Below are 115,343 nucleotides of genomic sequence, written 5' to 3' on the forward strand. Positions count from 1 at the left end.
AAGGGACGCCAATGATCTAATTGCTAAACTTCCAAAGAAAACGAAGAAAGTTATAAGTTTTTGTCATCAAATAGGGGCGACTGATTCTAAGGTTTATAAAGAAGCGATGATGGAGTACTACTCTCGTCATGTATTTAGAAATAAAAAGAAGTTATTAGAAAGGTCTGCTAAGAATACTAATGAACATGGTGAAAAAGTTTATATGCACATGTGGGGACCAAGTGAATTTATGGCAACTGGAACTCTTAAAAAATATACAAGAGTTAAAGATTTAGGAAAAATTTCTATTCCAACTTTATTTATTTGTGGATTTTATGACGAGGCCAGACCAAGTACGGCGAAGAAGTATGTTGCAAAAATTAAAGATGCTAGATTGTCGGTAATTAAAGGAGCTTCACATGCGATACTTTCCGAAAGGCCAAAAGAGATGCTAAAAGTCGTAAAGAAATTCTTAGATTAGTGTAAAGATCAGCTGCACATGTGCAGCTGATCCTAGTGTTGTGTAGATGCCTGATTTAATTTCTTCTATCACGTCTTGGGCGTTGTCCTCGATCTGGTCTTTGATCTCTATCTTGTCCATTCTTCTTTGCAGTGAAAATTTGAATTTCTCCTCTGCTGCCAAAAATATTATTTGAAACAGCTGAAACTTTTATAAAGTCAATTGGCTTTGCCAGTTGTTGTTTGAATTTGAATGACTTTAATCCTTTTACTTTCCCCTCTAGCTCGTCAAGGAGAACTACTTGTCCATCAGAAAACTTAACCTTTACCTCCGTAATACTGACACTCTTGCCAGAAGCGGAGATCTGAATGGCCTTAAAATTTGGACCTACTTGAATTTTCTTAGATGATCCTACGACCTTATTTACTTTCATTTTTGTCTTAGGTGCGAATTGTAAATTGGACACATTTTCTGGATTATAATCGAGCTGCATTTTTGTGGTAAGCTCAATTGAATCTAATTTTACATTTCCTTTAGTGTGTAGCTTCCATGGTCCTTGTTGGTCTCTATGAGATTGGGGAGCATGTAATGAAATACTATGAAAACCTGAGTAGTCAGAGTCAAATGTTTCTGGAGTTCCATCAATTGTTTGCGGATAGGTTTCTTGAAATCCAACTTGAAGGTTAACATCTGCGTGACCTTTTTTAGATTTTGCAGAAATTTCAACTTTCTTTAACTTAATTCCTACTAAACTATCTTGACCAAACTTTCTCTTTACCATTCTTTTTAAGTGTAAAGTCTCTTGGCCTTTTAAATGCTGAGCATGTAAATCAATCTTTAACTTTTGTGAAACAGCTAATGCTGATGGCGATAGTAACATTGTAGATAATAGAATTGTCCCGAATACGTGCTTCATTTTCTCTCCCTCAATCGAAAATAGGATATAGAGTACCTGTGGTGGAAACTCATACTAATCCTTAGTATTTGCTTAGTAATTTTTATTAAAGCAATTACTATGCCAATAATTTGAAAGATATTGCTATGTAACTGGGGTCAGCTTGGAATTGATGTGGGATAATTGTAGAGACATTTTGAGACCACTACTAATAATGGTCTCAAGTTGACACTCAGTTTTTATTTTTCTTTAAACTCTGCTTCAAAAACTCCAGGCTCAACTTCTTTAGGTCCAGAGCGGAGGTTTTCAAAACCTTTATGAGAGCTTGAATGGTGTGAATAGCTAAAGCCTCCACCTGATCCAAAGCTTGAAAATTGAACATTACCATTTCGAATAGCTTTTTCGAAGTAAGTCTTTAGGTAGAGCACTAGAATGTGACGAGTTCCCGGAAAGACCATGCTAAGACCCATGATGTCAGTCATAAATCCTGGTGTAAGTAATAATAGACCACCACCGAAAACGAGAAGGCCGTGGATAAGTTGATTTGCAGGAAGCGCGCCTTTATTCAAATCATTTTGAATATTTGCTAGAATGGCCATTCCTTGTGATTTGGCCAAGCTTGCTCCGACAACACCTGTGATTATGACTACCATTAATGTATTAATTCCACCTATCTGAGCACCTATTGAAAATAGTAGGTATATCTCTATGGCCGGAACAACGGTAAAAAGTAAAAGTAATATTGAAAACATAGTTTCTCCTATAGTTACCTTTATAACAGATAATTTTAAAAGGCCCTAGGCATGTATTGTAAAATTACTGTCAACTCTTGCTATAGTATTAATATTATTAAAGATCATACGCTGGGTCATAACTCCCAAGCATGAAGTAGAATGGTCTTAAAATATCTTCATCTCGGGATTTCGCGTTAACTGGAAGAGCGAAACCTGCCTCAATATTATTTCTTAAGAAGGTATTTCTCAAGTTGGCCCTAACTCCAAGACCAGCTACAACTCTTACGTCATCTAGTTCGCTTAGTTCATTTGAGACACTGGCAGCTTCAACAAAAGCGACTCCCTTTAAAAAGTCCTTCCAGATCGGAAAAGAGTAATTTACATTTGCACTGAGGCTGTAGTTTCCGCCTGCAGCACTTCCATCAGATGAAATTGAATTGTTCTTATAACCTCTAAGAGATCCGGTTCCCCCGGCATAGAATTTTTCATAGTAAGGTGTATTCTCGCTGGAGTAACCAAGTGTTACTCTTGAACTAATAATATGATGTGATCCATTAGAGTTACTAGCAAAACTTTTTTGAGTAATAAACTCTGATACAACCTTATTGTAAACACCCTCTTCAGAGTAGCTTGGTAATAGGGCAAGTTTCATTCGCTTTCCTGAAATTGCTTCCCCTGTGGAATCATATTGTTCTTCTTTGTAAACAAAAGTGCTCATCATTCCTATTGTTCTTCTATTTCCAGTCGCATCGTATACTTCATTGGCAAGCTGATCGGAAACTTCTGCAATATTTAAAAACTCTACTCTTGTTCCAATGCCAAGCTTAATATTTTTTGTAATCTGTTTAGAAACCATTGCGCTTAAGGAGAGACTATCTTTTTCGTAATTAGATCGCTTTCCTGTTTCAACATTTGCACTAATATCCATTTCATAATCTGTTCCTAAGAGATGGGGGTCTGAATAAACCATACCTAGCTTAAGTAGTTCTTGGGCCTTTGAGGCCTTGAAAGAAATTGCTTTTCCAGCATTAAATAGATTTGAATTTCGATAGCCAATGTCACCACCAAGACCTAAAGAAGAGTAACCAACTCCAAATTCGATCATTTGTGTTGAAGCTTCTTGAACTTGAATGATAATATTTCCGCTATTGGAGTGAGTTGGAGAAAAGTCTATTTTTACATCATCGTAGTATCCAGTTTGACGCATTTTACTTAAGGATTCATTTATATCTTGAATATTTACAAGTTCATTCTGCACCAGTGTAACATCAAGCAGAATCGTCTCTTCTTTCATTTTGTTCATACCTGTTACTAAAATATCATCTATAGAGTAGGCTTCACCTTCAGATAATAAAATAGTTAAGGTTTCAGATTCAGGATTATAGTCAGAAATTATATCAACCATTATGTGGCCTGACTTGCCATAGAACTCTCTTACTTTTTGGAGTCCTATTCTAAGATTCTTTTCACTATAGGGCGATCCTTCTTTGATACTTAAGACTTTCTCGATTTCGTTTTCTTTAAATATTTCTGTGCCGACAAATTCTACTTTTTTTATTATTGATTGAGTGTTTTCGATAATAGAAAAGTTGATAGATTTGTAGCTATCTTCATCATTCTTAATCTCATAAGAGATTTCTGCTTCCAGAAATCCGTTATTTCTATAATAGGTTAGTAGCTCCCTAACATCTTGAATCACTTTTTTTTCTTCGAGAATATACTTTGAAAAGAAGCCGCTTTCTTTAGATTTTATTTTCTTTTTAAGTTTTGAATCTTTAATAGAGTGGTTACCACTGAAAGTAATATCTGAGATCAGTGTTCTTCCTTCGTGAGACTTAACATAATAGTGAACAATCACATCATGGTTGTAAATATTAGCTTCAATGTCATGGGTAATTTCTAAGTCAAGATAGCCTCTTTGAGTGTATCTCTTTCTTATAAGGTCCTTATCATAATCTATGGAGGTTCCTTTTAAGATTGTTCCTCTTTGGGTTTGAAGCTCAGAGCGAAGGTCTAGGTCTATATCGTCTTCTACACCATCTAATTTTACTCTTACCCTTTGGACTTTCCTTTTAAGTTGAAACTCAAAGTTTAAGGCTATGCTATACTCATTTTGACCAGGGTTAACTGTTGCAATAATATCTGAATACTTTGGAAAACTTTTCTTTAGAGCATTAATATCTTCTAGTAGAATTGTTGTGTCTAAAATATGTCCAGCGCGAAGCTTAGTTAGCTTTTCAAAGTCCTTATGTTCCACAATTTGGTTTTGATCATTTAAAAAGAGAATAGATTCTATTTCATAAGCACTCAGCGAGTAGTTACAAATTAGGATTACTTTAAAAAGTATAAGCACTTTTAGATATATTCTCAGTTTTATGATCATGCCTTTTATTAGCAATTGAGAGGCCATGTGGGGCGGGCTAAACTCTTGATATCATATAGAAAATTGACAAAAAAGTAATCAATGACAAATATTTATACACTTTTTACCCTTGACGTAGTCTAGTTCAGCCCCAACTTTAAGTATGGTTGAAAATAGATGTCTCACATTTAAAAAGAAGTTTGCTTACTGTGTAGGGGCGAGCTGTATAGCGGTATTTATTTTCTCTATCTTTGGGGCTTCTCGTCCAAAAGTATTGAGCGAAAGTTGTCTTGAGAGCTGTGAAGTTAGTGTATATAAGAAGCTGGCCGTTGAGCATCACTCAAGTCTGACTCCGGAGTCTTCTACGTCTGAGCTAGAGTTCTGGAACAGCTCTGTTTTAAGAGAGGATTTTTCTTTTCTCAAAAATTTTACTTGGTCTAAAAAGGCCAAGCTTTTCTTCATAAGAGGACCTCCTCAATTTAGTTAATATTATCTTTATTATTAATTTTATTAGGAGACTCAAAATGAGCAAAAAAGTTATATTGGTTTCACTTGTTACTTCAGCATTCATGAATATGTCCCATGGTTTTGTTGAAAAATTTAAAAGTACAACGGCTTTAAATGACAGTTCTCAAAAGCTAGAGATTATACCGGTTAAGTACACAGATAAAGACTCTAAACATTGTCTAAACTTCAAGAATACAAAACTTCTTCCATTAAGCAGAAGACCTATTGTTTCGGTGGAGGGATTTCAGTACCAGGGAGTTGTAGATGAAAAGTTGGGGCTTAAGTTATTGGTAGATGATCATATCTCTAAAGATATTTCTAAGAAGTATATGAATCAGCAACTGGCGATTGTTTTAAATGGGAAAGTTATTTCAACGTCAAGACTTACTTCTGAGAGTAATGATCAGCAAGTAGGACTTAAGCTTAACGCCCAAAGTAGTCTTGAAAAAGTCATTGATGAGCTAAAGTTGTCTTAATTTCACATGTAGCTAGGTCAGAATTGGCCTAGCTACCTTTGATCATATATTATATGCGCAAGGAGCTAATTCAAATGAAAGAAGATGAATATGAACTTGTCTATATAAGTGATGGTTCGGGCAAGAATAAGTTGGATAAAACTAAAAAAAGTAAAGAAAAGAAGAACGTAGAGATTATTCCTTCTGAGACGACCTTGAAAATGAGAATAGAAAAGAAGGGACGTGGCGGAAAAGCTGTCACCGTTTTTTACGAATTTCCAGACAATCCTCCATACTTTAAAAGATTGATGAAAGAGCTCAAAAATCTCTGTGCAACAGGTGGCTCATATAAGGACACAACTTTTGAGATTCAAGGAGATCAAAGAGAGAAACTCAGATCTTATCTTGAGCAGAAAGGTTTCCAAGTAAAGGGCTAATCTCTCACTTAAAACCATTTTTATCTTTGATGTCATGACTTCTTTAGATTAAAGTATTCTCATTAATTTAATTAGGAAGATTTATGAATGTATTTTGTCTTAGTAAGAATGAAGGCTCTGAGATTTTATCATTTCTGGCCACTAGGGAAGGTGTAGATACTTATCTCATTGATCATGATGAAGAAGTAGAGGAACATGATGTTGAGAAGTGTATTATCTTAATAGATATTGATACTTTCAAGGATCATGGTTTCACCTTAGCATCTCGTATTTCTGCTAAAGATAATAAAGTCGCTCTAGTTGTTGGTGTAACGACTATGGAAGTTGATTCAACAAGCAGTAAGTTTGATTTCTTTTTTAATAGTATCGAATCTTTCGTTGAGAAATTTGATAGTATTTTGGAGAAATATGAACAAGCTTAAATCTCTACTAATGTTTGATATGTATAAAATTGGTCTTGCTGTTCTGTGTGTAGGGGTTGGTGCCGGTGGCTTTTCCTATATGCTGCATGAGTCAGTACATATCGTTACAAATTATTTAGGAACCTTCGAAACTTTTGATCTCAAGTCATATTTCTTTGCAGTAATTGTTGCAACTATATCTTATCTCTTAACGAGGTTTTTCTTTAAGGAAACTCATGGTTCGGGGATTCCTTTTGTTAAGTTAAGCTTAGTTGCTTATAAAGGAAAAATGCCAAAGAGGATGCCTTTTGGTAAATTTCTAACTTCGTTCTTTACTTTGTGTTCTGGCCTTTCTTTTGGAAAAGAAGGTCCTCTTGTTACTATCTCCGCAGCTTGGGCCCATCTGGTCGCTCATATTTTTAAAATGAATAGGCAGATTACCAAGGTTCTAGTTGTCTCAGGGGCAACAGCTGGTCTATCGGCCGCTTTTAATACACCTATTGCGGCAGTGGTTTTTACTATTGAAGAAATTATGGGTGAGCTTAATACAAAGTATCTAGGACCAATAATAGTTGCCTCTGTTATCGCCTCTGTTACTTCGTATAAACTATTTGGAAATAAGGCTACATTTGTTTCTCTAAATTATGGCTTTCATACTGAATGGCACTTTTTCTCATATTTACTATTAGGTTTAGTGATGTCACTAGTAGGGTTTCTCTTCGTTAAAATTATTTTATTTTCTAAAGATATAAGAAAGAAATACTTTGAAAAGTTGGATTTACTCTTCGTTATCTTTGCAGTTTCTTTGGCAGGTTTATTTTCTCAGTACTCAAGTGAAGTCCTTGGGGATGGGACAGCTACTATTAATAAGTTATTAATGGGAAATCATAATGAGACTCTCTCTTATATTGCGATACTCTTTGTCATGAAGCTTGTCTTGAGTACGAGTGCCTACAGTACCGGATTAAGTGGAGGCCTTTTCATGCCTGTTCTTTTCTTAGGAGCTGTTGGAGGAAGTGCTTTTGGAATCATCCTAACTAAATTAGGTCTGAGTGGAATTGAAATAGGTGCATTTGCATTGTTAGGAATGACTTCTTTACTTGTTTCTGTTATTCGAGCTCCATTTACAGCTTTTGTTATGTTATTTGAGATGACAAGAGATTATGAGCTAATTTTACCCCTGATGATCTCAAGTATTGCGGCCTATTGGATAAGTACGGTGATAGATCCAGAGTCAGTGTATGAGTCTGTAGCTGAGTATGAAGGAGTGCATCTACCCACCCATAGCGATAATGAATGCTTAAATGAGATGGCCGTCGAAGACTGCATGATTAAGGAAGTAATTTCTATTGCCTCAAATAAAACAGTTTTTGAAGTGAAAGATACTTTTTTAAATTATGATATTGGTGGTTTCCCAGTTCTTAAAAATGGAAGACTCATTGGTGTTGTTAACAAGTGTGACTTAAAGGCCAAGCTAGATGAAGCTCCTGACACTGCGGTAAGTGCTCTGCTAAAGCACTCTATCATTTCGATTTACCCTGATCAAAGCTTATTAGTGGCTCTAGATAGAATGAAGAGGTTTGAAATTGGTCGTCTTCCAGTGGTGAGTAGATTTAATGATAAGGAACTCTTAGGTATCATTACACCACAAGAGATCGTAAGGTTTTTAGGCCTTTCGAAAGAAGAAGATGAGGAAATAGAAGTGACTAAAGAGTAGTACTTTATTGTCTAAACTTATTAATTTCCTTTATATATTTTTGAGTTCTCACTTGGTCTTGTTCTCCTACACTTAGGCTAAATGCTAGTTGGTGAAATAGAAAAGAGCCTTTATACTTATCTAAGTTTGATTCCACAAAGTCTATGGCCTTTTTAAAGCCATAGACACTATTTAATGTAACTCCATAAATATAAGCATAGTAATCATTCTCTATCTCGTTAAGATGTGCCTTTTTTAGAAAATCAATTGCCTTAGGATAATCTTTCTTTCTTATGTAGAACATACCCAACGCCGCATTTGTAGCACCAAAGCTAGGATTAATTTTCAGTGCTTGCTCAAGTAGCATTAAATTATTCTGAGTATCGCCTTGATTTCGATAGATATCAGCCAAATTAATATACGCAGGGACAAAGTCGGGAAATCTATTAATCGAGAGATTTAACAACTCAGCTCTATTTTCATTGAAAAAGCCTCTTGCAGATAAAGCGGCCAATTTTAAAATATTATTAGGAGAGTCCGAGTGTAGTGTTAAGTTTGATATAAAGCTATCTAACTCCTTTTTAAGGACATCGTTCGTATTAATATCGTGAGAGTGCATGGCCAAGGTGTAATTAGCAGCATATGAGAGCATTTTTACTTTTGAACTAACTTCTTTAATAACTAAGTGCTTTAGTTGATCAATATTAGGATAACTCTGAAGTAACTCAAGAGTTGCCTTTCTTATTAGAATACTTTTTTCATTAAATAACTTTTCAAAAAAGTCTGCTTTTAAGGAAGGAAAGTTTCTAATAAAGCTAATAGCGTAGGCACGTTTCATTTCAGGGTTATTTGGATCTAATATATAACTAACAAGTAAGTCTTTATTCTTAAAATTACCTAGTTTCATATGCGCTAGGATTTCAAGTAAATCGTCCTTTGTTTTTAAGGGAGAATAGAGCTTAGTAAACTTCTTACTTAGCTCATTAGATGACATTGATTGATGACAACTGACACATGTGTTTGGAACACCATATTTTTTAGAATAGTCAGGTCTTGGGATTGTAAAAGCGTGATCTCTTCTTGAGTCAATACCCATGAAAGTCTTCTCGGGCATATGGCATGAAATACAATTTAAAGAACTCTTATGTTTTGTGTGAGTAACTTTTTCGTAGTTTGCATCATGACACTGAAGGCATGTCTTATTTCCTTGTGCCTTTAGTTTTCCACTATGTGGATTATGGCAGTTAAGACAAGTGACTCCTTTATGAAACATTTTAGATTGGGTAAAAGAACCCAGAACAAAGACTTCCTCGTTAGCTTGACCATCAAGTTGGTACTGTTGTTGATTAACAATTCTCATTGAAAATTGATTAAAATAATCTTCATTAAAGTCTTCGTTATAGGAATGATCCTCTCTTAGAGAATGACAAGAGAAGCACTTTGAATCAGCTCGTGAGCTATTTAGGTGTTCTCCTTGGGAGTGTTTTTTAACTTGATTAGCAAGTATCACTTTTGGATACCCACCCGTTTGGTTTTTATCAAAACCTTTGGATTTACTATCCATTTGACCATTTGCCCACAGAATATGTCCGTTGGTATTTCCGTGACAGGAATAACAAGAAATATTCTCACTAATAAAGCTCGTTTTATACTCATTATCTATTTTGGAAAAATTCTTCACTAGCCCAGAAGAATGACAGTTCGCACATCTGTTATTCCAGTTGTTAATATGCTTATTCCATTTCATTGATTGATCAGGCACACCGTCAATATCTTTGTAAACGTCAAACCATTTATTCTCTTTTACATCCCATGCAACTGGCAGGACTTGTTTTTGACCATTACTTAACTCAATGATGTATTGCTGAAGAGGCTGATGTCCAAAAGTATAGGCAATAGGATACTCTTTTTCATTAATGCGTACATAGAAGGATTCTTTCTTTTTAAAAAACTTAAATTGGTTCTCTTTTCTTTTGAAGGATTCACCATCAAATGAGGCCTTTACAAAATTCTCTTTTGCACGATTCATAGAGTGAAAATGATCTGATTCTTTCCACTGCTGGACTTCCTCTTTGTGACAAGTTGCGCAATCTTTTTTTAAGCTCACTTTCTGAGTGGTTTCATACTCTGATGAGTTAAGATTTCTTACCTCTTTAAAGCTTTTTGAGCATGAAATTAAAGATAGGCCTAGACAGAGAATGGATAAGTATTTCATGTATTAATCTTTTTAAATTATATAGGTTTTATGTTCAAAAAATGGATGCATAAGCATGTCTTTTCACATAGAATTTTCGCACTATATAAGAAATTTTTATAAAAATCAAAATGAACTATGGAGGTTCTAAAATGAATAAGTTACTGCTAGTACCAGTTACTTTCTTGGCCATTGCTTTAAGCTTTACGGCAAATGCGGCAAAGAAGCCAAACTTCTTAATCATCTGGGGAGATGATATCGGTATCAGTAATATCTCTGCTTATAGCCAAGGTATTATGGGTTATAAAACTCCAAATATTGATAGCATTGCAAAAGACGGTATTCTATTTACAGATTACTATGGTGATCAATCTTGTACTGCAGGTAGATCTACTTTTATCACTGGTCAGTCAGGAATTAGAACAGGTCTAACTAAAGTTGGTCTTCCAGGTTCTCCTGTAGGTCTACAGGCAAGAGACCTAACAATTGCTGAAGTTATGAAATCGCAAGGTTATGTAACTGGTCAATTTGGTAAGAACCACTTTGGAGACAAAGATGAGTATCTTCCAACAAAGCACGGGTTTGATGAATTCTATGGAAATCTCTATCACCTAAATGCTGAAGAAGAGCCAGAAGATGAAGATTATCCAAAAGATCCAAAATTCAAGAAGATGTTTGGACCAAGAGGAGTAATTCATGCGTTCGCTGATGGTAAAATCAAAGATACAGGACCACTTACGAAGAAAAGAATGGAAACTGTAGACGAAGATATCGTTAATCGTTCAATTAAATTCATGCAAGATGCTGTTAAGAAAAAGAAGAAGCCTTTCTTCGTTTGGGTTAATACTACAGGTATGCACTTTAGAACTCATCCAAGAAAAGAATCGAAAGGACTATCTGGTCAAGGACCATATAACGATGTAATGGTTCAACACGATCAATATGTAGGTAAATTACTAGATACTGTTGATTCTTTAGGAATTGAAAAAGATACTTTCGTAATGTATTCAACAGATAATGGTGTTCACTTTAATACTTGGCCAGATGCAGGTATCACTCCTTTTAGATCTGAGAAAAATACAAACTGGGAAGGAGCTTATAGAGTTCCGGCCGTTGTTAAGTATCCTGCAATGTATAAAGGTGGTCAGGTGTTAAACGGTATTGTTTCTCACTTAGACTGGATGCCAACATTGGCAACTCTTGCTGGAGCAAAAGATTTAAAGAAGAAACTACTTAAGGGAACTAAGGTTGGAAAATCTAAGGCCAAGCTTCACCTTGATGGTTATGACATGAATAGCTACCTTGCTGGTAAGTCTAAAGAATCTCCAAGAAAAGAATATCACTATATTTCTGATGAAGGGATTCCAGTTGCACTTAGAACTGGAGATTGGAAATGTGTTTATGCGGAAAATAATGCTAAGACAATGTTCATTTGGTTAAAGAAGTCTGATGAGTTAAGAATGCCTAAGATTTTTAACCTAAGAAGAGACCCTTACGAAAAAGCGGATACAGGTTCTAATTCATACTATGATTGGATGATTTCTAAAGCTCCTTATGTTTATAAGTGTTCGGCAGAAACATTAGCTTTTCTAAATACGTTTAAGAAGTATCCACCTAGTCAAAAACCTGATTCATGGGATGTTGGTGAAATGGCTTCGGATATGATGAAGTTTCAAAAGAATTAGAGGGGATTATGTCAGTTAGAGAGAGTTTTTTAGAAATTCAAACAAAACTAAATGAAGTTATAATTGATCAAGAAGCTATTGTTGAGAAATTACTACTAAGTTTAATTTGTAATGGAAATGTTTTACTTGAGGGTGCCCCTGGTACTGGAAAGACTACTACTATTAAATATCTCTCTAAATTGATTGAATCAACTCTTGGGAGAGTTCAGTTTACTCCTGATCTTCTCCCTTCTGATGTCACTGGTAGCGAGAGCTATATCACTGACGAAAAAGGAAATGGGAGAATTGAATTTTCTCCCGGTCCTATTTTTAATAATTTAATTCTTGCTGATGAGATTAACCGATCTCCGGCAAAAGTGCAGTCAGCTCTTTTAGAGGCCATGGAAGAGAGACAGGTCACGGTAATGGGGAAAACCTATAAAATGGCAGATCTCTTTATGGTAATGGCCACACAGAACCCTATAGAACAAGAGGGGACTTACCCTCTACCAGAGGCCCAATTGGATAGGTTTCTATTTAAGTTAATCTTAGATTATCCAAGTAAAGAAAGTGAAAAAGAAATCTTAAAGCTAGTAAGAAATGATAGCTTTAATAAATTAAATAATGAAAAAGCTTACGATCAATCTATTGTTTTTAAAGCAAGAGAAGAAGCTTCGAAGGTTCAAAGCTCTGAAGCAATCGTTCAATATATAATAGACTTAGTCGATGCAACTAGGTTCCCGTCTAAGTATTCTGATACTCTCGCTAAGTGGCTTACTATGGGAGTTAGTCCAAGAGCGACTATTGCTATCGATACTGCTTCAAGAGCGCTAGCATGGCTTAGCGGTCGTGATTTTGTTGAGCCTGATGATGTTCGATCTGTGGTATTCCCTGTATTGAGACATAGACTCTATCTCTCATATGAAGCCTACTCTGAGAGTGTATCTAGTGACGATGTCATTAAAGAGATAATTAAGTCTGTAGAGGTTTTATGACCTCAAAAGACTCTCGCGTCTATATTCAAATAAATGATCTTGTAGAGTTAAAAGGTAAGCTTAAAAAGTTTAAGCTTCTTAATAAAGTCCCCTTAAGAAACTTATTAACAGGAAAATTTCAATCTAAAGTTAAAGGTAGAGGCCTAACTTTTGAAGAGATTCGAGACTATCGAATAGGGGACGATATTAGGTACATGGATTGGAAGACTACCCTAAGATACGGCAAACCTCACACCAGATCATTTACGGAAGAAAAGGAAAGACCAGTTCTTCTATTTGTAGATCAAGGTCGTACTATGTTCTTTGGATCTCATAATAAGATGAAGTCTGTTGTTGCTTGTGAGCTTGCTGCGATTGTTACGTGGCTCTCTTTAGAACAGAAAGAAAGAGTGGGAGGTCTGACCTTTCATGAGAAGCACTACCAGTCCTTTACTCCTGGTCATAGTACTAATAAGACTATGGAGTTTTTTAAAGTTCTAGAAAAATTTAATGGAGAACTTGGTATAAGTTCTCAGGAAAGATTAGAAAATAGATTCTCTTACTATTTACCTAAATTAGAAAACCTGACGACTCAAAATAGTCTCCTTGTGTTAATTTCAGACTTTTATAGAATTGATGATCAATCGTTGAGTATTCTAAGAAGATTATCGAGTAAGAACCAGGTGGTTGCTCTTCATGTGTATGACCCCCTAGAGCATAAATTAGAAGATGAGGTCGACTTTGTCATAAGTGATGGGCAAGAAGTTGCACACCTCTCAAAAAGAACGGACTCGGAAATTCATAGAAAGTTTAACTCTTTTAAAGAGTCTCGATTAGCACAAGTAAAAAAGAAAGTAGCTAGTTTTGGGATTAAGTTTTATGAATTCAATACGAATGACGATATTTTAGAACAATTTGAGATGCAGGTTTTAAGAAGTAAATGAAGGTCTTAGAAGGAAAATACTTTGGTAATCTTACAGTCAAGGGAATAAAAGAAGTTTCCCTTGATTATGATTTCAGTTTCTTTCCCATCGCTTGGGGATGGTATATTCTCTTCCTAATAGGACTATTCTTTCTCCTAGCAAAATACTTTAAAAGAAAGAGGTTTGAAAAAGAGAATAGGTATATTTTAGATTATATAGAATATATCAATACTAATGAAGTGAACCTCTATGAACTATCAAAAATTCTTCATATAACTCATAAGAAAAAAAGAATTACTAAAGAGGATCGTGATAGCTTTTATCAAACAGAATTTGGAAAGAGTATTTCAAGATACTTATATCAGAATACTATTATGCCGTGTGAAGAATTTACTGACTTTAAGAACGCTGTTGTTGTGTGGCTTAGAAAGAGGTATCTGTGATATTTGAAAACCTCTGGGCATTTCTACTGTTACCACTACCACTTCTTATATACTACTTCGTTCCGCCCCTGGACCAAAAGAGGCGCTCTGTTTATGCACCATTTCTTTCTATTATAAAGAACTTGTCGAGCTCTACTATAAAAAAAGAAATATATATTCAAAAGTCTGTGCTTCAAAAAACTGTGTTGGTTATTTCTTATCTACTTTTAGTCGTAGCACTAGCGAAGCCTGTTCTTACTGGAAAAGAAGTTAGCGAAACCATAAGTGTTAGAGAGTTTTTTCTTGCCTTAGATCTTTCTGGTTCTATGAATGAGAAAGACACTAGTAGTGGCAGAACTAGACTAGAAGTTGCAAAAGAAGTCATGAGAAATTTTGTGCATAAGCGACAAAAAGACAGAATTGGTCTCGTAGTCTTTGGTGACTCTGCTTATATCCAGAGTGGGTTAACAGATGACTATAACTCTCTTTCTAGATCAATTGATGAACTTGAGGTTGGTATGGCAGGAATGAGTACTCATATTGGAGATGCTCTTGGCCTTAGTGTCAAAAGTTTATCATCAAGTGTTGCTAAAGATAAAGTTATTATTCTTTTTACTGATGGTAATGATACTGGAAGTGAGATCTCTCCACTGATTGCTTCTGAGCTGGCCAGTAAAGAAGCTATTAAAATATACCCTATAGGTTTTGGAAATCCTGGCTCAGTTGGAGAGAATCCAATTGATTTTTCAATACTAGAGGGGATTGCGATTAAGACTGGTGGAAAACTTTTTAGGGCTGCTAATGAAGCAGAACTTTCACTAAGCTATGAAAAGATCAATGAAATTGAACCATCTAAAGTAGAGATAACTAAGTTTGTACCTTTTATCGATATCTATTACTATTTTCTAATCCCAATATTTATTTTTATGCTTATTAAGCTCTTCACACTTTGCTCTATGGGAGTAAGAGGAACTTCTGTATGAGTATATTGTCTGACTTTCATTTCTTAAGGCCTTGGTGGTTAATTTGTATTCCGTTGATAGTTCTTTGTTGCTATCTTTACGAAAAGAATGCAGGGCTTGGAAATATGAAAAAATATTTTAGTCCTCATATCCTTAAACACTTACTCTTTGATTCAGGAATAAAGAAGTACTTTAATATATTCTACCTATTCGTTTACACCCTCGCTGGACTATGCGTAGTTATTGCGGGACCAACGTATCAGAAAGTGCAAACGCCTTTTAATGTAGACCAGTCAAAAATTGTTTTTGCATTCGGACTTTCTGATTCAATGAAGCAGAAAGATATACTTCCAAGCCGAATTGAAAGAACAAAGATAAAGCTGATAGACTTTCTTGAAGAAAACTTAACGGCCAGTGTTGCTCTTGCAGCTTTTGGTCAGCGTTCTTATAATCTTCTTGCCCTTAGTGCTGACAGAAGTATTGTCAGACCATATCTTGAAGCAATTGCTGTAGATATAGTAAGTAAACAGGGAAGAAGTGCATCCTCTATTGAAAAAATTCTACCTAATTACTTTACAACTAAAGGACAGGGGCAATACCTTGTCATAATATCTGATGGAGTAGAGTTAGACGACATTGCAAAATTTGAGATATTGACTAAGAGGTATAACTTATCAGTTATCGTCTATGGCGTTGGGCTTAATACGAGTGAGGGGAGCTTTATAAAAAAGAATAAGGAATCTCTTGTGAATTTAGCAAAGGCCAGCGGGGGTCGGTATATTGAAAATACTGCGAACTCTGACGACGTAGAAGAGATGATTAGTAGTATTTCTCCTTATTACCCTGCGGCGGCCAACGAAAGCATCCCTTGGGAGGAATTTGGATATTACTTATGCTTTTTATTGGTTATTCCATTTCTCCTCTTTTTTAGAAAGGGCGCTAGTATTGCAGTTCTTCTAACTATTTTCTTACTAGCTCCTAGAAATTCCCATGCAATTAAACTTTTAAGGCCTTTTATTACGGATAATCAACAAGCAATGATTCTCTTTAAAATTGGATACTTTGATAAGGCTGCTCCTTTATTTGAAGATAAGAAATTAAAGGCCCTGTCTTTTTACTTAAGTGAAGACTTTAAAAATGCTGAGATGATTTTTTCAACTTTAAAAGATAAAGAGTCTAGGTTTGCTTATGCCAATAGTCTTGCTCATCAAGGGTTTTATTTAAGTGCGCTTGAAGTCTATGAAAAATTAATGAATGAGTATCCAGGTGAGGAACGTTTTAAAATAAATTTTTCAATGATGGATAAGATAGTAAAAGAAATTGATCAGCTAGGGGGGTCTCAGGTTTCAGAGGGGCATGATAAGCTCTCTAAAAAGAAAGAAGATTCTCATAAAGTAAGTAGAGGAGCTTTAAAAGAGCAGTTCTCTGAAAAACAAAAAGATAGTATAAACTCAGAAGATAATTTAGATAAGTGGTATAGTAAGTTAGACTCAAACCTCGAGGACTTCTTATATCAAAAAATTAGGATTCTCGATGAAAAGAATAATTAGTATTCTATTTTACTTATTATGTACGTTGAGTTTTGCTCAAGATAATCTGGCCTTGAATTTTGCTAGAGGAGACCTCTTTAGCGAAATTAGAGTAAATACCGAAGAAACTTATCCTAAGTCTGCGGTAAATGTGAGTGTCTCACTTGCTTATATTAAGAATGCAAATCTTACGTTCAAGTTTCTAGATCTTCCTGTGCAGGGAGGGTTTGCAATACAACAAGACCAAAGAACTATCTTTGGAACGAAGGACCATGGTGGAGTTCAGTATACACTTAAAACCCAGGAGTTAATTTACTACTTTGATCGCGCAGGTGTAAATCAGATACCTCCAATAACTCTATATATCTCAGGAACAATAAGAGGGAAGAAAATAAGTGGAACTCTTAGAACTAAACCTGTCGAGCTAAAGGTCAATAGTATTGACTCTACTTTTAGCTATGCTGCTCTTGAAAGTAGTGCTGAGGTTGAAGTTGATATACCAAGTGATCGAGAGCTTAAAAAAGGAGATTCTCTTACTTATCTATTAACTTTAAAAAGCAGTGGTAGCTCATCTCTCTATTTGCCACAAATCCGTTTTAATGAGGCACAAGATGTTGTCTATTATTATAAGAAGTTAAAATCTTCGGATACTTCTAATCGTGGAGATTTAGAGTCTATTGTTCAGTATGAGGTTACTGCTGTTTACAATAGGGCCGGTGAGTTTACTCCAACTATTTCACCTATTTATTACTATAATATTTCAAGCGGTGAAATTGAGTCTGTAGACTTTGATCTCGAAACAATCCAGTTATCAGGATTTTATATTACTAAGCAGATGCGAAAGATAATTACTATAGTTCTTACTTTTATTGCTCTATTCGTACTAGTTTATATTTTAAAACGAGAACAGATAAGAGGTTATGTCGCGCAGAAATTAAGAAAGAGACAGTTAATATCACAGTTTAAACAGGCGCTAACATCGAAGGAGTACTCGAAAGTAATCTCTCTCTTTTATAAGGCCCTTGATGAGTTTTCTCCAGACAATTACTTTTTGAAGAAGTTCTTGTTACAAGTTTCAAGTTCAGAATTAGAACCCCTAGATCATCTCCTTGAGAATCACTATAGTAGTCGGAGTAAAAATATTCATACTGATAAATTAAAAGTATTATTTAATGAGGTTGCCTCTAGTAGAAAATGTGACTTTGAAGATGCTAGGATAAACTTAGAAATAAACACGTAAAAAAGCTAATATTTAAAATATAAAAAAAGGCCTCTAATAGAGGCCTTTTTTATTAGCTTAAACTAAGTTCAATTTGTTTGAATCGTCCCTCGCCAACAGAGCTTGTTTTGAATTTCTTATCTTCACTTATGTATTGGTGAACAATTCTTCTCTCTGCTGGATTCATGCTCTTTAAAAGAACTGCTTCTTTAGAGCTGATTACTTTCTTTTTCATTTTGTCTACAAGAGCACAAATATCTTTTTCAGACTTCTTTTTATCTCTTGTATTTCTATCGTTGTATTCTTTTTGTTGTTCTTCACTAAAGCACTTAATTGAAAGTTTAACTTCATCTTTTACATAAACTTTACGTAATAAGAATTGCTTAATTAATGTTTCAAAAGCTGTAAGTAGTTCTGCCTTCTTACGTAGTACAAGACCGAGGTCTTTTCCTGAAAGAGAAACTTTAAGAAGACCATCTTTAAAAGATACTTTAACAAATAGTTCTAGTTGAGCTTTCTTAATTATACTAATTAAAAAAGGAGTTAGAATCTTCTTATAGATTGGCTTTAAAGAGTGCTTGTAAGTTGTAACTCTTGGTCCAAAGAAGAAGAATTTCTTTCCACCAACAGACTCTACAGTTGTATTTAGTAGGTGGTCGTCATTAATATCAAAGTAAGTAAGGGCCGCTTTTATAGAGTCTTGCTCACTAGTGGCCTTGTTAAAGAAGAATCTTCTATCATCTTTAAAAACTTTTGAACTAAATGGGACAGTACTTGTCTTTGGTTTGATATCATTTCTAGATTCAGACTTAGAGTCTTTATCTTTAAAGTCTTTTTTCTTAAAATCTTTTTTATCTTTAGAAAATCTCTCACTTCTTTCAGTCACCATAAGTGTCTTCGCATCAAGGTATGGTTTTTGAGCGATATCTGTAGCAAAGTCATCATTTTCTAAATCCATCTTAGGTATTTTACTACCAATGAATTCATAAATCGGGTCTAGGTTTTCACAGTCTTCAAAAGCACAGAAACTAATTGCATGACCATCTTTTCCGGCCCTTCCTGTTCTACCAATTCTATGAACATAACTAGCGGCTTCATTTGGAAGGTCATAGTTTATAACAAGATTGACATCCTTAACATCAAGTCCACGGGCAGCAACATCAGTACAAACTAAGATAGTCACTTCTTTTGCTCTGAATTCTTCCATTAATTTTGTTCTTTTATTTTGTGCCATTCTTCCTGAAATTGGCTTGGCCTTAAAGTTCATCTTCTTTAACCACTCAGCTACTAAGTGAGTTTGAAATTGAGTGTTACAAAATACAATTGCATATGCATCTTCGTGATCTCTAAGTTGCTTAACAAGTAGTGGCATCTTTTCATTCTTATCAATCATCGCAATTTTGTGATCGATATTATCTACTAACATTGAGTCTGCATTTAATTTGATTTCTACTGGGTGAGAACCATATTTGAATGCTGTGTTTAGAACATCCATATTCGTTGTCGCCGAAACCATGATTAATTGTCTCTCTTTTGGAATTCCTTTAAGGATAAACTCGATGTCCTTTTTGAACCCCATATCAAAGAGTCTGTCTGCTTCATCAAATACGACAGCAAAGCAATTTGAAAGATCAACTTGTTTTTGCTTAGTAAGGTCATTGAGTCTTCCTGGTGTCGCCACAAGAACATGAACACCTTTTTGAATTTCTTCAATTTGTGCTTCAATTCTCTCACCACCAATAATACATGCTGTTTTAACACCGATATCTTTACCAACTTGAGCAAAGAACTTATTCGTTTGTTGAGCAAGCTCTCTTGTTGGGCTTAGGATTACGACTTGTTGTTTTGGATTCTCTAATGCGTGCTCTTCTAAGAGTCTTTCCATAATTGGAATTGCAAATGCCCCAGTCTTTCCTGAGCCTGTTTCAGCTAGAGCGAAGATGTCTTTCTTCTCGAGGATTGGTGGAATTGTGAGGTTCTGGATTTCTGATGCTTCTTTAAAGCCATGGTTTGTAAGTGCAGCTACTAGCTCGTCTTGTAAATTGTACTGTGTAAATTCTTTCGTTGTTTTCATTAAGTTATATTTCCTTGTAATTACCTTAGTGTTTTACTAGATAATTCATGAAATTTCCATTATTTATACGATTTGTGGGGGAGTGCGACATTTGTGCAAGTCTTTGAAACTACGAGTGACGCGCAGATGCATCACTCGTCTTATTTTAATTATTCTAATAGCGCTGCAATATTAATGCGACCATTGGCCTGTATTCGTCCATTCAGGTGTTCAACAGGAGTTGAAGTGGAGATCAGCTTTTCTCTAACTTGTAGAGGAGTAAGGTTTGGATACTTTGTGAGAAGCAGCCCAATTGCACCTGCAACGTAAGGTGCAGACATAGAAGTTCCAGATAGAACCATATACTTATTCTTTGGAACAGTTGAAATGATATTTCTTCCTGGTGCGGCAACATGGACGGTTCTTGGTCCATAACAAGAAAATCCTGTCATTCTGTTTTCAGGGTTAATCGCCGCAACTGAGATAAGGTTTTCAGATTCATGATTTGCTGGATAGCGTGGGTTGATGTCGTTATTTGCGTAGCTATTTCCTGCTGCTGCAACAAAGATTACTCCAGACTGATTGGCCTGTTCTATAATCTCTTGTAAAATTTCTGATTTCTTCAGAGCACCCCAAGAGTTATTCAAAATTTTAGCACCTCTTACAAGAGCGTAGTTAATAGCTTTGATTGCACCAGCTATGTCTCCACGGCCTTTCTTGTCCATAAATTTAACAGCTAGGATAGATACATTTTTCATTACTCCATCAACTCCGTTTGAGTTATGAGCGGCGCCAATTATCCCGCTAACATGAGTCCCATGCTTATTCTCATCCATTGGATCTGAGTTATTGTCTGAAAAATTGTAGCCATAGATATCATCTACAAAGCCATTACCATCATCATCAATTCCATCTTTCCCATTTTTTTCAGCAAGATTAATGAGCATATTATCTTTTAAGTCGAAGTGTTTATAGTCCACACCTGTATCAATAACAGCTATGATTGTTTTCTTAGAGCCAAAGATTCCTTGTTCCCATACAGGCATGATATTTAAGTCAGCCCCAACAACTCCAGGTATTGGAATCCTTCCTCCGCCGCGTCTAGGTTCATTGTTTCCAAGATTATTTAATGCCCATTGAACAGGTCTAAAGTCTTCTGCTATAGAGACATCGAAATTTTCTTCAATTATTTCGAAATCACTTTTGTCTGAAGCGGATAAATTTTCTTTAGAAATTCCAAAGTAGGGACCAAATAGATGTTCATCATAGTTCTTTGATAGAATGAAATTTTGTGGGTTGGATACCTTAACAATATAGTCAGTCTTTGCTGTTGCAAGTTTGGCCGAAAATATGAATAAACATAGTAGAAAAATCTTCATGAAAACTCCTTTTACAATATTGTAACCATACTTTCTTAAGAATAAATGGAACTACGCAAGGTAATGAAAATGTTGAGAAAACCCTTCATTTCATTTCTAATATTCCGATATGACTGAAATGCAAGATAAGTATAATATCTGGGGTACCTTCAAGTCTGTTGAACTTGAGAAGAAGTATCTCGAAGAGACTTTTGAAACTAATAGAAACTATACGTTTCTGACTTATTTCTTTTGTTGTTTATTCTTTGTCTTTGCTGGGGTCTTTGGTGATTTTCAACGAAAATTCTACATCCTAGGAGCATATGAATTGCTTGCAGTGAGACTGTTCATTCTCGCAATCTCTATTTCTTTCTTTTTAATTTATAGAAAAGTTACTGAGCGACCTAAGCACTGGGAGCTTTGGCTTGATGTTTTAAAGATACTTTCTTCTATCAGTATTTTTCTTCTGACATGGTGGACTAAGGGGGCGAGCTTAACTTTACTTCCTGGAATTATGATGATGGTAGGAAGTTTCTATATGATCTTGCCTGGTAGAGTTCACTCCACAAATATTTGTGCCGTTTTTCTGCTTATTACTTTTGCACTTTTACAAGACCCTGTTTTAACTTATGGCGAGAAAGTTCATCGCTACATGATATTCATGCTATTTGCTATAGAAGTCCTCTTATTATTTTTTAAATGTAAAATAGATAAGTGGGCAAGAGTAGAGTTCTATACTAAAAAAGAATTAGACACAATTAATGATACAAAAGATAAAATTCTTGCGGCCATTGCTCACGATATACGTAACCCACTTACTATTATAATGACTAAGGCCGAAAGATGTAGAATACAGGCCCAAAAAGGTGATATGAGTGCAGTTGTTGATTATCAAAACTCAATTGTTTCTTCTGTGAGTCGCCTTGATGGTCTTCTTGCAGATATTGTTGATTGGGCGGTTACTGAACTTCAAAATGGTCGAACTTTAAAAGAGAATAAGTGTATTGATAAAACCATTAGAGAAGCAATCGAATTTGTCTACGAACAGGCCGAAACAAAGAATATAAAGTTTGATATTGATGTTGAACCTGCAAATATTCTACATGAAACTAAGATGATGAAAACTTGCATAAGAAATGTACTTTCCAATGCAATCAAATTTTCCAATAGCTCTTCACAAATAAAAATCTCAGGAATATTAGATGCTAATCATTATAAAATTATTGTTTCAGACTCTGGTGTTGGAATGGAGGAAGATATTGTAAAAGATATTCTTGGGGGAGTAAATTCTCACACCGACTTCGGATCCGAAGGAGAAAAGGGAACAGGGCTAGGATTAAAATTAGTTAAGAATGTGATAACTAGGCATGAAGGTGAGATGGAAATAACCTCTACTCCAGGTCAAGGAACAACTTTTACTTTTCTTATTCCCTCTAAAGTTCAAAGTGCCATTGCTTAAAACAAATGCCATTTGTTCACTTTGTCTTTCTCACTAAAAAATACTATTATGAGTTATGTTCGAACTCAGACCTTATCAAAAAGATTCAGTTAAAGCTGTAATTAAGCACTTTCAAGTAACGAGAGACCCTGCCGTCCTTGTTCTTCCAACTGGAGCGGGAAAGAGTTTAGTTATTGCAGAGCTTGCAAAGATAGCACGAGGAAGGGTTCTTGTCCTTGCTCACGTTAAAGAGTTAGTAGAGCAAAATCACGCTAAGTATGAGAGCTATGAATTAGAAGCAGGGATTTTTTCGGCAGGGCTTAATCGTAAGGACCATGGGAATAAAGTTATTTTTGGTTCAATACAATCTATTGCTAGAGCAAGAGAGAATTTCTTTGAGGATTTTTCCTTACTTGTTATCGATGAGTGTCATCGAGTTTCTTTAGAGCAGGACTCTCAATATCATCAAGTTATTACGAAGCTATATAAAGAGAACTCGCAACTTTGTATCTTAGGTTTAACAGCAACACCTTATCGGTTGGGGTTAGGATGGATTTATAATTTTCATTATAGAGGAATGATTAAGAGTGAAGAAGAACGTTTTTTTAAAAAATGCATTTTTGAACTACCTCTTAATTATATGATCAGACATAAGTATCTGACACCACCTATTGTAATTGATTCTCCTGTAGCGTGTTATGATTTTTCAAGCTTGAAGAGAAACTCTGGTGATCGTGCATTTAGTGTCACTGATATCGAAGAGGTTCTCTCAGATCAAAAAAGAGTTACACCTGGAATTATAGGGCATATCATTTCTCAAGCTAAGGAGAGAAGTGGGGTGATGATTTTCACTTCCTCGGTTAGGCATGCCAAAGAAATACTCTCACTTCTTCCTATTGATATTTCTCAACTAGTCACTGGGGATACTCCTGAAGATGAGCGTGATGATATCATTAAAAGATTTAAAAAAAGAGAGTTGAAATTTCTCGTTAATGTTTCTGTATTAACGACTGGCTTTGATGCTCCTCACGTAGACCTTATTGCTGTTCTAAGACCGACTGAATCAGTGAGTTTATATCAGCAAATTGTTGGACGTGGTTTGCGACTCTCACCAGGAAAAGAAGACTGCTTGGTATTGGATTACACTGGGCAAGGTTATGATCTTTTTTCACCTGAAGTCGGAAATGAAAAAACAGTTTCTGATAGTGAAGCCGTTCAAGTTCTTTGTCCAGAGTGTGGCTTTGCAAATATTTTCTGGGGTAAGGCAGATTCTGAAGGTCATGTGATTGAGCACTATGGAAGAAAGTGTCAAGGGGCCGTGGAAGATCCTCACTCTCTAGAAGTAATACCATGTGGTTTTCTTTTTCGCTTTAAAATATGTGAAACCTGTGGAATTGAAAATGATATCTCTGCCAAGATCTGCAAGTCTTGTGATGCAACACTTGTTGACCCAGATGCGAAGTTACGTGAAGCGATGCAACTCAAAGATGCTCATGTTCTAAAGTGTGACACAATGACTTTTGAGGTTGATCAGGACAAGAAAGGTAGAGAGAGATTGGCAATTAAATACTATGATTATGATGGCGAGTCGCTAAGCGAGTACTTTTACTTAGAAAGAGATGACCAAAGAGGGGCCTTCTTTCATAATTTTGTAAGACCTCATTTAAAAAACGCTGGGCAGAAGTTCGATATTATATCTGCGCAACAAATAGTACAGATCTCTCCCATTTTTAGAAGGCCAGTATTTGTTATTGCTAGGAAAGTTAAACATTATTGGAAAGTTAGGGAAAAAGTTTTCTAAAAAGTTCTACCTCTTATATGACCGCGTCCCATAATCAAGTCTTGACCTGCTAAATCGATCATGAATTTATGAATTGGGAGTCCGAACTTTTTGTGATTCAGTAACTCTACTAATTTCTTCGCTCTATCAAGACCATTATTCGTTGCTTGAACCTCTTCAAAGCGATTCATTATTTTTAAGGCAAATTCTATTTTTTCTAAGTACTTAATCTTTTCTTTTTCTAACTTTGATAATCGATGCTTATTTTTGGAAGAGTGAAAGTTATTTCTCTTAAAGTTAGATACATAGTATTTATTAATATAATTATTTCTCTCTTTTGGAGACTCCCATATGTAAGGATCATTATGCCCAAGGGCCGAGGCCAGTGATATCCATTTTTCATTTGAAGAAGATTCAAAGATTTTTCTAATGGCCTGAGAAGTAAAACGCATCTTTGCCTGTAGTTGTATTTTGCCGTAATTTCTATCTTCATCAAATCTCATTGGTATACCAGCTGGAATTCCAAGTAGTTTAACTATTTGAGAAACTTCGTTAAGCTCTTCTCCTTTAGCTTTAGTGTCTTCATAGTAATAAAGCGTATCTAGAACAAAATTGTTTTGATTTGTGCTCTTGGGAATGATTGTGGAGAATGTAAGAATATCTTTTTCTTCTCCGCTAAAGCCTTTGCGATCTAGAACTCTCTTTCTAATGACTTCGTCGTAATCGTACTTCTTACCATCAGGTAAAGTGGTATTATACTTTCCATTAACAGTGATATTTCTCTCACCACTGCGGTATAGAATTAAATTGATGGCAAAATTTCTCTCTTTGGTTTCTACAGTTCCTTCTTTGACAATATCAACCTTAACTGGAGATTGCTCCTCGAGACTCAAATCTTGAACCGTTGTTAGGTCACTATTTAAAAAATCTTGATAGGCCTTCAGTCCTAGCTCTTTAGATAGATCAATTTTATATACTAGGGATTTAATTTTTTGAGTTGTTTTTTTGAAATTTGCAACAATTGGAGAGTATCCATTTTGCCCATCAATGCCAATTGAGATAGGTAGATTTATAAGTTCTTCAAAGTAAACGCCAAGACCAATACCTGCTCCTGCCATATGTTCATTTATATCTTCAAGTGCAATAATGATAATATCTTCACTCTCTTTAGTGATACTTACTTTCATGGACTTCTTTAAGTGGTACTTTATTTTAGGACCCAGGTTTATAGGTGAGGGAATGTTGAGTCCCATCATATCGAACAGTCCTAAAGATAGTCTTGTAAAGAAACCATTTGTGGTTACTGTTGAATGAACTTCATTCTCGCTTAACTCTGTAAACTCATTGTAGTTAAAAGGAAACTTTTGTATTTTATAGATTTCAGTTTCAAGTGCCTCTTTATAAGTTGGCGCATGCTTTATTCGAGTAAAGACTTTATCGTAAATCGGTCCACCTTGAATATATGGAAAGTAATAACCTAAAAGTAAATTTGTACTCACTGATGCAACTTGAGTCATTATATTTTCACCAAGAACAACTCTATCTACAACAAGGAAACCCTTCGTAAGGTCTGGTATGATCTGTCTTGAGACACGTGGATTAAGCCATCCTTTGTCATAGATTGGCCCATAGAGACCTAGTTCTAATTGATCTTTTATCCACAGGGGATTGGATTGAAACTCTTCTAATGGTTCCCATTTCTTTTGAGCTCTAAGGTCTAGGTCTATGAGGATTTGCTTTTCTTGATCTAGTGTTAAGTCTGAAGAGAATGCAAGAGTCGACATTCCCAACAGGACTGCTAAAACTAGGACGAATTTCCTCTTCAATACTAGAAGTTTCAAGGTTATCTCACTTTGTTATATCTAGTATTATAAGCAAAATATATGCCGAATATGACGTGTTTAAGACTCTGGAAATACGTGAGTCAGTGTTAGCAATTGTCTTATATTTTTACAATTAATATGTTTTAATACGAAGATGATATCTAGGCAGTAATAACAGCAATATAGTGACAAACACTTCCCGCTAAGACACAGAGATGCCAAATGGAATGTGTGTAGGGAACTTTCTTAAGTAGATAGAAAACCACTCCTCCAGTGTAGAAGATTCCTCCATAAATAAGAAAATCTAGTCCTGATTGAGAAAGAGACTTAGAGACATCTGGCCAGAATAAGACTACAAGCCATCCCATGAGTAAGTAGATTGAGACAGAAATGATTTTATTTTGCTTTTTTGCAAAGAGTTTATAAAAAGTTCCAAATAGGGCGATTGCCCACACTCCTAACGTGATATAGAGGCCAAGAGAGCCTGGCACATGGTTTAGCATTAAGGGAGTATAATTTCCTGCGATGAGATAATAGATACAAATGTGATCTAGTTTCTTATACCTTAGTTTAAGAGACTCATCTTTAACAAAGTGATACATTGTCGAAGCACTATAAAGGGCCAGAAGTGACAGCGTATAGATGATATAGCTAAATGTTTTTTTGTGATCAGAGAAGTCGTTAAAGACAAAGACTAAGTAAATAAGACCAACTAGAGATAGAACTATTCCTAAACCATGGGAGTAGGTATTGGCCCTTTCTTCACTCGATGAATATCCTGATATATTTAGAGTCTTCATAGGCTTCACTATAGCCTATTTGAGTGCAATGTATGCTTTATTAGTGGTCTTTTACATTTATTTTACTCAGATTGTGCCGATTCTCTTAATTTGTGGAGTTTTTGTATAAATATCATTAGAATGTCTTCTATGAATAAAGTATTTTTGTACTATAAGTTACAATTTAAGCTCTTTGCTGCCTTAAATTGTCTTATAGTCTTACCTCTCATTTTAATCTATCTCTACTCACCATATGAATGGGATAATCTCTATTGGCTTTTTTTGACGTTCCTATTTGCTCTTAAAATTATTTTTTATAAAGAGGCACCATATAAGAAGTCTCTTACACAGATCACACGTGAGAAACTGCAAAGCGAATTGAAAAGAAGTCCTTCTAAAATGGAAGTTGTTAATCGTATCGAAGATATGGTTACAGCGAGAGATGTGGCCCTCGTCTCTGTAGGTGTCTTCGTAGTCTTTATCACTATTATATTTGGAAAACTTTAGGAAGCTTATGAATAAATCTCTCATACTTGAAAAACTTATAAAGCAATTAAATGATGAGTTAGAAAAAGCTAAGGCCGCCTACGAAACGGCTAAGAACTTGACTCAGGAGCCTGACTTTAAGGCCGAAAGTAAGTGGGATACTCGAAGTATAGAAGCTGGTTATTTGGCCGGGGCGCAGAAAAAAAGAGTAGATGAGCTTGAAATGGATGTGAAGATGATTGAAGAGCTAGCTGGTGAGAAGCTTAACAAAGCGGCTTCTGTTGGCATTGGATCATTAGTAGATATTGAGTTTAATGATCAGATAAGAAAGTACTTCATCGCTCCGACTGCTGGTGGGTCAATGATTGAAGTTGATGGTGAAGTTGTCTTAGTTATTTCGGTCTTTTCTCCAATTGGTGATGGGGTTGTCAATTTATCTGAAAATGACACCTTTGAGATTGAAATGAAGGGTGGAAATCGTGAATACCTTGTGGTTTCTTTTGAGTAATTAAGGCTAATCTGTCTGTAAATTTCGTCGATAAGCTCTATATGAGATTACTAATCATTTTGATGTCATTCATACTTTCTATCCATGCGTATTCAAAAAATACTCTTTCTGTTAACTTAGGTAAAAAGAAAAAGACTGAAGACGTAAAAGAAATCGTTATTAATGAAGAAGGTATTCTCATTACTGGTACTAAAGAATTAAAGTGCTTTCTTCCATTTGAAAAAATAACTAAAGGTGTTCCTGTATCTTCTCACTGTGCAAGCTGCAAAGAAGAGTACACCGAAAAAGATAGATTCACTGATATGTTTAAGAATGCTAAGGACGCTCAAATTAGTTGCGAGATAAAGGATGATGTGGCCGTTGGCTTTAACTTTATGGGGCAAACTTCCTATAGGGGAGAAGGAGCTTTTGTAAATTATGGACGTATTCTAGATATGGAAGTCTATAGAACTGATTTCCATGTTGAAGAAAAACCTGGAGCTCTAGACAATACAATTCGTAAAGTAGAAAAAGTTTTATTAAAATTATTTTTCTAATTCTTTCTTTATTGTAAGTAATTTATCACTTCTTTTTTTTATCAAATCACCTACAAACTTTGTTAAGGCCTCTTTTAGGTAAGGCTCAAAGTCCTTGTCTTCACAATCGGTAGTGCTAAATAAGTCCATATATAGTTCATGTGTCTTAGGGCTAACTGAGAGTGTAATTGTGTTGGGATTGAGCTGATCTTCAAGTGCTTCTCTGATAACACCGCTTAACTTTAGACCCTTTTCATTAATACTTTCGTAGTAACTAATAGGTATGTGCACATTAACTCTTTTCATATCTTCCATTTTTATCTCCTATTCATCTCTTCGGTATGAGTAAAAAATACTATAGTTTACTCACTAGGTTTTTAACTTACTGTAATTATTTGCCATGACAGATAGTTGTGGCACTTTTTTAACTTTTAGAAAATAGCTAAATGTGTAAAAAAGAATCATAAGTATTAAATATTACTCATATTGAGTAAAAAGTTGTTTTTTTTGCTCAGTCTTGCTCAATTTTACTCCATACTAGGTTTAACAGCAAAACAAACGTGAGGTTAAAAATGAGTGATTTATTTGAAGACGTTATTCTTACTGAGAACTGTTTAAAAGAAGCACAAAGAGCAGGAATAACAATTCGCCAAGTCTTCGAAGTTATCACTTTTGGTTGTCCTTGGGTTACTGATCTAGGAGGTCTAAGTTTTTATTATAATGGTATCGAAGTACTAACTTGTGCCAGTTGTGAATATGCCATAGCTGTCATTGATCATGGGCAAGACCTATCCCACCAGGTCGCTCATGCTGGTAACTTTGTCTCTCTTAATCGAAGTTTTTTTCACGAAGCTCTATGTTAGAAAAGTTCAACGCTCAATCGTGATAGAAGAATTCCCCTAAAATCATATGGATTTGGTTTTAGGGGAACTTTTTACAATAAGTTTTCGTCTACAAGGTTTGGAATTGTAACATTTAAAAGAGGCTCTTTTTCCATTGCTCTCTTTATCGCAAAAGTTGCGCCTTCGTTTCTTGCCCAGCTTCTTCTGTTTATTCCGTTATTAACATCCCAAAAGAGCATTGATTTTATTCTACGGTCACAATCTTCACTGCCATCTAGAACCATACCAAATCCACCATTCACAACTTCTCCCCAGCCAACACCACCTCCATTGTGTAGTGAAATCCAAGTGGCCCCTCTAAAAGAGTCGCCTACAAAGTTTTGAACGGCCATATCTGCTGTGAAGCTTGAACCATCATAAATATTAGAAGTTTCTCTATACGGTGAATCTGTTCCCGAAACATCGTGATGATCTCTACCTAGAACTATTGGGGCTTTGATCAATCCATCTCTTATGGCCTTGTTAAATGCCAGTGCGATTTCAATTCTACCGTCACTGTCGGCATAGAGTATTCTTGCTTGCGAGCCTACTACAAGTTTATTTTCTCTCGCACCTTCAATCCAAGTAATATTATCACTCATCTGTTGTTGAATCTCTTTTGGAGATTCTTTCATAAGTTTTGTAAGAACATCTTTAGCGATTAAATCAGTAGTATCTAAATCTTCACTAAGTGAACTAGTACAAACCCATCTAAAAGGTCCAAATCCATAATCAAAGCACATCGGTCCCATGATATCCTGAACATAACTAGGATATTTAAATTCTCCATCTTCTTTTAAGATATCCGCACCCGCTCTTGATGCCTCAAGTAGAAAAGCATTTCCATAATCAAAGAAGTACATTCCTTTCGCTGCTAGCTCATTTACAGCACTCACATGTCTTCTTAATGTTTGTTGTACTTTTTCTTTAAATAGCTCAGGATCTTTTGCCATGAGTTCATTTGATTCTTCAAGGGTGAGGTCCGCTGGGTAATATCCTCCGGCCCAAGGATTGTGTAGAGAAGTTTGATCTGAACCAAGCTCTACATGGATATTTTCGCTATTTAATCTTTCCCATAGATTAACGATATTACCTTGATAGGCAATTGAAACAACTTCTTTCTTTTCCTTGGCCTCTTTTACTCTTGGTATTAGTTTATCTAAGTCTTCGTAGACTTCATCTACCCAACCTTGCTCGTGTCTCGTCTTTACGGCCATTGGATTAATTTCTGCTACTAACCCAATACATCCTGCAATGACAGCTGCCTTTGGTTGAGCTCCACTCATACCACCAAGCCCCGCTGTAACAAAGAGTTTACCAGCTAAGTCGGTCTTACCATTACTTATCTTTCTTCCAGCGTTTAAGACGGTTATTGTTGTTCCGTGAACGATTCCTTGTGGACCAATATACATAAATGATCCGGCCGTCATCTGACCATATTGAGTAACACCAAGAGCATTAAACTTTTCCCAATCATCTGGTTTAGAGTAATTTGGAATCATCATTCCGTTTGTTACGACAACTCTAGGAGCGTCTTTATGAGAAGGGAATAAACCTGCCGGATGTCCAGAGTAAAGGGCCAGTGTTTGCTCATCTGTCATAGTTGCTAGATATTTCATCGTTAGCAAGTATTGGGCCCAGTTACTAAAGACAGCACCGTTACCACCATAAGTAATAAGTTCATGGGGATGTTGAGCAACAGCGTAATCTAAATTATTTGAAAGCATAAGCATAATCGCTGCCGCTTGCTTTGATTTATGTGGATAGTCCTCAATACTTCGTGCAAAAATTTTATAATCAGGACGAAACCGATACATATAGATTCTTCCATAAGTCTCAAGCTCTTCTCTAAATTCTGGAGCAAGTTCTTTATGAAACTTTGTATCGAAGTAGCGTAAGGCATTCTTTAGAGCGAGTTTCTTTTCTTTCTCATTTAAAATTTGTTTTCTATTTGGAGCATGATTAATAGATTGATCATATTCTTTCTTAGGAGGAAGTTCTGATGGTATTCCTTGTAAAATAGTTTCTTTAAACTGTTGAGAGTTCATAAAAATCCTTTCTAAATATTTCGGGCATATTAACTTAAAACTATTAAAGGAGCTAGTTTCAAGGGGGAAAACTGGCCAGGACTATCGTTAAGGTACTAATATTAGGAGATAAACGCTGCCTTGCGCATCGTGTATTATTGTTTTTAAAAAGGTATTTATTTAAGGATAGTGCAAAAAAAGAGCGCCCTGGGGACGCTCTCTAAATTATGTAATTAGAATTGTAGATCTACTCTTAGGTTTTCAAGAGCTAGAGATTTTGTAGAGACTATAGATCTACCTTTCTTCAAAGAGAAAGTGTAGCTCCCTGGATTGAGCACAATATGAAATGATCCATTTGGATTCACTCTATAATTTTGAACAATAGTTCCATCTTCTTTTTTTACTTCTATTTCATAACTTTGAGGAGTAACAAAAGTTTCATCTAGTAAACCTTTAACTCCCGTTCCATTCATTCTATCAAGAAGTAGCATCCAAGCTGCTCTATTTCTTTGAACAGTCTTGTCTCTCCATTTAGAGTAACTTGGTTGGAAACCTTCTCTTCTACTATTAACTTCAAGTACGTATGGAATAACTTGGTAAGCATTATACATCCAATCAATATCAGAACCATCTACAGAGTATAGAAGTTCCCAGGCTGTTCCTGGAGCGTAGTTAACTGCTGCGCCCATTTGCTTTCCGATTTTTTCTACGATCTCTTTAGTGTGTGTTCTTTGTCCTTTACACCCCATAGGATAGATAACAAGCTCACTGTATGCGTGATAACTAATATCAAATACAGGTCTGATTTCTTTTACTAGATTCATAAGGGCTTGCGTTTCAGGTTCTGATCCAGCTTCTGGTCCTCTATAAGTACTAGACCATGTTGAGCCGGATGAACCATTGCAAGCTCCCCATAAGTGAGGATAATTTCTGTTAATATCAACTCCGTGTCCGTAATTTGTGTTCTTTCTCCACATATTGCTTCCGGCCCAAACCTTTGCATTTCCATCAACATTTAGCATTGGAACAACCCAAATCTCGTTAGAGTCTACATAGTTTTGGATTTTTAAGTCACTTGAATACTTGGTAAGTAAAGTTTCAATAATATCTAAACTTACTTCTGGTGACATCACTTCTCGTGCATGGTGCATGCTATTGAAAAGAACTGATGATTCTTCTATTTCACTATCAGCGACATTGTCAGAAATTTTCATCGCATAAATATTTCTTCCTTCTGCAGAAGTTCCAATAACGTGAACCTTAGCAACTTCTGGATATGTACTTTCAAAGTTCTTTAGAATCGTTTCAATTTCACTTGGAGATTTATATTCAGTATCAACCTTTGTGATCTTCTTTTGTGTTTTGATAGAAATAAATGTAGAACTAGATTTCTCTAAGAGTTTCATTTGTTCCCCAGTCGCAAAAATGTCTGCAATTGAGTTCTTTACGTCTACACCAGTAACATCAATATCTAGCTTCTTTAATAGAAGCATTCCTGATTTATAATCTTTAAATTTAATTGAGACATAGTCTGTTCTTGGATTATCTATAGATGCTGAATTTGAGTGAGCAAAAGAGCTTGTTGTGATAAGTCCTAAACCTATCGCACATGCAAGCGAGAGCAGGTGATTTTTCATATGTTCCTCCTGAACAATTGAGATAATTTTAATACATAGCTATTATCAACCTTTATTGAATATTGAACAATGAATGTCATATTATATTAGAACAGTTGAGCGTAATAGACAGGTATGCCTTTTTTGTTGTAGGTCCAAGTGTTTTATTGTTCAATAAAGTTATGAAAATTTTTATCTTTTTACTTCTGTTTCCATTATCTTCATTAGCGAGCTCAATTTGTGACTCCCATGTTGAATTCTTTGAAAATATGAGAATTCAAACAGGAAGTTTTAAATCTAATGAGTGCTATATTTCTATTTCTCCTAGAAAGACTTACGAAATGAAGTATCGAAACTTTCTTCTCACATCAAGTGGGCGTTTTCTTGTTTTTAATTCCTATGGACAAGGACCATCAAATGAATTTTCTGGTGCCAGAGAGTTTAACTTCTTTCCTAGAGCTACACAGCTCACTTACGAAGTATCTGAAAGAGAAGTTGTAGTTACTTTAGTAAATGGGGATAAGCTTGTATTTGATAAGGAAATTGCATTACCTATATCGTTAACAAATGCAATCATTAGTGTTGATGAGGATATAATCCGCGGCAATGCTGGAGGTGTTGAAATTCTAAATTATCAGCGTGTACTAATTGATTTCGGATTTCAGATGGGAATGTCTCCGACTTGGTACTTAAAAAGAAAGGCCACTGTCATTGATGAGTTTAATGCAAAGTGTTCTATAACAAACTCAGAGATTTTGTATAAGAAAAACTCTGATGTTTATTGGCAGTATGATACAGATCGTCTATTATTTTCTTACTTAAATAAAAGATGCCCTTTATTAAATTTACCAGATTAAAGTGAGAGATATATATGAGTTCAATTTCAGCTAAGCACATTCTAGTTCACCAAGAGTACGAGGCCCAAGATCTTATTAAAAAATTAAATGATGGAACTCCATTTGAAGAATTGGCCAAAGACTTTTCTCAGTGTGCTTCATCTTCAGGTGGTGGAGACCTTGGAAGTTTTTCTAAAGGAATGATGGTTAAACCATTTGAGCAAGCCGCGTTTGCTTTAAAAGTAGGTGAGACTTCAGGAATAGTTAAGACACAATTTGGCTATCACCTCATAATGAGAACGGCATAATGTTTAAAAAAGACTTGATGGAGTCCTTTCTTCATAAATTAGAAGATAATTTAGAAAGTGAAGGTATAGATCTTTGTTCCCTTGAAATTGATCACCTTTGCTATAGAGTAGATAGCGAAGAAAGATACGATGAGCTTAAAAGCGATCTTGCCCTAGAAAATAAGCTTCTACATGAAGCGATGATTTCAAATCGTCCTATTGCAACTTTTAAAATGAAAGAGGCATTTATATATAAGAATATTACGATACCTCTTCTTGAACTCCCATCTCCGAAACCGGGCAGTGATTATACAGAAGGTTTCGAACATGCTGAGGCGGTTATCAATATGAGCTTTGAGAAATTCTCACATAAGTATCCCCATATTGAGTTTGACTGGAAGGCAGCTAAGAAATCTCACAATCCTGAACTAAGAATTAGTTTTGGGGATATTTCTATTAAGTTTCACCATCATTCTTTAGAAGATATTATTGAGAGTGAGCTAAATTCTTAGTTTACTCTTTGTCATTTCATACTCTTTATAAGTAAAATAAGTTTAAATAAACTAAATTCTAGGACTATATAATGGATCTCAAAATTTCTAATATGGATGAGTATAATAATGCCTATGCAATGGCACAATCTAACCCTCAAGAGTTCTGGGCACAGATGGCCACCAACTTTCAGTGGACTAAGAAGTGGGACGAAGTACAGTCAGGAACAATTGAACAAGCAGATATAAAATGGTTCGATGGTGCTCAGTTAAATATCACTGAAAATTGTCTAGATAGACATCTTGAGAAGAGAAGCGATCAAGTGGCCTTACTGTTTGAGCCAAATGATCCTTCAGAAGAAACTGTAAAATACACATACGCTCAATTACACGCCGCTGTTTGTAAAACAGCAAATATGTTAAAAGAGCTAGGAGTTAAAAAAGGCGATAGAGTTTGTATCTATATGTCTATGGTGCCAGAACAACTTATTTCCGTCTTAGCATGTGCTCGCCTAGGGGCCATTCACTCAGTTGTTTTTGGAGGCTTTTCCGCCTTGGCCCTTGCAGGAAGAATTGAAGATTGCGAATGTAAAGTTCTAATTACTAACGATGCTGGATTTAGAGGAAATAAAATTATACCTCTAAAAGAAATTAGTGATGAAGCTCTTAAAATGAAAGAATGTCGCTCTATTGAGAAGGTGTTGGTTCATAAGCGTGTGGGAAGTTCTGTTTCTATGCAAGAAGGAAGAGATATCTGGTGGCATGATCTCTACGCTAAGTGCTCCACTGAATGTGAGGCAGAAGTTATGTCTTCAGAAGACCCTTTATTTATTCTTTACACTTCTGGTTCAACAGGAAAACCAAAGGGAATTTTACACACTACTGCGGGCTATATGGTATGGGCGGCCTACACATTTGCAAATGTATTTCAAGTTGATGAGGGAGATACTTACTGGTGTACGGCGGATATTGGTTGGATTACAGGTCACACTTATATTACCTATGGACCTCTTTTAAATGGTGCGACGACGACTATGTTTGAAGGTGTCCCTACTTGGCCTGACGCTGGAAGGTTTTGGGATATTGTCGATAAACATAAAATAACACATTTCTACACAGCTCCTACAGCAATAAGAGCATTAATGGGTTGTGGAAATGAATTTGTAACGAATAAATCACTAACTAGTCTTAAAGTTCTTGGTTCAGTTGGTGAGCCAATAAATGAAGAAGCTTGGCACTGGTATGACGAAGTGGTTGGCAAAAAGAAATGTCCAATAGTGGATACTTGGTGGCAAACCGAAACAGGGGGAATTTTAATTTCACCTCTTGCTGGAATAACTAAGACAATTCCGTGTTTTGCAACAAAACCTCTGCCAGGTGTTTCTCCCGTTCTTATGAATAGTGAAGGTGAGGTCATTGAGACTACCGAGGCATCAGGAAATCTTTGTATAGATAGACCATGGCCGGGAATGCTAAGAGGAATATGGGGAGATATGGAAAGATTTAAACAAACATATCTTAGTGCGTATCCTGGAAAGTACTTTACAGGTGATGGATGTAAAAGAGACCAATTTTCTAATTATAGAATTACAGGTCGTGTTGATGATGTTCTAAATATTTCTGGACACAGAATAGGAACTGCTGAAGTTGAAGATGCAATTGATCAACACCCGGATGTTATTGAAGCTGCAGTAGTAGGTTTTCCTCATGATGTAAAAGGGCAGGGGATATACGCTTATGTAGTTACTGGTCATGATTGTGAAGACTCTATTAAGGCCGAAATTATCGCCACTGTGAATAAGATGATTGGACCTATTGCAAAACCAGATAAGATTCAAATAGTAAAAGGGCTTCCAAAAACTAGGTCCGGAAAAATTATGAGAAGAATTTTAAGAAAAATTGCTTCTCATGAATTTGATAATTTTGGTGATACATCAACACTTTTAGATCCATCAGTAGTTGATGAAATAAAGGATGGCGTTTTATAGAATATAAGAAGAGAGTCGGATCATATGCCTTACGGCCTTGATTGTATCCGCCTCTGTCTTTTCATACTCTTTACCGATAAGTTGTAGTGTTCTTTCAGGTATCATAAGAGCATTACACTGATTCGTTCCAGCAAGAGTTACTTGCTCTCTCGGATAACCAAAGCTCTCAGCTAAATCTCTAAGAAAATCAATTTCCTCCGAACCATCAACTGCACCAAAGTGGAAAACACCTTCTCCTTTCATTTTGAGAACGGCTGCCATCATATCTGCCATGTGATTCGTTGCAAGTCTATTTTGAAGAACTCCAGCATCGATTGGTAAGGATTCCCCGCTTAACATATGTTCTAAGAATAGTTCGGTTCTTGATTTTGAATTTGGGGCCCAACCATGAGTTGCACCAAATCTAAAAATTGAAAAATTTGATCCATTTGCAAAGAGCTCTTCCTCGCAACGGGCCTTGAATAGACCGTAGTCGGTTTGAGCGTTTGGAAGTTCGTCTTCATAATGCTCTGTCGAGATATTTGCATCCAATGCATTAAATGAAGAGAAGTAATTATAATGGATGCTTGAACTCTTGCATCTATCAATTAGATACTTGTGCATAGTAAAAGCATCATCATCTTCACCGCGTGTCATATTAATAATGATGTCTGGATTAAAGACTTTAATCTTTTGATCAATAATATCTAGGTCACTAGAAGTTGCTATAAAGTTTTCAATACTATGCTCTGATGTATTGGTCACTCTACTACCTAAAATATTGCATTCACTTATATGTTTTTGAAGTGAAGGGATGAGATAGTGTGCAATCCACCCTGAACTTCCAAGTAAGAGTATCTTCTTCATTGCTTGAGTATAATAGTAAAAAAGCAGGATGGCGAGAAATTGAATTATTGAATGATTTGCCTAAGGTAAATATTGCCCTTAAGTATCTTGATTGATGGGAAGGGAAATCACGAATTGTGTTAGCTTACTTTGGCGATCAATAAAGACTGAGCCATGATGAATTTCGATAATTTCTTTTGTTATACTCATTCCTAACCCGGTACCCTTGCCAACTTCTTTAGTAGTGTAAAAGGGTTCAAAAAGACGATCCATAGTTATTGGACTCATTCCCGCGCCAGTATCAGAAATTTGAATTTTTACAAAACCATGAACAGAGGTTGCGCAAATCATAATTTTCTTTAATGAATTTTCATTATTCTCTTCTATTGCATCAATCGAGTTATTTATGAAATTTAAAAAAACTTGGGATAATTCTGTGTAGTGGCAATCAATAAATATATCATCGCTACAATTGATCTCAATCTCTATGCGTTGGTAGTTTAATTTATCACTACAGAGTGAAACGGAGTCATTTATAAGCTCTAATAAATTAACCTTTTTAAAAGGATCAAGTTTAGAATCTCTAGAGACCCTCTTAAGGGCCAAGATGATTTGATGAATTCGATCAACAGTCTTTTCTATCTTTTCTAAATGTCCTTTTATTGGTTCTGAAGAATATTTCTTTCTTATGATTTGGGCATTACCTTTTATTACCATTAGAGGGTTATTTATTTCGTGGGCTATACCTCCGGCCATCTCTCCAATTGTAATCCACTTGCTCGAGCTTATCATTTTCTCTTGGAAAATCTCGGCCTCTTGCTCCGCTTTGATTCGCTCTGCTATTTCTTTTTTAAGCTTTGTATTTAGATTCCTAAGAAAGTCAATATCAACTAGCTTTTGTGAGTTTAAATAGGCACTGAAAACGATAATTGCAACAAATCCATATTCGATAAGATAGATAAACTTATAGAGATGGAAAGACCCAAGCAGTGAATCATTAATTAATGTTACTGTGAAAATAGTAAGTGAGAATAAGAAAAGTGAATTATATCGAGTTTTCTGCTTTAGGTATTTCTTGATACAGAAGTAGTAGAGGACGCTGAAGTAAAAGAAAATAATTATTGTTAGAACTTTAAGAATTGGCCCAGGTGAAACTTCAAGTACAGAGTATGTAAATAAATCAAAGACATTCACTTCAAAGAGTCTAGAGTTCTTTGTGTCCCAAAATAAGTCATTACTGGCAAAGAATGATGCAAAGATAGCAAAGGCTGCTGTTGCTATAGTCAAATTTTTAAAAAAACGTGGAACTCTTAGGTAGAATTGATCTACATAAATAAATATGAGGCAACAAACTATAGCAATAAATGGCAGTTGATAGGTTTGTATAAGATGAGAGGTTGCAATATCATTAGAGTTATAAAGAAGTGCACATGAGATATCGTAAAAACCTACAAAAATACAAAGTAGGGTAAAGATTTTTTCTCTCTTGTGGGAGACAACTCCGGAAAAGAGAAAGTAGTGATATATTCCAACATATAGAGCAATTGTTGCTAGGATAATTGGAGGAATTGACTGATAATTCATTGATGTTAAATTATCTAAAATTTTGTTAAAATTCTAGTGATATAATTGAAGAATGATAAAGCAAGAGATGGAATTACAATGGCTTATCTGGGCTTTCTGATGAGAATCTATAGATGGGTCTTAAAGTTGGAGAGTTAAATGAATATCACTCGTATTGCGCCAACACCTAATGGCCATTTACACTTAGGCAATATTTTAAACTTCATTCATACTTACCGTTTGGCCAAGACAGTCGGAGCGAAGCTTTATCTAAGAATAGATGATCACGATGGACCAAGGTGTAGGCCTGAGTTTGTTGGTGAAATATTATCTGCCTTAAGTGCTCTTAAAATTCCGATTGATTATGGACCGAGTTCGGTAGATGAGTTTTATTCAAAATTTACTCAGACTAAAAAAAGTGATTTCTATTTCTCAAAACTAGAGCTTCTTGGTGATAAGTTTACTTGTGCCTGCTCTCGAAAAGAGGTTTTTGCCTCAAGTTCTTTAGGTATCTATTCTGGTAAATGCAGACCATTGGCAATTCAATTCGAAAATATGAAGAATGTAATCAGGTACTCTTGCCCAGATATTAAGGTTCAATTTCGTGAAAGCTCTGTTCATTTGCGTGAAGAAATAGGTGATGCAGTGTTGTGGAGAAAGGACGGTCTTTCATCTTATCAGTGGATGAGTGTTTGCGAAGATTTAGAAATGAAGACAACTCACTTTGTAAGAGGTGAGGATTTACTAAGTTCTTCAGCAATTCAGATTGCAATTGCTAAATCACTTGCTCAAAAATTTCCTTCTGAGGATAAGTTCTATCATCATAAACTTGTACTATGTGGAAAGCGAAAAATGTCGAAGTCTAAAGGAGATGAAGGAGTTGTAGATAGGTTGAAAAGTGACCCTCTTCATTTTCTACACGCGTACTGTGATTTCTTTGAACATGAAAAAGTGAGCTCCTTAGAAGAGCTCACCAATCTAGCATTATAACTTTACTCTGATTTTTTTTAATTTTGCACTATAGTCTTCAAACATTTGCTCGATATATTGACCCTTAGCTGTCGAGTAAGTTAAAGAATCTAGAATCTCTGAATAGATATTTCTTGATAAATTTCTTAACTCTGACTCTATTGAACTATTAGTTGAATTATCGGCCGCAATATCAATCTTCACTTTAACTTCTTTTAAGATCGAAATGTAACTTTGAATATCATACGATGTTCTATATTCTAAATTTCCGATATAGCTATTTAGTTCTTTAGATGCTTCATCTAGCGCCTCAGTTTGTTTTTGCTTTTTTAACTGAGTTGATCTTTCATTTTCAACTTCGTCAGAACCAGTCATTTTAAAAGTAAGAGTTTGGTAGCATTCGACTAGACCATCATACTCTTTAGCACATTCAAAGTTAGAAAGATCAAGTCCAAAGCTAAAGGCAACATTATCTTGTGCAATTCCAAAGTTACCAAAGATTGCACCACCAAGTGCTTCTAATTGTTTATTATATAGTGCTTTATAAATATCACTTTCGATTTCTATTTTCTTAATCTTTCCCCACGACTTATCAATTTTGGCCGTAACAACTTCATTGATTCCATCTTCCGTATCAATGAGTTGAAGAGAATGTTTATCTTTTATAATAAGTAACATATTTTTATCACGATTATACTCGGCAGGTTGTGACTCACTAATATTAGCAACTTGGTCGCCTTCTTTAACAACACCCTTAACTTTCGTCTCTGCCGAAGAATGAATTTTAGACAAAGTAGTGCTATTCGTTTTTTCAAAAAGGATCTTTTGAAAAACTGAGACTTCTAAGTCAACTGTGAGGGCAAAGGTATTTGCACAAGCTAGAACTGCGAGGGCAGTAATGGTCTTTTTCATATTTACTCCAAATTAAAAATAGTTTTATTTAGTTTAGAGTAAATATGAATTTGATATAAGACGATTGAAATGCTTACAGGGGAGGGTGTCTAAAATCTAGACGTTACCTTTTTATTACAACTACTTATGCCTTGGCCAGTCTAACTAATTGCTCAATAGTGGCCTTGGCCGAGTCAAAGTTAAGTTGTTTCTGGTAATGGGTATGGAGCTTTCTTCCAATAATAGTACATCCTATAAAGGAGAACTGCTCTTGCATGGCCATCAGTACATGCTGACCTCCGCCTCCACTATGTGTAGCGAGGACAACTGGTTTAGAATTAAAAGCATCTCTCCAGTTATCATTTCCAGACCTACTTATCCATGAAATAGAGTTGATTAGAATAGGAGGAACTGAGCCATTGTATTCAGGCGCAATTACGATAAATCCATCGGCCTTCATGAATTTGTCTGTTAGAGCGATAGCATCTTTAGGTGTTCCATTCTTTTCTTCTGAGCTGGTATAGATTGGTAAGTTAAAGTCAGATAACTTAAGAACTTCGAAGTTTGCATCGTAATCCTTAGAAACATCTAAGAGAGTATTTGCTAACTTCAAATTATTTCCATCGCTTGCAGCAACTATTAAAATTTCTTTTTTCATATATTCTCCTCGCTGCATTTTACTTCAAAATGATTAGCAATTATAGTTTAATTATTGAACAGATTAGACAGGATTTTAATAAATGAATAACGAACTTTCAAATTATATTACTTTCAGCGAAGATGTTGAGCATGCTCTTTTAAATGCAATTCCAGTGGTTGCTCTTGAGTCAACTATTATCTCTCATGGCATGTCCTACCCAAAGAATTTGGAAACAGCTAAGAAGGTAGAGGGGATTGTTAGGGCCAATGGCGCTGTTCCTGCTACAATAGCTATTATTAAAGGTAAGTTAAAAATAGGATTAGATCATAGTGAGCTCGAGCTCTTAGCTAAAGAGGGACAGAAAGTTCATAAAACTTCAAGAAGAGATATTCCCTATGTTGTATCTTCTATGAAGACAGGGGCCACCACCGTAGCGGCCACAATGTTTATTAGTTCACTAGCTGGAATAAAGGTATTTGCTACAGGTGGAATAGGTGGTGTTCATCGCGGAGCTAGTCAAACCTTTGATATTTCTGCAGACCTTCAAGAATTAGGCAAGACCAATGTGGCGGTTATTTGTGCGGGAATAAAATCTATTTTAGATATTGGTCTAACTCTTGAGTATTTAGAAACTTATGGGGTTCCAGTTCTTGGAAATAATGTTGAACAACTGCCTGCATTTTACAGCAGAGAAAGTGATTTTAAAGTTAATTTTAAAATGAATAATGAAAAGGAAATAGCAGATTTTCTAAAAGTAAAATGGGATTTAGGCCTTAAGGGAGGAGTTGTCATCGGAAACCCAGTGCCTGCAGAGTTTTCTTATGATAAGTCACAGATAGATGCTGTGATAAATGATGCAATAAAAGAGATGAACGAGAAGGAAATAGTTGGAAAAGAGTCGACACCATTTCTCTTAAAAAGAATTAGTGAACTAACTAAAGGAAAGAGCTTAGACTCTAATATAGAGCTTGTCTTAAATAATGCAAGGGTGGCGAGCTTGATCGCTGTAGAGCTTAGTCGTCTCTAAGAAAGAAATCCTCAGCAAGAGGACTCTCTACTTTTATATACTCTTTAGTTAATGGATGATTAAACTCAAGAGAATAGGCATGTAATAATGTTCTCTTAGCATCAGTACTATTTCCATAAATAGTGTCACCCACAATAGGAAAACCATATTCACTGAGATGTACTCTAATCTGATGCATTCTTCCTGTTTTCGGAGTTACTTTTAAGAGTGCAAAGTCACCATCTCTTTTTATTAGTTCAAACTTCGTCGTGGCCTTTTTTCCATCTTTTTTCACGTTGCACATCTTCATCTTGTTTGATTTATCTTTTGCGAGAAGGTTATTAATAGTGAACTTTTCGTCTAGGCGCTGATCTTCGTCTTTTACAATTGCATAGTAGGTTTTTACAATCTTATGATTCTCAAAAAGATCACTTATAGATTTATTCAAAGATTTCTTGGTACAAAAAAGTAGAAGTCCACTAGTTTCGAGATCAAGCCTATGATGAAGAGAGATATACTTTACATTTGGCTTAAATCTCTTAAGGGCCTCTAGCATATGATCTTGAGAAGAATTTATAGTTGCATTTGAAGAGACTCCACTTGGCTTTCTTACAACTATAATAGAGGAGTCTTCAAAGAGTATATCTGCTTGTTTCAAATAAACTTGAGGTACTATTTGTTTAGAATTCTCTCTAATATCTCTTTTGTTCAGAGATATTTTAATAAGATCACCTGCTTTAACGGGGTGATCAATATTAGAAATAGAACGATTAAAAATATAAACTTTTCTTTCTTTAATAAGAGTGAGGAGACTAGAAGAACTTAACTCGAGAGAAAACTTACTATTAAAATCCCTTAAGATAAGCTCTTTTACCGTCGATTGAGCTTTGACCTTTATTGTAAAATCTTTGTACTTAATGACCATAATTATACTCTACTAGTTTATTAAATTCTGTTGGAGCTTCACAAAGGATATTTAATGGATTGCCGTCTATTATGATGGAAAGCTTGTGAGCATGTAGGGCCATTCTTGAAACTGCATAGAGTTTTGAGATTTTCTTATTAAACGCTTTATCACCATATCTATTATCACCAATTATGGCATGTCTTGCTAAAGCACAGTGCTTTCTTATTTGATGTGTTCTACCGGTTTCGATTGTGACTTCTAGTAATGAAAAATAAGGATTTTTTGCTAAAAGGACCCAGGAACTTATAGCATTAACACGATCTTTCTTTATTCCATCTACTTTTTTGCTCCCCTCGGCCTTATTAGTAATTGGAAAATTCCAAATACCACTTTCCTCTTTCAATTGCGCTCTACAGATTGTTAGGTATGTCTTCTTTGAGCTTTTCAGAGCAATAGATAATTTATCAATATACTTAGTGTCTTTTGCCAGTATGAGTATTCCACTTGTTTCTTTATCAATACGGTGTACAGGAGTATAGTTGAGGCCTTTTTCTTTAAAAAAATCGATGACATTTTTATCTTCAGCATTGTGTACACTGACCCCATGGGGTTTATTAATAATAAGGCATTGATCATTTTCAAAGAGTTTTTCAAACATGATTTAATATGACATGATTTACAGGCCAATTCAACAAAGGTGGGAATATGTATGAGGAAATAATAAATCGATTTGAAATGATTGCTCATCCAGAAGGAGGTTTTTTTAAAGAAACCTATAGAAGCAAAGGCAATACGGAAACTGAGTTTGGAACTAGATCTCTTTCTACAGGAATCTACTTTCTACTTCCAGCTGGTCATGTCTCACACTTTCATAGAATTAAGTCTGACGAAATGTGGCATTTCTACTCAGGGGATCCACTTATCGTTGTAGAAATAGACGAATCTGGAAACCTCATAGAAACTAGACTTGGCCATGATTTAAAAAATGGTGAAGTTCCACAATATGTTGTTAAAGCAAATCGTTGGTTTGGCTCTTACCCTGCCGATGGGTCAGAGTATAGCTTTGTAGGCTGTAGCGTTTCGTTTGGATTTGACTTTAAAGATTTCGAACTGGCCAATAGAGGTTGTTTAGAAAAAGAGTTTCCACAGCATCAAGAAATGATTAAACGTCTTACGTAGTTTTTTATGCGAGGCCCAAGAACTTATACTTACATATTTCTTGACTTTCATTGACACAAATTTAAATCTATAGATCTATAAATTTTTACAAAGTATTAAAGTTGCAAAATCACGAGCTCATTTATTTTACTGATGTTTTTAAGAGATTAAAAAAATCCAGTATATGTAATAAGTTTACTCTAAAAGAACATGAGTGGAACTATCTTGCAAATAGAGGTTTAGACTCAATTCTCTTAGAAGGTAGAACTTTAATTATTCAACGTTATAAAGAAAGTGATGAAAATCATTGTTGTCGAAAATCACCTCTCAGGCATCATCCTATACTAGTGGCCCTACATGCAACTGGAACCTGCTGTAGAGAGAGCCTTTTTAAATGGCATGGTATTGATAAAGACAATGAGCTTAGAGAGAAAGATATTTTCTATATACTCTTAATTTTAAAAGAATGGTTTGTTAGGCAGGTAAGACCGGCCTACTTACTAAGTGATCTAGAGACTGAACAACTTAATCTCTTTTGCAGTTGAGTTGCATAATAAGGCTTTAAGTTGCTTTGAATACTTATTCGTAATAGCCTTTTAAAATGAAAGAACATCACCACCATAGTCATCATGACCACAACGACCATCATCATCACCACCATAATATTAAAGGTAGTAAGAATATTCTCATTGCCTTTGCTTTGAATTTCTCTTTTTCAATTATCGAGTTTATTGGTGGATACTTAACTAATAGTATGGCGATTTACGCGGACGCTCTCCACGATCTTGGAGATAGTAGTGCTCTACTTATGGCGTACTTTTTAGAAAAGTTCTCAAAAAAATCTGCTGATGAAGTTTACACATATGGGTATAGAAGATTTTCAGTTCTGAGTGCTCTAATTAATGCAATGATTCTTCTTATTGGATCCTTATTTGTAATCAAAGAATCTGTAGAGAGACTTTTGAGTCCAGAGCCAGTGAATAACGAAGGCATGCTCTATTTGGCAATACTTGGAGTCATTGTAAATGGAATCGCTGCGTATAGGTTATCAAAAGATGAGGGGATAAATCAGCGAATGGTAATGCTTCACTTATTGGAAGATATTCTAGGATGGGTTGCTGTCTTAATAGTTAGTGTCGTTCTATTTTTTAAACCATGGTTTATTCTCGATTCAATTCTTTCAATTTTAATTTCACTATTAGTTCTCAGAGGTGTTTACTTTGGACTAAAGAAGGTAGTCTCAATTCTAATGCAGGCCTTTCCAAAAGGAGTAAATTCCCAAAAAGTCACTCAAGAGCTACTCAAAATTGATGGGGTTCTAGGAATTCACTATATTCAAGGTTGGTCTATGGATGAGGAGTCTCACTCTCTCACTTTTCACGTTTCAGTCTCGGAAGATATGAAGGTTCGCGAACTTGATGAGATGAAATTAAAGATCAAGGCAAAGCTATATGATTTATCTGTCAAAAACTCAGTAATAGAGTTTGAAGGCCGTCATCATGATTGTAGTGAACATACCAAGCTGTAGTGCGTTATGTTAGGACTAACTATTCAAGTACTTATATATACTAGTAAATAGGGCCAACTTGAAAAAAAAGATATCAATACTTGAAAAATCGCATAAAAGCGTATAATTTCTTACAGTTGGTATTGTTAACATTTAACAGGGGTTGTTGTCGTGGCCAGTGGTTCTCGTCATCGTAGAAAGCACAATAAAGGTAGAAGAAAAAGAGGTTCTAAATATAGAAAGAACTTACGTCTACGTAGAAAACAAAAAAGCTAAAAGCTTAAGCTTTCATTACATAAAGAACCCCTCGACAAGAGGGGTTTTTTATTTCCAAATTGAACCAACTCAAATAACCTCTCCTTACTAATTTTTACGAGGTGAATATGTCTAAATTACAAAGTATTTTTGAGTCCAATAAGAATTGGTCAGCTGATATCAAAAAAGAAGATCCAACATTCTTCGAAAGGTTATCTAATCAACAAGCTCCTAAATATCTATGGATTGGTTGCTCTGATAGTCGAGTTCCTGCAACGCAATTGTGTGGACTTGATGCAGGTGAAATTTTTGTTCATCGTAATATCGCCAACCTTGTTATCAATACGGACTTTAACTGCTTGTCAGTTATTCAATATGCCGTCGAGGTTCTTAAAGTTACAGATATAATCGTTTGCGGACATTACGGATGTGGTGGAGTTGCAGCTGCACTTTCTAATCAATCTCTTGGGCTAATTGATAACTGGATTAGAAATATAAAGGACGTCTACCATCTTCATAGAGAGGAAATGGTTAAATATGTAAAAGGCTCGGAAGAAGAGTGTAATAGGTTAACTGAATTGAATGTCTCAAACCAAGTCTATAATCTGGCCAATACTACTATTGTTCAAAATGCTTGGAAGCGTTCTCAAGAACTTAATCTTCATGGAGTAGTTTATAGCTTAAAAGATGGTATTCTTAAAGATCAAGGAATTTGCCTTAGCTCAGATAAAGATATCGAAGAAGTTTTTAAACTGTCTTAAAATTAAGGGGCCTAATTATGGCCCCTCTTGCATCGTTTAATCGAGAAACTCAATCAAACCAGTTTCTCCGTTCATTCTTATTTTATCACCTGTTTTGATTTTCTCAGTAAGACCTTTAACGCTAACAATGGTCGGTATCCCCATCTCTCTAGCAACAATGGCCGAGTGAGATAGCAGGCCTCCACGTTCAACAAGTAAGGCCTTTGCTGACGGGAATAGTGGTACCCAACCTGGGTCAGTTCTCATAGTTACTAGAATTTCTCCATTTAATGATAGATCGTCGTCGGGATTAAGAATAATTTTCGCAACCCCTTCAATCACACCTGCGCAACATGGAATACCTTTTAGGCAACCCTCTGGAACATCTGATAGGTCAATCTCTTCTTCAGGTGGAAGGTGGTTGTTTTGCCAGTAGACTGGACCTCTTGTGTGAAACCTTGGCGCTGGTTCAATCTCCAAGAATCGTTCATATTCCTTTCTTCTTAATTCAACTAAGGCCTTAAAATCGAGTACCGTACAAAATCCTTCAACAGATCCTAATAGTTCTGGTAGTGTGAGATAGAAGATATCTTCATCTTTTAAAATGATACCTCTATTTGCGTAATTTGCTCCAATTGCATAGAACATTTTTCTGACGATACCATAGACTCGTGTCCTACAGAATCTGGTGTTCTCTCTATTTCTAACGGCCTTTCTCGCATGATTGAGTGACCATGAAAATATTAGTTTTTTTATTCCACTAACAGCTCCAAAGGCCTTAGTTTCTGCTTCATTTCTAACTTTTTTCTCTCTTGCTTCTAGCTCTTCAATAGAAGGAATCTCATTATTAAGATGGTTTTTAATAAAGGTAAACAGAGAGTGTGGGTTGTGAGTCAAATCACGCTGTTCCAGTTTCATCTCACTCATACACCTAAAGCCGTACTTATCAATATAGGTTTCGATCTCATTATAGAACGAATCAAATGAAGACTGTCTTAGTGTTTCATGTAGATCGGTACTTGGAGTATTAAGAATAAGATCTTTTAACTCCTTATCAGAGTCCACAATGCGAGCGAGGCGTATCACTTCTCTAGTAGGAAGTGCTGATTCGAGATTTCCATCCCCACAGAGTAGATCATTTTGAAATCCATCCCCAAATTGAGGCATCCATTTAGAAACAAGTTTCTTTAGAAGTCCAAAATGAATCATACAAAGATAGTCATTGATAATTGGGGCCTTCCAATTTGCCAGAAATCTTCTTTCCAGTTCGTAGTATGTGTCAATGATCTCATTGGGAGTTTTACTATTGAAATCAATGTGTCGAAATTTCTCATATTCAATATAGAAATAATCCATAAATCCGTCGACGAGCTTTTGAGCAGTGAGATGAAAGTAGAAGAACTTCATTCCCGTCATGAATCTTCTTACTTTAGAAGAAAACTTCTCTTCAAAAGCAGGAGGTTTTATTCGATCAGCAATTTCATCTGCAAGAGAGTCGTTTGTCCCCATCATGGTTTCCATGAATGAACGATTATACTTAAATCCGGGAAGTATACTGGTGAGCTTATACCAATTTAAAATATTATAATATATTCTTCCATAGAAGCTACCGAGCATATTTCTTAGAAAATAATCCATTTCCTTAATTCTCTTAGGTGAAACCATTAGAATCTCACAAAATTGAACATAGACGTGATGGTAGACATGTCTTGCAAAATCAGTTGTGAGAGGAGCAGTTAGCCCTCCATAACTTTCTACAATATTTGAATTATCCCAGATATAGAGAGTTCCTTCTCCATTTAAGATAGGAGTTGTAACTGGCCTTGCTTGAAGAATATAGAGCTGTCCGTCCTTTATCGCCCATTCAATATCTTGTGGAAAGTGATAAGATCGCTCTATGGCGGAGGTCTCTTTTATTAAGTTTTTAAGCTGATCGTCAGTTAAGCTTGAAATTGATTTTTGTTCATCATCAAGAGCAACAACTTTACATGTTTGATTCTCAACATCCTGAACCATCTTACTTTCTTTATCAGCAATTTCCTTCTCTGTTATTTCATAGCTTAGTTTATTGACCGTATATGTATCAGCTTCTAGTAAACCTGATACGAGACCTTCTCCTACACCAAAAACAGCGTTAACCATTGAAACTTCACTAGATCCCTTTATAGGGTCACAAGTAAATGTTACACCGGACACATCGGGGTCAATCATCTCTTGAAAAATTACCGCCACATCAATGATCTTAATATCAAGCTTGTTTTGAAGCCGATAACTGATACCTCTTTCACTGTATGCACTTGCCCAGCACTGTTTAAGTGCTTCAATGGCCTTAGCTTCTGTTTGAATATATAGGTAACTTGATAGCTGACCTGCAAACGAAAACTCTGCGCTATCTTCACCGATAGCTGATGAACGAATCGCGATGAGTTTACAATCAAGATCTTTGTAGGCCTTCTTCGCTAGAGTTATCACTTCTTGAGAAAGTTGTGCATCGACAATTAGTTTTGAGATCGCTTCATGTATCTCTTTAGGTGATTTATTTTGTGAGACAATATCATCAATCTTTTCCTGGACTCCATTTTCATCAATAAACTTTCTAAATACAGAGCTAGACAGTATCTGAAACCTAGGAACATTGAAGCCGGCCTTACTTAAATGATAAAGATTAAGTCCCTTTCCTCCTGCATACTTATTAGCATAGAAAAGTGTAGTGTCTTTTGTGATAATCATAGTAGTAAACCTGTTTGAGTTTCAATGATAAAAAATATATAAAAAAGTATTATGTAAATAGATGAGAAAATACGATAGAGCTTTCCAAATTTCTTAGCATCAGTAACTGCAAATAATATTCCTGCCAGAAATAGAACTAAAGTTAAAATAGACTGCAGTATTGAAATTGATCCAAACACTCCCCTTAAAGCAAGTAGTGAAAAGAGCGACATGGAGACCACTAAGATTACAGCTCCAAATCTTGTAAATATTTTTGAGTACGATTCAACAGCGTTTCTCTCTTCTTCTGTAGTAAATGTCTTGCGACCAAACTCAAATATATTAAAGACAAACCAGCTACATAGAACAAAGTATAAGTATTTTTGATTCAGCTCTCTTGGATCCATTGATGTAGCGGCAGTAAAAATAGCTATTCCCATAGGAATTGTAACAACAGTATGCAATAGGGCATAGGTTGTGAGGTGTGGGCGAATGAGTTTGGGTATAAAGAACTCTTTATACATTAGTAGAGAGTAACAAATTGCAAAGATCATCATCATGATTGCATTGAGACGAAGCGGTAGAAATAGTGCTATCTCAAAGAATATACATACAACTATGCCCTTGTGCATATCTTTCACTTCTAATAGACCTCTTGGAAGAGGTCTGTCTGGATTAATCTGACAGTCTAAATCGTAATCTTTTATTTCGTCATAGAGACGCATTTTATAAAAGAAGAAAAAGATAGCAATCAAAGTTAGAAATGAATTAAAGATGCTAAAGTCGTTTTTGAGATGAATGCTAAGTGATAAGTGAGCACCAACAAAGAGGATGATCATCAGAGAATGATCGAGTAGTGGAAACCTTTCTTTTGTAAATGTCATCCATCGTTGAGCTTTACTAGTCATTAGATAAGTCCCTTACTCTTTAAATCTTTTCTAAGGATATCGTATTCTACTTTTGAGTGATGTCTCGCATCCATAGGAATATCAGAGAAAATGATAACTTTATCTACGATGATGGAGTTCTTTTTCATTATTCTTTCAATTTCAGAAATCATTTGAGAGTCAGTAAGTGAATTTTCTTCTCTAGGAGCAACTACACAGACAGTCTTTTCTCCAAGTTCTTGATCTTCAACTCCAAGGTAGGCACAATACTTTGTAAAAGGAAGCTTCTTTAAAACTATCTCTGCTCTTACTGGAAAGAGATACTGCTCACTTCTAATGATCGCATTATGCACACGACCAACAAGCCAAAGGTTCTTTTGATCATCAAGTTTTCCAAGATCTCCTGTTCTGTGCCAAACAATTCCATTATGATCTAAAATCTTTGCTCTTGAGAAGGCCTCTTCATTATTGTAGTAATCTCTACAAACATGTTCTCCTGAGACGATAAGTTCTCCTACTTCTCCATCCTTAAGGGTGATCGATTCAAAGTCACTATCTGAGTTTACGCTTACTGTTCCTTTTGAGATTTTTATAAATTTATACTGTAGACCACCATCAAGGTGACCAACGTTAACACCTTCGTCAACTAACTCTGGGTCATCTTCAGTCACTGATTTTATTTCAATCATCTCTTTTGCCGAAATGTGAGCAATGGGTTCAACTTCTGTAGAACCATAGAGAACAAGAATCTCTGCATTTGGAGCAACTTTGGTGAAGTCTACGATATTATCTCTTGAAACAGGAGCTCCTCCTGTAACAACTCTTTTAAGTTCAGGCATCGTAATGCCATTATCTAAGCAATGCTTCGAAAGAGAATTGAATATTGAAGGTGATAGTGTTGTACATGTTACGTTGCACGCTTTAAATTGAGCAAGGAGAATAATAGGTGTTTCCTTGGTTGGAGCGCCGACATCAAAAGATGGAATAACAGTCGCAACACCTTCAGCTAGGTTATTCAGTGAGAAGATAGGAAAAACAGGAAGATCTACATCGCTATCAACATATGGTAGACCTCTGTGAAGAGCATAGTGTTGTGCTGCTAGAAAGCGATGAGTTCTATTTGCTCCTTTTGGCGTTCCGGAACTTCCGGTGGTAAAAGTTATAAGGGCCGTTTCTTCTTGCTCCATAGGGCAAATAGGAACTTCACCTTCTGATTGCATTAGCTTCTCTATAGAGGAATCAAAGCTTCCCGTATGTTCTCCAACTACGATCTTTAAGGGCATATTGTCAAAAATATCTGCGCCGCTACATAGATCAAAGGCCTGTTGGAAGCTGATCATACACTTTGGGTCTGCAACTTCTGCTGAAACTCCAAGTTGATCTCGTCGTGCCCAGCTATCTAGAAAGGTCGGAATTGCACCGATCTTTTGGAGAGCAAACATTGAAGCATAGAGATATAGTGACATTGGAACAAAGAGAATGACTCTGTCGCCTTTTTGAATTCCAAGATCACTAAAGCCTTTGGCTATCTTATTTGAAAAGTGATAGAGCTCCGCAACAGAGACAGATTTATGCTCTAATTGATCTTCTACTTTGAAGCTCCATGATCCAATTGTTTCTCGGTCTACCCATTTTAAAATAGGCCGTGTTGGAAATTTTTCTAGATGATCAACGATGAATGAGTAAACGTTATTGCCGGCATGACACCCGTCATAGTAACCCAACTTCTTTGTCATAGTAGACTCCGTACTTTTTCCTATATATTCATTAATTAATTTTGAAACCTCATGTGCGTTTGTCCAAGTAAGAGCATGTCCTGCACCAGCAATAGTTTCAACTTTCAGCGTCTTAATATTTCTTTCTAGTGGAGAGACTTGCTCATTGTAATCAGAGGTCTTATCTTCGCTCCCATAAATGATGAGAACAGGGCATTCGATATTATATTCTGATGAAAACTCACTCTCAATTAGATGCACTTTTTCAAAAATTGACTTCTTTAAAATCTTATAATCTGAGAGGTAGTCGCTTTGTGCTTGATAATCTTTTGGAACCTCTAGGGGAGAAGTACTGTCTTTAATAAATTTTTCAATTGCTTTAGGACCAATCCTTTTGAGTAGAGCACTACCTAGAATTGGTGTCGCGAGCAAGAGGTTTTTTAAAGTCGAAACATTCGAGTTAAAAAGAAATGGAGAAATTAATATTATTTTTTCTACTTGCTCAGAGTTTCTTTGATAAAAGTCAAATAATTCTTTAGAGCCCCAAGAGTAAGCCAGTAGAATCAATTTCTCATCTACTATCTTTGGTTGTGGACTCTGATTATATCTATCTATATGTATAAACTCACCATCAATGTAGGACTCTAGTTGCTTGAAGTCTGCTGGTCCTCCGGGAGAGCCATGAAAGGTTATAAATTTCATAATACCATTCCATTTTTTTTCATTACTTTTACCTGTTTCCTAGAAGGGTTTTTAGTATAGATTTTTTCATCTGTTTTATTTATCGTTCCACAAGGAAATTTCTCTTGTTGCGAAATTTTGCTTAATAAGCTTGCTAGTTCTCGTCCTTCCTGTGCTGCTCCTAATTCTAGGTAGTCTATATAGTCTTTATGCTCACCATTACTGACGCTAACCGTTTTAAAAATCATTCCATCATCAATCTTTCTATTCATTTGATGTATGGTAAAACCGGCCTCTCTATTCTCTGATAAAGCATAGAGATCGCACATCGTTCCCCTGTACTTTGGCAAAATGCCGTGGTGGATATTAATACAACCAAGGGAAGGAGTTTTTAGAATTTCCTTTTTGTATATACATCTGGTTCTAACATTAACGATGACATCTACTGCCTTTTCTTGACACCACTCAATTGCGACTTTGTCATTCATTGATTTAAATGTTTGAACCTCAATCCCTCTTTTTTCAAAGAGATTTTGTCTTGATCTTTTTGGGAGATTGATAATATTTTTAAGTAGCGTTCTTTGCACTTTATTTGCGCCTAAGTAAGAAAGGCCAGCGACTGATTTTAATAAAGAAGTATCTAGGTTTTTTAGAAGAACTAGGCCGACGACTTTAACATCTTGTGAGTGTTTAAAGAACTCGACGAATAAGTCTAGATAGTTTCTTGGTATATAAGTTATTTGTGAAGTCACAAATATAACTCTGATCATGTTGGGCCTTGGTAATGTCGTTTGGAAATGTATCGGATATGTAAGAGAAATAGTTTAGTATTTTATTCAGTTATTTTTTATAACTCATTGATTTTATATTCTTCTTAGAGTCTTTTATAGTGTCCAATTCAATATCTAATGCCTATAATTGAGCTTCATGAATTTTGAACTTTCAAAGCTGCTGAAGCTTAGCCTTCCTATTTTTCTTGCTCAACTGGGCGTTGTCCTACTTGGTGTTACTGATATGATCATGTTGGGACAGTTTGATGAGCTATCACTCAAAGCTTCTGGAATTGCAAATGTCTGGGTTATTGGAACGCTGATGTTTGGAATAGGTTGTTGTCTTGGTGTAGATCCCTTTATTGCAAAATTCATAGGCCAGCAGAATTCTCTAGAGGTAAAGAAGGCCCTTATTAGTGGCAAGTTTGTCGCCATATTAATTGCCTTAGTACTAAGTACTCTATGGTTATGTACTGGGGATGTTTTAGAATTCTTTGGTCAATCAGATGTGTATACGAAGCTTGCTCATGACTATGCTTTGGTTCAAATACCAAGTCTCATTCCATTTTTTATGTATATGGTTTTTAGACAGTATTTAATCGGCCACGAAAAGGCTTCAGTCGTTGCCATCGTTTTACTTTTGACAAATTTTGTAAATGTAATTCTTAATTGGATTTTTATTTATGGAGCTGGACCAATTGAGGCAATGGGTCTATTTGGTGCAGGTCTTTCTACTTGTATCATGAGAGCATGCCAGTATCTCTTTTTATGTTTGCTGATTGGTCTTTCGAAAAGAGATAAGCACTTATGGGTCCCATTTTCATGGCAACTTGTGGATTGGGTACTAGTTAAGAATATTCTTCTTATTGGTCTCCCAATTGGCCTAAGCTTTATGCTAGAGGCCTTTGGTTTACAGTTAACAACTTTTCTTGCTTCGAGGATTGGCGATAACGAATTAGCTGCTCATAGTATACTTGTGAATTTACAGTATCTCTTCTTTTCTATTCCAATGGCCATTTCAATTGCCGCGGCGATAAGGATAGGAATTACTCTTGGTCAAAGAAAGGAAGTACTAAATGTTATTAGAGCAAGTTTTATTGCTATAACTTTTCTTGTCACACCTTTTTGCCTCATTCTTTATTTTTTAAATCAAAGTATTGTTGAGCTCTATGGTGTTAGTGGCATGATTAAATCTTTGGCCAACTCTTCAATTATTGGAGCTGCGCTATTTTTATATCTCTATAGTTTACAACAAGTAATGGGGGCTTTATTAAGAGGTCGAGGCAGAACTTTTTGGCCATCTATAGTTAATATATCTTCGCTATATTTAGTAGGACTGCCAATCGCTTATTACCTTTCCATGAAGTTAAGTTATGGCCTAAGTGGCCTTTGGTATGGACTGAGTGGGAGTATGTTTGTTTGTTGTCTTGGGCTAGGTCTTCTGAACCTTAATTCGTATAAGGCCCAGAAGAATCAATTAAGCTAGACTTTCTTTTTTTCTAGAAGTAATAGAGCGGGGAGGAAAATCAGATCTATCACTAGCGCGACAGTAAGCACTATGGCAGTAAGAAGTCCAAAGTTTGAATTTGGAGTAAAGTCTGCAAAGATCATCGCTCCAAATCCAACAACGAGTATGGCCGTAGTCCAAAAAAGGGCAGCCCCAGTAGTTCCTAAAACATAAATAAGCGAGTCTTTATTACTCATTCCTTTATTCTTACAAAGGTTATAAGTCGTCAGAAAGTGAATCGTATCATCTACAACAATACCTAAACAAACAGAGCTTACAAGAGCAGTTCCGACATCAATCGGTCGATGAAGAAATGTCATTATTCCTGCTCCAATTGCCAGTGGAATAATGTTTGGAATCATTGATAAGAGACCAAGCTTAATTGAACCAAATACAATGACTAAGAGAATAGATATTCCTATAAGGGCCATTGTTATTGATGAGAAAAATGATTTAACTACAAAAGTAGTCATATTTTGATAAATTGGTATTTTACCTGTTACAACTGCTTTAAGTCCAAAGTCCTTGGCCTTATCTTCCATCATGGCCATTCTTTGTAAGGATAGTTTAGATCCTTGAGTAGTCCAAAGAACTGCCATTCTTAGTGCATCTCTATTTATTGTCATTCTATCATTGAGATCCTTTCCTTGAGGGAGACTCATTTCGTAGAGAAATAGAAGCTCTGCAATGGTTTTCCTACTATCTGGAATGGAGTAGAATTCTTCTTTGTCTCCATGGAAGGACTTATTCATGGATTTTACAATTTCAACTATTGAAGTAACCCTTGAGATATATTCCTTATCTTCTAACCATCTCTGATATCTATCAACACTTTGTAAGAATTTTGGATCTTTGATTCCATCTTTTACACCAGACTCTATCACCAATTGAGGGCCATAAAATCCACCGAGATTTTCAAGTGTAAAATTATTTGATTTAGTAAGTGGGACTTGTTCAGAAAAGTAATCATAAGGATTAGAGTTTACTTCATTTTTAGATCCGTAATAGATAAAGACAGCACTAAGCATAATGGTCCCAAAGACAATGTGCTTCTTATACTTATCAACAAGTGTGACGATTTTTGTTGCTACAGCAAAAGTGTTTTGATCTTCTGTCTTTTCTGCCTTCTTATCCCATTTTACATCTTTCAAACTAAGCACTGGGCAAATGATAAGCATCGTATAAAGCCAAGCAAACATTGTTCCAAAGGCGGCGAGAATACCCATGTCTCTTAATGGTATAAGATCAGAAGTGGTGCAACTGAGAAATCCTATTGCTGTCGAAATACTTGTTAGCAGGGTAGGTTTAATATTCTTTTCAAAAGCACTTCTTGTTGCATCAACATTTGATTCACCAAGAGATCGAAATTGAAAGTAACTCACAAGTACATGAACACTATCTGCAATTGCAATAGCGATTAGAATTGTAGGAACCATAGCAATGAGATTATTAAATTTTATTCCTAGATAACCAGCAAAACCAAAAGTTGATAAAGTTGTTACAACGATAATTACAATTGGAAGAATGAGACCAATTACTCTTTTGAAGGTGTAGAGTAAGAAAATAAAAATGAGAAGCATGACAATCGGAAAGATTGTCACAATATCATGCTCAGAAACTTCTCTAAATGTATTATTTATATCCAATGAACCATTGATATAGAACTCGTGTTTATCGTCTTTTGGAAGTCTCTCTTTGATCTTTTTAATGAGTTCTCTAGTTTTTTCAATTATTAATTTATCATCTGGAGCACCTACAAAGTAGGGTTTAATTTTTGCGTAAATATTTGTAACGGTGGCCTTTCTATTAATGAGATAGTCTGGCAAAGTCTTATCAGCGAGGGCCAACTTCCTTTTTTGCAAGAGAAGTTCTTGGTCATATTCTTCTGGAATAAAGTCTTCAATGGTAAGATCATCTTCTACAGCTGTGGTCCACTGGTAGTTTGTAATAGAGTCTACACTTATAACATCTGGAACTAGCCATAATTGGTCTGTCGCCTCTTTGATAATTTCAATTGTTTGTGTATCAAAGATACCATCTGGTGAGTGAATAATTATATTTACTAAGTCATCATTGCCAAATTTTGCTTGGAAATCATCATAGAGTTTTAGAAGTGGTTCAGAATCTCGAAACCATATACGATAACTAAAGTCAGACTTTACTAGAGTCAGGCCAGGTAGAAGAGTGGCCATAATGGCAAGCGCAACAATCATGCTGGTCCACGGCCTAGAAATAAGAAGTTGCGTTAGTCTCTTTGAGAAATTCAATTTGTGCCCCTAAATAAGTTTTAATACTTTTCGGGTGCAACTTAATTGAAATAAGTTAGGAAGGGAATTATTTGATAAGAAGAGTATTTTTCCTAGTCTTCTGACTCATCCATCTCAATGTCATCGAGAGAAAGTTTTAGTGTGTTAGGAGCTTCAACACACTTTGGACACCACACTCCTCGAGTACTCTTCTTTCCCATAATTTCTAATGCTGATGCTTTCCACTTGTGCCCATTTTTACACTCCCAAAGCAAGTAGCTCGTACTATTGACGTACTCAGTCGAATGGAGTTTACCACCTTTTAATTGTGCATATTGTGCTAGTAGTTCTAGGTCAAAAACTCGTTTACTCATTAATTCTCCATTGTGAGCTTCTGTATACCATAGTTTCATTGAAAGACCATTCATTATTATACGTAAAATTAATAGGTTACATAGGTGTGTAATAGGTTTTCTCTATCAGGATATCAATTATGTCGATGCCTGTTGAAATAGGTTTTTTTTTGCCGTACTTTATCTTAGTAAATTAACCAAGGAAAGTTTATGTACAATATTCAATTGGCCTCATCTTTAAGCGGAATTAATGTTCACAATTTAAGAGCATGGGAAAGAAGATATAGTGCTGTCTCACCTGAGAGGGATTCTGTTGGTAGAAGACTATATTCAAAAGAACACGTAGAAAAATTATATCTATTAAATCAACTTGTTAAAGAAGGAACGGCAATAAGGCATATTGCAAGTAATACAACTGAAGAATTAATTTCGATGGCCGAGTCAAAGGGGCTTGAAGTTGATCTTTCATTTGAGTCTAAGCCAAACGATGAACAAGAATTAGAACTAAGTTACAATGCTGTTAAGTTAGCATTGAATTTTAAGAAGTTTGATATCATCTCTCATGAGCTTAATAAGGTTTTAGAGAATTACGATCTTAGAAAAGTTGTATTTAAAATGCTTATTCCGAGTCTATTTCTTCTTAGAGATAAGCTAAATGCTGGTGAAATTTCTCTAGAGGAGAAGCAAACAGTCGTTACTATAATTAAATACTATCTAAGAAAGAAAGTGTTTCAAAATAATGTAGACTTAACTAAAGCGAGTTACCTGGTAGCAGCTCCAAAAGGAGATACTTATGAGTTTCAAACTTTAATAGCTTCTCTATTATTAGGGGCGCATAATAAGCAAGTTATTTATCTTGGAGCAAGTGTTGAGGCAGATGTGATCGCTGAGACAATGGCGGCTACAGGTTCTGAGAACCTTATTGTTTGGGGATCATGTCAGTGGGATCAAACAAAGGGTGCACAGTTAGGAGAGTATTTCCAAAGCTTAAGTGCTCAAGCTCCAAAGGGTGCAAAGATTACAGTTGCGTGTAATGGACCTGCTCCTTATGATTTCTTTATCAATGACTTAGAAATATCTTCAGTGAAGAGTTTTGAGCAGTTTGATCATAAGTTACAGAGTAATACCTTATAGACAAATTTGGGATGCTGATAAAGAGTATCCCATTTCTTCACTGTACTTGTTAAAATGATGAGAGAAAGAGTTCCAAGTTATTTGGTTCTCTTTCAACTGACAGCTTGCAGAAGCTAACTTTTCTAATTCCTCTTCTGAAAGGTTTAATCCTTTAATACTTTGAAAGAAACTAATGATTGTGTTTGGTTCAGAGTCTTTGATTTGATTGGTAAACTCTTCAATAATATACGACCTATTAGGATCATTCTTATTCATTAGTAATGTTTTATAGACAATGCTCTTTGAGCCTCCTTGAAGCCCTCTTGTTTTCTTAAGAAAGTCATCAAATTCATCTTGAGTAGGGGAGCTTTTCAGAAAGAGCTCACTTGTATTAACTAAAATATCTTCATTATTGTAGGAAAGAAAATCTAAGAAGGGGATATCCTCTTGAAGGTCATCATTGCTTTTATTTAAAATTAAAAGTGATCTTCCTAGAAGTTTATGCGCAGGAGTTTGATTTTCATCAAAATACCCATCAGCATCAGGCTTAGTGTCACAAAAGTCTTTCTTCAAACAGTTGTTAAGTTCAGAACTTAAGTTAATGAGATAGTTCTTAAGCTCAGTTGCTGAGAAAGACTTTATTATTTCTTCTGGTTTTTTTCTATAGTCATTTAATGAGTTAAAGTACTCACTATTAGATATCGATTTTTCAATTTGTTTTGCTAGATGTTTAATTTCACTATTTAGGATTTCCTCCCCTAAGTGAGCTTCTTTCTTTAACTTCTTTTCAATATGTGGAGTCTGCGATCTAGTCGCTTTGGGAGAGTTTAGCTCTTGATCAGTTTTTAAGAGAAGGTAGAAGACTACTGCAACAGCAGAGATACCAATAAAGAAAATAAGTGCATTTTTTTTCATAATATTAAACTTTGGGAATAGAGTGAATTCTCTATTCCCAGTTAGTAATTATTCTAAAATCTTTTCTATACTTATTCTACTATTCTTTTGTTCTTTAAAGTTCGTTACGATCTCATCGTATGCGGCCTTTACTTCTGGATTCATACTGAAAGAGATACTATCAAAGACTCCTATTTTCTCTTGATTTGGAAAATCTAAAACCTTGTCTAAGTTTCTTTTAAATCCAGTATCATGCGAAGCATATGGCCCGTTAGTGTCTGCAAAACGGCAAGTTTGCCCTAAGTTACCTGAGTTATATTTTCCTGCCCAAGTTCCTCTAATTAATTTTTCATAATCAATTTGAGTTCTATCATTTCTTGATCTTAAGCAACTCATCCAAGTTTTCCACTTTTTCTTTGAAGTTCTTCCATTGGCATATAGCCTTACTTTCTTAGAACTTCTCCAGTTATAAAGAACTTTTTTGTATCCACTCATTAAGAAGTTTAGTCCATAGCTCATCGTTTTACGAAGTGACTTATATTGCTCTTGTGCTAAGAAAATATCATAGTGCCAACGAATACTTAATTGCATTGCTCCTAAGTCAGATCCATCTCCACCTCTAATAATTTGACGGATAACTTGATCGTCTTTTAAAGAGTCACAATCTGGAAAGAATGAATTACCAGGAGTTTTAAAGTATTGTGTAAAATTCTTAAATGTTGGTCCTTTCAATTTTGCTTCGGCCAACTCTTCTGCAGTGTATTTTGCGTCAAGTTTTTCTTGAGTATAAGCAAAGAGGATATTTCCACTATTTGCGTGTTGGTTACAGAGACCTGGCTGGTCATTAACCTCTCTAACATGCATATAAAGTCCTTCATGAAGAGGAACTGTCAGCGCCAGAGTTAAGAATCCGTAATATGCTTGAGTATTTCCTTCTTCGAGTAGGAACTTTGCTCTTTTATGTGCTTCTTGAATTAGTGTTTTCGCAAATTCACTACCGTATTGTAATTTGGCAACTTCAGTATTTCTAAATAATGGACCATCTAGCTCCGCTGTTGGGTTAATAGTCGTCATCATTTTATCTAGTACTTTGACTCTTGGTATCTCTTCTAGATTTGCATAAGTATTCAAACTTAAAACACCAATGAGCATACTGCTACAAATAGTCTTACTAAAAAGCTTCATTTCAACTCCTATGATTCAAATTCTTGTGTTTTATATCGCATAGCGTCGATAAACTCTAGGAAAAACTTACGCGGTGTATTAATTTCAGTATCTAAGGTATTATTCAATATAATCAGACACTTATATAGCCCTTAGGAACGTAATATGTTTAAAGTTATTTTGTTTACAGTTTTTCTTACCTCTTTATTGACGCCAAAGGCCTCTGCCGCACCCGATGACACTCCTGATTGGTGGAATTGTCCAAATAGAACTAGTGGGGACTGGGAATTCGGTAGGGCCCCTGATGTTTGTGATTTAGATAGTTTTATAGACCTAGGCTACGTTGAAGACGAATTTGAGAACTTCATCTTCGATGAAGATGCTTCTAGAGAAACCGAAACACATCGCTATATGAATAAGGTGTATTCACTTATAAAAGACGTAGCTAATTATTATATCGAAAAAAGAAATCCTCAAGCGTCAGCTGAAGAAGTTGAAACCTTTCTTCGCGCCTCATTTACGATTGGTCATCAAGAAAGTTTTTGGACTCACTATAGAAGATCGGGAAATGGTGATACGCAGCTGATGAGAAGTGGTGGTGACTATGGTCATGGTCACGGATTATTCCAAGTTGATGACCGTTGGCACTTTCCAGCGGTGTTAGATGGTAGGGCCGCAAATATTGTAATGAATATGGTCTACTCTTTAGAAGAGTACTTTCACGCTTGGCAAACTGCACCTTCAACAAATTGTGCCACTGAGAGCGATTATATCTCTAGAGCAAGATCAGCTTATAGTGCTTATAACGGAGGCCTTAAGAGAATTTGTCGTTGGACAAATCCAAATGATCGCTGGGCCAGAAATGATAAAGGGTGGTGGAGTAAGTATCAAAGAGTTGAGTGGGAGTCTTATGTTTCAGATACAGATTCTTCTTCAGGAATAGATATCGACTGTATAGTTCAAGGTAATGAAGGATGTAGAACAGATGTTGGTGACGATCCTAGTCCAGTTAGTGGTAAAATTTATAAAAACTCAACTCAGCAGTTCTGTGCTTTTATAAATAGTTCATTTGAATGTGTAGAATCATTAAGAGATACAAGTTGTCTTGCAATAAAGGGTGGAGAAGATTTTAGTCGTTTTAGAGGCAGGTTTTCTAAGATGCCTACTGACTTTGAATCAGACTATCAATTTAATGTTCTTGATAAACACGAGCTTTGTCATAGTGAAGTTTCAAGTCTTTTTAATGTTGGAGAGTCAATTACTCTTGGAAAGAATATTAATCTTCGACTGACTCCTGGGGGAGCGTGGAAGGTTACAATTCCAAGAAATTCTGTGGTTCAAGTCTTAGACTTTGTTCTAAGTGATATCTTTGATCAGAAAAGGTTCTATAAAGTTAAGTACAAAGATTTTGTAGGATTTATCTATGCTGGTAATAAGCAGGACTTTACAGATTGGAGTAACCGAACACAACAAAAATCTATTGATCGTCTGATCGCCATGCGTGGAGATAAAGTTAAAGTAGAAAAGGAAGGCGGTGTCGCTGTTTATAACTCTGATGGAGATATTATTAGAGAGCTACCTGCTGGAGAAATTCTTACGGTAAGTTCTATTTCGATTGCTGGTGATATGAATAATATTGCTTATCAAGTTGGAAGCGATGCTTTTGTGAATGCTGGATATTCTGGTGAATTGCTAAATGCCCCTGAGTTCTTTAGTGTTATAAAAGAAGTAAGAACTCCTATTAGAACCCTTGCTCAGTTAAGAAAGTCTACATGGTGGAAGAGGCTTAGAGTTTGCCCTTCAAAGAAATGCTCTAAAAGTTCAAGTATAAAAGGTCCTCGCTTATCTAGGAAAAAGTTCTACGTTATTGATAGTAAGGATAATTGGAATTTGATTGAGCAAAGTTCGAAAAAAGGTTGGATTGAATCTAAGTATGTGAGGGTAGTAAAATGAAGAAATTAATTGTTCTCTCATTCATCCTCACAGGAGTATTACTTAGCTATTATAATAAAGATGCCTTAAAGCTTGCTACCAAACTTAAAAGTAGAAGTATTGCTTCAAATCATTCTATCGATCCGAAATTTGAAGACCTTCTAAGTAAAAAGTCTAGAACAATAGATCACCTTAGGAGTTGTTTTGAAAGTCGAAGTTGTGGTTTTTCAAAAACAGACTCTAGGGCCTATGACCTAAATTTGGCACAAGCAATTAAAAGAGAGCTGAATCATTTATATGAATTTGTTTTAGAAAATGAAATAGAGGATGATCGAATTTCTTCTTTAGCGAGAGGCTATTTGAAAATATCTGATGGGCACGTAAAGGAAGCTGCTTTAATGCTTTTGAGTACGCAGAAGCCGAGTTCAGAAAATTTAGAGTCTATTTTGGAACAAACAATTTCCTATCACTCTGCCCCTCTTGTTGAGCTAGCAATGATTGAATTGTCGAAATATAAGACATCTGAGTGGCAAGAAAGAATTGATAATAACTTTATTGAAAACTTAAAAACTGGAAGTGTTATTGTTAGGCAGGTTTTAGCAAAGAATATAGCAACTTTTTTAAATGAAGAGAATCGCTTAAAGTACAAGTCTTTTATTAAAAATTATACAAGTGACTCAAAGGTTAGGAAGTTTATATTGGCCTCTCTTGAAGATTGAGAGGCCTAGAAAAATTATTTTAAAATACAAGATTTATTAGCGTAAGAAAACTCTTTAATTTCATTAAGTGGAACAATAGAGATTCCATTTTTCTTAGCATCTCTTATAAAAATCTCTGATGCTTCAATACTTCTTTCATGAATATCATGCATTAACGCTACTCCACCACCAAATGGGTATTTAATTTTATACTTCACCATTTTATACTTAGTGTTCCCAAATATTGTTCTCTTTACCTTGTGCTTATATGCCGTTCCACCTTTTACATGGGCCATTATATTATCAGAGATTTGTTGTGCCGTAATGGTTGGAACCCAGTCTGATGTATCAATATCCCAAAAGGCAAAATTGATACAGTTCTCACCATATAATTCATTTGAAACTTCTTTCATGGTATTAAAGTGATGGTAGAACTTATTAGAACCATACGCTCCGTATGGAAATCTATAGTAACTAGAGATTTGAGAAGAACCATACTTTGCTTTTAATTGCTCTAAAAGAAGAACAGATTTATATAGTTCTTCTTTGAACTCACTTTCTTCTTCGTGATTATTGTTTTCATGATCATGATCGTGACTTGCTAAGATATGTCCTTCATCCAAAATTCTTTCAATAATTGGCAAAGTCTTGTCAGTTATATTTTGTGTTAATACAAAGAAGGTCGCTTTTACATTTTCGCTTTTGAGAAGATCTAGCAATTTTGGAGTTCTTGTTTCGTGAGGACCATCATCATAAGTGAGGGCAACTTTATTAGAGCCTTTAAGTGACTTTGTTCTATATTGATCAAAACCCACGTCAACATTTGGTCTATAAACTTGTTGCTCATTTGGAAATTGCTTTAAATTTACTGAGTGTACTTGTGCACTCAAAAGAATTGTACACAATGTGATAAGTGGTTTCATTTACTTTCTCCTAAATTAATTACCTCTTAGATAACCCTAGAGGAAGAAAGTTTCAACGCAGTGTGTAAAAAAGAGTATCTATAGAATAAGTGGGATCTTTCTATCTACTTTGATCTCTAACTCATTTAAACTACATTGATATACGAGAATTTCTACGTCATTTTCAAAGGCCTCTTTCAATAGTTTCGCATAAGTAGGGTCAATTTTATCTGCCGGAGAAAATCTATTTACATCTTCTCTTTGAACAATATAGAGCATGCATGCTCTAATCGAATCAGTCTTAAGCTTGGTTAACTCTTTGAGGTGTTTCTGGCCTCTCTCGCTTACGCTATCTGGAAATAGTGCCAATTCATCATCTCCTAATAGGGTCACATTCTTAACTTCTACATAGCATTGCTTAGATGGAGACTTCTTATCTCCACTATATAACCAGATATCTAGTCGGCTATCGCCAATCTTCTTTTCAGGTTTGATAATCTCAAAATCTTGAAGCTCAGAGATGACTGAGTTTTCAATTGCTTCAATGGCCAGTTTATTTGGTAGAGAGGTATTAACACCAATCCAGCTCTTTCCATTATGAGTCATTTCTAAGGAATACTTCAGCTTTCTTTTGGGATTATCATGATAACTTAGTAAAACAGGCCAGTTTAGATCCCAACAAGTTTTCATACTCCCTGTATTAGCAGTATGTGCCACAATAATATCGCCTTTTTTGTTAAGTGGAGTATCTTCGAGCAGTTCAATATCTGCTAAAAATCTCTTATATCTCTTAAGTATTCTTCCATTTATTAAGGGTGTATTAAACTTCATAGTGATTTCCGATTCTTATAGTCGGTTTAATATTAACTTTATTATTAAAACTTTACCACTCAAGTCATTGAATTTTTTTAACTTATTTCCGGTTTTGGGGTAAAATACTTTAGCAAGGAGAGTGTGAGAAATATGAGTCAAGCTTTAATCATTTCTGATAATGAAGTCTTAAACGACCTTTATTCTGTGAACTTAGAAGTTTACACGGGCACCAATGTGACCGTTAAAAGAAATTGTGATGAGGCGATTAAGCTTCTCGAGCTTAACCCAAATTTTGACGTCATTATCTCCCTTTGTATGTTAAGTGATATAGATAGTGGATCTATTATTTATCAACATTTAGTTGAAAATGATATCGATAGTCCTCTGATCGTAGTAGGAAAAAAGAGTGATGTTCCAAAAGACGTTCCTCAAGTGGTAGGCTGCTACGATATAAAAAACCTTATTCGAAACGTTGCCAAAGTTTTGGAAATATCGGCCAAGGATATGGTTGATAAGGCCGTTCCTGATTACTATCCGGTTCCAATAAAGCTTTTCTATAATGTTCAAAAAGTTCCTTGTGATATCTTTTTAAAGTTAAAGAAGTCTATGACAGATATTGAATACCCTAAGATTTTTTCAAAAGGAGATTCTCCTTCAGTAGGGATAAAAAAGTATCTAGATGAAGGTGTCCATTTTCTCTATGTTGATTCAACTATGAGACTTGAAATTATAAATCTAGCGAGTGCTTGCATTTTAACTGAACTAAATGCACTTGGTGATCCTGGTGTTACTGATGAAAAGAAAATAGAGGTCATTGAACAGGGGATAGAGATCGTTGCAGATAAACTCTTTACTGAAAATGAGGTAAATGAAGAAATTATTGAGCTTTCTAAAAGCTGTATGAGTTCAGTTAAAGATGTTGTTGAGAATAACCCTAAGCTTAAAAATATTTTAAAGCTCTTAACTGCAAATCGCGCGAGCTACTTATACTCTCATTCAATAATTGCAACATATGTTGCTACACATATTGTAAAAACAATTTCCTGGGGAGGAGAAAGTCATATCGATAAGATTAACTTTGTCTTCTTCTTTCATGATCTCTATTTAGCGCCGATTTATAGCAAGTATCCAGAACTAAAATACGAAGAAGAAGCTTTGTTTAATTCAAAGCTTGAAGATAGTGAAAAGGAAGTCATTTTAAATCATGCGAAGTTAGCGGCGGATGCACTTGCAAATTATCCTCGACTTCCTCTTGGTGCAGACCAGATTATTTTACAACACCATGGTATGACCAGTGGACAAGGTTTTGCTGTTAACTTTAAAGATGATATATCACCTCTAGCTAAAGTTATGATCATAGCTGAAGGCTTTACAGAAGAGTTATTAAGAACCTTAGAAGATACAACTGCAGAGAAGCTTACGAAGCCTGAAATTATTAAGGCCCTTCACATTAAATTCCCAAGACACACTTATAAAAAGATTATTGAAACTTTAAATGAGCTTAAATTTTAATAGCTTTCTCTAATGCTGAAAACGGGTCTTTAAAATTCCCTACATTATAATCTAGTTTCAAATCCTCTAGGATCTTTATTTGATCTGAGCTGGTTTTATTAGATAGAGCATACTTTGCAACAAATGCTGTCGCAAGAATGAAAGCACATGAGTGAGCTGAGAGCTTATTTACTGTTACACCAAAAGGAAACCCTGAGCCATTAGGTCTTTCATGATGTTGAGCAATTACGAAATCAACCTCCGAGTATCCTTGAAATTGTCTGGCAATTTCAGCTGCTCTAATAGGGTGAGTTAGGTACTCATCCTGTTCGTCTTTGGTAAACATTTGTAAATTAGGATCATTAGCACTTGTAATTTTTATTAAATCCTCATTTCCAAGAGTAGAGTCTTGAAGTAGAGAAGCTAGTCCAAGCTTTTTTCTAGAGAGATCAGATTTCCATCCTAGATTATGTAAAATAGCTTCACTCAAGTAAGAAGTAAGGATCGCTTGTTCCGCAAAGTCACCATTTTTAAAAGGAATTTCTGCAAGTAAAGATGATACTGACTCTCTCTTTCTAATGACTTTATCAGTTGTATCAATGATTAGTGAGCAAAGAGCTTGAATATCATCACTAACACCAATCGCTCTTATATATTGCTGTACTATAAGTGTTCCTCTTATCTGATTTGCAATATACTTTTGAGAAGTAAGACCTTTTTGCATTAAGTTGGTGGTTACTTTTTCGATTCCATCTTCAAGCATTTTTATAAAATCATTCTTACCGAGATAGAGGCTTTTTATATTTTTACGAGCATATGTTTGTATTTTAGCGTGCGTGTAAGGAGTATTTCGTTTAATAATTTTTATAAACTTTGTACTAGTTAATTCTAAGTAGACATCATAGGGAACGATTTTAAACATATAGAAGTTTCGAATCCGCATCGGAAGTAGTTCATCTCTATCGATCTCTTCAATGGATTCTTCAAATTCTTCTTTCTTCGCCCACTCAAGAGATGCTGTGATAACTTCTTTAAAGTTTACTGCTTCGTATGGAGTTGTAATAATACCGTTGATTGGATGATTATTGTATAGATCATTATCAACTCTATCTTTTATATGAACGGCCGAACCCATAAAAATAATAGGTCTCTCACCAACTGTTTCAATGATTTGGTGACCAACTTTTGTAGGATCGTTCTCTTTTATTGAAGCTTCAATCATGACAATTGCAAAGGGACCCTCGTACGATAATTTCTCCAGGGCATCACTTGCATTTATGGAGCAAATTAATTCTACTTTTGGGAAGTTTGCAGTAAAAAGTTTACTGAGATTTGTCCACTCTTCCTTATTGTCACAAATAAATAGTGCTTTCATCTTTCTTGCTAGGCCTTTGTCAGAAAATACTTATTACTCTATAATACATCTATCAAGACTTAGGATAAAGTATTGAAATAAGTTACATTTTTTACCGCTTGTAGGATTTAACATTGTGAAAAGCACCGATTTAGATTTGTTCTATAGTGAAATTGAACAGAACTTCAAAAAAATAGCCCAAAGTAAGCTGGCGCAGCGTCTCTATCATGGAAGAGGTGGGACATATGAAGAGTTAAACTTTTTTAATATAGACTTTTACTCTAGTGCTGTCTTTATAACACTCTTTAAAGATTTACCATTTGATTCAATCTTGGGGAAACTTAGAAGTATCTTTGGACAAAATTTCTCTGTTATTTTGCAAAGACGATATCTTAAACCTGTACAAGTTGAGCAATATGGAACTGAAATATCTTCTCCATTTCTATGTGAAGAAATGGGGCTTAAGTTCTATGTCAATCTACTAGAAAATCAAAATCCTGGTTTGTTTCTTGATATGAAAGAAGGAAAGAAGTGGCTTCGTGATAATAGTAGAGAAAAGTCTATTTTAAATTTATTTAGTTATACATGTTCTGTTTCAGTTTTTGCTCTTGCAGGTGGGGCAAGCAAGGTTTTGAATATTGATCAAAAGAAATCTTTTCTAAATATTGGTCGCGAGAACCATAGACAGAATAATTTCAATTCTAGAGCGGAGTTTAGAAATTGGGATGTAAAAAAATCTATGAACCAAATTGCTAAACAAGGTCCCTTTGATATTATCTTTTGTGATCCTCCGACTAATCAAGCAAAGAGCTTCTTTTATAAGAATGATTACTCCAAGATTATTGAAAAATCTTCGAAGGTATTAAGTGTAGGAGGTTACTTTGTGGCCTGTCTCAATACACCTTTTGAAACGAGTGAATATTTACAGAAGCTTTTCTTAGCAGATTCAAATGAGTGGGAATATGTGAAAACTCTATTCTCAAGTGATGACTTTCGTGAAATTGATAAAGAAAATGGTGTAAAGATTGTCATATATCGACTCATTTCTTAGGCATATTCTTAGTAAACTAAAGAAAAATTAGTAATTCACCTTTAGACATATAATAATTGAAAATGTATAAATTACTTATACTTAGGTGATTTCTATTAAAGTTAATATAAATTATCAAGTTACAATATTGTTCTATATTTTAGGACAGGGATAGGATGGATTTACTAAGCAAAATAAATATCATTGCGAAGACGTTGTTCAATACGACCGACCCGAATATCGCTCTTGAAAGAAGCTTGGCTTCGCTTGGAGAGTTATTGCAAGTCGATAATATTTGGCTTGTCAAAAATGTTCTAGATGAAGCTGGTAGCCAGATTCAATTAGAGCCTTATAGTGAATGGTACCTAAATGAAGAAATTGGCCGTATTAATTTCGACTTGCTGGCCGGTTTTACTTATGAAGAAATCTACGATTACTATTCGATAGTTATTTCTAGAGGTGAACCACTCTTTGGAAACTCATCAAACTTTACCTTTAAATCTAAAAAAATTGGAAAGTACTATAAAGATATGGGGATGAAGAGCTTTATAGTCGTTCCCATTTTCTATGACTCCTTTCACTGGGGAAATCTTGTTTTACTAGATTTCAATGTTGAGAGGCAATGGGATTCTCTGGCGCAGGCCATGACACTCATTTCTTCAATTTTTGGGGCCCATATTAGAAATATGGAATTTAGAGATTCTATTAATGAAGAGTATGTTTCTGATCATGGAAAGAAAATGGCAACTCTTGGTGAGATGGCCGCAGGCATTGTTCACGAAATAAATAATCCACTCTTTATAATTAACGGTTTTGCGACAAAGATAAATAATCTTATTGAGCGTGATCAGTTAGATAAGTATCAATTGATGAATATTTCCGAGATGATTCAAAAGAATTGCAAGAGAGTTACAAGTATTATCTCTGGTCTTCGAATGATTTCTAGAAAGACTAAGCTTGATGAATTAGAAGTAAAAAGTTTGAAAGATATCATTGAATCCACAATAGATATATCTCGTGAAAGAATTAGGCTTGCTGATATCGATTTAAAAATTAATTTTCCTGATGGAGATGACTTTCCAGTAGAGTGTCATCCTGAGCAATTATCACAAGTATTGGTAAATCTCTTTAATAACTCCTATGATTCAATATGCGAAAATGATGGAAGTAAATGGATTGACTTAAGTTTAAAGGATTTGGGGGATAGATTTCTTTTCTCTGTGACTGATTCTGGAAGCTCAATACCAAATGAAATTGCTCAGAAAATTATGCAGCCTTTCTTCACGACAAAAGAGTCTGGAAAAGGAACAGGCTTAGGTCTTAGTATTTCCAAAGAAATTGTTAGTAAACATGGTGGAAATTTTTATCTTGACCAAAGTTGTTCAAACGTTAAGTTTATTATCGAATTACCAAAGCTAGAGTACGAATAAGCCTCAAGATTTATTTAGTTTATATTTTTCAGTGTCATGATAAAATCTTATCTATCAAGGATTTTAAATGACGTTTTTTCGAATTTTCATAATATACCTTTTAGGAGTATATTTTGCGAATGCAAAAGTTGTAACTGTCTCTGGTATTCAAGGTTCGTTAAATAGTGAGATTAGTTATGCTGTTCTTTCTGAAGCCTATTCTCAAATTGGATATACATTAAAGTGGAAGCCCCTACCGGCAGAAAGATCTCTTCGTACTTCTAATTCTGGTGAAGTTGATGGAGAACTTTTTCGTATTGGAGGTATTCAACGAAAGTATACAAATCTTCTTATTGTTCCTGTTGTAATTAATAAACTCCAAGGAGTTGTCTATGCCAAGAATAAAGACTTTAAAGTAAATGGTTGGTCTTCTTTAAAGGGTTCTAAAATAGGAATTCAAAGAGGTGTGAAGTTCTCTGAAAATGGCACAAAAGGTATGTTGGTCGAAATTTTTAATTCGGTAGATGAGCTCTTAAAAAGTTTAGGTAGTAGGCGAATAGATGTCGCAATCGTCTCGAGAGTGAATGGACTTAAGTATAAAGACTCTGCAAAAGAGTCAAAGGCTATTGCTCTGAGACCGTTTATTGAAGAGTTTGAACTCTTTCATTATATTCACAAAAAGAATGAATATTTAGTTGAAAAGCTAGTTACTGTTCTTTTACAAATGAAAAGCTCTGGTCGAATCGATGAAATACGAAGAGATTATTTAAGTAGGTATGAAGTTGAGCAATATTAAAAAAAATGACCTTCAGAACTCCTTATCCAAGAAGTTTTTAAAAATTACAATTTATAGCTATATTGCTATTACTGCTATTATTACAATTATTCAACTCTCGATGACTTACTTTAATACACAAGAGCGTATTAGTTACGAGATTAAACAAATTCCTCAATCATACGGGCCTAGTATAGGCGCTGCAATTTGGTCTTTTAATGACGATGCACTAGTTTCATCTGTTAATGGCCTACTCGAAAAAGATATGATCTCTGGTGTAAATGTGCAGTATTCTTCTGAAGAGATCTCAGTTGGTATTGTAAAGAAGAATGGTCATTATTATAGTTACGAGTTTTCTGGAACTGATGATACGGCGAAGAAGCTTAGTGGTAATTTAAATTTTCTTGAAGAGTTTAAATTTCCAATAGTTTTTAAAACAGTGCAAAAAGAACTTCATACTGTTGGGATTATGACAATCTATGTTTCAAAAGAAGTTTTTTATAAAGAAATTAAAAGAAGTCTTATTCTCGTTGTTACAAACTCTGTTCTAATTTTGGTTTTCCTCATTCTTATCTCGTCTATTTTCTTGAAACGAATTATTTCTAATCCTCTTGAACAACTTGTATCTGAAATTGATAAGGTTAGTTTTTCAAACTTAGATGAAAGTTTTCTTGTTTCGACGCACTCTACTTCAGATGATGAGATTCGCCACCTTGAACATTCATTTAATAATCTAATTTCAAAATTAATCGTCTCCAAGCAGGAAATCAGTCAACTGACTTCTGGTCTGGAGTCTCAAATTGAAGAAAGAACTGCTGATCTTATTGGTGCGCTTGAACAGGCCAAAACATCTAGTAAGGCAAAAAGTCAGTTCTTGGCAAATATGAGTCATGAGCTTAGAACTCCGCTAAATGCCATAACAGGTTTTAGTGCAGTACTTATGGAAGATTTACAAAAAATGAATCTATCAAAAGAGTATATTGATAACTTATCAAATATTCACCAGTCTTCAATTCATCTAACTCAAGTAGTAAGTGATATTCTTAGCTTATCAAAGATTGAGTCAGGAAAAATGAAGCTAGATATTTCTTCATGCTCTTTAAAAGAAGTTTGTAACTCAGTTTTTTCTATGACTGAACACTTCGCAAAAGAAAAAAATATTGAGTATAACTATTCATTTTCTGATGATTGTGACTTTGTATGCGACACTGATGAGACGAAGATCAAACAAGTATTACTAAATCTTATATCAAATGCGATCAAGTTTACCCCAAAGGAGGGGAGTATCTCATTTAATATCAAACGAGATAAGTTAGATAATATTCTTGTTGAGGTAATAGACACTGGAATAGGGATAGAAGCTTCTAAGATAGATGTGATCTTTAAAGAGTTTGAGCAAGCTGAAATGTCGACAACAAAGAAATTTGGTGGCACAGGACTTGGCCTTTCAATTTCAAAAAAGTTAGTGACTATGCTTGGAGGTTCTTTAGAAGTTACAAGTGTAGTTTCTAAAGGTTCTACTTTTTCTGTCATTCTCCCACTTAAGCCAATTGATAATATTCAAAATAATGTTGAGAATGAAATTGATTATTCAATTGATGGTCTGGATTTCTTAGTTTTCGAAGATAATAAACTCAATCAGAAACTTATTGGAACACTTTTAAAAAGATCTGGAGCAACATGTACTTTGGCCTGCGATGGACTAGATGGTCTTGAAAAACTAAAACTAAAACGTCCTGATGTAATACTCATGGATCTTCATATGCCCAATATGAATGGACTTCAGGCAACAGTGGAAATTCGAAAGAAGTTTAGTAGTAGCGAGCTGCCAATCTTTGCTTTAAGTGCTGATATAATGGAAGAGAGTATAATTGAAACTAAAAAGGCCGGAATGAATGGATTTCTCTCTAAGCCAGTTCAAATGAAAGAACTAAAGAAACAAGTTAGTCTAGAAAGTAAAAAGGCCTCAACTTAGAGGCCTTTACTATTTTACTTTATCATTCTGTATAAACTCTTTTCATTCATATAGAACTCGTAAATATCATCAGGCGTTGAATCTATGTCACCAAAAGTCGTCACAATACCAGTTTCTAACTTTTCAAAGCTTGCATAAACTTTTGCCTTAACTTTTTTCATTCTTCTTTTAAAACTATGGGAGCTTGGAAAGAGGTCCGATTTTAACAGATCAAATGCCTCTTTTCTTAGAGACTTCCCATTCACAGCATATTTAAACTCTGGAGTGTAAATAAGTGGAGCGTTTTCCAGAGCAATAGATGAGTTTGTTCCAATAAGAGTTGAAGTTAACTTGTAAATTTGATCACTCATTCCTTCTTGTTCATAAGAATACGGTTGATCTAAGTATTGAATAGCGTAGAAGAGTAGCTTTCTATCAAACGCTATTGCGTGCTCATTAATTTTTAACTTAGTTAGTTCAATAATTTTCTCATTCTTTAGTTCTGGATAATACTTTGGAAGAAGTTCATAGGCCTTCTCTTTCATCTTTCTTGTCAAAGGACTTATCCAACCTGAATTGTCTTTAGTTGGAGTTAGGTTTTCAAATAGTACTTTGTTCATTCCTCCAATCTTATCAAAGTCACTTTTAATCTTTTGCTTATTCAATAAGAAAAAAGCATCCATATCAAAAGATGACTCCACATTCATTGGAGTAAGTCTTTCAATTGTTCTACTAATTTTTCCAAGCTTGGCCTTTTCAATAAGTGGTTTTAGACGGTTTTTAGCAAACCAGCTGACTTGGTACTCTGCTGTATTATAGAAGTTTTGAAGACTAAATATTTTCATCTCTTCAGTCATTTGCTCATCACCAAGAAATGAGAATGTAGTAGAAATAAGGTTATGGGCCATTATATTTAAAGATTGCTCCATAAAGAATTGCTTCTCAGCCATTACATTTGCAAAAGCATCGAATCTAAAACAATCGTAATACTTTCCTGCATGGTCATCAGTACAGAATTGAAGCTCTGAATATTGAGCTTCTTCAAAGTAAGCAACATTTACTACGTGTTGATCATAGTCCAGTACTTCTTTTTCTAGGCGAATCTTTGCTCCAATTAAATTTGAGAAGTAGCCCGGAGTGTAGTCCATTACAGAACTTGCAACCTTTATAGTTGACGCTACATCTCCAGAGATTAAGTAGTCCTTTGATATAGAGTTGTAGTTGCTAGAGTCAATTGTTGTCTCTAAGCTCGCTGCGAAGTTATGTCTAAAGCCAAGTGTGTGACCAACTTCGTGGGCAACAACTTGACGAACGTAATCTGAAACATATCTAGTGTAGATTATTTCCTTTTCTTCATCCGATAAGTTGCTTGCGTCTAGATCATTAGTTAACTCTTTAATTCTTTCTATTTCAGCAACTGCACTTTGCTCACCATGGTTACAAAGTTTAGAAGATTCAAATCCTGTTAGTCCCATTTTCTGAACAGGTTTTTTTTGTTCCACTAGAATTCTATTTAAAAGGTTTTTGACGGACTTGTACGAACCATTGGCAAATGAGCTTGTCATAAAGACGTGTGCCTGATGAATCTCGCCAGTAAGTGGGTCAGAGTTTGATGCAGCATAAGCAAAACCTGCTGTATCCCAATCTAGCCATTGAACTATATTGTATCCAGGTTCATGAATACTGATATTTGGTTTAAGTGTATCAACGGTTATAACTTCTTTTTTAAATGCCTTATTCCAGTAAAGAATACCGTCAATGACTGCTTGCTTGTACTTCTGCGGAATATTTGATGTAAGAGAAAACTTAATACCTTTATTAATATCAAACTTCTTTATATGAGTAACGGGTTGTTCAATTATTTGCCCTTCAGAGTCTGTTGGGTAAATTGGGTGGTTTTCAAAATAACCAACGTAATCAAAGCCTGGGCTTTGTGTTGGTTTAAAGTTCTCATTTTTTATGTAAGTAGATAGAGTATATTTTATTTGAACAGGCTCAATACTCGCTGGAGTTGTAGTTGTAGCAGAAGATTCAACTCTTAAATACTGGTCTATGAATATATGATTATTTCTTAGCACTACTTTATTTAAGAAACTTTCAACTATAGAGTAAGTGCTCTCTGTACTAGGGTCTCTTTGTGGGTTTGCGATAAAATATGATGACTTTTGGAATAGAACTTTCATCCCTTGTTCAAAGTTAAAGATTAAGCTTGTGTTATCCTCCATAATAAGAGGAAATTTTGCTAGTAATATTTCTGTTGTTACTGAATTCGTAACTAGCTTTCCATTTGTAGATTCAAACATACCAACAAAGTTACCACTTCTTTTGAAGTAAATAATTTTGGCCGCAAGAGGGTTTCCTGTTGCTGCAGGAGGGTTATCTATAATCGAAGTGTGTAAAAGGAAGAGGTGTCCAAGGGCCTCTTTCTTTAATGTTAGATTGTAGTTATCTCCAGTCGAAAGAGATTTCTTATTTCCCTTAACAGCATTAAGTAGTGGAGATGTATCTGTATGTTTAACTTGAATGCCGGCCGAGATTGAACTACTTAGAAGTAGAGCTAGCAACATGATATATTTCATATTTATTCCTTTTGAAAGTGTTGTCACTTTTTGTTTGGGGACTGTATACTTGAGCGAAATAACCGTCAAATTTATTGAGTCTGACAAAGACTTACAGTTTGTGAAAACTTTGGAGAAATGATGCAAAGAGAGAAAGAAGTTGCAAAGATTTTATTAGATAATAACTGCTTACAACTTTCTCCTAGTGAGCCGTTTACTTATGCATCGGGTCTAAAGGGTCCTATCTACTGCGATAATAGAAAGCTGCTTAGTTTTGTTGAAGCAAGGAGTCGTATCGTTCAGCACTTTGTTGAGACAATAAATGAAAGTGGTATCAAGTTTGATCAACTTGCTGGCCTTGCAACTGCGGGGATTCCTCACTGTGCTTTTATCGCAAACGAACTTAGTGTCCCAATGATTTATATCCGTGGGAAAGCAAAGGGGCATGGTAAACAAAATCAGATTGAAGGAAGTTTTAAAAAGGGACAGTCTATTTTATTAGTAGAAGATCTTATAAACCAAGGCAAGAGTCTAGAGGATGCTATCATAGCGGCTTTGGCCGAAGGATTGGTCCCTGTGGGAGTCGTTTCGATTGTTACTTACGAGATGCAAAAGTCTAAAGAGATTTTGAGTAAATATAAGATACCCTTAATATCATTAACAAATTTCTCCGATATAGTCTCTTTGGCCCTTGAGCAAAATGTGATTTCTACCGATGAGTTGAATATGTTAACTTCATGGCAACTTGACCCAGCAAATTGGGTTCGAAAGTAACTTTACTTTTGGACGCTAAGCGGTCGACATTTAATGATCTTGCGTGCTATGAGGTTCATTAAGACATTAAAATTATATAAGTTCTAAAATAGATTATTTCGTATATATATAAAGGAGTTTGAATGGCAAATAACGCAAAGCTAGATTTAGGCGACAAAACTATTGATCTACCGATTATTGAAGGAAGTGAAGGTGAAAAGGCCTTAGATATTTCCAAGCTTCGTGGAGAGACTGGATTTATCACACTCGATAATGGTTTTGTTAATACTGGTTCATGCCAATCAGCAATAACATTCTTAAATGGTGAAAAAGGAATTCTTCGTTATAGAGGATATCCTATAGAGCAATTGGCCGAAAGCTCAAACTTCTTAGAGGTTTCATGGCTATTATTCTATGGAGAGCTACCAACAGCTGCTGAGCTTGAATCTTTCACAAAGAAAGTTGCAAGTTTCAATACGCTTCCTGAAGGAATTGAGAAGATAGTGGATACTTTCCCAAAGACAGCTCATCCAATGGGTGTTTTATCTTCTGCGACTGTTGCACTTTCTGCTTACTACGAAAATCATCTTGGACCTCAGCCAACTGATGCTGATAAAGATGAACTCTTTGCACAATTAATGGCTCAACTTAAATTAATCGTTGCTAGATTTTACAGAAAGTCACTTGGTCTTGCTCCGATAGCATCTGATCCAAGTCTTTCTTATAGTGCAGACTTTCTAAATATGATGTTTGAAAATACTGACGCAGACGTTGCAAAAGCGCTAGACGTTCTACTCATTCTTCATGCTGATCATGAGCAAAACTGTTCGGCTTCAACTGTTAGAGTAGTAGGTTCTTCACATGCAAATGTATTTACAACAATCTCAGGTGGAATTGATGCTTTATGGGGTCAACTACACGGTGGAGCTAATCAGGCAGTTTTAGAGATGCTTGAGCAAATTAAGAATGAAGGTGGAAATGCATCTTCGGCTTTAGCAAAAGCAAAAGACAAAGAAGATCCATTCAAATTAATGGGATTTGGTCATAGAGTTTATAAGAATTTTGACCCTAGGGCGAAGATCATTAAAGTTGCATGTGATAAGGTTCTAGAGAAGCTAAATGTAAACGATCCTCTATTAGAGATTGCTAAAGGGCTTGAAGCTGAAGCGTTACAGGATGATTACTTTGTAGCAAGAAAGCTTTATCCAAATGTAGACTTTTACTCGGGAATTATTTATAAGGCCCTTGGGATTCCTACAAATATGTTTACTGCGATGTTTGTTCTTGGAAGACTTCCTGGATGGCTATCTCAGTGGAAGGAATTACGTGAAGATCCTTCAGCTAAGATTTGTAGACCACGTCAAATCTACATAGGACAGACCGAAAGAAATTATAAAAAAATTGAAGACAGATAAGCAAGGCCCTCGTAAGAGGGCTTTTTTTTTGTTTGAAATGTGAGTTTTTATTCACATTTGGGAAGAGCTAATTATGATTATTGCCAACAAATCGAAAAATTCTACTTTTAATGTCATTATATTTATAACACTCGTCGTGGCATTGATCACTATGTTTACAAGCTTGGTGAAGATATCGAAAAAGGTAGATGTTCTGAATAACGTGGGTAAAGTTTCAGTTATTGAGCAACAACTACTAATAAATCAAATACAGCAAAGAATTAAGTGGTGGCATAAGCAGATAGATTTTTCAATAATTAGCGAAGAAAAAGTAAAGCTAGACTTTAAAGATGCAGACTTTGAAGATTTTAAAAATCAATTCTTTAACAATCATAAAAAAGTGAACCACTACTTTTCTGTGTGGGGATTTGATGCGAATGATATTTTAAAATTTAATAAAATAAAGGTTTTATTTTCTGCAAATACATTTCTCTTACTAAAACAACAAAGAGTTGAAAGCAGCGAGAAACTTTATTTAAAGAGATTATTAAGTGACTATGGAAACTCTCTAAGTTTCTATAGTGAGGTCTTAGAACAAAAACACCATGAGGTTATTGTTAGCTTAAGAAGTGAGAAAGAATTGAGAAATGGACTTTATATTACAATTTGTGGAGTCTTTATAATTATATGTTTTTTCTCCTTTGTATTAATAAAGCAACTTCTGAAAATGAAGTATGAAAATTCTAGTAAAAAATATAATGTTTTATTTGTAGATGATGATGTCGAAATTTTAGAGGTTCTGACAAGTACTAACGAAAAGTTACTGCATTGTAGTTTCTTTCAGGCCAGTGATGGTATAGAGGCTTTACAAATAGTCGCAACCCAAAGAATAGATCTGATTATTACAGATCTTAGTATGCCAAATATGGATGGTGTAGAGCTTATTAAGAATTTAGAAAAAAAGAGTATTCCCTATATAGTCATGACAAGTAAAGTTCTCTTAAGTGAAAAGGTTAGAAAGCAACTAAAAGGACAACATGTCTTTGATAAGTTTGATATTCTCTATCGCATGGATGAGATTATAGGTTCACAGCTAAAGTTTAGTGATGAAGACTTGAATATTCTTGAGGACGCTAGTTAGAGTGACAATAAAACTCATATGTAGTAAAATCTCTTCATGAAATTTGAACTAGAACAAATTAAAAAAAACCTTCTGTGTGAAGATATGACTGAGCATAGATTAGTTCAAACTCTTGAGCTCATCTCTAAAGGCTTTACTTCGAAAAGAGAAAATATTTCAAAATATGTTAATGATCGGGAGTATGTGAGTGCATATACATCTTTTTATCTACCAACAAATATTCCTAAATTAAAATTTGTTTTCGATCAATTACCGAAAGATCTTCTTAGCTCAATTAAAGATTCTCATATCGTAGACTATGGCTGTGGCCCTGGAACCTTTTCCTTTGCGTTCGATGAATACTTTGATGGAGATATTAGGGTAACTGGAGTTGATCAAAGTTCAATAATGATTGAGCAAGCGAAGAAACTTAATGAGAGATTGTATCTCAATACCGATCTTCACTTTGATTCAGAGATTCCTGCTCAATGGTCTGAGGGGACTTTGTTATTTGGTCATTCTATGAATGAAATGGGACATGAGAGAGCTTTAAAGTTGATAACTCAGCACCGGCCGAAACATATTATCTTTATCGAACCTGGCACTAGCGAAGTCTTTAAGTCAATATTGGCCATTAGAGACGCTCTTAGCAAATCAGGGTACACATGTTTTTACCCTTGTCAGAATATTCAGATGAGGTGTCCAGTAGGTGAGAGAGTTAGCGAGGGACTTAGTGATTGGTGTCATCAGGTCATTCGAACAACTCATGGGCCTGATATAGAGAGGCTAGCTCAGCTCATTAAATTAGATCGCAAAACGATGCCTTTGATTGCTCATGTTTATAGCACAGAAGTAACTAGATCATCTTCTTTGGCGAGAATGATTAGATTCTATCGAGAGACTAAGTTCTCTTTTGATTGGGAAGTCTGCCTAGAGAGGGAAGGAAAGCTCTCTGTCATTGATTTTGAGGTGACAAAGAGAGAACTAACTAAGGGACAGATTAAGTATCTACAAAAAATCAGTGTAGGTCTTGAATTTGAATTTGAAGTTATTAAAGAGTTAGGCCCAGATCGTTGGCGAGTGAAAATAAATCTTGATTAGATATTAATATTTTTTATAAATATATGGTAATATATAAAAATGTTACCAAGCTCAAATGATATACAATATTTTCTAGAAGTTTCTAAAACTTTAAACCTCAGTCGTTCTGCCGAAAAGTTGGGAATTACTCAGCCAACACTGAGTTTTGCTATTAAGAGATTAGAGCAGTCCCTAGGTGTTGAGCTCTTAGTTAGGTCTAAGACGGGTGTCTCTCTAACTCGCTATGGAGAGAGCTTTAGGCGTGAGTCGAAGAAGTTCTTAGAGGATTGGTATCAATTAAAATCTAAACTTGTTCAAGAAAAAGAGGAAATTAGAGGATTATATACAATGGGTGTTCATCCCTCTGTTGCTCTATATACACTGGGAGAGTTCATTCCTAAACTCTATCATGATTACCCAAGTCTAGAAGTGAAACTAGTTCATAGCTCTAGTAGACTTATTACTGAACAAGTTATTTCCCATAAGTTAGATTTAGGGATCGTTGTCAATCCTGTTTCTCATCCTGACCTAGTGATAATTAAATTATTAACAGATGAGGTGACCCTATGGGAGAGTCCGTCCAATAAAAATAAAGATGTCCTATTATGTGACCCTGATCTCACACAAACATCCTCCCTTGTCATGAAGTTAAAAAAGCAAAAATTACATTTTAGCAGAATTCTTCATTCTCAAAACTTAGAGGTATTAACTGATTTAACTGTTAATGGTGCTGGAGTAGGAATACTTCCAGGTAAAGTCGTAATGAGCAGTGGAGCAAAGCTGTTAAAGGTTCCCGCTGCACCAGTATTTAAGGATACTATTTGTCTGATTTTTAGAGTTGATAGAGTTAAAACTAGGGCCAGTGAAGAAATTATAAGTCGAATAAAGAAAATCAAGAATATATAAAAAAAAGGCCTTCTTACGAAGGCCATTTTTAAATTATTTTTTAAGTTTACCTGCGTAAGCTCCACCAAATTTCTTTCTGAATTTCTCAATACGTCCTTCAGAGTCAACGATTTTGTGGTTACCAGTATAGAATGGGTGAGACTCAGAAGAGATATCTAATTTAACCATTGGGTATTCTTTACCTTCAAAAGTTTCAGTTAGATCAGCTGAGATCGTAGATTTAATAACAAATTTCTTATCACAAGAAACGTCCCAAAAAAGAACATCTCTAAATTCTGGGTGAATACCTTTTTTCATAATTATCCTTTTGCTTTCCTTGAATATACAAGGGCCATTATTTAAGATTTAAGGCTGTAATTTCGCTAATTTTACCTATGCTGTCAAGAGAGAAGTATAAAAAAGAAAGTTAATGGGCGCTACAACTAGAGCACCCATCGCTACCTGGAGGGTGTTCTGCATCAAAGATTGGCCAGTGTCCATACTTCTTGTTTATAAGAGAAATGGCCTCTTCAATTGTGTCATGACTTGATTGATACACTTCTTGGTGATCTTGGTCTGTTACTGTTACAAAGTATTGAATTTCTTCAGTTTTTGGGTGAGCTCCAATTGAAATAAATGATTTCAATTCATCTGTTGAATAGTGAACAAAGGTCCAATTTTCAAAATTAATTTGAGTCGCTGCGTTCATATTACCCATATTGCTAGTGTTTTTAACCTTTTTAACAATTTTCTGTTGTCATGCCAATGAAAATCTAGTAGTTTTGGCTTTCTCATAAGAGGAATTTTAATTAAAGAATATTAGATATATCACTGGAGAACGACATGGCTAAAGGTCCAAGAGTAGTAATTACACTTGAATGTACTGAAGCGAGAAAGATAGGAAAAACTCCTTCTCGTTACACAACTACTAAAAACAAGAAGACAACACCTGATCGTATTGAAATTAAGAAATACAACCCTTTCTTAAAGAAACATACGATTCACAAAGAAATTAAATAATTCTAAAGAGAACCTTTAGATTTATATAATAAGGCCAGCTTTTTGCGGGCCTTTTTTGTTTGTATTTCAATAAGTTATGACTCAAAAAAGTCATTATTTCGCTATAGTTCCCACTCTTTTTGTCGATAAGTCCTATGTAATTTTTATGAAATCAAGGCGACTAAATTGGCTTTAAAAGTATTAATTGTAGACCCTAGTGATGAATGGCTCGAAAATGCGGCCAAGTTTCTAGTAGAACAATTCTATGAAATAACCAAAGTAAATAACGGTAAAGACGCTCAGCTTGCTTTGTATAATGACAAGTTCTTTGCTGTCGTTATGAATTTCGATACAAAGAACCACTCTGGAATGCAGGTTTTAAAGTTTATTAAGACGAATCATCCAAGTCAGCGAGTGGTAATGGTACTTGAGTCTCAGGAAATTATAGACTCAGGAAAAACATCTGAAGAAAAGTTAAAAAAATTAGGGGCCACCGAAATCGCGATAAAGCCTTTTGAAATAGAGCATCTTAAAGATCTGCTTGAAGGTCACCAGTCTTTAGGTGATGTTATGAGCAATATCACTAGAAGAGAAGGTCAGTCTGATGAGGTAGAGGTTGATACTCCTGATGATCAATTCACTAAAGTGAGAATTGATGATTTCTATAGTGCCAAGGCGGTTCTCTTTGATGTCTATATTCAATTAAGATCAAATAGATATGTAAAGATTCTTCACAGCGGAGATACATTTTCTAAGGAGAGGATCGATAAGTATAAAAATGAAAAGAATGTAGAGAATCTATACTTTCACAATTCAGACCGTAGAAAGTTTGTTCAATATCATAATCTTCTTGCAAAGAAACTGATTGATAATGAGAAGATGCCTGCTCAGGTTAAGGTTAAAATGCTTCGAAATGTTACAGATAAGTACGTTCAGGAAGCTTTTCACCAGGGAATGAAACCTCAAGTCATTGATCAAGGTAAACAAGTTTGCGAAAATATATTTAACTTAGTTGAAAAAGAAAAAGGACTCTATCAAATTCTAAAGTCCTATGAAGAGTTTGATCCAACAGCATTTACGCATGCATTCTTGGTTAGTTTATTTTCAACGGCAATTATTAAGCAATTTGATTGGCAGTCGAAAACTACTATTGAAGCTACTGCCATGGCCTGTTTATTTCATGATATTGGTAAAATGAAATTACCTAAAGAGCTTTTAAATAAGAGACCTGTAGAAATGAATGATGAAGAAATGGAGCTATATCAAACTCACCCAGAGTTAGGGGTAGAAATAATTGAAGGTAATAGATTAATTAATAACTCTGTTAAGCAAATCATTTTACAGCATCATGAAAACTTTGACGGTTCAGGTTTTCCATATGGAAAGAGAGGCTCTAAGATATTAACGCTCGCTAATATCGTTTCTCTTGCCGATGATTTTGTTCACATCATGATTGATGAAGAATTAGATCCACCTAAGGCCCTTAGAAAAATGTTAATTGATCAAGATCAGATTTCGAAGTATAACTCAATGATTGTAGAAAACTTTATTAAGGTCTTTGTAGATCCTGAAAAAATAGTTAAAGAAACTGGTGCACTTCCTTCAAACTCAAAAATTGTTAGTAAAAAAGTTTCTTAATCGAAAGCTTCTTAAAAGACTTCTCTGTTTTATAAAAAATATTCATATGATTTTTTTCAATGACATATGGATGAGGTCTATTAGACGCCTTGATTAGGAAGGTTTGTCTCTTTTCCATCTTGGTATCAGGTATTGTATTAAGCAAGTAACTAATTTCGTAGAATACCTTGCCCTTATCGGTTTCAATTTCTAAAGAGTATTGTGGATTGCCTAGATACCTTTCAATAAATGAGTCTAGCTTTTCTGTTCTCTTATCTAGAATCAAACTTGATTTAAGTTCTAGAACTTCTTCCAAATAAGGAATTACAGAAGCTGGATCAACTTGTTTTTTACTATCGATAAGCCAAGTTTCTTTGTCTTTCGATAAGTGAAGGCGAGTCGTTGTCGAAGGGATCTTCCCTTTATAAATTTTAAACTGCTTGATGGAGCCAATTTTCTGCGTAAAAATCTTAGAGTCAATAAAGCTTGCAAGGTTTAGCGATTCTAAACTTCCTTTAAGTGAATCAACACGATAGATTGCTTCTTGATTAGATAATGTTACATATGTCGACTTATCTATAGGGTTAACCAGCCCTACACTTAGCTCTGACTCTTTTCCACCGAAGTACTTCAGTTTTACTTTCATCTGCGGGGTATCTAGCGAGTAGTTAGAAATATTAATTGCATCCTTAGGAAGGATTTTTCTAATTCTAATCTCTTTTAAATTATCTAAAATAGTTTGAATTGTATCTTGGCTACTAGGCAAGTTACGTGGAGAGGTTAGTGACCATGTTTGTGCATTTGACTTAGAGAGGGTGAATTCTCCAAGACGATTTTTTAATTCAATCGTTTGAATTTGGTCAACTTGTTCTGGCTTGATTAAAAGCTGGTAGCGACTTAGTTCTGTATTTTTAATTTCTGGAGCTTGAAAAAACTCACTGGCCAAGGCACCAATAATTATGGCCACGATGAAAATAGCAATTAGAGTATTTGCCGCTCTTGTGCGATCAGTCGATATTTTGACTAACACGCTTTCTCCTTAACATTAGATTTTCAATATTCTAACTTGATTAATCAGGTAAGTATAGCGATGATTAGGGCGAGTTTTGATTCAATTAACACGGAGAGTTGTTTTTATGCTTGAATTATTTCATGCTGGTGGATTTATCATGTATCCACTTCTTATATGTTCAATACTAGTTTGGTTTGTAACTTTTGAAAAAATAATGTTTCTAAAACAAATGTCTAAAGAATTAGAACTACTTTCAAAAAATGGGCAACGTCTTTTAGAAGAAAAGAAAATTAATGAAGCGAAAGGACTTTCCCATAGTGTGAGTCCTTTACTTGCTACCCCGTTTTTGACTCTCTTTGAAGGTGAGTCTATGGATAGAGATCTTTGGTATGCGAGGATGGGAAGAAGGCTTGTTGAGACACAACAAGGCCTAAAGAAGTCCTTATGGATAATTGGTACAATTGGATCTTCAGCTCCATTTATTGGTCTTTTTGGAACAGTCGTGGGAATTATTAAATCTTTTCAATCTATTGCAAGTTCTGGCAAGAGTGGTTTTGCCGTAGTTGCTGGTGGACTATCAGAAGCACTGGTTGCTACTGCTGCGGGAATTATAGTCGCAGTTATGGCCGTGATTCTTTATAACTATTTTCAAAATAGACTTTCGAAAGTTAATACTGATATTAAAAATAGAATGCAAGACTTGATGGATCTGATCTAGGAATTAATATGTCGCTAAATTTAAATCAAAATGATGATGATGAGAGTATCATTGCAGAAATTAATATGACTCCATTGATAGACATTATGTTGGTTCTACTTATCATTTTTATGGTGACCTCTTCTGTGTCTTTAGAGTCTGGGCTTGATATCGATATTCCTAGTACCGTCTCTAAAACTAAGAAGCAAGAGGGGAGGTCGGTTCTTGTCTCTCTAGATAAGGATGGAAAAATATCTGTGCAAGGAAAAATTGTAACTAAAGAGGCCCTACAGAACTCTATTACCGAAGCTCTTAAATCAGAGCAAACAGGATTGGTTGTCTTTGAAGGAGATAAGAATTCTCAGCTAGGAATGGCCGTAGAAGTCATGGATATAGCTAAAGCTGCAGGTGCAGAAAAATTTGCAATTGCAGCTGAAGCAACGAACTAGAGATCTAGATCATCTAATTCATCAAAATCCTCGTCTTCGGCAGCTGCTGGAGCCTCAGTCCTAACCGGAGCCTCTGGAATATCTGGCTCAATTGAATTAATGAATTGTCTAAGTAGTGTTCTTTCTCCTTCTTTTAGAAAAGAGAAATCTGCGCCTATTCTATATGGAAGTCTGTTTTGTGAGATGATTCTACTTTTCATATTGTACTCTCTACAGAAAACAATATTTGCATTTAGGACGAATCGCTTAGGAATTATAAACTCTATAACAATTGATTGTCCGTTTAAGAAAGCTTTATTACTAAAGAAGAAAATCTTATCCATTCCAATTTCAGCGAGAATAGTTCTTCCACTTGAAATTTCATCTTCTTCTAATTTTGGAGAACGTTGAATAACTTTGATTCCAGCTTCTTGGGGCTGTTGAGCATCTTCTACGGCAGCTTGATCACCAAGCATAGCAGCGGCTGCTGCATCTTCTTCGGACTGCTCACTATCTTCTTCTGGAGCATCTGCGGCCATGGCCGCGGCCATTTCATCTTCGCCCATTTCAAGATCACCTTTTGCAACAAGCTCAATAACTTCCGCATCCTGTGCTCCTTGATCACCCTTTGAACGATACTCTTTTATAAGATCATCTATTGAAAGATTTTCATCTTTACTTTCTTTCATTCTGTCTCGAATGACGGATTTTATTTCATCTTTTAAAGACCAAATCTTCAAAGATATTTTTTTTATATAAACAGGATCAGTAGAATTGTTGTAAATCATAACTAACATTTTCTCACATTTAGCGATGAAATGGGAGGTTAGGGTATAATGGAATAAATTACCTATAGAGTTAATTTATTCAAAGACTTATTACTTTAATACTAATTAAAAAATAGGTTAATAGTTAAGTTTTTTTGTCGGTTTAGGATAGACCACGATACTCCAAGGAGGGAGAATGAAAAAGTCGCATGTACTATTAGGTGCAACAATGGCCGCGCTAAGTGTATCAAGCTTAGCAGCTAAGCATGTGCCAGGTGAGCTAATTGTAAAATTAAAAGATGGAGCAAACAAAAGTGCTTTAACTTCACTCAAGTCATTGGGTGTTGAATTAGATCGTACAATTGATCTAAGCTCTGGTTCTCTTTATGTTGTTAAGTTTGGTCAAAATAAACTTATGAAGAATATAAAGTCTGCACTAAATAATAACCCAAATGTAGAATACGCTGAGCCTAACTTCATATATGAAATTGTAAAGCCTCAAGAATCTTTTTCAGTTAATTCACTGCTTGCAAGAACAACTAACTTAGAGCCAACAGCTTATACTCCTGTTGATGCAAAATTTGGTCAATTATGGGGACTTGTAAATACAGGTTCAAATGATCCAAAAGGTGGAGCTGGAGTAGAAGGTGCAGATATTGATGCGATTAAAGCTTGGTCACTTACTAAAGGTGATAAGAGAGTAAGAATTGCTGTTATTGATACAGGTATCGACTACAACCACCCTGATCTTAAAGATCAGATGTGGACAAATACTGCAGAACTAAATGGTCAGCCAGGTGTTGATGATGACGGAAATGGTTACATCGATGATATTCATGGATATGACTTTGCAAATAATGACGGTGATCCAGTTGATGGTCACTCACACGGTACTCACTGTGCAGGTACAATCGGTGCATCCCATAACTCAATTGGTGTTGCAGGTGTAATGGCAGACGTAGAATTTGTAGCTGTTAAATTTTTAACAGATAGTGGTTCAGGTTCTACAGAAGGTGCAATTAAGTCTATTGATTACGCAACAAAAATGAATGTTGATATTATGTCAAACTCTTGGGGTGGGGGCGGACGCTCACAAGCTCTTGAGGATGCAATCAGAAGAGCTGCTGACAAAGGAATTGTTTTCACGGCCGCTGCTGGTAACTCTTCAACAAATAATGATCAAAGACCACATTATCCATCTAACTATGATGTGAAGAATGTTATCTCTGTAGCAGCAACAACTTCTAGTGATTCACTAGCAAGCTTTTCTTGTTACGGAAGAAATACTGTTCATATCGCTGCTCCAGGGCACAATATTGTTTCTACAACTAAGAATGGTGGATACGCTTCTTACTCAGGAACATCAATGGCAACTCCACATGTTTCAGGTGCAATTGGTCTTCTAATTGCTCAAGAAGGAAGAATGGACCTTGATGAGTTAAGACAAAGAGTAATGGCAACTTCTGAGCCACTATCTGCTTTAAGAGGTAAGACTATCAACTCTGGTAGACTTAACGCTTATAACTTATTAACAGATACTCGTCCTGTTCGTAACGAGCCTAAGCCAGGTAACTGGGAAACTAAGCAATTAGATGAAGTTTGGGAATCGGCACATCCATATGCAGACAACCAAAATATTTCTAAAACTTTCACTTACCCAGGTGCGAAGTATGTAAGACTAAGAGTAAGAAAGGTTGATCTTGAAAAAGGTTATGACTTCTTACAAGTTTCAGACAAAAATAGAAGCGTTTCAGAAAAAGTTTCTGGTTCAGCTGAAGATTATGTTTCTGAGTATGTTGAAGGTGATACTATGGTTGTTACTTTCAAATCTGACAGATCAGTTTCTAAGTGGGGATTCATCATCGACTCTGTTGATGTTCAATATTAATCCACTGATTAAATAGAAAACAACTCCATAACGCCCAAAGGCCCCGATTTTTTTCGGGGCCTTTTTTATTTTCATAACAAAATTATTCAAGTAGTGTATTTTTCTACTGTAGATGAAGAGGGTTAAACTCCCCACTGTCCCGCAACGGTAAAGTCCGATCTCTACTCAATATATTAATTACCCGAGGAGGTATTATGATGACTTCGAATTATGAAGACAGGGTTCGCCTGTCACAAACCCGTGTAACTAAAGCTGTTTTTCCTAACACTACCAATCACTATGAAACTCTTTTTGGTGGTACTGCTATGCAGTGGATGGATGAAGTCGCATTTATCACAGCAACTCGATTTACTCGAATGAAGGTTGTTACTGTCTCTAGTGATCGATTAGACTTTAAAAAAGCAATTCCTGAAGGAAGTATTGTGGAGCTTGTAGGCAATGTCACTAAGCTTGGGCGTACTAGTCTTGAGATACAGGTTCAAGTCTTCTTAGAAGCGATGCTAGATGACTCTAGGGAGCTAGCTCTTGAAGGGTCTTTTACCTTTGTCGCTTTGGGTGAAGACAAAAAGCCTGTAAAAATAGCTATCTAGAACTAATGTAAGAATATATTCATTGATGGAAGGTCTATTTTCTTGATAGCCTTTTAATATTAAAAATTAGGAGTCTTTCAATGCTAATACGGAAATTGGCCTTCATATCATTAATTACAATAGTCGCTGCTTTTGCTTGGCCTTGGTCTAAAGATGGTATATCTAGAATACGATTAACTTGGGAAAAAGACCCTTCTACTACAATGAAGATCATCTGGGATGCACAGGCGCAAAAAGGTGTCTCTCAAAAACTCTACTTCGATACTGTTGACCATGGCAGGAACTATGAAGAATATTCTAATAAAGTTTCTCTCACTCGATTCTATAAATTCAAAGGTATGTATAATGCTGTTGTACATTTAGAAAACCTTTCTCCAGAGACAAAGTACTATTTTGTTATTCGATCTTCTCAGGGCGTTGTTTCTAAGCGCTACTGGTTTGAAACTATTAGTGATCGATCAGATACTAAACTGAGTATTATATCTGGTGGAGATTCTCGAAATAATCGAACTCCAAGAGTTAAGGGGAATAAATTAGTTGCGAAGCTTAGACCTCACTTTGTTCTCTTTGGTGGAGATATGACAAGCATTGATATTTCTTCACAATGGGAGAAGTGGTTCAATGATTGGCAACATACAATTTCAGCTGATGGAAGAATCACTCCAATAGTCGCGGCAAGAGGAAATCATGAGCGCTCTAATGAGTCTGTCTCAAAGCTCTTTGGAACTAGCCCAGGAGTATTCTACGCACTTAGCTTTGGAGGAGATCTGCTAAGAGCATATACTTTAAATTCAGAATCTTCTATAACAGGTGATCAATATGAGTGGCTTAAGACTGACCTCGCTCGTAATATGAATCACACATGGAAGATTGCTCAATATCACAGACCAATGAGACCGCATGTAAAGAAGAAGAGTGAAAATGATCGTATCTATCATAGTTGGGGAAAAGAGTTTTTTAAGTATGGGGTAGACCTAGTCACAGAGTCTGACTCTCATACCGTTAAGACGACTAGACCGATAGCACCTTCGAACTCTGCCGGACATGATGAAGGTTTTGTCGTTGATGAAGAGCGTGGAACTGTATATATCGGAGAGGGATGTTGGGGTGCACCTCTTAGGTCTAATGATGACGATAAGTCTTGGACTGTTGCCTCTGGAAGTTTTAATCAGTTTAAATTAATTCACTTAGACTCACATCAGTTAATAGCAAGAACAATCAAGGTAGATAATGCAAATCAAGTTGCAGCTCTGACAGATGAGAACCGTTTTGATCTTCCTGCTAACTTGTCTGTATGGAACGAGGGTGAAGTTGAACTTTCTCCTAGAGTGTATGGAAGACAGTAGAGAGCGCTTAGGCCACGTACTCAAGCTAAGCGCATTCAGTGTACTATTTGCTAGAGCAGTTCAGCATATATTCTTTGATGTTCCATACCGAGCAATTCTGTGGAATGAAGATCTACTCTTACCTTTATTTAATTTTATTAAAATTGATTGGCAAGAATATGTAACTTCTTCAGTTGTAGATAGCGCTATAAGTGTCACTGCTAGTTGCGTAGGTGTCTTGCTTCTTGGTTGTTCTGTAGTAGCACTTTTCTCATTAAAAAAAGCTCGCTTTGCTCTTGTTATTAGTTCGCTTTATTTAGGTTTTCTTGCTTTTTTGATATTTATAGAGAAGTTCTTTGTAATAGCTCAGTTCTTTGAATATTCGATTCAAGTGATTAGTCCATTTTGTTTATACTACTATTGGAAAAATGGAGTAGATGAATTACTTCTAAAAATAATCAGAGTAGGAATTGCTTTAACATTTTTTGGGCATGGAGCTTATGCGCTTGGTATTTTTCCAACCCCTGGTAATTTTCTCGACATGGTTATTACCATTCTTAATTGTAGCGAATCAACAGCAGTGGTATTTTTAAAAATTATGGGTAGTTTAGACTTCTTGGCAGGAGCTCTTTTATTCTTTCGTCCAACTAGAAATTGGGCCTATGCCTTTTGCTTTATCTGGGGATTGTTTACTAGTTTGGCCAGAGTTCTTGAATTTAACTCTCTAGGTGTGACCCATGTGATGGCCCAATATGCTCACGAGTTAATTATGAGAGGACCTCACTTTCTGATGCCACTCTTTCTTATTCTGTCGATCCCACAAACTAAAAAAGACCTTTAAAAAAAGGTCTTTTTTATCATTTTTTAATTTCTGTTAGAAACTAGAAAAGGTGGTTGTATTTCTTTAAAAACTTTGTAAGTGATCCAACTTTATCAAGAGTTCTAATTGCTCTTGTAGAAAGTCTAAGCTTAATAGTTTGACCAGATACTGGATCAAAGATTCTCTTCGTTTGAAGGTTAGGCTTTTGAGTCATTTTAGTTCTGTTTTTAGCGTGAGAAACTTTATTTCCAACTAATCTTCTTTTTCCTGTTAAATCGCATGTACGTGCCATATCTAAATCCTCTTCCTGTACGCCGCAGCATTCAGCTTGATAATAATTATACTTTCAGGTTCGCTAATATATACTTCAAAATACTAAAGTTCAAGGGCCTTTTCGACCCTTGAAGCATTTTTAATTATTAGCTAGTTAGAAGATTCTTTCTTTTGCTTTTTCATGGCCTTTCTAGCTTTTTTTCTCTCTTCTCTTTCTTTTTTGTGCTGTAATTTCAACGGCTTAAGCTTCTCTTCTTTAAATGCCTTTCTTCTGGCCTTAGATTCCTCTTTAAAGGTTTTTTTCAGCTCTTTCATTTTCTTTCTGATTTTCTTATTACCTTCTTTGTCTCCAGGTTTCATTTGAGCAGCTAAGGCTTCAAGTTCATCAAAGAATTTTAATTGCTTAGCATAACTATCATTTAGGTTTTGTAGCTTTAGTTCATGAAATTTTTTGGCATGATCTCGTCTTCTTTGGTTTGACTCTTCCATCTTTGCTTTAAAGTCTACTGAATTGTCAGCTAGTGTTGGTACTGTAAGTGCTAGTAATAACGTAAAGATTAATGTTTTCATTCTGTCCTCCAAGCATTGGTTAAGCTGCTTCTGTATTGGAAACGAGTGAGGGCGCAAAAAGTTTCATTTTTTTTTATAAAATCAATTATCATATTGAAATTACGTTATAAAAGAGCTGAAACTTTTTCTTCTCTCATTCGTTATAAAGATGTGAGTGCAATGGATTTAATAAATATTAAGAAATGGTGGCTACAGGCCAAGTATAGCAGTTATGAAGACTGTGCTCTAGTTGATTTGGTTATAATTGAGAGCGACGAAGTTGCCTTTGGAATTCTCTATGAGAGATATAAGCTAGGTGCTTATAACTATGCTTTAAGTATATTGAAAGATAAGGCAAGAGCGATGGATGCCACACACGATTGCTTTTTGAAGTTTTATGAAAAGAGGAGTTCTTTTAAAGAAGAGATAAAATTTAAACCGCTGTTTTATAGAATGATTAGGAATAGATGTTTTGATTTATTGAAAAAGAAGTCGGAACTTCTAGTAGAAGACGAATATGAACTGGAGTTTAGTGAAAGAGATGACGTGGTCTTTGACGAAACTCTGAAGAATATGAGCTTAGAGCAGATCGACAAGGCCTTTTATGAATTAGATGATGGGCAACGAGAGGTATTTCTTTTATGGGCACAAGGTTTTTCTATGAAAGAGATCTCTGTTGCAACAGATTTAAAAGAAAGTGATATTAAAACTAAGATACATAGAGCGAAGAAGAAACTTTCAACATTAGGAAGTCAGAATGAAAAAGAAAATTAATAATGCAGTTACTAGAAGATTAGATAAGAGCTTTGATAAGAAGTTCTGGAATCGCTTTGAACAAAAATTTCCAAAGAGTGTGCAGGAACAAAATTGGCAAAGGATTTTTACACCTCTAGCTATGGTTACAGTTTTAATTGTGTTAACAATTAATCTGTATAGTAATGATCCTAATTACACTCAAGCTGAAATTAATGAATATCTTCAGCAGATGCAAGAAATTGAAAAGATTGTAGATTCGGTAAATGCCGAACTTGAGACGGAGTATTACGCTTTAATTGATTGAAGGAAGCTATAATCTGCATTTTGAAAACAAATTTTAAATATTGTTCCGTGATCTTCTATGTACTCATAACTTGTTCTACTTGTAATTTGTAATGTCCCACCTAATAGACCAATACTTCTTTTAGCGATTGGTAGTCCAAAGCCTGTTCCTTTTTCTCCATTAGTACCAAGTCTTGATGTGGAGGCGAGTGGATCAAATATTTTACGGAGTATATAGTCTGGAATTCCTATTCCTTGGTCTTTAATAATTAGATGAACTTCTTTATTTACTTTCTTTGAGTGAATGAGAATTTCACTTTTGTTTTCTGAGAACTTGATTGTGTTAGTTACAATATTACAGATAATCTGATGTTCGATAACACTTTTTATTCCCCAGATATGGTCATCGTCCATGAGTATTCTTACCGTGATTTCTTTTTCAGTGATCATGTCACTAAGAATGTCTAGACATTCATCAACACATTGAGTGATAGAAACTCTCTGTATTTCTAATTGCTTTTTTCCAGATTCAAAGGCCTCAATTTCTTTAACAGATGAAATGAGATTAAATATTGTGTTACTACTTTTTTCTGTTGCGACTAGCTTCTTTTTAATTTTTGGATACATATCAGCGTGACCATTGACACCAACATGCTTATTAAGAAAAGCAATATTATTTTTAATAACAGTAATAGGGTTTGTTACATCGTGAGCGATAACTCTTAGTAGGTTCTGCTTAGAAATCGCTCTTGATCTAAGTTGATCTTCACTCACTTTTCTAAGTTGAATTAGAGATATAGTAAATCCAGAATGAAGAAAAATCATACCAAAGGCCGTTAGAATATGATTTAGAGCTACGCCTTCAGCAAGAAGGTAACTCTTGGTAAAAGTACCAAGACTTAGATCTAGGTATGCGATCACACTTACTACAACACATACTGCAGAAGAAACAAATATAGTGTGCTTCATATTACTTAGAATCCCTGTAATTACTGGGAGAATAGCAATCCAAACAAGTATAGGACTCAAGAAGCCGGCAGTAAGTAAAGCATAGTGAATTTGAAATAGACCACCTGGAATTATAATTGTATATAATGCTTTTTTAATAGAGCCCGTGTACTTGTAAACGAGTGGGGCCATCAGGTGAATAAAAGCATAGAAAAAGCCTGTGTACTTTATGCTTGGATGATTAATATAGTAGTAGGCCGTAATAGCATAGCCCCACATCAAAATTCCTGTTGCAGATGTAATCACTAACATTGAGTGTACTTTAAATAAATGGACCTGATCGAACTTGTCTTTTGGAGATAGGAGCCAATTATAAAAATTATGATAGATGCTTTTTAGGAAAGCGAATTTTTTCATAAGTTCTTATCGGCCATTTTTGTTCAAAATTTAGATAAACTAGTGATATATGGACATTAATTAATCTTCAAGTTTGGGCGCCGTGCTACACCATCCTGCGATTGTTTTTCTAGATCCTCGAGTGACTTTATTTACTTTGTGTTCAAATCCATACTCACCAGTGAGAAATACGGTGAGAACTTCTCTTGGTGGAGGGGAAATTGTTGTTACCTCTTCAGATTTCTTGAGTTTAAACAGAAGTTCACCTCCTGTAAGACTGGAATCATCATTAAATGACCAGGTGAATGCAATATGCCTGGAGCCATCGTCATGCCAGATACCATCTTCGTCAGTGGCTGCATCCCGTAAAGCGATAATATGCTCAGTGGAATCAAAAGGGTGAAATTTATTGAGAATATCCCTTAAATATCCACCTGGAGCAAGATAGCTAAAGAGAAGCTCATCAACTTGCTTCCAATCTGCTTGAATGAGCGCGATGTCCATCTCTTTAGGAAAGGGAACTTTCATTTGAAAGTGTCCTTTTTTAAAAAGTTCTGTAAATAATGGGAATTTATACTTGTCTAATTCGGTCATAATAAGAAACAATGTTTATATATTAGTACTTTTGTCCATTTTGCGTAGCTTAGTCAATGCAATATTATTAACTTTAAAATACCTAGGTTTATGAAGTCTTTTAAAAGTAAATTTATTCTTCTTTTTTTTGCGTGTGTTGGTCTAGGTCTTATCTATTACTTAAAGAATAATTTAACTCCCGAACTAGCGAGAGAGCATCATGGGAAAGAAGCACTAGTTATAACGAAAAAAGAATCTATCTTCCAAAAAAAAAATATTCAGCAACTAAAAAAACTAAGTCCGACAGAACTTGCTAAAAAGAGTGATGATTATAATAGGGAAGAGTTTAACAAGCTAATGAAAGCTCTTATTGATGTAGAAGCAAGTGTAAAAGAAAGGCAAAAGGTTTGCTCTCAAACTTTAAATAATGTTCTTCCTAATGATGATTACCTAGATATTAATACTATTATGTATAATGATTTTGATTCAGTGGTAGAGAACTTTAGAGCAGTCTTAAATGGAGCCATGTATCGCCCTGAAGTGGACCAAGGTTTTACTATTATTCACTCTCTCATTGAAGAGGAGTATCCAATTGACCCACTTATTATGTACAAAAGACTTGAGAGACTAGATATTTGCCGAGATCCAAAGGCCCTAAATTTTGTAGATACTGTATTTGAAGCATATAGGCTAAAGAAGTGGCCAAAGAATGTTGGAAACCAATTGATTCTAGAATCATTCGAGCTTTTAACTAATTCCCTTCGTACTAATAAGTCTGTTGAAAATTTACTCTACTTTAATAATTTAATTCTTGTTATGGCCGATAATGAAATTCTTCCTAAGACTTATTTAGAAGACCTAGAGGACTTAGGTAGAAGAATGAATGATAATCATAATATATTTAAGGAAAGCTTTGGTCCTAGGCACACAAGAGAAAAGAACTTAATGGCCCTTAGCGACTACTTAAGAAGAAACGATGAATATGCAACAGATCTACTTCAGCATGTAACTGACCTTAAGTATCAGCTCGAAATTAAATAGAATCCTCATCTTCCATACATAGATATATTTTACTTTCATCAACCTTTCGGTTTAACAATAAATCCTTTATTGTTGAAAGAATCCATAGCCGCATCGGTCTATTGTAACGAATCTTTCCATCAAAAGACTTTATGAGCTCACTTGAGAGTAGCTCACTTTTTGGGTAGTTCGATTGAACTTGATGATAAACATCCTTGGTAAAACGAACAACTCCTACCGAGATATATTCTAAAGAACTCATTGGAAGAACTGCGAGTGTTTCGTCAATGAGCTGAGCATACTTACTTGAGAAGTCATCATCGTAAACCACTGGGTCAAAATGTATGCCTATTGGATGTCCTAGCTTGGCAAGTCTTTCAATTGATTTTAATCTTGCTTTGAGTGATGGAGTTTTAAGGTCATTATTCTTGATCTTATCTGCAGGAGATAGAGAGAAAGTTATAATGATATTATCCTTAGGGGTTAGATTTTCAATTTCCTTTATATTTGCTGACTTCGTTCTTAGTTCTAACTTTGCAAATGGGAGTCGAGAGAAGAGCTCATGATAGATTGGTAATTCACCTGTTAAGTGACTTAGTGCTAAAGAATCAGAAAATTCCCCCGCATGAAACCAAGGTGTTTTTCCTAATTGGTAATCTCTTGTTGCAACTTTTTCTATTTCTTCACAAATCTCTTCATGGTTAATAAATAATACTAAGTCTGGAGAGTGAAAGTAACCTTGAAGATAGCAATAGTTACATTCATAAATACAGTTATAGGCATGAATAAAGTAGTAATGAGGCTCACCTGAAATTCCATATGCATCAGGGGCTTCTTTTACTAATTGACCTTTTTTTTGTCCTAAAAATAAATTAAGAGTGTCTCTTTTTTGCAAGTAAGGTTTTTTTACTCTAGCAAAAACATCTTCGACCTTTTCTATAACTTGAGTCTCGATATTGGGAAAAGTTCTAAGAATTTTCTTTGTTTGTTGATGTTCAAGAATATCTCTTTCAATGAAAATCTTTTCAAACATCAATATTTCCGCGAAGAATAGATTGATAATTCTTATAGTCAAATTTCTTTAATGCCTGGGATATTTGCAATAAATCCATTTCGTTGTGAATTGAAGCGGATATAGAAAATGAGTCGCTTTCAAAATCTTTTGAGAGTTTTACTTGTAGTTGGGCCTTCTTTAGTGGCGCAAGGATAGTATCAAGTTGCTTGGTTAGCTTATGATTAAAAGGAGTTTGTAGCTCTCTCATCTTATCAATAAGTAATTGGGCCCTTTGTTTTTCTGTTGCCTTTACTTCAGCTATAGAAGAAATTTGACAGGTCTCTAAGATCGCTTCTTCACTTTCATACTTCGTTAGTAGTGAACTTAGTATTCCTTTGTAATTTCTGTATTGGGATACTGTGAAGTAGAAAGACTTATTCCTATCTATTAGTAGTGGAGCCTCATTTTCAAGTGTAAACTCTAGCGAACAAAAATGACGCCACATCTTATCACTATAGATTTCTGCATTCTCTTTAATGATCTCACATATTGGAGAGTCTTCAGTATGTTCTAGGGCCATATCTGAAATGAGTTTAAATGCTCTCAATTTAATATTTGAATTACTAGCAGCTCTTGCAATTGCCCAACCTTCACGATCTACAAGACTAGCAAAGCAGCTCAACTTCTGAGCATAATCTTTATTCAGCACTCGTTGTGAGCTTGTAATACAGTCTAATAATTCTTTGGAATCAGTGGAGAAGGATTTAAATTCAACAATTTGTTCCATTTGTGCGTAGAACGTTCTTACTTCGACAATAGAGTTTATATCAACTTTGGGGCTTAAGCTTCCAGCAATTCCGTAGTTTATAATTTCGACAGGAGCATTTGAAAGTTCTCCTAGTACTGTACTTACAGTTTCTAAGGAATTTAATATTCCTTCGCCACAAATGAGTAAGTAGTCTTCTTCATTCTGATAGAGCGATTGAGTTGAGGATTCAACGGATTTGAAATTTCCTTGCTTTAGAAATGTAGCGGCCTCTGCTCTATGAGCAAAAACTAGTAAGCGCATAAATTACCTTGATTTTGATACTTCGCGACTTTATAGTGGGCCTATTGTTTTGTCTAGTCTTCAAGTAAAATTGAGAGGTCATATGTCACGTATTTTAAGGGACTTATCTGAATTACCCATTGGTTTTGGTGGTGCCGCAATTAGTGGAGAAGGGGCTGGCTACGGTTTTGGAGATATTTCTAAAGATGAGTCTGTAGAGTTACTTCGTTACAGCTATGATCTAGGGATCAGGGTTTTTGATACTGCTCCAATATATGGTTTTGGAGAATCAGAAAAAAGAATTGCTAAGGCATTTAAGACTACGAGAGATAAGGTTTTTATAATTTCTAAAAGTGGTGTTTCATGGCATTCGAATATGCGTGTCAATATGACCAATGATCCAAAGGAAACACAGAAGATGTTGCACGAGTCTCTTGAGAGGTTAGAGACTGATTATATCGACCTTTTCATGATTCATTGGCCTGACAAGTCAGTAGATATAAGAAGAGTTATGGAAGTTCTTTCTAAAGCAAAACATCAGGGGAAAATTAAATCCATTGGTCTGTGTAATACCTTTACTGAAGATTTTGTTAAGGCAAGCGAAGTTGATGAAGTTGAAGTTATTCAAGCTCAGTTAAATGTCTTTGAAAATAAAGAAGCGTTGGAGCTGCTAGACCTATGTGAAAAGAATGATTTAAGTTTTATGAGTTGGGGAACTCTTGATAAAGGAATTCTGACTGGAAGAGTTCATGAAAAGAGAACTTTTGATAAAACAGATTGTCGCTCATGGGCACCGTGGTGGAAGGCAATGGATAAGAAAGAAAAGTTTCAAAAAATGAAGCTGTTGTTACCTTATTTGGAAGAGATTGAGAAAACGCCTTTAAGCTTGGCGATTTCTTTTAATAGACAGTTTTCTCATGTGGATAATTTATTGTGTGGGAGTCGTAGTAAGAAGCAGTGGCAAGAGTTAGTTCATGCTTACTCGAATCCTTTGACTCAAGCCGAGCTAGAGCAGGTTAATCGTATTCTCCATGAAAGTTAGTGTTATTATTCCCACTCATAATCGTCAACATCTTATTGAGAGATCAGTCCTTTCTGTTTTAAAGCAGACCTATAAGAATATTGAAGTCATTATTGTTGATGATGGTTCGACAGATGAGACTTATTTTAAAGTCAAAAAGCTCTTAGAGGATAAGCGAGTTCAATATATCCGTTGTGATAATAAAGGGGTTAGTGCTGCTAGAAACTTAGGAGCTGCCTGCTCAAGTGGCGATTACTTAGCTTTTCTTGACTCTGATGACGAGTGGTTAAAGTATAAACTTGAAAAACAAGTGAACTTTATTGAAAGTAATAGAGATGTTCACTGTCTTCATACTAATGAGCAGTGGATTAGAAACGGTAATAAAGTTAATCAACGCAAAATTCATCAAAAGTTTGGAGGGAGGATTTTTGAAAAATGTCTCTCTCTATGCTTCATTTCTCCTTCTACTGTAATGATTTCACGAGATGTCTTTTTGGAAGTCGGAGGCTTTGACGAAGAATTCATCGTGTGTGAGGACTTCGATCTTTGGCTTAAACTAAGCTCTCTTTATGAAATTCATTATATAGACGAAGTTCTTATCAATAAGTACGGAGGTCATGAGGATCAATTAAGCATGAAGTACTTTGCTATGGATTACTGGAGAGTAAAGGCCCTCGCAAATATTCTAGTATTAAGAGAACTAGGGCAATCTCAGGTTGAGTTAGTTAAAAAATCAATTATAAGAAAATGCGAAGTTCTAATTCAGGGTTATAAAAAGCATGAGAACTTTACAAATCTAAGTGAAGTACAAGAAATCCTAAACGATCATCTTTCGTAAGAGAATCTATTCTTAGTATTAAGAAGGGATTCAATTTCAAAAACAGAATATTGATTTCTTAGTAAAACCAATCCTCTAGGATCTGTATTAACAACATTCTTATTTGTATTAAGAAGAATTAGACGATTAGAGTCTAACCAGATACCGATAAAACCTGGCAACCTATAATTTGTTACAAAGTTAACTGGAGCACCATTTGTAATTAAAGTTTCATCGTCCTTATTTAACAGAGAGTAAGTTATTTTGAAAATTCCACTATATTGTTTTTTAATTACTTTATACTGCAAATCCAGCTCAAGAGTGTAGCGAGGTCCATTCTTCTTATGGGCTATAAGTTTCTTGTACCTTTTTAATAGTTCAAATTCATTGCTCTTTGCTATTACTGGAAGAGAGCCACTAATAAAATCAGTGATATTAATTCCCATGATTTTATCAATTTTCTCATCATTCTTATTACTCTTATCTTCTTTTGTTTCTTCTTGCGGTTTATCTTCTTTTATGTAGACGATTTTCTCAATGACTTTTGGAGCACTCATTGCTTCTTTAGATTCTTTTGCAGTATTAAATTTAGAGATTTCCATATCTCTTAAATCAATTCCAAAGTACGTAAAAAGAAGTTGAAAGATTTTTCCATTTAGTTCTAAGTTCTTGCGCTGAAGTTCTTGATAAGAGAGTTCTTTGTCATTGTACTTGGAGTTAAGCAGCTCAATTTCGCTTAGAAAGTTATTTTTATTTTCTATAAACCTATGGTTAGCAAAGAAGTAGCTTGCTCCAATTCCAATAAAAAAGAAGGCGAGAAAAGTTGATATTTTTTTCATTACATTAAGTTTTGCGGATCGTTACTTTCTAACTTATCGGCATTAAAATCAACTGGACCAAGCTCCATAGTTTTAGAATAGAATACTTCTAAAGATCTCTCCCATGGCGTTTGCTCAATTTCATTATTGAGAAAGTCTATGAGGTGTGGAAAGAGTTGTGTACAGAAGTCGATAGAGCTCTCTTTTGGTAGTAAAGAAGGAAGATGGTCAATTGCGGTAATTGTTAAATCTTCTCTTAAAGAGGCAATAGGAGCATCCATTGTTGTACACTTTGAATAGATCGGCAGTGGATTACATGGCCCTGTTGGGTCGCAACCTACATCACTAATGACACTAAGATGTCTTTGCTGATCAATAAGATCATTTGTTAGAAATGGTTTAACTTGTTTTGTAATAAGAGCGCAGTTAATAAGAATGTCATGTGAGAGAATGTCTTGAAATGGACCTTTTCCCTTCGTTTCTTTTGAGCCCCACATGGTCGGTTCAATCCCAATAGATCTAAGAAACTTTACAGCACCTTTTCCTGATCTTCCTTTTGCTCCAATGACAATAACTCTAGGACGAGCTTCAATCTTTAGTAGATTCCGCTCGATATCTGTGACCATATCCATTTGTGATTGGTAAGGTCTTAATGGAGCTTTTTGATTGTAGTCCATATTTAGTTGTTGGTGTGCCCATATATCAATGGCCAAAGCCGCTCCTGAAAAGCCGGCCCAAACACCAAATGCCGCAATACGATTTTCATTTTCATCAACTAGATACTCGAGATCGAAGAGTTTCCCATCTCCCTTTAAAAATCTAGAAAGTGTTTTCTCGTGCCCATTTTGATTCTTATAGACGTGAGCAAAGTGAATATGTCTGTGAGATAGGGCGAAGTCTTTATCTTCTAATTCTTTAAGTCCAACTATAACAGCATTCAGTGGGGCCTTATTTATCCAAGCATTCGTCTCTTCGAGAGTACAGCCTACTGCTTCGTATTCTTCATCAGAAAATACTCTAATTGGAGATCTCTCTACAACGACTTCATGACCAAGCTTTAAAAGCTCTTCACATGCGCTCGGTGTAAGGCAACAACGTTGCTCGTATGGTTTTGTTTCATGTCTTAACCAGATCAATCTCTTCATCTTCATTGCCCTCAAAGTGATTAGTGGTGCATCGAATAAAACATGTTTAGACTCATTTGGCCATAGAAGTGTGAAATTTATAGAATAAATTAAGTTCTAACTATTTATAATTACTAAAAGGTAACACCTAGGTTGAATGAGTGAATAGTTGGAACCCATATCGAATTTTGGGGATTTATATAAGTCATTCGCAATTTGTAGTTAAAAAAGAAGCTATCAGTTTTAAACTCTGGCATGAAGGTTAGAAATTGTTTACTTAAGTTAACTGAGGCCCTAAATGGGAGGTGCTTAGACTTAAACCATGAACCAATATAGATTCCCTCAAAGAGAGAGTATCTCTTTCTCATGTGAATACCTGCAAAGGGCTCAAGCCAAAAGTCCGAAGAACTTGAAGAGTGCCAATGATGAAATGCATGGAAAAGAGGAAAGTGATCGTACTCTACATCTTTTACAGTTTTGATTGGAATGGTTGAAAGTTCTAAAACTTCGAAACGATATGTTCGATTCTGATTAGTTCTAGTCCAAATGATATCAGTGCCCAATGACTTCTGACCATCATTTAAGGCCCCAAAGTCAAAGACCTTAGTATTATCTACTAGGTTGGATTTTGTTTGAACTAGTGATGAATCAGCTCTTTCAAATAAGTACATATTTACTTTTAATGATCTGTCTCGCTTTGATGTTTTGGTTATAATGGTACTGAGGCCAATTTTGGATTCCTTCTTCATGTAGACAGCAACAGAAGGGTCTAAGACGTTATCAATATTTGAAATCGTAAAGAGCGTTCCTAGATTCATATTGTAAAATAGGGCCGAAGTGAAACGATATTTTTTTATCTTTAGTGTCGGTAGCGCTATCGCAAATATAGCATTTAGATCAACATACCTTTCTGAATTAATATTCTTATTTAAAATTTCTGCAATTGCTGCTTCTTTATCACTTTGGGAAGTACCACTATTTGTAGAAATATTCTTAACATCTCCAATTAAGCTCTTTACGCCTGAGCTAAGAGTTAGATCAATATCTAAGAAACTCTCGTACAGGGGGGCTTTAGTGAGTTGGTCAATAATCGTTTTATCTCTCACTAGAGTGTAGCGCTTTAGGTTATTTCTTAGACCTGAGGCATAGACGTTCGTGGCCATGACAAAGAAGATTATGATAATATTTTTCATGAGAGTATTATAAACGACAATTATACTAAATGTAATAAAATGATTATTTACAATAAGAAATTTGATTTAAACTTAAAAAGCTACGGTATTAGTGTTCCTATACATGACGATAGAGCTTCTAAAACTTTTGCAGCTCTTGGAAATATTGTCGAAACTCCTATTGAAGAAATTTCTCTTCTCTCAAAGAGTGACCTATTATTAGCACATAGTCGTGAATTTGTAGATAAACTCTTTGATGATCGTATTATAGAAGAAATATATAAGTGCTATGAATTAGTAGATTCTGAAGGTAACTTCAATCGTTATGATCCTAGTTCTGCTTCTAAAGATTTAAAAGAACTGTTCGAAACAATTCTTCTCCATGCTAGTGCTACTTCTAGGGCCTGTGAGCTAGCGACAAAGAAAGGCTTTTGTTTTTCATTGGCCGGTGGAATGCACCATGCGATGAGTTCACTTGGAAGAGGCTTCTGTCTTATCAATGATATAGTTATTGCAGCTAGAATTTTTCAAAATAATAATCCAAGCTCAAAAGTAAGTATTATTGATATAGATGCTCATAAAGGATGTGGCAGCGCCCAGATCACTGAGCATGACACCAGTATTGAAACTCTTAGTATTCATATGCAAGACGGCTGGCCACTTGATCCACAAAGTGGGCAAGGAGATTGGCATATACCTTCAACTATAGACATCCCTATAGGACTAGGGGAAGAAAATTTATATTTATCAAAATTAAAAGAAGGTCTCGATCGATTATCACATTGTGAGCTTGCAATTGTCGTTGCAGGTGCCGATCCATATGAAGAAGATATTTTAGAAAGTGCTTCTGGATTAAAACTTTCTAAAGAGCAGATGTTAGAGAGAGATTTAATGGTTTACAATTTTTTGAAAGAAAGAAAAATAGCCCAGGTCTGGGTTATGGCCGGAGGTTACGGGCCGAAGACCTGGGAGATATATGCACAATTTCTTAAATCAATTCGTGAGGAAGAATCCTTTTGATTGGTCTATAGTATGTTCTAGGAGAATGCTCTAGGAGGTCTGAGACCTTTGCAACATAAACACAAGCATACTTTTCGATTTGGTCGGCAAAACGACTTTCCTCTTGACCAGCTCTCATAAGTTCTCCCCAGTGAGGATTAAAACATGTTCTGTAGGTCTCTAATTCATTTGAAATATTATTATTAATCTTATCTATTCTAGAATAGATCTTACCAACTTCGTCTTTATTGAAGTCCTTTTTAAGATACTTATCCATCTCTAATTGATCGAGTTGTCTCTCAAGGGCCTCTTTATCTTTCATATAGTTGTTAATCGTTCTTTGAACCGGCTTACTCTTTTGAATGGCCTTGATCTCGTCCTCTAGAGGCTCAACAACTAAGGCAGTTCTCCAGCCAAAAGTTTTCTTTAGAGCAAGAACGTCACCATAAATATGATCTCCAAGATAAAGAATTTCAGAACCTTTTAAACCAAGGTCTTTTTGAAGCTTACCTGCATATCCACCTTGATAGACTCCTGGAGTTATTGGCCCTTCATGATTTGTCATAGTTGCCGTATCAGGATCAATTCTTAAGTAGTTATTTCTAAAGTGAAAGAATCTAGGTTTACTAGAGAGAGTAATAGTGATCTCAAAGAGATCCTTCCAGCTCTTATGATTCTTGAGAAAAGGGTCAATCGCATATTCAAGTAGATTTTTACAGTAGTAAAACTCTGAGTTGGTTATAATGATTAACTTCTTCCCACACTCCTTATACATTTCAAGAAGATCTACCAATCTTTCATCCTGAATTATGTAGTCAGATAAATTATTGGCAACAGTTGTTTTTAAACTTCCATCTGAGTGGCAAATATCGATGGCCTCTTTAATGTGATCAGCGAGTAGGTCATATCTTGGAAGTTCTACTCCTTTTTCTTTAAGCTCTACTAATTGCGCGTAAAGAACACCATTTGAAACTGAGAAAGCTGTATCTAGTGACTGAAAGTTCTTATCACTTAAATCGATGACACTGTTAGAGTAAGTATCATTTTGCTCAGTAAAACTTAGTGTTCTAAGTCCATGATTTGCTTTTTTTACTTTTCCAAATCTTGAAACATGGAGGAGGTTTCCTCTGATCTTATCAATGACCAGACCTTGTTGAACTAAATTGAATTCAAACTTAAGGTCTAATATTTCACTTGGGTAATTAAGTACTTCGACAAGTTTCTTTTGAACTTCTCCGTATGTTAATCTTTCAAAGTTTTCTGTCTTATATCGAACTAGGGTGTAGTCCATATCAAAGCCGATGGCCTTAATTTTCTTCATATTGAGGATTCTGTTAACAAAAACGCTCATATTAATTGACTCCTTTGGTCAAAATTATAAATATTTCCCCTTAGGGAACTTAACATACTATCAGTTAGTCAAAAAGACAGTCAACTAGACGCTTTCACTGGACCTACAACAAGATAGCTTTTAACATAATTAGAGTAATTTATTTAATTTCAATTAAGAAGGTTTAAAGATGAGAAGTTTGTTCAATTTTTGTTTGATTAGTATTTTGACTCTTAGCGCTTTTTCTGTTGCTGCTGAGACTCCTGAACAAAAAGGGTTGAGAATCGCAACTGAAGCGGAGAAAAGAAATAATGGTTTTGTTGCAGAAGAATCGGACTTAGAGATGATTCTAATTGACGCTTACGGCTCAAAGATTACTCGAAAAATGAAGGGAATGGTTCTTGAGGTACAAGGCGATGGTGACAAATCTCTTAATATCTTTTTAAACCCGGCCGATGTAAAAGGAACAAAGATGCTTACTTGGTCTCACAAGGATAAAGATGATAAGCAGTGGCTCTATCTTCCATCACTAAGAAGAGTTAAGAAAATCTCTTCGAGCAATAAATCTTCATCATTCATGGGAAGCGAGTTTTCTTATGAAGATATTGGCTCTCAAGAAGTTGAAAAGTATAGCTTTAAATTTTTAAAAGATGGTAAGTCTAAAAGTGGAGAAGAGGTTTACTTTGTTCAAAGAATTCCAAAGTCAAAAAGTGGTTACTCTAAGCAAATTGTTCAAATTACAAAGAAGGATTTGAGTGCTGTTTATATCGAGTACTATGATCGTAAGGGTGAGTTATTAAAGATCGCTGATATTCAAGACTTTAAAACTTATAAAGTTAAGGGGAAGTCTATAAGAAGAGCTTCGAAAATTCACATGAAGAATCTTCAGACTAAGAAAGAATCAATTTTTCTTTGGAATAATAGAAAGCTAGGAGTGAAGCTAAAGGATAATGACTTTACTAAAAGGGCATTAAAGTAATGAATAAAACAGCTCTAATTATTTTAAGCTTACTTACAACTTCGGCATTGGCCAAGGTTCGTGATCAAGGAGAGGTGACTTTCGAAAATAGAGTTTTTGAAAGAGATAATAATAACCTTACTTATGACGATAACTTTGCACTCTATGCCAGAGCACAAGTAGAGTTTGAAGAAGGAAGTGTAAAGGGTGTTCTAAGTGCGTATGGTCGAGCAGACTCAAAAGATCGTGAGCGTAATCAATATATTATTGAAGATGCTTATGGAGCTTATACTTTTGGCGAAAGTGAGGATTTTAAAATTGTAGCAGGATGGAAGCTATTTAATTGGTCTAGCTTAGAAGCATTTCACCCAGCTGATGTTGTAAACTCAAAAAACTATGATGGGGAAATTGAGAACCTTGAAAAAAAAGGTGAGCTAACTCTTGAAGCGCAATATGTTGTTGGTCAAGGAACCTTAAATCTTTATTACTGGCCTAGAGTTGAAAATCCTGTTTATCCAAGTACACGCTCAAGAACTGGAGTTAACTTCGGTGTTCCATTTAAAGATCCTGTTTGGGTAAATGGAAATGATGCTGGCACTAACTCAAAATGGCAGCCTCAATATGGAGTTCGTTTCAATCAAACAGTAGAAGATTTGGACTTTTCCGTTCACTTTCTTGATCACTTCGATAGATCTAACCCAATGGTAGGTTATACTTTTGGAACACAGCTTGGAGCTGTTGAAGTTCCTGCTGACCCGACTGACTTCAGACCACACTTCTATAGAGTACAGGAAGTTGGCGGTACAATGACTTATGCTTATGATTCTGCGCTCTTTAAGCTTGAAGGATCAGTGCGCTTTTTTGAAAATGAATTTAAAACTTTAATTCCTCTGACAACGACAACTTTTGTCAGAGATGCTCCTGAAGATCATAGTGAAGTCGCTTTTGGTTATGAACAAGTTCTATCATTTGAAGAAATTGATCATGAAATTACATTAATATTTGAAGTTTCAAGTATCTTCGGAGTTTCAAAAGATAAAAGAAGAAGGCTTGGAACCTTTCAAAGAGATGCTTTACTAGGAATGAGATACAACTTTAATGACACTATGGGTTCAGAGCTCTTTACGAGTATTATTCAAGATCTCGAGTATTCAGATGAGAGGCTTGTGAATATCTCTTTCACTAGACGTCTGTCAGATAATTGGAAGTATCAGACGGGGCTTAGAGTGTATCAAGCAAAAGAGAGAGGGTTTTATGGCATGCAAATATTTAAAGGCGATAGCTACGCATTCTTAAATATTTCGAGATTTTTCTGAAAAATCTTGCCAATACTTATTAAAAATCTTATCTTAAATGCTTCACAAAATATGTGGGCCGTTAGCTCAGTTGGGAGAGCGCAACGCTGGCAGCGTTGAGGTCAACGGTTCGATCCCGTTACGGTCCACCATTTATTTTCTTTTTAAAATCAATACATTATAATTTAATTCGACAACTTAATTAATAGGTTTATATGAGAAGAAATATTCTGGTTTTAATTACTGTATTGATGTCATTTACAAGCTGTATTAATGAGGAACTCCATCTTAGTAAATATAAAACTAGAGGAGCTGCAATACTGGTTCCCGTTAAATTCAAGAATAGACCTGTAACATTTCTACAGCTGGATACAGGTAGTGCAAGAAGCCATTTAAAACTATGTAAGAATGAATTATCCAGAGTTTCAAATGATAGTAATAACGATTCTCAAACTCATTCCATAGAGGTTCTAGGGCAAAAACTTGAACATAAATTTCATCTCTATAATTATCCTAAGAAATTTGATTGCAATAAAGTATGGAGTAAAGAACCCATAGGTACAATTGGTAATGACATTCTTAAAGACAAATTACTCGTGATCGACTTTATTCAATCTAAGGCCGTTATTGTTGATGATGAAAGTCTTATCAAGGCTAAATATAAGCAAAATATTGTTTATGTTGAGTCGAAAGTTATTTCGAATCGTTTTATAGTTAACGTGAATACTTTATCTGGAAAGAAGCTGCCTCTTATGTATGATACTGGAGGTGGGGAAGCTACAATCACAGTAGAGTATCCGACTTGGCAAGAGTTAACAGGTAAGAGTTTAGATGACTCTACAAATATTTTAACTAGAGGTTGGTCATGGAATCAATATGTCGACTTTGTAAGTAATTACTCTAAGGTCGATATTTATCTAGGGCCAATGAAAATAAAGAACCCTTTAATTATGTTTGCTAATAGTGATGCTAAGAATTTTAAATTTAGTAAGTATAAAGTTAATATATCTGGAATTCTTAGTAACAAGGCATTTGAAGGTGATTATATTCTCGTATTAGACTTTAAAAATCATAAGTTGGGAATGCTAGACCCTTCCATGGAATAAGAAAGTTCGATATGTCTCAAGTACGGTCCACCAATTTATTTCCTTTTCAAAGATCAATACATTACTATTAGACCGTACAGTGTTCCTCGAACTAAGGTTTAATAATGAAGTCAAAAATATCTCATATCGAAATTAATGTTTTAAATTATTCCGAGTCGATTAGGTTTTATGACACTGTTTTGATTCCTATGGGCTTTAAAAGAATGAGTTGTATGAAGGATTGGACTGCCTACTCAGATGGGATGAGCAAGTTTATTATTTGTCCAACAGGTGAGGGGCATCAGAGTGCGGGCTTTCATAGAAAAAGAGCTGGATTAAACCATCTTGCTTTTTACGCAGACACCAAAGAGGATGTCGATAAATATTATAAAGAGGTTTTAAAGAAGAACAATATTAAGGCCCTTTATGAAAATAAAGCATTTGGAGATGATCAATATTACGCGGTATTTTTTGAAAGTCCTGACCGTATTAAATTAGAATATGTATTTGCTCCTAATTATTGCGATCCTGAATGTTGGCCTAATACATTTGAAGATGATTTTGACCCATACTCTGAATAATAGTTCGATATGTCGGAAGAACGGTTGTACCTATTTTTCGTAAACATCTTTTCGATGTCCAATTTTTATTACATGAACTGTAACAACTTCTGATTCTATAGAGTATATGATTCTATAATCGCCAACTCTAAGTTTCATTAAACCTGCTAGATTTCTACGTAAAGGGAGGCCAAACTTTAAAGGGTTACTCATAAGCTTTTCTTCGATGGCCCTTCTGATGATGTATTGTATATCCTTAGATATCTTTTTTAAGTCTTTTTGAACTGATTTCTTATAAGTTACTTTCCAAGTCACTTCCAAATTTCCTCATGAGAAAGTTCTTCTTCAGTTTCTCTTTCGGCAGCTACTTTTGAGAAATATAAGTCTTCCTGAAGCTCTAATGCTTCCTTGGTGAGTTCTAGGACAATAGAGGATAGGGAAGGTGCACCTCTTAGTTTTTGAAGCTGTTCTAGCTCATTGTAAAGTGAATCATCGACAGATAAATTGATTCTTTTTTTAGCTGTAGGCATAAGTAGTCTCCTAAAGATTATGTTACACCGGTGTAACACCTTTGTCAAGTTTATACATGCATTCAACTAGTTAGGGACTGTTAACTTGATGGAAATTCGATATGTCGGAAGTACGGTCCACCATTAATTTCTTTTTTAAATTCAATACATTACAATTAGACCCTGCTGAGTAATCGAACCATGAGATTAGATGTGAGTGATATTTTAGACAAAGCGATTGAGTTAAGAAAAAGTGGTAATTTTGAAGAGTCATTAAAATTATTAATTGAAGAGCTTGGTAATAATTCAGAGTCTGCACTTCTAAATTATCATGCTGCTTGGGCATGTGATTGTCTTGGAAGAGAGAAGGATGCCGCTCCTTTTTATGAGAAAGCTATTGCTAATGGATTGAGTGGAAATGATTTAAGGGATGCATACTTAGGCCTAGGAAGTACTTATCGATGTGTCGGTAAATACGAAGAGTCTCTTGCTCTATTCGAAAAAGCGATAATGTCTTTTCCAAATGATAAGGAACTTGTCGTTTTTAGAACATTGACCCTTTATAATTTAGGTAAGCATGAAGAGTCATTTTCAACTTTATTGAATCTCTTGGCTGATACAACTAACGATGAAGGTATTAAGGGTTATGCTAGTGTCCTTAAAAACTACTCAAAATGCTTAAGTAAAATTTGGTGATAAGCTAATGATGGTTAAAATCTTTGGCAGAGAATACTTATGCTCAATTTAAAAAAGAAGAAGTTATATAAAGAACTGTTGCTATTAATTGTTGTTTTCTCTTTGATCATTTTTAAATATATTGATCAAGCTGGTGAGGAGAAATGTGCTTCGGTAAACCATGATTTAGGGGTTGATTGTTCAGTGAAGTTAATAGTGCCTAAGAAAAATATTGAATAGTAATATGGAAAAAAAGTATCCGTTTATTTATTGCGACTGTATGCGTTTTCAAATTTTTATTTTAAGTTGTTACGATGATTGATTTCTTGATTCAGTTGGTATTACAGATTTATGACTAGAAGAAACTAAACACTGATAAAATGATCTTTAATTATTTCTTATCCAAAAGAATTAAAATGTAGTGTAATTAAACAGAATCAGAGAGTAGTGCAGGAGTACTGGAGAGAATTTTTAATAAATCTGTGCTCAATTAAAGAGTAGAACAAAACGTGATATACTAAAAGAGTTTTGATAAAGCATATTATCGCAGAAAGTAAACTGATAAATATTGTTCTATAACATCATGCTCTTCTAAGAGAGATAATAGTGATGGAGGATTCTCTTGTGAACTTTAAAATGTTCTTTATTGTTTTTTTTATAGTCTCTTGTTCACATGGAAAACTAAATCTAGATCCATTATTAATTTCAGTTGGAATTTTAAAACAAACTGACGACCCTAGTTTGTATAGTTCTAAATATATATTTGCTGGCAAGATTAGTATTTTTGTTGGTGAAGAAAATATAACAAAAGGATGTTTGCTAAAGTTTGAAGATAGAGAGTCTAGACTTATTTCTGAGAGTGGAATCTTTATACTTGATAGAGATAGAAAAGATAGTTTTAACTTAAATAGAATAGCGTGTACTTATAAAAGTAACTTTAAATATACTTTACAGAACCCTGAGATAAAAGTGATTAGTGATAAGTCGTATGTTGGTGATATAAAGTTAGTATTTTATGACATGACTAACGGAAGTTGGGTGGGGCCAATTTTTGAAATAAAGAAATCAACAATTACCTATAACAAAAAAACGTTACATCTTATTAAAGATAAAGTAGGTGAAATTAAAAAAGAGAGAATAAAGCCTTTGAAGTAGAATTTGTAAATGAAGAGAGTGTAAGAGCTATAGAACTTATATTTAAACAGGTTTTCAGTTACTCTTGAGCTTTTGTACGAACTCGCTCACTGTCTTCCTCCATCACCATTTATAAACCAGATTTAGAAATGGTGGTTCTGAGTCTAATAAAGCTTGTATTTTTGGACCTAGATATGGCCTTAGAATATGAAATTGGACTTTTATTAACTCTTAGTTAGATTAAGGAAAAATTCTGTAATGTCTTTTGAAAGAAATAATACCATTCACTCTTACTTGAATAGTATTTCAGATAAAAAATGCTTAGAGATTGTAAGAGATATTGTCAGTTTAGATATCGAGAGAACTATTGAGGTTTTGGAGAAAGGAATTAATCCCCTCTCGAAAGATTCTCCCTATGTTCCGCATTTTGCTGGAAGAATATTTTTAAAGTACGGTGAGGAAGAGTTAAAAAATAGATTGAAGCTAAACTCAAAGGGAATTCGTAAATTGCTGGCAATACTCATAAATTCTCAAGAAGAGCTATCTAAATTGAACTTCGATAAAGAATCTGGAGAAGAGGTATTTAAAGATATTTATGCTAAGTTGGATCTGGTCGAAGTTAAAAGGAGTTCCTTCTACTTAATGGGAGCATCTACTGCCGGTGCTGCTGGCCTTGGTTTTATTGGTGGGGCTCTTGGAGGTTACTTTGGATCAAATATCGCAACTAATGCGGTCTATAATCGCGATGCTAAATTTAGTGAAAGAGTTGCTGCCACTTTTGGCGGTGCCATAGGTGGGACATTTGTCGGAGCAGCTGTTGCGAAAGTAGCTGGAGCAGGAAGTGGTTTAGCTACAGCTAATAAAGGGGCTTACAATACCCCAGAACTATGTACTATACGAAACAAGTCCAATGGGTTTTGTAATTGAGGTAATTTTTGATTAAAAATTATAAATTTAAAAAAAGTTTTTTTATTACTTTACCATTTAGCATATTTATACCATATTTAGGTTATTTACTATTTTCTTCGTTATATAGCTATTGGGAAACTGAGATATTCAGTGGGCTAAGGCTAGCTTCCTTTTGTATGTTTGTTATTTTTTGGCTTTTTTTATTTGTTTATTTATGCATCTTGGTAGTGAATTTATTACAGTTTTCATTTGTTGATTCATATCGTTTCATGTCTCTTGGGGAATACGAATTAGTTATACCCCGTCCTGTGTCGTATAGGGGCTATCAGAAACTTATATTTTCTAAGATATCTAGAATAAAAGTAGAGAAAAGAAATAATACCCCTAGTCGGATTATCTTTATTGGAGAAGACGGAGAGAGTATTATTCCATGTCATCTTTTTGTCTCTACAGATGATGTAAATGAAGTAATAGAAAAGTTAGAAGATATTTTTTCTGGAAGAATTGAGAGTATTGATCAATAAGTAACATACGTTTCAGATTAAGATAAATTTGGCAGCAATAATAAAAGTATCCGTTTACTTATTGCGACTGTAAGCGTTTCCAAATTTTTATTTTAAGTTGTTAGGCTGATTGATTTCTTGATTCAGTTGGTATCATAGATTTATGATTAGAAGAAACTAAACACAAATAAAATGATCTTTAATTATTTCTTATCCAAATGAATTAATATTAATGTGGGTAGTGCAGGAGAACTAGAAAGAATTCTTTATAAATCTATGTTCAATAAGTTAGTAGAACAAAACGTGATATAATAATAGAGTTTTGATGAAGCATATGGTCGCAGAAAGTAAACGGATACGTATTGCTGCAATAGAAGCTATGGGGAAAAATGATATCTATTTTTATATTTATGTTCTTATTATTGATTCTAAATAAGAAAATTAAGCTTAAGAACTCTAACTTAACTTTAATTTTCATCGCGTTGCTAATTTGGCAATTCGTGTTTGATATCTATGTTTTACATAACATCGAAAGTTCTTGGTTGCCCAGCTTCAGTGAAAAGAAGATATCTAATTACTCTTTGATATTTCCATATATTGCTAAGAAGCAAGTGGAGTCTTATACCGAGTTCGTAAGAGATACAAATAAACTGATGCTAAGAAGGGTGTCTTCTACTTGTAGTTCTCTCGGGAACGAGCTTTGTATTTCAAGCGCCAGGACGAACTTAGACATGTCGGTATATAAGGAGTTGCAAAATCGATGTATAAGAAATAGTGAGGATAAACATTGTATTGTTTATATTAACGTAGCAATAGGTCTGGGACTCATAGAGGAAAACAAAGCTGTACTAGAGACTATATGTTCAAAAGAAGAATACTTCAGTGAATGCTCAAAGGTGGTGATAAAGTATGACTTAAGTATTGATGATTTGTCCTCAATGTATAAAATAGCCAGCTTAAAGTTTAAAACTGAAATAAAGAAAATAATCAATAAAAGACTAGTCTATGAGATTGAAACAAGTCAGGACGCCATTATGCGCTTTGAAGAAATTTCTAAAGAAGATAAACTTTTATTCGAGCTTAACTCATACCTTTTGTCGTCAAAAGCAAGAAAAAGATATTGGGCCGAGAGAATATGTCATGGAGCTGAAAAAAGTAATTATTTAGAATTCTGTGAAGTCGCTTTCGAAGCGAGTTCTTTAACTCAAAAAATTGAAATATTGAAAACTATTTGTGACAACCTTGTAAGTAATATGTGTATCACGAAAAGCAAAAAGATTAAAAATAGAGCTAGGGTTAATGCAGAGCTGGGAAGTCATTTAAAGAATTATTGTGTTAAAAGAAAATATAACAAAAACAATTTAGAATGTAATATAATTTTAACTCAAAGAGAGGGGGTATGACAATTTTATTACTTATCTTCTCGATTATTTATTTCATATTGCAGGTACGTAATGTTAAAAGGAGAAGGGTGATTGCCAGTTACATTTTTATAGGTGTAATTTTATCTGGAAATGTCATAATTAAAATTGGCAACAGTAGGTTCTTTAATGAGGTTATCCTTGTAAAAGGAGAAAAAAAGAAAAAAACTAGTGTTTACTCAAAAAAAGACTGCTCTGAAGATTTTGGTAATAAATCTTCTTGTCTTCGGTTCTTAAAAGAGCAATATAGAATTAAAAATTACAAGATTGTTTCAGAGTTAGGCGATATTAGGTGTCGAAACGATAAGCTCGAAAGTACTCGGTACAATAGGTCTTACTGCTCTTTAGTCGTAGAGAGCTATATTCATCAACAAGACTGGAACATGGCATTGTCTACTTATAGAAAATTTTGTAAGATAGAAAATTTCACTGAAAGAGATATTGGAAGAGCAAAAACTTGTTTTCAAATTCTTGTTAAAATTGAAAAAGATTCCGAAGCCTATATCAGAATGTTTATTAATACATGTTCATTTCTTAAAGAAGACTACTGTTTGATCGGATTAAATAGAAAGATTTCATTTTCAAAAACATATGCATTTGGAAAAATTTTTAAAAGACTTAAGTATATCTGCAAAGATGTAAAAGGTGATTGCGAAGTACTGACAAAGTTAGAGCGCTCATTTGAAAAATATTCAGATATTGGC

The 115,343-nt window shown here is 35.1% G+C and carries 113 protein-coding genes and 1 tRNA gene (2 of these 114 running past the window's edge); 69 read left to right on the forward strand and 45 right to left on the reverse strand.

Features of this window, described 5'->3' with window-relative positions:
* Positions 1-460, forward strand: partial view of a proline iminopeptidase-family hydrolase gene (locus tag DPQ89_RS10655; protein WP_127716923.1) — the 3' portion only. 389 nt of this gene lie to the left of the window's left edge; only the last 460 of its 849 coding nucleotides appear in the window; its start codon lies beyond the left edge, outside the window; its stop codon occupies positions 458-460.
* Positions 461-515: 55 nt separating this feature from the next.
* Here DPQ89_RS10655 and DPQ89_RS10660 read toward each other — a convergent pair whose 3' ends face one another.
* The 3 genes from DPQ89_RS10660 to DPQ89_RS10670 all read right to left on the reverse strand — a co-directional run bounded on the left by DPQ89_RS10660 (position 516) and on the right by DPQ89_RS10670 (position 4,421).
* The gene (locus DPQ89_RS10660; protein WP_127716924.1) at positions 516-1,355 is read right to left on the reverse strand and encodes a hypothetical protein; all 840 of its coding nucleotides are present in this window, start codon (positions 1,353-1,355) and stop codon (positions 516-518) included.
* Between the two features lie 218 nt (positions 1,356-1,573).
* The gene (locus DPQ89_RS10665; RefSeq protein WP_127716925.1) at positions 1,574-2,086 is read right to left on the reverse strand and encodes an FxsA family protein; all 513 of its coding nucleotides are present in this window, start codon (positions 2,084-2,086) and stop codon (positions 1,574-1,576) included.
* A 97-nt stretch (positions 2,087-2,183) separates the two neighbouring features.
* Entirely contained in the window at positions 2,184-4,421 is a 2,238-nt protein-coding gene (locus DPQ89_RS10670; protein ID WP_164848354.1) for an outer membrane protein assembly factor, read from the reverse strand.
* Positions 4,422-4,593: 172 nt separating this feature from the next.
* Between DPQ89_RS10670 and DPQ89_RS10675 the strand changes: the two genes are divergently transcribed.
* The 5 genes from DPQ89_RS10675 (at position 4,594) to DPQ89_RS10695 (ending at position 7,947) form a co-directional block, all read left to right on the forward strand.
* Positions 4,594-4,917 (forward strand): hypothetical protein, encoded by a 324-nt coding sequence (locus DPQ89_RS10675; RefSeq protein WP_127716927.1) that lies wholly within the window; start codon positions 4,594-4,596, stop codon positions 4,915-4,917.
* A gap of 37 nt (positions 4,918-4,954) precedes the next feature.
* Entirely contained in the window at positions 4,955-5,413 is a 459-nt protein-coding gene (locus DPQ89_RS10680; protein ID WP_127716928.1) for a hypothetical protein, read from the forward strand.
* 74 nt (positions 5,414-5,487) lie between these two features.
* Entirely contained in the window at positions 5,488-5,829 is a 342-nt protein-coding gene (locus tag DPQ89_RS10685) for a translation initiation factor (RefSeq protein WP_164848355.1), read from the forward strand.
* A gap of 83 nt (positions 5,830-5,912) precedes the next feature.
* Positions 5,913-6,251, forward strand: a complete 339-nt coding sequence (locus DPQ89_RS10690; RefSeq protein WP_127716930.1) for a hypothetical protein — start codon at positions 5,913-5,915, stop codon at positions 6,249-6,251.
* Entirely contained in the window at positions 6,238-7,947 is a 1,710-nt protein-coding gene (locus tag DPQ89_RS10695) for a chloride channel protein (protein WP_127716931.1), read from the forward strand. The genes DPQ89_RS10690 and DPQ89_RS10695 overlap by 14 nt, the downstream gene beginning before the upstream one ends.
* A 4-nt stretch (positions 7,948-7,951) precedes the next feature.
* On the opposite strand, the gene DPQ89_RS10700 is transcribed toward DPQ89_RS10695, so the two are convergent.
* Complete coding sequence (locus tag DPQ89_RS10700; protein WP_127716932.1) at positions 7,952-10,141, reverse strand: cytochrome c3 family protein; 2,190 nt, start codon at positions 10,139-10,141, stop codon at positions 7,952-7,954.
* Between the two features lie 131 nt (positions 10,142-10,272).
* Between DPQ89_RS10700 and DPQ89_RS10705 the strand changes: the two genes are divergently transcribed.
* The 7 genes from DPQ89_RS10705 to DPQ89_RS10735 are packed head-to-tail and all read left to right on the forward strand — an operon-like array spanning position 10,273 to position 17,834.
* Positions 10,273-11,805: an arylsulfatase gene (locus DPQ89_RS10705; protein WP_127716933.1), complete on the forward strand. Its 1,533-nt coding sequence runs from the start codon at positions 10,273-10,275 to the stop codon at positions 11,803-11,805.
* 8 nt (positions 11,806-11,813) lie between these two features.
* On the forward strand, positions 11,814-12,779 hold the full coding sequence (locus DPQ89_RS10710; RefSeq protein WP_127716934.1) for a MoxR family ATPase: 966 nt from the start codon (positions 11,814-11,816) through the stop codon (positions 12,777-12,779).
* Positions 12,776-13,702 (forward strand): DUF58 domain-containing protein, encoded by a 927-nt coding sequence (locus DPQ89_RS10715; protein WP_127716935.1) that lies wholly within the window; start codon positions 12,776-12,778, stop codon positions 13,700-13,702. Before DPQ89_RS10710 ends, DPQ89_RS10715 begins: the two co-directional genes overlap by 4 nt.
* Positions 13,699-14,124, forward strand: a complete 426-nt coding sequence (locus DPQ89_RS10720; protein WP_127716936.1) for a hypothetical protein — start codon at positions 13,699-13,701, stop codon at positions 14,122-14,124. The genes DPQ89_RS10715 and DPQ89_RS10720 overlap by 4 nt, the downstream gene beginning before the upstream one ends.
* Complete coding sequence (locus tag DPQ89_RS10725) at positions 14,121-15,086, forward strand: VWA domain-containing protein (RefSeq protein WP_127716937.1); 966 nt, start codon at positions 14,121-14,123, stop codon at positions 15,084-15,086. The genes DPQ89_RS10720 and DPQ89_RS10725 overlap by 4 nt, the downstream gene beginning before the upstream one ends.
* The gene (locus DPQ89_RS10730) at positions 15,083-16,615 is read left to right on the forward strand and encodes a hypothetical protein (RefSeq protein WP_127716938.1); all 1,533 of its coding nucleotides are present in this window, start codon (positions 15,083-15,085) and stop codon (positions 16,613-16,615) included. Before DPQ89_RS10725 ends, DPQ89_RS10730 begins: the two co-directional genes overlap by 4 nt.
* Entirely contained in the window at positions 16,599-17,834 is a 1,236-nt protein-coding gene (locus DPQ89_RS10735; RefSeq protein ID WP_127716939.1) for a BatD family protein, read from the forward strand. The genes DPQ89_RS10730 and DPQ89_RS10735 overlap by 17 nt, the downstream gene beginning before the upstream one ends.
* A gap of 52 nt (positions 17,835-17,886) precedes the next feature.
* On the opposite strand, the gene DPQ89_RS10740 is transcribed toward DPQ89_RS10735, so the two are convergent.
* Entirely contained in the window at positions 17,887-19,887 is a 2,001-nt protein-coding gene (locus DPQ89_RS10740) for a DEAD/DEAH box helicase (RefSeq protein ID WP_127716940.1), read from the reverse strand.
* Between the two features lie 149 nt (positions 19,888-20,036).
* Positions 20,037-21,245 (reverse strand): S8 family peptidase, encoded by a 1,209-nt coding sequence (locus tag DPQ89_RS10745; RefSeq protein ID WP_127716941.1) that lies wholly within the window; start codon positions 21,243-21,245, stop codon positions 20,037-20,039.
* A gap of 118 nt (positions 21,246-21,363) precedes the next feature.
* On the opposite strand from DPQ89_RS10745, the gene DPQ89_RS10750 reads away from it, so the two are divergent.
* Entirely contained in the window at positions 21,364-22,683 is a 1,320-nt protein-coding gene (locus DPQ89_RS10750) for a sensor histidine kinase KdpD (protein WP_164848356.1), read from the forward strand.
* 55 nt (positions 22,684-22,738) lie between these two features.
* Positions 22,739-24,463, forward strand: coding sequence for a DEAD/DEAH box helicase (locus DPQ89_RS10755; RefSeq protein WP_127716943.1), 1,725 nt, complete (start codon positions 22,739-22,741; stop codon positions 24,461-24,463).
* Here the strand turns inward: DPQ89_RS10755 and DPQ89_RS10760 are convergent.
* Both DPQ89_RS10760 and DPQ89_RS10765 read right to left on the reverse strand, forming a co-directional pair.
* Positions 24,460-26,226, reverse strand: coding sequence for a hypothetical protein (locus DPQ89_RS10760; RefSeq protein ID WP_127716944.1), 1,767 nt, complete (start codon positions 26,224-26,226; stop codon positions 24,460-24,462). The genes DPQ89_RS10755 and DPQ89_RS10760 overlap by 4 nt on opposite strands.
* A gap of 200 nt (positions 26,227-26,426) precedes the next feature.
* Positions 26,427-27,065: a hemolysin III family protein gene (locus DPQ89_RS10765; protein WP_127716945.1), complete on the reverse strand. Its 639-nt coding sequence runs from the start codon at positions 27,063-27,065 to the stop codon at positions 26,427-26,429.
* A 129-nt stretch (positions 27,066-27,194) separates the two neighbouring features.
* Between DPQ89_RS10765 and DPQ89_RS10770 the strand changes: the two genes are divergently transcribed.
* The 3 genes from DPQ89_RS10770 to DPQ89_RS10780 are packed head-to-tail and all read left to right on the forward strand — an operon-like array spanning position 27,195 to position 28,574.
* Positions 27,195-27,551, forward strand: a complete 357-nt coding sequence (locus tag DPQ89_RS10770) for a hypothetical protein (protein WP_127716946.1) — start codon at positions 27,195-27,197, stop codon at positions 27,549-27,551.
* Between the two features lie 7 nt (positions 27,552-27,558).
* Entirely contained in the window at positions 27,559-28,038 is a 480-nt protein-coding gene (locus DPQ89_RS10775) for a GreA/GreB family elongation factor (protein ID WP_127716947.1), read from the forward strand.
* Positions 28,039-28,079: 41 nt separating this feature from the next.
* Positions 28,080-28,574, forward strand: a complete 495-nt coding sequence (locus tag DPQ89_RS10780; protein ID WP_127716948.1) for a hypothetical protein — start codon at positions 28,080-28,082, stop codon at positions 28,572-28,574.
* Here DPQ89_RS10780 and DPQ89_RS10785 read toward each other — a convergent pair.
* Positions 28,563-28,868, reverse strand: a complete 306-nt coding sequence (locus DPQ89_RS10785) for a hypothetical protein (RefSeq protein ID WP_127716949.1) — start codon at positions 28,866-28,868, stop codon at positions 28,563-28,565. The two genes, DPQ89_RS10780 and DPQ89_RS10785, sit on opposite strands and share 12 nt — an antisense overlap.
* 257 nt (positions 28,869-29,125) lie before the next feature.
* Here DPQ89_RS10785 and DPQ89_RS10790 point away from each other — a divergent pair, with 257 nt between their 5' ends.
* A complete protein-coding gene (locus DPQ89_RS10790) occupies positions 29,126-29,416 on the forward strand; it encodes a hypothetical protein (protein WP_127716950.1) in 291 nt (96 codons plus the stop codon).
* A gap of 71 nt (positions 29,417-29,487) precedes the next feature.
* Here DPQ89_RS10790 and DPQ89_RS10795 read toward each other — a convergent pair whose 3' ends face one another.
* Together DPQ89_RS10795 and DPQ89_RS10800 are read right to left on the reverse strand one after the other, a co-directional pair.
* On the reverse strand, positions 29,488-31,482 hold the full coding sequence (locus DPQ89_RS10795) for a urocanate hydratase (protein ID WP_127716951.1): 1,995 nt from the start codon (positions 31,480-31,482) through the stop codon (positions 29,488-29,490).
* 212 nt (positions 31,483-31,694) lie between these two features.
* Entirely contained in the window at positions 31,695-33,098 is a 1,404-nt protein-coding gene (locus tag DPQ89_RS10800; protein WP_127716952.1) for a M14 family metallopeptidase, read from the reverse strand.
* A 161-nt stretch (positions 33,099-33,259) separates the two neighbouring features.
* On the opposite strand from DPQ89_RS10800, the gene DPQ89_RS10805 reads away from it, so the two are divergent.
* From DPQ89_RS10805 to acs, 4 genes are all read left to right on the forward strand, one after another.
* Positions 33,260-33,934 (forward strand): hypothetical protein, encoded by a 675-nt coding sequence (locus tag DPQ89_RS10805; RefSeq protein ID WP_127716953.1) that lies wholly within the window; start codon positions 33,260-33,262, stop codon positions 33,932-33,934.
* Between the two features lie 14 nt (positions 33,935-33,948).
* Positions 33,949-34,221: a peptidylprolyl isomerase gene (locus tag DPQ89_RS10810; RefSeq protein ID WP_127716954.1), complete on the forward strand. Its 273-nt coding sequence runs from the start codon at positions 33,949-33,951 to the stop codon at positions 34,219-34,221.
* Positions 34,221-34,712, forward strand: a complete 492-nt coding sequence (locus DPQ89_RS10815) for a VOC family protein (protein WP_127716955.1) — start codon at positions 34,221-34,223, stop codon at positions 34,710-34,712. Before DPQ89_RS10810 ends, DPQ89_RS10815 begins: the two co-directional genes overlap by 1 nt.
* A 71-nt stretch (positions 34,713-34,783) precedes the next feature.
* The gene (gene acs / locus DPQ89_RS10820; RefSeq protein ID WP_127716956.1) at positions 34,784-36,679 is read left to right on the forward strand and encodes an acetate--CoA ligase; all 1,896 of its coding nucleotides are present in this window, start codon (positions 34,784-34,786) and stop codon (positions 36,677-36,679) included.
* Here acs and DPQ89_RS10825 read toward each other — a convergent pair.
* Positions 36,674-37,525: an NAD(P)-dependent oxidoreductase gene (locus DPQ89_RS10825; protein WP_127716957.1), complete on the reverse strand. Its 852-nt coding sequence runs from the start codon at positions 37,523-37,525 to the stop codon at positions 36,674-36,676. The two genes, acs and DPQ89_RS10825, sit on opposite strands and share 6 nt — an antisense overlap.
* Positions 37,526-37,603: 78 nt before the next feature.
* The gene (locus DPQ89_RS10830) at positions 37,604-39,088 is read right to left on the reverse strand and encodes a sensor histidine kinase (protein WP_127716958.1); all 1,485 of its coding nucleotides are present in this window, start codon (positions 39,086-39,088) and stop codon (positions 37,604-37,606) included.
* A gap of 138 nt (positions 39,089-39,226) precedes the next feature.
* Between DPQ89_RS10830 and DPQ89_RS10835 the strand changes: the two genes are divergently transcribed.
* Entirely contained in the window at positions 39,227-40,057 is an 831-nt protein-coding gene (locus DPQ89_RS10835) for a glutamate--tRNA ligase family protein (RefSeq protein ID WP_127716959.1), read from the forward strand.
* Here DPQ89_RS10835 and DPQ89_RS10840 read toward each other — a convergent pair.
* The gene (locus tag DPQ89_RS10840; protein WP_127716960.1) at positions 40,052-40,948 is read right to left on the reverse strand and encodes a hypothetical protein; all 897 of its coding nucleotides are present in this window, start codon (positions 40,946-40,948) and stop codon (positions 40,052-40,054) included. The two genes, DPQ89_RS10835 and DPQ89_RS10840, sit on opposite strands and share 6 nt — an antisense overlap.
* A 124-nt stretch (positions 40,949-41,072) precedes the next feature.
* Positions 41,073-41,585 (reverse strand): NADPH-dependent FMN reductase, encoded by a 513-nt coding sequence (locus DPQ89_RS10845; RefSeq protein WP_164848357.1) that lies wholly within the window; start codon positions 41,583-41,585, stop codon positions 41,073-41,075.
* An 82-nt stretch (positions 41,586-41,667) separates the two neighbouring features.
* Between DPQ89_RS10845 and DPQ89_RS10850 the strand changes: the two genes are divergently transcribed.
* The gene (locus tag DPQ89_RS10850) at positions 41,668-42,594 is read left to right on the forward strand and encodes a pseudouridine-5'-phosphate glycosidase (protein WP_127716962.1); all 927 of its coding nucleotides are present in this window, start codon (positions 41,668-41,670) and stop codon (positions 42,592-42,594) included.
* Here the strand turns inward: DPQ89_RS10850 and DPQ89_RS10855 are convergent.
* On the reverse strand, positions 42,581-43,498 hold the full coding sequence (locus tag DPQ89_RS10855) for an RluA family pseudouridine synthase (protein WP_127716963.1): 918 nt from the start codon (positions 43,496-43,498) through the stop codon (positions 42,581-42,583). The genes DPQ89_RS10850 and DPQ89_RS10855 overlap by 14 nt on opposite strands.
* Positions 43,488-44,138 carry an RluA family pseudouridine synthase gene (locus DPQ89_RS10860; RefSeq protein ID WP_127716964.1) on the reverse strand — a complete coding sequence of 217 codons (651 nt, stop codon included), beginning with the start codon at positions 44,136-44,138 and terminating at the stop codon, positions 43,488-43,490. The genes DPQ89_RS10855 and DPQ89_RS10860 overlap by 11 nt, the downstream gene beginning before the upstream one ends.
* Positions 44,139-44,185: 47 nt before the next feature.
* Here DPQ89_RS10860 and DPQ89_RS10865 point away from each other — a divergent pair, with 47 nt between their 5' ends.
* The 4 genes from DPQ89_RS10865 to can all read left to right on the forward strand — a co-directional run bounded on the left by DPQ89_RS10865 (position 44,186) and on the right by can (position 47,161).
* Positions 44,186-44,659 (forward strand): cupin domain-containing protein, encoded by a 474-nt coding sequence (locus DPQ89_RS10865; protein WP_127716965.1) that lies wholly within the window; start codon positions 44,186-44,188, stop codon positions 44,657-44,659.
* A gap of 101 nt (positions 44,660-44,760) precedes the next feature.
* Positions 44,761-45,183, forward strand: coding sequence for a DUF4186 family protein (locus DPQ89_RS10870; RefSeq protein WP_164848358.1), 423 nt, complete (start codon positions 44,761-44,763; stop codon positions 45,181-45,183).
* Positions 45,184-45,239: 56 nt separating this feature from the next.
* On the forward strand, positions 45,240-46,166 hold the full coding sequence (locus DPQ89_RS10875; protein WP_127716967.1) for a cation diffusion facilitator family transporter: 927 nt from the start codon (positions 45,240-45,242) through the stop codon (positions 46,164-46,166).
* 362 nt (positions 46,167-46,528) lie between these two features.
* Positions 46,529-47,161 (forward strand): carbonate dehydratase, encoded by a 633-nt coding sequence (gene can, locus DPQ89_RS10880; protein ID WP_127716968.1) that lies wholly within the window; start codon positions 46,529-46,531, stop codon positions 47,159-47,161.
* 36 nt (positions 47,162-47,197) lie between these two features.
* Here can and DPQ89_RS10885 read toward each other — a convergent pair whose 3' ends face one another.
* The 4 genes from DPQ89_RS10885 to DPQ89_RS10900 are packed head-to-tail and all read right to left on the reverse strand — an operon-like array spanning position 47,198 to position 53,884.
* Positions 47,198-49,870, reverse strand: coding sequence for a phosphoenolpyruvate synthase (locus DPQ89_RS10885; RefSeq protein WP_127716969.1), 2,673 nt, complete (start codon positions 49,868-49,870; stop codon positions 47,198-47,200).
* Positions 49,867-50,757 (reverse strand): UbiA family prenyltransferase, encoded by an 891-nt coding sequence (locus tag DPQ89_RS10890; protein ID WP_127716970.1) that lies wholly within the window; start codon positions 50,755-50,757, stop codon positions 49,867-49,869. The genes DPQ89_RS10885 and DPQ89_RS10890 overlap by 4 nt, the downstream gene beginning before the upstream one ends.
* Complete coding sequence (locus DPQ89_RS10895; protein WP_127716971.1) at positions 50,757-53,153, reverse strand: AMP-binding protein; 2,397 nt, start codon at positions 53,151-53,153, stop codon at positions 50,757-50,759. The genes DPQ89_RS10890 and DPQ89_RS10895 overlap by 1 nt, the downstream gene beginning before the upstream one ends.
* Positions 53,150-53,884 carry a formyltransferase family protein gene (locus tag DPQ89_RS10900; protein ID WP_164848359.1) on the reverse strand — a complete coding sequence of 245 codons (735 nt, stop codon included), beginning with the start codon at positions 53,882-53,884 and terminating at the stop codon, positions 53,150-53,152. The genes DPQ89_RS10895 and DPQ89_RS10900 overlap by 4 nt, the downstream gene beginning before the upstream one ends.
* Before the next feature lie 175 nt (positions 53,885-54,059).
* On the opposite strand from DPQ89_RS10900, the gene DPQ89_RS10905 reads away from it, so the two are divergent.
* A complete protein-coding gene (locus tag DPQ89_RS10905) occupies positions 54,060-55,388 on the forward strand; it encodes an MATE family efflux transporter (RefSeq protein ID WP_127716973.1) in 1,329 nt (442 codons plus the stop codon).
* On the opposite strand, the gene DPQ89_RS10910 is transcribed toward DPQ89_RS10905, so the two are convergent.
* The gene (locus tag DPQ89_RS10910; RefSeq protein ID WP_127716974.1) at positions 55,385-57,676 is read right to left on the reverse strand and encodes an RND family transporter; all 2,292 of its coding nucleotides are present in this window, start codon (positions 57,674-57,676) and stop codon (positions 55,385-55,387) included. The genes DPQ89_RS10905 and DPQ89_RS10910 overlap by 4 nt on opposite strands.
* A gap of 92 nt (positions 57,677-57,768) precedes the next feature.
* Positions 57,769-58,029, reverse strand: coding sequence for a zinc-ribbon domain-containing protein (locus DPQ89_RS10915; protein ID WP_127716975.1), 261 nt, complete (start codon positions 58,027-58,029; stop codon positions 57,769-57,771).
* 189 nt (positions 58,030-58,218) lie between these two features.
* Between DPQ89_RS10915 and DPQ89_RS10920 the strand changes: the two genes are divergently transcribed.
* Positions 58,219-59,142, forward strand: a complete 924-nt coding sequence (locus tag DPQ89_RS10920; protein WP_127716976.1) for a MerR family transcriptional regulator — start codon at positions 58,219-58,221, stop codon at positions 59,140-59,142.
* On the opposite strand, the gene DPQ89_RS10925 is transcribed toward DPQ89_RS10920, so the two are convergent.
* Both DPQ89_RS10925 and DPQ89_RS10930 read right to left on the reverse strand, forming a co-directional pair.
* Positions 59,137-60,036 (reverse strand): hypothetical protein, encoded by a 900-nt coding sequence (locus tag DPQ89_RS10925; protein WP_127716977.1) that lies wholly within the window; start codon positions 60,034-60,036, stop codon positions 59,137-59,139. The two genes, DPQ89_RS10920 and DPQ89_RS10925, sit on opposite strands and share 6 nt — an antisense overlap.
* Positions 60,037-60,084: 48 nt before the next feature.
* Positions 60,085-61,200, reverse strand: a complete 1,116-nt coding sequence (locus DPQ89_RS10930) for a hypothetical protein (RefSeq protein WP_127716978.1) — start codon at positions 61,198-61,200, stop codon at positions 60,085-60,087.
* Between the two features lie 144 nt (positions 61,201-61,344).
* On the opposite strand from DPQ89_RS10930, the gene DPQ89_RS10935 reads away from it, so the two are divergent.
* Both DPQ89_RS10935 and DPQ89_RS10940 read left to right on the forward strand, forming a co-directional pair.
* A complete protein-coding gene (locus DPQ89_RS10935) occupies positions 61,345-63,132 on the forward strand; it encodes a hypothetical protein (RefSeq protein WP_127716979.1) in 1,788 nt (595 codons plus the stop codon).
* Positions 63,129-63,830 (forward strand): hypothetical protein, encoded by a 702-nt coding sequence (locus tag DPQ89_RS10940; protein ID WP_127716980.1) that lies wholly within the window; start codon positions 63,129-63,131, stop codon positions 63,828-63,830. The genes DPQ89_RS10935 and DPQ89_RS10940 overlap by 4 nt, the downstream gene beginning before the upstream one ends.
* A 14-nt stretch (positions 63,831-63,844) precedes the next feature.
* On the opposite strand, the gene DPQ89_RS10945 is transcribed toward DPQ89_RS10940, so the two are convergent.
* Complete coding sequence (locus DPQ89_RS10945; RefSeq protein WP_127716981.1) at positions 63,845-64,732, reverse strand: polysaccharide deacetylase family protein; 888 nt, start codon at positions 64,730-64,732, stop codon at positions 63,845-63,847.
* 78 nt (positions 64,733-64,810) lie between these two features.
* Entirely contained in the window at positions 64,811-65,542 is a 732-nt protein-coding gene (gene sfsA, locus DPQ89_RS10950) for a DNA/RNA nuclease SfsA (RefSeq protein WP_127716982.1), read from the reverse strand.
* A 132-nt stretch (positions 65,543-65,674) separates the two neighbouring features.
* Here sfsA and DPQ89_RS10955 point away from each other — a divergent pair, with 132 nt between their 5' ends.
* Positions 65,675-67,036: an HD domain-containing phosphohydrolase gene (locus tag DPQ89_RS10955; RefSeq protein ID WP_127716983.1), complete on the forward strand. Its 1,362-nt coding sequence runs from the start codon at positions 65,675-65,677 to the stop codon at positions 67,034-67,036.
* Here DPQ89_RS10955 and DPQ89_RS10960 read toward each other — a convergent pair.
* A complete protein-coding gene (locus DPQ89_RS10960; RefSeq protein ID WP_127716984.1) occupies positions 67,026-68,390 on the reverse strand; it encodes an HD-GYP domain-containing protein in 1,365 nt (454 codons plus the stop codon). The two genes, DPQ89_RS10955 and DPQ89_RS10960, sit on opposite strands and share 11 nt — an antisense overlap.
* A gap of 115 nt (positions 68,391-68,505) precedes the next feature.
* Here DPQ89_RS10960 and DPQ89_RS10965 point away from each other — a divergent pair, with 115 nt between their 5' ends.
* From DPQ89_RS10965 to DPQ89_RS10980, 4 genes are all read left to right on the forward strand, one after another.
* Complete coding sequence (locus DPQ89_RS10965) at positions 68,506-69,420, forward strand: class I SAM-dependent methyltransferase (protein ID WP_164848360.1); 915 nt, start codon at positions 68,506-68,508, stop codon at positions 69,418-69,420.
* 155 nt (positions 69,421-69,575) lie between these two features.
* Positions 69,576-70,829, forward strand: a complete 1,254-nt coding sequence (locus tag DPQ89_RS10970; protein ID WP_127716986.1) for an ATP-binding protein — start codon at positions 69,576-69,578, stop codon at positions 70,827-70,829.
* A gap of 67 nt (positions 70,830-70,896) precedes the next feature.
* Entirely contained in the window at positions 70,897-71,604 is a 708-nt protein-coding gene (locus DPQ89_RS10975; RefSeq protein WP_127716987.1) for an ABC transporter substrate-binding protein, read from the forward strand.
* Positions 71,591-73,558 carry an ATP-binding protein gene (locus tag DPQ89_RS10980; RefSeq protein WP_164848361.1) on the forward strand — a complete coding sequence of 656 codons (1,968 nt, stop codon included), beginning with the start codon at positions 71,591-71,593 and terminating at the stop codon, positions 73,556-73,558. The genes DPQ89_RS10975 and DPQ89_RS10980 overlap by 14 nt, the downstream gene beginning before the upstream one ends.
* Before the next feature lie 14 nt (positions 73,559-73,572).
* Here DPQ89_RS10980 and DPQ89_RS10985 read toward each other — a convergent pair whose 3' ends face one another.
* On the reverse strand, positions 73,573-76,116 hold the full coding sequence (locus DPQ89_RS10985; protein WP_127716989.1) for a zinc-dependent metalloprotease: 2,544 nt from the start codon (positions 76,114-76,116) through the stop codon (positions 73,573-73,575).
* 120 nt (positions 76,117-76,236) lie between these two features.
* On the opposite strand from DPQ89_RS10985, the gene pyrE reads away from it, so the two are divergent.
* The 5 genes from pyrE to DPQ89_RS11010 all read left to right on the forward strand — a co-directional run bounded on the left by pyrE (position 76,237) and on the right by DPQ89_RS11010 (position 81,348).
* On the forward strand, positions 76,237-76,869 hold the full coding sequence (gene pyrE / locus DPQ89_RS10990; RefSeq protein ID WP_164848362.1) for an orotate phosphoribosyltransferase: 633 nt from the start codon (positions 76,237-76,239) through the stop codon (positions 76,867-76,869).
* 122 nt (positions 76,870-76,991) lie between these two features.
* A complete protein-coding gene (locus DPQ89_RS10995; protein ID WP_127716991.1) occupies positions 76,992-78,263 on the forward strand; it encodes a citrate synthase in 1,272 nt (423 codons plus the stop codon).
* 73 nt (positions 78,264-78,336) lie between these two features.
* Positions 78,337-79,383, forward strand: a complete 1,047-nt coding sequence (locus DPQ89_RS11000) for a response regulator (RefSeq protein ID WP_127716992.1) — start codon at positions 78,337-78,339, stop codon at positions 79,381-79,383.
* A gap of 36 nt (positions 79,384-79,419) precedes the next feature.
* Positions 79,420-80,463 (forward strand): small ribosomal subunit Rsm22 family protein, encoded by a 1,044-nt coding sequence (locus DPQ89_RS11005; RefSeq protein ID WP_127716993.1) that lies wholly within the window; start codon positions 79,420-79,422, stop codon positions 80,461-80,463.
* A 39-nt stretch (positions 80,464-80,502) separates the two neighbouring features.
* A complete protein-coding gene (locus tag DPQ89_RS11010) occupies positions 80,503-81,348 on the forward strand; it encodes a LysR family transcriptional regulator (RefSeq protein WP_127716994.1) in 846 nt (281 codons plus the stop codon).
* A 33-nt stretch (positions 81,349-81,381) separates the two neighbouring features.
* On the opposite strand, the gene DPQ89_RS11015 is transcribed toward DPQ89_RS11010, so the two are convergent.
* Both DPQ89_RS11015 and DPQ89_RS11020 read right to left on the reverse strand, forming a co-directional pair.
* Positions 81,382-81,645, reverse strand: a complete 264-nt coding sequence (locus DPQ89_RS11015) for a type B 50S ribosomal protein L31 (RefSeq protein ID WP_127716995.1) — start codon at positions 81,643-81,645, stop codon at positions 81,382-81,384.
* Between the two features lie 109 nt (positions 81,646-81,754).
* Positions 81,755-82,045 (reverse strand): hypothetical protein, encoded by a 291-nt coding sequence (locus DPQ89_RS11020; protein ID WP_127716996.1) that lies wholly within the window; start codon positions 82,043-82,045, stop codon positions 81,755-81,757.
* A 125-nt stretch (positions 82,046-82,170) separates the two neighbouring features.
* Here DPQ89_RS11020 and rpmG point away from each other — a divergent pair, with 125 nt between their 5' ends.
* Positions 82,171-82,347, forward strand: a complete 177-nt coding sequence (rpmG, locus tag DPQ89_RS11025) for a 50S ribosomal protein L33 (RefSeq protein WP_127716997.1) — start codon at positions 82,171-82,173, stop codon at positions 82,345-82,347.
* A gap of 165 nt (positions 82,348-82,512) precedes the next feature.
* Positions 82,513-83,964 carry an HD domain-containing phosphohydrolase gene (locus DPQ89_RS11030; protein WP_127716998.1) on the forward strand — a complete coding sequence of 484 codons (1,452 nt, stop codon included), beginning with the start codon at positions 82,513-82,515 and terminating at the stop codon, positions 83,962-83,964.
* Here the strand turns inward: DPQ89_RS11030 and DPQ89_RS11035 are convergent.
* Positions 83,945-84,973, reverse strand: a complete 1,029-nt coding sequence (locus tag DPQ89_RS11035; protein WP_127716999.1) for a DUF4340 domain-containing protein — start codon at positions 84,971-84,973, stop codon at positions 83,945-83,947. The two genes, DPQ89_RS11030 and DPQ89_RS11035, sit on opposite strands and share 20 nt — an antisense overlap.
* Positions 84,974-85,079: 106 nt before the next feature.
* Between DPQ89_RS11035 and DPQ89_RS11040 the strand changes: the two genes are divergently transcribed.
* On the forward strand, positions 85,080-85,673 hold the full coding sequence (locus DPQ89_RS11040) for a MotA/TolQ/ExbB proton channel family protein (protein WP_127717000.1): 594 nt from the start codon (positions 85,080-85,082) through the stop codon (positions 85,671-85,673).
* An 8-nt stretch (positions 85,674-85,681) separates the two neighbouring features.
* Positions 85,682-86,101 (forward strand): biopolymer transporter ExbD, encoded by a 420-nt coding sequence (locus tag DPQ89_RS11045; protein WP_127717001.1) that lies wholly within the window; start codon positions 85,682-85,684, stop codon positions 86,099-86,101.
* Here the strand turns inward: DPQ89_RS11045 and DPQ89_RS11050 are convergent.
* The gene (locus DPQ89_RS11050; RefSeq protein WP_127717002.1) at positions 86,098-86,877 is read right to left on the reverse strand and encodes a hypothetical protein; all 780 of its coding nucleotides are present in this window, start codon (positions 86,875-86,877) and stop codon (positions 86,098-86,100) included. The two genes, DPQ89_RS11045 and DPQ89_RS11050, sit on opposite strands and share 4 nt — an antisense overlap.
* Before the next feature lie 166 nt (positions 86,878-87,043).
* On the opposite strand from DPQ89_RS11050, the gene DPQ89_RS11055 reads away from it, so the two are divergent.
* The 4 genes from DPQ89_RS11055 to DPQ89_RS11070 all read left to right on the forward strand — a co-directional run bounded on the left by DPQ89_RS11055 (position 87,044) and on the right by DPQ89_RS11070 (position 91,491).
* Complete coding sequence (locus DPQ89_RS11055) at positions 87,044-88,735, forward strand: S8 family serine peptidase (RefSeq protein ID WP_127717003.1); 1,692 nt, start codon at positions 87,044-87,046, stop codon at positions 88,733-88,735.
* Between the two features lie 197 nt (positions 88,736-88,932).
* Positions 88,933-89,325, forward strand: coding sequence for an acyl-CoA thioesterase (locus DPQ89_RS11060; protein WP_127717334.1), 393 nt, complete (start codon positions 88,933-88,935; stop codon positions 89,323-89,325).
* 80 nt (positions 89,326-89,405) lie between these two features.
* The gene (locus tag DPQ89_RS11065; RefSeq protein ID WP_127717004.1) at positions 89,406-90,671 is read left to right on the forward strand and encodes a metallophosphoesterase family protein; all 1,266 of its coding nucleotides are present in this window, start codon (positions 89,406-89,408) and stop codon (positions 90,669-90,671) included.
* Entirely contained in the window at positions 90,658-91,491 is an 834-nt protein-coding gene (locus tag DPQ89_RS11070; protein ID WP_127717005.1) for a hypothetical protein, read from the forward strand. Before DPQ89_RS11065 ends, DPQ89_RS11070 begins: the two co-directional genes overlap by 14 nt.
* Before the next feature lie 40 nt (positions 91,492-91,531).
* Here DPQ89_RS11070 and rpmB read toward each other — a convergent pair whose 3' ends face one another.
* Positions 91,532-91,762, reverse strand: a complete 231-nt coding sequence (rpmB, locus tag DPQ89_RS11075) for a 50S ribosomal protein L28 (RefSeq protein ID WP_127717006.1) — start codon at positions 91,760-91,762, stop codon at positions 91,532-91,534.
* 131 nt (positions 91,763-91,893) lie between these two features.
* Positions 91,894-92,313, reverse strand: coding sequence for a hypothetical protein (locus DPQ89_RS11080; protein WP_127717007.1), 420 nt, complete (start codon positions 92,311-92,313; stop codon positions 91,894-91,896).
* 93 nt (positions 92,314-92,406) lie between these two features.
* Between DPQ89_RS11080 and DPQ89_RS11085 the strand changes: the two genes are divergently transcribed.
* Positions 92,407-93,066, forward strand: coding sequence for an RNA polymerase sigma factor (locus DPQ89_RS11085; protein WP_127717008.1), 660 nt, complete (start codon positions 92,407-92,409; stop codon positions 93,064-93,066).
* Entirely contained in the window at positions 93,050-93,352 is a 303-nt protein-coding gene (locus DPQ89_RS11090; protein ID WP_127717009.1) for a hypothetical protein, read from the forward strand. The genes DPQ89_RS11085 and DPQ89_RS11090 overlap by 17 nt, the downstream gene beginning before the upstream one ends.
* Here the strand turns inward: DPQ89_RS11090 and DPQ89_RS11095 are convergent.
* Both DPQ89_RS11095 and DPQ89_RS11100 read right to left on the reverse strand, forming a co-directional pair.
* Positions 93,334-94,695: a sensor histidine kinase KdpD gene (locus DPQ89_RS11095; protein ID WP_127717010.1), complete on the reverse strand. Its 1,362-nt coding sequence runs from the start codon at positions 94,693-94,695 to the stop codon at positions 93,334-93,336. The genes DPQ89_RS11090 and DPQ89_RS11095 overlap by 19 nt on opposite strands.
* Before the next feature lie 60 nt (positions 94,696-94,755).
* A complete protein-coding gene (locus DPQ89_RS11100; RefSeq protein ID WP_164848363.1) occupies positions 94,756-95,202 on the reverse strand; it encodes a 2OG-Fe(II) oxygenase in 447 nt (148 codons plus the stop codon).
* Between the two features lie 156 nt (positions 95,203-95,358).
* Here DPQ89_RS11100 and DPQ89_RS11105 point away from each other — a divergent pair, with 156 nt between their 5' ends.
* Positions 95,359-96,288 carry a hypothetical protein gene (locus DPQ89_RS11105; RefSeq protein ID WP_127717012.1) on the forward strand — a complete coding sequence of 310 codons (930 nt, stop codon included), beginning with the start codon at positions 95,359-95,361 and terminating at the stop codon, positions 96,286-96,288.
* On the opposite strand, the gene DPQ89_RS11110 is transcribed toward DPQ89_RS11105, so the two are convergent.
* A complete protein-coding gene (locus tag DPQ89_RS11110; protein WP_127717013.1) occupies positions 96,281-97,300 on the reverse strand; it encodes a spore photoproduct lyase family protein in 1,020 nt (339 codons plus the stop codon). The two genes, DPQ89_RS11105 and DPQ89_RS11110, sit on opposite strands and share 8 nt — an antisense overlap.
* Entirely contained in the window at positions 97,293-98,330 is a 1,038-nt protein-coding gene (locus tag DPQ89_RS11115; protein WP_127717014.1) for a hypothetical protein, read from the reverse strand. The genes DPQ89_RS11110 and DPQ89_RS11115 overlap by 8 nt, the downstream gene beginning before the upstream one ends.
* An 82-nt stretch (positions 98,331-98,412) precedes the next feature.
* Between DPQ89_RS11115 and DPQ89_RS11120 the strand changes: the two genes are divergently transcribed.
* Both DPQ89_RS11120 and DPQ89_RS11125 read left to right on the forward strand, forming a co-directional pair.
* A complete protein-coding gene (locus DPQ89_RS11120) occupies positions 98,413-99,351 on the forward strand; it encodes an aldo/keto reductase (RefSeq protein ID WP_127717015.1) in 939 nt (312 codons plus the stop codon).
* Positions 99,341-100,168 (forward strand): glycosyltransferase family 2 protein, encoded by an 828-nt coding sequence (locus tag DPQ89_RS11125; RefSeq protein WP_127717016.1) that lies wholly within the window; start codon positions 99,341-99,343, stop codon positions 100,166-100,168. Before DPQ89_RS11120 ends, DPQ89_RS11125 begins: the two co-directional genes overlap by 11 nt.
* Here the strand turns inward: DPQ89_RS11125 and DPQ89_RS11130 are convergent.
* From DPQ89_RS11130 to DPQ89_RS11140, 3 genes are all read right to left on the reverse strand, one after another.
* Complete coding sequence (locus tag DPQ89_RS11130; RefSeq protein ID WP_127717017.1) at positions 100,156-100,986, reverse strand: hypothetical protein; 831 nt, start codon at positions 100,984-100,986, stop codon at positions 100,156-100,158. The two genes, DPQ89_RS11125 and DPQ89_RS11130, sit on opposite strands and share 13 nt — an antisense overlap.
* The gene (locus tag DPQ89_RS11135; RefSeq protein ID WP_164848364.1) at positions 100,986-102,110 is read right to left on the reverse strand and encodes a saccharopine dehydrogenase; all 1,125 of its coding nucleotides are present in this window, start codon (positions 102,108-102,110) and stop codon (positions 100,986-100,988) included. Before DPQ89_RS11135 ends, DPQ89_RS11130 begins: the two co-directional genes overlap by 1 nt.
* Positions 102,111-102,223: 113 nt before the next feature.
* Entirely contained in the window at positions 102,224-103,282 is a 1,059-nt protein-coding gene (locus DPQ89_RS11140; RefSeq protein WP_127717019.1) for a hypothetical protein, read from the reverse strand.
* Between the two features lie 39 nt (positions 103,283-103,321).
* Between DPQ89_RS11140 and DPQ89_RS11145 the strand changes: the two genes are divergently transcribed.
* Positions 103,322-104,281 carry a histone deacetylase gene (locus tag DPQ89_RS11145; RefSeq protein WP_127717020.1) on the forward strand — a complete coding sequence of 320 codons (960 nt, stop codon included), beginning with the start codon at positions 103,322-103,324 and terminating at the stop codon, positions 104,279-104,281.
* Here DPQ89_RS11145 and DPQ89_RS11150 read toward each other — a convergent pair.
* On the reverse strand, positions 104,250-105,611 hold the full coding sequence (locus DPQ89_RS11150; protein WP_127717021.1) for an HAD-IG family 5'-nucleotidase: 1,362 nt from the start codon (positions 105,609-105,611) through the stop codon (positions 104,250-104,252). The genes DPQ89_RS11145 and DPQ89_RS11150 overlap by 32 nt on opposite strands.
* 169 nt (positions 105,612-105,780) lie before the next feature.
* Here DPQ89_RS11150 and DPQ89_RS11155 point away from each other — a divergent pair, with 169 nt between their 5' ends.
* The 5 genes from DPQ89_RS11155 (at position 105,781) to DPQ89_RS11175 (ending at position 109,509) form a co-directional block, all read left to right on the forward strand.
* Positions 105,781-106,569: an outer membrane lipoprotein-sorting protein gene (locus tag DPQ89_RS11155; protein ID WP_127717022.1), complete on the forward strand. Its 789-nt coding sequence runs from the start codon at positions 105,781-105,783 to the stop codon at positions 106,567-106,569.
* A complete protein-coding gene (locus tag DPQ89_RS11160) occupies positions 106,569-107,864 on the forward strand; it encodes a hypothetical protein (RefSeq protein WP_127717023.1) in 1,296 nt (431 codons plus the stop codon). The genes DPQ89_RS11155 and DPQ89_RS11160 overlap by 1 nt, the downstream gene beginning before the upstream one ends.
* Before the next feature lie 55 nt (positions 107,865-107,919).
* Positions 107,920-107,995 (forward strand) — tRNA-Ala (locus DPQ89_RS11165).
* A 63-nt stretch (positions 107,996-108,058) separates the two neighbouring features.
* Complete coding sequence (locus tag DPQ89_RS11170; RefSeq protein WP_127717024.1) at positions 108,059-108,949, forward strand: hypothetical protein; 891 nt, start codon at positions 108,059-108,061, stop codon at positions 108,947-108,949.
* Positions 108,950-109,053: 104 nt separating this feature from the next.
* Complete coding sequence (locus DPQ89_RS11175) at positions 109,054-109,509, forward strand: VOC family protein (protein WP_127717025.1); 456 nt, start codon at positions 109,054-109,056, stop codon at positions 109,507-109,509.
* Between the two features lie 30 nt (positions 109,510-109,539).
* Here DPQ89_RS11175 and DPQ89_RS11180 read toward each other — a convergent pair whose 3' ends face one another.
* Together DPQ89_RS11180 and DPQ89_RS11185 are read right to left on the reverse strand one after the other, a co-directional pair.
* Entirely contained in the window at positions 109,540-109,803 is a 264-nt protein-coding gene (locus DPQ89_RS11180; RefSeq protein WP_206611163.1) for a type II toxin-antitoxin system RelE/ParE family toxin, read from the reverse strand.
* On the reverse strand, positions 109,800-110,018 hold the full coding sequence (locus DPQ89_RS11185; RefSeq protein ID WP_127717027.1) for a hypothetical protein: 219 nt from the start codon (positions 110,016-110,018) through the stop codon (positions 109,800-109,802). Before DPQ89_RS11185 ends, DPQ89_RS11180 begins: the two co-directional genes overlap by 4 nt.
* 192 nt (positions 110,019-110,210) lie before the next feature.
* On the opposite strand from DPQ89_RS11185, the gene DPQ89_RS11190 reads away from it, so the two are divergent.
* The 7 genes from DPQ89_RS11190 to DPQ89_RS11220 all read left to right on the forward strand — a co-directional run.
* On the forward strand, positions 110,211-110,693 hold the full coding sequence (locus DPQ89_RS11190; protein ID WP_127717028.1) for a tetratricopeptide repeat protein: 483 nt from the start codon (positions 110,211-110,213) through the stop codon (positions 110,691-110,693).
* A gap of 39 nt (positions 110,694-110,732) precedes the next feature.
* Positions 110,733-110,912, forward strand: coding sequence for a hypothetical protein (locus DPQ89_RS11195; protein ID WP_127717029.1), 180 nt, complete (start codon positions 110,733-110,735; stop codon positions 110,910-110,912).
* A gap of 384 nt (positions 110,913-111,296) precedes the next feature.
* Complete coding sequence (locus tag DPQ89_RS11200; protein WP_127717030.1) at positions 111,297-111,827, forward strand: hypothetical protein; 531 nt, start codon at positions 111,297-111,299, stop codon at positions 111,825-111,827.
* Positions 111,828-112,064: 237 nt separating this feature from the next.
* Entirely contained in the window at positions 112,065-112,733 is a 669-nt protein-coding gene (locus tag DPQ89_RS11205; protein ID WP_127717031.1) for a hypothetical protein, read from the forward strand.
* Positions 112,734-112,942: 209 nt separating this feature from the next.
* Positions 112,943-113,239, forward strand: coding sequence for a hypothetical protein (locus tag DPQ89_RS11210; RefSeq protein WP_127717032.1), 297 nt, complete (start codon positions 112,943-112,945; stop codon positions 113,237-113,239).
* 389 nt (positions 113,240-113,628) lie between these two features.
* Entirely contained in the window at positions 113,629-114,621 is a 993-nt protein-coding gene (locus DPQ89_RS11215) for a hypothetical protein (RefSeq protein ID WP_164848365.1), read from the forward strand.
* 68 nt (positions 114,622-114,689) lie between these two features.
* A protein-coding gene (locus DPQ89_RS11220) for a hypothetical protein (RefSeq protein ID WP_127717034.1) crosses the window boundary here: on the forward strand, positions 114,690-115,343 show its 5' portion. It continues 177 nt past the right edge of the window; only the first 654 of its 831 coding nucleotides appear in the window; its start codon is at positions 114,690-114,692; the stop codon falls past the right edge of the window.

The organism is Halobacteriovorax sp. HLS, assembly GCF_004006665.1.
GTDB lineage: Bacteria > Bdellovibrionota > Bacteriovoracia > Bacteriovoracales > Bacteriovoracaceae > Halobacteriovorax.

Excerpts from the sequence above, each read along its gene's own strand:
- DPQ89_RS10795 (WP_127716951.1), bottom strand. The coding sequence starts at position 31,482 with ATGAACTCTCAACAGTTTAAAGAAACTATTTTACAAGGAATACCATCA.
- DPQ89_RS10805 (WP_127716953.1), top strand. The coding sequence starts at position 33,260 with ATGAAAATTTTTATCTTTTTACTTCTGTTTCCATTATCTTCATTAGCG.
- DPQ89_RS11120 (WP_127717015.1), top strand. The coding sequence starts at position 98,413 with ATGTCACGTATTTTAAGGGACTTATCTGAATTACCCATTGGTTTTGGT.
- DPQ89_RS10985 (WP_127716989.1), bottom strand. The coding sequence starts at position 76,116 with ATGAAATATATCATGTTGCTAGCTCTACTTCTAAGTAGTTCAATCTCG.
- DPQ89_RS11145 (WP_127717020.1), top strand. The coding sequence starts at position 103,322 with ATGATTATTTACAATAAGAAATTTGATTTAAACTTAAAAAGCTACGGT.
- DPQ89_RS11065 (WP_127717004.1), top strand. The coding sequence starts at position 89,406 with ATGCTAATACGGAAATTGGCCTTCATATCATTAATTACAATAGTCGCT.
- DPQ89_RS10790 (WP_127716950.1), top strand. The coding sequence starts at position 29,126 with ATGAGTGATTTATTTGAAGACGTTATTCTTACTGAGAACTGTTTAAAA.
- DPQ89_RS10945 (WP_127716981.1), bottom strand. The coding sequence starts at position 64,732 with ATGAAACCACTTATCACATTGTGTACAATTCTTTTGAGTGCACAAGTA.
- DPQ89_RS10885 (WP_127716969.1), bottom strand. The coding sequence starts at position 49,870 with ATGATTATCACAAAAGACACTACACTTTTCTATGCTAATAAGTATGCA.
- DPQ89_RS10995 (WP_127716991.1), top strand. The coding sequence starts at position 76,992 with ATGGCAAATAACGCAAAGCTAGATTTAGGCGACAAAACTATTGATCTA.
- DPQ89_RS11205 (WP_127717031.1), top strand. The coding sequence starts at position 112,065 with ATGTCTTTTGAAAGAAATAATACCATTCACTCTTACTTGAATAGTATT.
- DPQ89_RS10775 (WP_127716947.1), top strand. The coding sequence starts at position 27,559 with ATGAATAAATCTCTCATACTTGAAAAACTTATAAAGCAATTAAATGAT.
- DPQ89_RS10960 (WP_127716984.1), bottom strand. The coding sequence starts at position 68,390 with ATGAAAGCACTATTTATTTGTGACAATAAGGAAGAGTGGACAAATCTC.
- rpmG (WP_127716997.1), top strand. The coding sequence starts at position 82,171 with ATGGCTAAAGGTCCAAGAGTAGTAATTACACTTGAATGTACTGAAGCG.
- DPQ89_RS10755 (WP_127716943.1), top strand. The coding sequence starts at position 22,739 with ATGTTCGAACTCAGACCTTATCAAAAAGATTCAGTTAAAGCTGTAATT.
- DPQ89_RS10740 (WP_127716940.1), bottom strand. The coding sequence starts at position 19,887 with ATGAAAACAACGAAAGAATTTACACAGTACAATTTACAAGACGAGCTA.
- DPQ89_RS11015 (WP_127716995.1), bottom strand. The coding sequence starts at position 81,645 with ATGAAAAAAGGTATTCACCCAGAATTTAGAGATGTTCTTTTTTGGGAC.
- DPQ89_RS10690 (WP_127716930.1), top strand. The coding sequence starts at position 5,913 with ATGAATGTATTTTGTCTTAGTAAGAATGAAGGCTCTGAGATTTTATCA.
- DPQ89_RS10850 (WP_127716962.1), top strand. The coding sequence starts at position 41,668 with ATGAATAACGAACTTTCAAATTATATTACTTTCAGCGAAGATGTTGAG.
- DPQ89_RS10970 (WP_127716986.1), top strand. The coding sequence starts at position 69,576 with ATGGATTTACTAAGCAAAATAAATATCATTGCGAAGACGTTGTTCAAT.
- DPQ89_RS11090 (WP_127717009.1), top strand. The coding sequence starts at position 93,050 with ATGAAAAAGAAAATTAATAATGCAGTTACTAGAAGATTAGATAAGAGC.
- DPQ89_RS10770 (WP_127716946.1), top strand. The coding sequence starts at position 27,195 with ATGAATAAAGTATTTTTGTACTATAAGTTACAATTTAAGCTCTTTGCT.
- DPQ89_RS10825 (WP_127716957.1), bottom strand. The coding sequence starts at position 37,525 with ATGAAGAAGATACTCTTACTTGGAAGTTCAGGGTGGATTGCACACTAT.
- DPQ89_RS10695 (WP_127716931.1), top strand. The coding sequence starts at position 6,238 with ATGAACAAGCTTAAATCTCTACTAATGTTTGATATGTATAAAATTGGT.
- DPQ89_RS10745 (WP_127716941.1), bottom strand. The coding sequence starts at position 21,245 with ATGAAGATTTTTCTACTATGTTTATTCATATTTTCGGCCAAACTTGCA.
- DPQ89_RS10750 (WP_164848356.1), top strand. The coding sequence starts at position 21,364 with ATGCAAGATAAGTATAATATCTGGGGTACCTTCAAGTCTGTTGAACTT.
- DPQ89_RS11150 (WP_127717021.1), bottom strand. The coding sequence starts at position 105,611 with ATGAGCGTTTTTGTTAACAGAATCCTCAATATGAAGAAAATTAAGGCC.
- DPQ89_RS10760 (WP_127716944.1), bottom strand. The coding sequence starts at position 26,226 with ATGTCGACTCTTGCATTCTCTTCAGACTTAACACTAGATCAAGAAAAG.
- DPQ89_RS10890 (WP_127716970.1), bottom strand. The coding sequence starts at position 50,757 with ATGACTAGTAAAGCTCAACGATGGATGACATTTACAAAAGAAAGGTTT.
- DPQ89_RS11170 (WP_127717024.1), top strand. The coding sequence starts at position 108,059 with ATGAGAAGAAATATTCTGGTTTTAATTACTGTATTGATGTCATTTACA.
- DPQ89_RS10710 (WP_127716934.1), top strand. The coding sequence starts at position 11,814 with ATGTCAGTTAGAGAGAGTTTTTTAGAAATTCAAACAAAACTAAATGAA.
- DPQ89_RS10855 (WP_127716963.1), bottom strand. The coding sequence starts at position 43,498 with ATGGTCATTAAGTACAAAGATTTTACAATAAAGGTCAAAGCTCAATCG.
- DPQ89_RS10975 (WP_127716987.1), top strand. The coding sequence starts at position 70,897 with ATGACGTTTTTTCGAATTTTCATAATATACCTTTTAGGAGTATATTTT.
- DPQ89_RS11010 (WP_127716994.1), top strand. The coding sequence starts at position 80,503 with ATGTTACCAAGCTCAAATGATATACAATATTTTCTAGAAGTTTCTAAA.
- DPQ89_RS10840 (WP_127716960.1), bottom strand. The coding sequence starts at position 40,948 with ATGAAAAAGACCATTACTGCCCTCGCAGTTCTAGCTTGTGCAAATACC.
- DPQ89_RS10940 (WP_127716980.1), top strand. The coding sequence starts at position 63,129 with ATGAAGAAATTAATTGTTCTCTCATTCATCCTCACAGGAGTATTACTT.
- DPQ89_RS11195 (WP_127717029.1), top strand. The coding sequence starts at position 110,733 with ATGCTCAATTTAAAAAAGAAGAAGTTATATAAAGAACTGTTGCTATTA.
- DPQ89_RS11140 (WP_127717019.1), bottom strand. The coding sequence starts at position 103,282 with ATGAAAAATATTATCATAATCTTCTTTGTCATGGCCACGAACGTCTAT.
- DPQ89_RS11050 (WP_127717002.1), bottom strand. The coding sequence starts at position 86,877 with ATGTTAGTTATGATTTACAACAATTCTACTGATCCTGTTTATATAAAA.
- DPQ89_RS11105 (WP_127717012.1), top strand. The coding sequence starts at position 95,359 with ATGAAGTCTTTTAAAAGTAAATTTATTCTTCTTTTTTTTGCGTGTGTT.
- DPQ89_RS10780 (WP_127716948.1), top strand. The coding sequence starts at position 28,080 with ATGAGATTACTAATCATTTTGATGTCATTCATACTTTCTATCCATGCG.
- DPQ89_RS10865 (WP_127716965.1), top strand. The coding sequence starts at position 44,186 with ATGTATGAGGAAATAATAAATCGATTTGAAATGATTGCTCATCCAGAA.
- DPQ89_RS10685 (WP_164848355.1), top strand. The coding sequence starts at position 5,488 with ATGAAAGAAGATGAATATGAACTTGTCTATATAAGTGATGGTTCGGGC.
- DPQ89_RS11175 (WP_127717025.1), top strand. The coding sequence starts at position 109,054 with ATGAAGTCAAAAATATCTCATATCGAAATTAATGTTTTAAATTATTCC.
- DPQ89_RS11005 (WP_127716993.1), top strand. The coding sequence starts at position 79,420 with ATGAAATTTGAACTAGAACAAATTAAAAAAAACCTTCTGTGTGAAGAT.
- DPQ89_RS11115 (WP_127717014.1), bottom strand. The coding sequence starts at position 98,330 with ATGCGCTTACTAGTTTTTGCTCATAGAGCAGAGGCCGCTACATTTCTA.
- DPQ89_RS10905 (WP_127716973.1), top strand. The coding sequence starts at position 54,060 with ATGAATTTTGAACTTTCAAAGCTGCTGAAGCTTAGCCTTCCTATTTTT.
- DPQ89_RS11080 (WP_127717007.1), bottom strand. The coding sequence starts at position 92,313 with ATGAAAACATTAATCTTTACGTTATTACTAGCACTTACAGTACCAACA.
- DPQ89_RS10875 (WP_127716967.1), top strand. The coding sequence starts at position 45,240 with ATGAAAGAACATCACCACCATAGTCATCATGACCACAACGACCATCAT.
- DPQ89_RS10935 (WP_127716979.1), top strand. The coding sequence starts at position 61,345 with ATGTTTAAAGTTATTTTGTTTACAGTTTTTCTTACCTCTTTATTGACG.
- DPQ89_RS10735 (WP_127716939.1), top strand. The coding sequence starts at position 16,599 with ATGAAAAGAATAATTAGTATTCTATTTTACTTATTATGTACGTTGAGT.
- DPQ89_RS11130 (WP_127717017.1), bottom strand. The coding sequence starts at position 100,986 with ATGAAAAAAATATCAACTTTTCTCGCCTTCTTTTTTATTGGAATTGGA.
- DPQ89_RS10895 (WP_127716971.1), bottom strand. The coding sequence starts at position 53,153 with ATGAAATTTATAACCTTTCATGGCTCTCCCGGAGGACCAGCAGACTTC.
- DPQ89_RS11155 (WP_127717022.1), top strand. The coding sequence starts at position 105,781 with ATGAGAAGTTTGTTCAATTTTTGTTTGATTAGTATTTTGACTCTTAGC.
- DPQ89_RS10835 (WP_127716959.1), top strand. The coding sequence starts at position 39,227 with ATGAATATCACTCGTATTGCGCCAACACCTAATGGCCATTTACACTTA.
- sfsA (WP_127716982.1), bottom strand. The coding sequence starts at position 65,542 with ATGAAGTTTAATACACCCTTAATAAATGGAAGAATACTTAAGAGATAT.
- can (WP_127716968.1), top strand. The coding sequence starts at position 46,529 with ATGTCTAAATTACAAAGTATTTTTGAGTCCAATAAGAATTGGTCAGCT.
- DPQ89_RS10955 (WP_127716983.1), top strand. The coding sequence starts at position 65,675 with ATGAGTCAAGCTTTAATCATTTCTGATAATGAAGTCTTAAACGACCTT.
- DPQ89_RS11215 (WP_164848365.1), top strand. The coding sequence starts at position 113,629 with ATGTTCTTATTATTGATTCTAAATAAGAAAATTAAGCTTAAGAACTCT.
- DPQ89_RS10675 (WP_127716927.1), top strand. The coding sequence starts at position 4,594 with ATGGTTGAAAATAGATGTCTCACATTTAAAAAGAAGTTTGCTTACTGT.
- DPQ89_RS11095 (WP_127717010.1), bottom strand. The coding sequence starts at position 94,695 with ATGAAAAAATTCGCTTTCCTAAAAAGCATCTATCATAATTTTTATAAT.
- acs (WP_127716956.1), top strand. The coding sequence starts at position 34,784 with ATGGATCTCAAAATTTCTAATATGGATGAGTATAATAATGCCTATGCA.
- DPQ89_RS10845 (WP_164848357.1), bottom strand. The coding sequence starts at position 41,585 with ATGAAAAAAGAAATTTTAATAGTTGCTGCAAGCGATGGAAATAATTTG.
- DPQ89_RS11110 (WP_127717013.1), bottom strand. The coding sequence starts at position 97,300 with ATGTTTGAAAAGATTTTCATTGAAAGAGATATTCTTGAACATCAACAA.
- DPQ89_RS10860 (WP_127716964.1), bottom strand. The coding sequence starts at position 44,138 with ATGTTTGAAAAACTCTTTGAAAATGATCAATGCCTTATTATTAATAAA.
- DPQ89_RS10810 (WP_127716954.1), top strand. The coding sequence starts at position 33,949 with ATGAGTTCAATTTCAGCTAAGCACATTCTAGTTCACCAAGAGTACGAG.
- DPQ89_RS11070 (WP_127717005.1), top strand. The coding sequence starts at position 90,658 with ATGGAAGACAGTAGAGAGCGCTTAGGCCACGTACTCAAGCTAAGCGCA.
- DPQ89_RS11135 (WP_164848364.1), bottom strand. The coding sequence starts at position 102,110 with ATGAAGAGATTGATCTGGTTAAGACATGAAACAAAACCATACGAGCAA.
- DPQ89_RS10915 (WP_127716975.1), bottom strand. The coding sequence starts at position 58,029 with ATGAGTAAACGAGTTTTTGACCTAGAACTACTAGCACAATATGCACAA.
- DPQ89_RS10765 (WP_127716945.1), bottom strand. The coding sequence starts at position 27,065 with ATGAAGACTCTAAATATATCAGGATATTCATCGAGTGAAGAAAGGGCC.
- DPQ89_RS11125 (WP_127717016.1), top strand. The coding sequence starts at position 99,341 with ATGAAAGTTAGTGTTATTATTCCCACTCATAATCGTCAACATCTTATT.
- DPQ89_RS10665 (WP_127716925.1), bottom strand. The coding sequence starts at position 2,086 with ATGTTTTCAATATTACTTTTACTTTTTACCGTTGTTCCGGCCATAGAG.
- DPQ89_RS11055 (WP_127717003.1), top strand. The coding sequence starts at position 87,044 with ATGAAAAAGTCGCATGTACTATTAGGTGCAACAATGGCCGCGCTAAGT.
- DPQ89_RS11040 (WP_127717000.1), top strand. The coding sequence starts at position 85,080 with ATGCTTGAATTATTTCATGCTGGTGGATTTATCATGTATCCACTTCTT.
- DPQ89_RS10800 (WP_127716952.1), bottom strand. The coding sequence starts at position 33,098 with ATGAAAAATCACCTGCTCTCGCTTGCATGTGCGATAGGTTTAGGACTT.
- DPQ89_RS10715 (WP_127716935.1), top strand. The coding sequence starts at position 12,776 with ATGACCTCAAAAGACTCTCGCGTCTATATTCAAATAAATGATCTTGTA.
- DPQ89_RS11000 (WP_127716992.1), top strand. The coding sequence starts at position 78,337 with ATGATTATTGCCAACAAATCGAAAAATTCTACTTTTAATGTCATTATA.
- DPQ89_RS11045 (WP_127717001.1), top strand. The coding sequence starts at position 85,682 with ATGTCGCTAAATTTAAATCAAAATGATGATGATGAGAGTATCATTGCA.
- DPQ89_RS11100 (WP_164848363.1), bottom strand. The coding sequence starts at position 95,202 with ATGAAAGTTCCCTTTCCTAAAGAGATGGACATCGCGCTCATTCAAGCA.
- DPQ89_RS11060 (WP_127717334.1), top strand. The coding sequence starts at position 88,933 with ATGACTTCGAATTATGAAGACAGGGTTCGCCTGTCACAAACCCGTGTA.
- pyrE (WP_164848362.1), top strand. The coding sequence starts at position 76,237 with ATGCAAAGAGAGAAAGAAGTTGCAAAGATTTTATTAGATAATAACTGC.
- DPQ89_RS10720 (WP_127716936.1), top strand. The coding sequence starts at position 13,699 with ATGAAGGTCTTAGAAGGAAAATACTTTGGTAATCTTACAGTCAAGGGA.
- DPQ89_RS11185 (WP_127717027.1), bottom strand. The coding sequence starts at position 110,018 with ATGCCTACAGCTAAAAAAAGAATCAATTTATCTGTCGATGATTCACTT.
- DPQ89_RS11020 (WP_127716996.1), bottom strand. The coding sequence starts at position 82,045 with ATGGGTAATATGAACGCAGCGACTCAAATTAATTTTGAAAATTGGACC.
- DPQ89_RS10680 (WP_127716928.1), top strand. The coding sequence starts at position 4,955 with ATGAGCAAAAAAGTTATATTGGTTTCACTTGTTACTTCAGCATTCATG.
- DPQ89_RS10785 (WP_127716949.1), bottom strand. The coding sequence starts at position 28,868 with ATGGAAGATATGAAAAGAGTTAATGTGCACATACCTATTAGTTACTAC.
- DPQ89_RS10830 (WP_127716958.1), bottom strand. The coding sequence starts at position 39,088 with ATGAATTATCAGTCAATTCCTCCAATTATCCTAGCAACAATTGCTCTA.
- DPQ89_RS10815 (WP_127716955.1), top strand. The coding sequence starts at position 34,221 with ATGTTTAAAAAAGACTTGATGGAGTCCTTTCTTCATAAATTAGAAGAT.
- DPQ89_RS10925 (WP_127716977.1), bottom strand. The coding sequence starts at position 60,036 with ATGAAAAAAAATGCACTTATTTTCTTTATTGGTATCTCTGCTGTTGCA.
- DPQ89_RS10705 (WP_127716933.1), top strand. The coding sequence starts at position 10,273 with ATGAATAAGTTACTGCTAGTACCAGTTACTTTCTTGGCCATTGCTTTA.
- DPQ89_RS10660 (WP_127716924.1), bottom strand. The coding sequence starts at position 1,355 with ATGAAGCACGTATTCGGGACAATTCTATTATCTACAATGTTACTATCG.
- DPQ89_RS10920 (WP_127716976.1), top strand. The coding sequence starts at position 58,219 with ATGTACAATATTCAATTGGCCTCATCTTTAAGCGGAATTAATGTTCAC.
- DPQ89_RS10930 (WP_127716978.1), bottom strand. The coding sequence starts at position 61,200 with ATGAAGCTTTTTAGTAAGACTATTTGTAGCAGTATGCTCATTGGTGTT.
- DPQ89_RS11160 (WP_127717023.1), top strand. The coding sequence starts at position 106,569 with ATGAATAAAACAGCTCTAATTATTTTAAGCTTACTTACAACTTCGGCA.
- rpmB (WP_127717006.1), bottom strand. The coding sequence starts at position 91,762 with ATGGCACGTACATGCGATTTAACAGGAAAAAGAAGATTAGTTGGAAAT.
- DPQ89_RS10730 (WP_127716938.1), top strand. The coding sequence starts at position 15,083 with ATGAGTATATTGTCTGACTTTCATTTCTTAAGGCCTTGGTGGTTAATT.
- DPQ89_RS10700 (WP_127716932.1), bottom strand. The coding sequence starts at position 10,141 with ATGAAATACTTATCCATTCTCTGTCTAGGCCTATCTTTAATTTCATGC.